The following is a 104,886-nucleotide window of genomic DNA, read 5'->3' as shown; positions in this document are numbered from 1 at the left end:
GGATCCGACTTGCGGGCGGCGCCGGCCCCGGGCAGCCGGCGGCGCGTCGTCCACAGCGACGAGGGCGGTGCCGGCGGCGTCGGGAGCCGGCTCGGCCGCGATCGCCTCCGCGGCGAGCCCGGCCGCGCCGAGGGCCGCGGAGAGTGCGGGGTCGGGGCCGACCACCACCGGGCGGTCCAGCTCGCCGGAGAGCAGTTCGGCGACCAGCGGCAGCCGTCCTCCTCCGCCGGCGAGCACCACGGCGTCCAGCCGGTGGAGGTCCACCCCGGCGGCGGCGACCGTGGCGGCCAGCGCCGCCACCGACGCCCGCGCCGGTCCGGCCAGCAGTTCGTCGAGCTCCTCGCGGGTGACGCGGACCGGTCCGGAGCCGCCGTCGACGTCCACCGCCGTCTCCGCCGCGAGCGCCTCCTTGGCGGCGACGCAGGCGGCCCGCAGCGCGCGGGCCGCGTCGCGGGTCCCCGGCTCACCGGCCGGGAGGTCCGTGTAGGGGCGGACGAGGCCCAGCACGAGGTCGTCGACGTCCCGGCCGCCCCACGGCAGGGGGGCAGGGGGGACGGCGAGGTGCGCCAGGGGCTCGTCGGGGGTGGGGCCGACGACGGCGGTGTCCAGGCTGCTCGCCCCGAGGTCGTAGACGGCGACCGTCGGCTCGGCCGGCAGGTCGCCGGTGCTGACGTGGTGCTGCACCGCGGCCACCGCACCGGACACCAGCGAGAACCGGGGCACGCCGGCGGACTCCAGGGCGCGGGCCAGCACCGCCCGCCGGTGCCCGCCCCAGCTGGGCGGGACGGTCACCACGGTCCAGGAGTCGGGGCGCCCGGCGCGGCCGGCGGCGACCCCGCGGGCCCGCTGGACGGCCGCGGCGGCGAGGTCTTCGGCCGCGACCGGGACGTCGCCGTCGTACACCGGCACCGGGGCGCCGACCCGCGCCATCACCCGGCACCCCGGGTCCCCGAGGGGGAGCGCCTCCGCGCCGCCCCCGTCCCCTGCCTCACACACCGCGACGGCGACCGTGCCGTCACCGATGTCGATCCCCAACCCGTACTCGCCGTTGCGCACAGGGCCCCCCGGTCCGTTTCCACTCCCCCGGGGCCCTTCGTCGGACCGGCCGGGAACCCGGACCGTAGGGCGGTCGCGGCCCTCCTGTCCCCGGTGGCGCACGCATCCGACGCATGCGGACGGTAAGTGGGGGGCGACACCCCGCAGCCCCTAACGGGGAGTCAACGGGCGCCCCGCAATCGGGTGACGACGGTTGGGGGATCGGACCCGATGCCGGGGGCACGCCGGGGCCGCTGCACTCCTGTCGGCAGCCGCCCCACGGCGGACGGCTCGATGACCACGACCCACAGTGACGAACCACGATCAGGGAGTGCCAGCCATGTCGACCCTCGCCAGCACGCTGCTCGACTTCATCCTCGAGCTCTTCAAGGACCCGGAGAAGGCGGCCGCCTACGAGGCGGACCCGCAGGGCACGCTGGACGCCGCCGGCCTGTCCGACGCCACCGCCGACGACGTCGCGGCGCTCATGCCGATCGTCACCGACCACTCGACGGTCGGCGGCTGGGGTGGCCGCGACTCCTGCGACGACGACGACCGCGGCGGCGTGGCCGGCGCCCGGCGCCCCGACCGGGACGACGACGACCGCGACCACGGGTACCGCCCGGCCCGGCGGGACGACGACCGGCACGACCGCGACGACGACCACCACGACGGCGGGCACCACCACGGTGGCGTCGGCGGGGCGCCGGCGCCGGTGGCCGGGTCCGAGACCGTGGTGATCACCCACCTGCAGCACATCCAGTACACGAACACCGAGACCCACGTCTCGCTCGACGCCTCCCACAGCATCTGGGTCAGTGGCGACGCGCAGGCGATCTTCGGTGACGTCGACGGCGACGTGAACCAGATCGACAACAACGGCGGCGTCGTCGTCGGCGACGACCTCGAGGTGGACGGCGACCTCTCCCTCGACAACAGCGACCGCTCCGTCAACGACTCGTTCAACGTCGAGGACTCGTTCAACCCCGTGCAGTCGGGCAACGACATCGACGGGGACGGCGTGATCGGCAACGGCAACGAGGTCGGCAACACCGAGGTGGAGGTCAGCGTCGAGGACAGCCCGATCAACCTCGGCGGCAACCAGGCCGTCGACAGCTTCAACGGCAACGACATCGGCAGCAACAACGAGGACAACGACGTCATCGCCGATCGCGGCGGCCAGGTGGGCGACAACACCACCGTCGACGACGTGACCGTCGTGAACGACTCGTTCAACGGCAACGACCTGTCGGAGGACAACGACGGCGTCGACGACTCCTTCAACGGCAACGAGTTCGAGAACATCGGCAACGACAACTCGGACAACTCGCTGCAGGTCGAGGACTCGTTCACCAACGAGGAGGACAACTCCGTCCGGGTGGAGGACTCGTTCACCAACGAGGAGGACAACTCTGTCCGGGTCGAGGACTCCTTCACCACCGACAACTCGGTGGAGATCGAGGAGTCGTTCAACCCGGAGGACTCCTTCACCACCGAGGTCGAGACCGAGTACGAGGACTCGCTCGTGCTGGACGCGGACCCCGTCGCCTGATCCCCGGTCACCCGGCCCGGACGCCCCACGGGGTCGCCCGGGCCGGGTCGTGTCCTGCCCGCCCCCGCCCGTCCGGGTGGTAGACCGGGGACTCCCCCAGGAGGTGTCGTGGTCGCGTCAGCGCAGGTGCTCGAGCGGGCGATGGCCCTCGCCCAGGCGTGCGAGCGGCCGGACCTGCACCGGCGGCTGGTCCAGGCACGGGCCCGCGGCCAGGAGCCGGGGGTGCGCGTCCTGGTCGTGGGCGAGCCGAAGCAGGGAAAGAGCTCGCTGGTCAACGCGCTGGTGGGGGCCCCGGTCTGCCCGGTGGCCGACGACGTGGCCACCGTCGTTCCCACGGTCGTGCGGGCCGGGGAGGCGCCCCGGGCGACGCTGGTGCTCGCCACCGGGCCGGACGCCGGCGCCGCGGACCCGCCCACCGAGCGGGTACCGGTGCCGATCGAGCAGGTCGCCGCCCGGGTGACCGGCCGCGACGCCGAGCGGCTGCTGCAGGCCGAGGTGGAGCTGCCGCGCCGGCTGCTCGACGGGCTGGAGCTGGTCGACACCGCGGGCGTCGGCGGCGTCGGCACGGCCCGCGCGCTGCGGACGGTCGACCTGCTGCCCAGCGCGCACGCCGTCGTCCTGGTGTCCGACGCCAGCCAGGAGTTCACCGCTCCGGAGATGGCCTTCCTCGACCAGGCCCGCGCGCTCTGCCCGACCGTCGTCTGCGTCCTCACCAAGACCGACGCCTGCCCGTCCTGGCGCGCCGTGGCCGAGCTCGACCGCGGCCACCTGGCCGCCCGCGGCATCGACGCGCCGCTGTTCCCCGTCTCCGCCGCGCTGGCCCAGCTGGCCGTTCAGCACCGCGACCGGGAGCTGCACGAGGAGTCCGGCATCGGCGCGCTGGTCGACCACCTGCGCCGCCAGGTGGTGGACCGCGCCGAGGTGCTGGCCCGGCGCGCGCTGGTGCACGACGTCGCCGCGGTGACCGAGCACCTCGCCCTGGCGGTGCGCTCGGAGCTCTCCGGCCTGGAGGACCCGGCCGGCCGCGAGGAGCTGCTGCGCGGGCTGGAGGAGGCCAAGGCGGCCGCCGACGACCTGCGCCGGCGGTCGTCGCGCTGGCAGCAGGTGCTGGGCGACGGGGTCACCGACCTCATGAGCGACATCGACTTCGACCTCCGCGACCGCTCGCGGGTGGTGACCCGCGAGGCCGAGGAGGCCATCGACGCGCAGGACCCCGGGCCGACGTGGCCGGAGATCGCCGAGTGGCTGGACCGGCGGATCGCCGCCGCCGTCGCCGACAGCTACGTGTGGGCCGAGCAGCGCTCGGAGTGGCTGGCCGAGCGGGTGATCGAGCAGTTCGCGCGCGACGGCGGGGCCGCGGTGCCGGCGCTGTCGGTCGGGGCGGCCGGTGACGCGCTGGAGACGCTCATCGACCTGCCCGACATCGACGACGGGGCCATGACGCTGCGGGAGCGCACGCTCATCGGGCTGCGCGGCTCCTACACCGGCGTCCTCATGACCGGGCTCGTCACCAGCCTGGCCGGGATGGCGATCATCAACCCGGTGTCCCTGGCCGCGGGCGTGCTCCTGGGGCGCAAGGCCTACACCGACGACAAGAAGCAGCGGATCTCCCGCCGCCAGTCCGAGGCGAAGGCCGTCGTCCGCCGGCACCTGGAGGAGGTGGTCTTCCAGGTGGGCAAGCAGCTCAAGGACCGGCTGCGCACCGTCTCCCGCACCCTGCGCGACCTGATCACCGACACCGCCGAGGAGATGTCCCGCTCGCTGGCCGACGCGGTCGCCGCCGCGCAGCGCTCGACCAAGGAGGCGACCGCAGAGCGGGACGCGCGGATCCGCGACCTGAGGCTGCGACTGGCGCAGCTGGACCGGCTGGCCGCCGACGTCCGCCAGCTGGGCCGGGCGGCGGTGCCGGCGGCATGAGGACCGCGCAGCCGACGGTGCTGGAGGGTGTCCGCGCGCTGCTGGACGCGGCGGTCGAGCGCTACGACGCCGTCCCGGAGGTCGCCGACCGGCTGCGGGCCTCGCGCCGGCGGCTGGACGAGCCGCTGCGCCTGGCGCTGGTCGGCCGGGTCAAGTCGGGCAAGTCCACCCTGCTCAACGCCCTGGTGGGGGCGCGGATCGCGCCCACCGACGCCGGCGAGTGCACCCGCGTGGTCACGCTCTACCGGCACGGCGCCACCCCGCGGGTGGTGCTGCACGACGCCGACGGCGGGCAGCGCGGCCTGCCGGTCCGCCGGGCCGACGGCGGCCTGCGGCTGGAGCTCGGCGGCACCCCGCCGGAGGAGGTCTCGCACCTGCTGGTCGAGTGGCCGGCCGCCGACCTGCTGCCCGCCACCGTCGTCGACACCCCCGGCATCTCCTCGCTGTCGGCCGGCACCAGCGCCCGCACCCGCACGTTCCTCGACGCCGGACCCGGCCCGTCGGGCGCCGACGCGGTCGTCTTCCTCACCCGCCAGCCGCAGCCGGAGGACGTCGCCGTCCTGGCCGGGTTCCAGGCCGGCACCGAGGCGGGCCCGGGCCACACCACGACGATCACCGTGCTGTCCCGCGCCGACGAGGTGGGCGCCGGCCGGCTGGACGCGCTGCTGGCCGCCGGCGCGGTGGCCCGGCGGATGTCGGAGGACCCGGAGCTGGCGGCGGTGAGCTCGGCGGTGGTGCCGGTCGCCGGGCTGCTGGCCCTGGCCGGGCGGACCCTGCGGCACGGGGACTTCGTCGCGCTGCACGGCATGGCCACCGCCGACCAGGCGCAGGTGTCGCCGCTGCTGCTCACCGCGGACCGGTTCTGCCGGCCGGAGGCGCCGGTGCCGCTGTCGGCCGACGTCCGGAGGTCTCTGCTCGACCGGCTGGGGCTGTTCGGCATCCGGCTGGCGGTCACGCTCATCCGGGCCGGCGTCGCCGACGCTCCCGGGCTCGCCGACGAGCTGGTGCGCCGCAGCGGGCTAGCGGAGCTGCAGCGGCTGCTGCGGGTGCACTTCACCGACCGCGCTCCGCAGCTCAAGGCCGGGACGGCGCTGCGGCTGCTGGAGGGCGTGCTCGCCGAGCACCCGGTCGAGGGCGACGACGAGCTGCGGGCCGAGGCGGAGCGGTTGCGGCTGGCCGCGGCCGACCTCGGTGAGCTGGACCTCCTCGCCCGCTCCCGCTCGGCCGCGGGCCCGCTGCCGGCGGCCCTGCGCGACGACGCGGAGCGGCTCCTGGGCGCCGACGGCACGACCCCCGCCGCGCGGCTCGGCCTGCCGGAGGACGCCTCCGAGCCGGCCCTGCGGACGGCGGCCCGCCGGGCGCTGGACCGCTGGCGGGGGGCGGCCGCCGACCCGCTCGCCGACCGCGCCGCGGTGGACGCGGCCGACGTCGTCGTCCGCTCGTGCGAGGCGCTGCTCGCCGGGCTGGACGGCTGGTCAGCCGCGGTCGGGCCGGAACCAGGCGCGGGCGGACCGGCTGAGCAGCGGGACCAGCCCGAGCACGAACAGCCCGGCGGCGGCCAGTAGCGCGATCCGGTCGAGGTCGGCTCCGCCGGTGACGACGCTCTGCGTGATGTCGAGGGCGAGCAGCAGCGGCAGCGTGGTGACCAGCAGCGCCCAGCGGGCCCACGACCGGCCGCGCCCGACCAGCGCCACGCAGGCCAGGGCGACCAGCACGAGCACCGCCACGCTGCCGGTGACCAGCGCGGTGGTGGCCGCCACGCTGTCGCGCACCACGTCGACCGGGGCGGCCGGGTCCGCGGCGGTGGCGGTCGCGGTCAGCCGCTCGCGCAGCGCGACGCCGTCGGCCAGGGTGGCGGCCAGGCCGGTGGCCACGGCGGCCGCGCCGGCGCCCCACAGCCCGGTGACCAGCCGCAGCGCGGCGGGCTTGGTGCGCACCGGCCGCCCGATCGGCGCGGCCAGGTCGCTGGTCAGCGCCGGACGCGGCGGCGGCACCTGCGCCACGGTGTTGCCGGTCATCACGACCCGCCGGGGGAGCGGCCGGTGCGCCGTCCCGCCGGTCCTGTCGGCCTGCCGTTCCCCGCGTGGCTGCGCCAGCTCCGTCACGTGTCCCCCTCCGACGATCTCCGCAGGAGCCTGTCAGCCCGGTCGCCGCTCCCCGGCCGGGACCGGCTCACGGACGCCGACCGGCGTACCGGTGTGCTCGTGTCCGTACGGGGCGGAGTTCAGGTACTGCGGTCAGTGAGCAAAGGCCCGGGGCTGCTGTCAGCGCCCGGTGAAGCGCGGTGCCCGCTTCTCGAGGAACGCCTCGACGGCCTCGCGGTGGTCGGCGGTCTTCCCGAGCTCGGTCTGCAGCCGGGCCTCCAGGGCGAGGGTGTCCTCGAGGGCGTCGGTGGCGGCGGTGGCCAGGACGGTCTTGAGCGCCCGGTACGCGGCGGTGGGGCCGGCGGCCAGCCGGGCGGCCAGGGCCTGGGCCTCGGGCAGCACCTGGTCCGGCTCGACGACGCGGTGCACCAGGCCCCACGTCGCGGCGGTCTCGGCGGGGAAGGCGTCGGGCAGGAGCAGGATCTCCGCGGCCCGGGAGCCGCCGACGCAGTGCACCAGCCGGGAGGCCAGCGCGGAGTCGCTGGACAGGCCGATGCCGGTGAAGGCGGTCGTGAACTTGGCACCCGCGGCGGCGATCCGCAGGTCACCGGCGAGCGCGATGCCCATGCCGGCGCCCGCGCAGGCCCCGTTGATCGCGACGACCACCGGCACGCGCAGCGCGGCGAGCGCCAGGACCAGCGGGTTGTACTCGTCCTCGACCACCGACAGCGACGTGGCGGCGTCCCCGCGCAGCGCCTCGACGTGCTGGGCGAGGTCCTGGCCGACGCAGAAGGCGCGCCCGGTGCCGGTGAGCACGATCGCGCGCACCGACTCGTCGGCGCCGACCGCGCGGACGGCGTCGAGCAGCTCGCGCCGCGACTGGTGGGTGAGCCCGGCGCGCAGCAGCGTGAGGGTGGCGACGCCGCCGGCGTCCTCGCGGGAAACGGTCTCGGGCATCGTCGCCCCACCTCGTCCTTCGTCGTCGTCGTCGTCGTCGTGACCCGTGGTGGTCGGGTCCGGTCCCTGATCATCGCGGAGCTGCCGGCGGAGACTCCCGGGTGCTCACCGTCACAGCCACGGAGCGGCGCTGGCAAGCCGCTGGGGAACAGCCGTCCGGCCACTACTGTTTCCCCTGGTCGACGCACGCAGCCGGAGGGGCTCCGCCAGGCGGGCCGGGGCGCGGCGTCGACCCCGTCCGCCGATCGGCTGGAAGAGGTATGAGCGACACCACTCGGCAGCCCCCCACCGCGGGCCTGTCCCGCCGTCGGCTCCTCGGCCTGGCCGGGGCCGGTACCGCCGGCGTGCTCGCCTCGGGCGCCGCCGGCGCGGTCGTCGGCCGGGCGTCGGTGGAGGACACCACCGGTGGTGCTCCGGCGGCGACCGGGCCCTCACCCGCGGACGCCGTCCCGTTCACCGGCGCGCACCAGGCCGGCATCACCACACCGGCGCAGGACCGGCTGCACTTCGTCGCCTTCGACGTCGTCGCCGAGGATCGTGACGCGGTCGCCGCGCTGCTGCGGCTCTGGACGCAGGCCGCGCGCCGGCTGACCGCGGGGCAGGACGCCGGGCCGGTCGGATCCGTGCCCCCCGGGCCGGACGTCGTCCCCGACGACACCGGCGAGGCGCTGGGCCTGCCGCCGGCGGGGCTGACGCTGACCATCGGCTTCGGCCCCAGCCTGTTCACCACCCCGGACGGGCGCGACCGCTTCGGTCTGGCCGCCCGCCGCCCGGCGCCGCTGGTGGACCTGCCGCGCTTCCTCCGCGACGAGATCGACCCGGCGATCAGCGGCGGGGACATCTGCATCCAGGCCTGCGCCAACGACCCGCAGGTCGCCGTGCACGCGGTGCGCAACCTGACCCGGCTGGGCCAGGGCGTCGTGCGCGTGCGGTGGGCGCAGCTGGGGTTCGGCCGGACGTCGTCCACCTCCACCAGCCAGGAGACCCCGCGCAACCTCTTCGGCTTCAAGGACGGTACCGCCAACCTCAAGGCCGAGGCGTCCGCCGGGCTGGACCGCTTCGTGTGGGTGGGGCACGACGACGCCGACTGGCTGGCCGGAGGCACCTACCTGGTCACCCGCCGCATCCGCATGCAGCTGGAGGAGTGGGACGAGGAGTCGCTGCGCGCCCAGGAGCGGACCATCGGGCGCCGCAAGGGCTCCGGCGCGCCGCTCGGCCAGCAGCAGGAGTTCGACCCGACCGACTTCGCGGCGGAGGACGAGGGGGAGCCGGCCATCCCGCGCGACAGCCACGTCTTCCTCGCCCACCCGAACCAGGCCGGGACGGCGCTCCTGCGGCGCGGGTACAGCTTCGTCGACGGCTCCGACGCGCGCGGCGAGCTGGACGCGGGGCTGTTCTTCGTCGCCTTCCAGCGCAACCCGGAGACCGGCTTCGTCCGGGTGCAGCGCAACCTCGCCGAGGACGCGATGAGCGAGTACCTCAAGCACACCTCCTCCGGGGTCTACGCGTGCCCTCCGGGCGTGCAGGGGGACGACGACTGGTGGGGCCGGGCACTGTTCGAACAGTGACCGGTTTGTGACGAACGGCCCCCTCACGGCACGCCCCGAGCCTGGGACGATGGGAGTGGACGGCCCGACCGCGGCGCCGGACACCCCCACCACGACGTCCGTCCCCGGACCGCGACACGCCCGGGACGCGGTCGGCGTTCGCGGAGGTGTGTAGCCGCACGCACATCGGGGACACACCGGACCAGGGGCACCGGCACCCCTGGGCCGAGCAGCAGCGGCCGGGTCGGGCGGACGAGGAGTGAGCCACCGTGGTGGAGCCGGGTGGGCGGACGCTGGGGGAGCGCTACGAGCTCGCCCAGCTGATCGCCGCCGGTGGCATGGGTCAGGTCTGGCGGGGCACCGACGCGCTGCTCGGCCGGCAGGTCGCGGTCAAGGTCCTGCGCAGTGAGTACACCGGCGACCCGACCTTCCGCGCCCGCTTCCGCGCCGAGGCCCAGCACTCGGCGGCGCTGAGCCACCCGCACATCGCCGCGGTCTTCGACTACGGCGAGACCGAGGCGACCGACGGCAGCGGCGAGAAGCTGGCCTACCTGGTCATGGAGCTGGTCGAGGGCGAGCCGCTGTCGGCGGTGCTGCGCCGGGAGGGCCGGCTGGACGCCGAGAGCACCCTCTCGCTGCTGGAGCAGGCCGCCTCCGCGCTCGCCGAGGCGCACCGGGTGGGCCTGGTGCACCGCGACGTCAAGCCCGGCAACATCCTGGTCCGCGACGACGGCAGCGTGAAGATCACCGACTTCGGGATCGCCTGGTCGGCCGGCAGCGTGCCGCTCACCCGCACCGGCCAGGTCATCGGCACCCCGCAGTACCTCTCCCCCGAACAGGCCGAGGGCCGGCACGCCACCCCGGCCAGCGACGTCTACGCGCTCGGCCTGGTCGGCTACGAGTGCCTGACCGGGCACCCCGCGTTCGACGGCGACAACCCCGTCACGATCGCGCTCAAGCAGGTGCGCGAGGAACCCGACCCGCTGCCCGACGACCTGCCCCGCGAGATCCGCACGCTGATCCGCCGGGCGCTCTGCAAGAACCCCGAGGTCCGGATGCCGGACGGCGCGGCGTTCGTCGAGGCGATCGACGACGTGCGGGCCGGGCGTCCGCTGGAGGAGCCCCCGGCCACCTGCGCCGTGGTGCTGCCGGCTCCGCCCCCGCCGGCCCTCGGCGCCGGCACGGACGAGCAGGAGACCGTCCGGACCGCCGTTCCCGCCGCCCGCACCACCAGCCCACCGCCGCGCCGCCACCGGCGTTCGGCGGCGGTGCTCGTGCCGCTGATCGCGCTGCTGGTCGGTGCGGGGGTCGCCGCCGGGGTGTTCGCGGCGATCAACGGGGATCGGCAGCCGCTGCCGCAGGTGGCCGCGCAGACCGAGGACGCCGCCGAGATCGTGCTCGACCCGGCCGACTACGTGGGCCGCCCGGTGAACGACGTGGCGCTGTCCCTCTCCGCGCTGGGCCTGATCGTGCAGCGCAAGGAGGAGGTCACCGCGGACGCCGTCCCCGACATGGTGACCTCCGTCGACCCGGTCGGGCGGCCGCTGCGGGTCGGCGACGACGTCGTCGTCGCCTTCGCCGTCGCCCCACCCCCGACGCGGACGCCGAACCGCGGGTCGACGCCGGTCACCGGCGTGGCGGGGGAGGAGACGCCCGCCCCGGAGCAGGAGGAGGCGCCCGCTCCCGTGGAGGAGTCCGCGGCCCCGGCCAGCCCGACCCCCTCCGCCCCGACCACGACGCCGTCGGAGCTCCCGGCGAGCATGGCGCCGACCTCGACGAGCGGGTCGTCCTCGCCGCCCACGAGCACCGCGCCGACCACGACCCCGACCACGGCTCCGACGTCGTCCTCGCCGTCCGGCCCGCCGTCCTCCGACTCGGGCCCGCCCTCTCCGGACGAGGAGTCGGACCGGGGCTGACCCCCCCGACCGGGTGGTGTCGCCGCTCCGGGATGTCGCTCCCCGCGCACGGTGGCACGCTGGGAGCTCGCTGTGGGGACGGGGGTGCCGTGGGGGAGTCGGAGCGCTGCACGCTCGGCGACCGCTACGAGCTGGACTCCCTGGTCGCCGCGGGTGGCATGGGCCAGGTGTGGCGGGCGCGGGACCGCCTGCTGGACCGCGTGGTCGCGGTGAAGGTGCTGCGCAGCGAGTACACGGGTGACCCGACCTTCCTGGCCCGCTTCCGCGCCGAGGCGCACCACACCGGCCGGCTGGTGCACCCGAACATCGCCGCACTCCACGACTACGGCGAGGTGCGGACGGGCAGCGGCGAGACGCTGGCCTACCTGGTCATGGAGCTGGTCGAGGGGGAGTCCCTGTCGACGGTGCTGCAGGGAGCCCGGCTGGGCGCGGAGCGGACCCTGGACGTCGTCGGCCAGGCCGCCGCGGCGCTGGCTGCCGCGCACGCCGCCGGGGTCGTGCACCGCGACGTCAAGCCGGGCAACGTCCTGGTCGGCGTGGACGGCACCGTCAAGATCACCGACTTCGGGATCGCCTGGTCGGCCTCGAGCGTGCCGCTGACCCGGACCGGGCAGGTCGTCGGCACCGCGCACTACCTGTCCCCCGAGCAGGCCGCCGGTGGCCGGGCCGGGCCGGCGAGCGACGTCTACGCCCTCGGGCTGGTCGCCTACGAGTGCCTGGCCGGGGCGCGGGCCTTCGACGGCGAGAACCCGGTGCAGGTCGCCCTCATGCAACTCCGCGACGAGCCGCCGCCGCTGCCGGACGACGTCCCCGGGCCGCTGCGGACCCTGGTGGCGCGGGCTCTCGCCAAGGACCCCGCCGACCGGTTCCCCGACGGCGCGGCGTTCCGGGATGCGGTCGACGACGTCCGCGCCGGGCGCCCGCTCGCGCCGCCGCCGGTGCGCACGACGCCGCTGCCGCACGTGGGCTCCCCGTCCCGGGCCCGCCGCCGGCTGCTGGTGCCGGCCGCCGCGCTGCTGGCCGGTGTCGGGATCGGCGTGGCCGCCCTGCAGGTCGTGGGCGCACCGGGCGGAACGGCGCCGGTGGCCGTCGCGGACACCCTCACCCCCACGGCCGGGCCGGCGGACGACGCGGTGCTCGTCGCCGCCGCCGACCACGTGGGCCGGCCGGTCGAGGAGGTGGAGGCGGCACTGGCCGCCCTGGGGCTGCGCGTGCAGCGCGAGCCGGTGGAGCGGGCCGACGTGCCGGCCGGGATCGTGGTGGCCATCGGGCCGGTCGGTGCCCTGACCCGCGGCGACCTGGTGACGCTCGCGGTGGCGACGGCTCCCCCACCGGTGTTCCCGGAGACCGTCGTCCCCTCGTCGCCGGCGCAGGTGGCGGGGCCGGTTCCGGCGCCGGCGGGCTCCGGCGACTCCGGCGACTCCGGTGACTCCGGCGGCTCCGCGGTCCCGTCGCCGGCGGCCGGTGAGCCGGCGGTCCCGGCGCCCGCCGGCGGGGACTCGGGAGATGGGTCGACGGCGGAGGAGGCCGACGAGCCTCCCGGAGACGGGAACGGGAACGGGAACGGGCGGGCGAACGGCAACGGGAACGGGAAGGCGGACGGGAACGGGAAGGCGAACGGGAACGGCCGGGGGAACGGCAACGGCGGGGGGAACGGCGGCGGCTGAGCCGCGCTCGCCGGCGGGCCGGGCATGCCGGAGCCGGGCATGCCGGAGCCGGGCGCCGGCGTTCTCGGGGCCCGGCGTTCCGGGGAGATCAGGCTGAGGAGATCAGGCCCGGCGTTCCGGGGAGATCAGGCTGAGGAATCAGGCCCGGCGCGAGGGGGCGACCCAGAGCGCGGCGCCCAGGGCCGCCAGGCCCGCGGTGAGGACGAACCCGCGGTCGCTGGCGACCTGCGGCAGCACGACGAGCACCCAGAAGACGGCGGCGCCGGTCAGGCCACCGGCGGCGACCTTCCAGGCGGCGTCCGGACGCAGCCCGAGCCGCCGGCCGGCGAACGGCAGCAGCACGAGCAGCGCGGCGAGCGTGACGAACGCCGACCACAGCGACACCGTCGACCAATAGCGCGTGGCGCCGAAGCCCAGGAGCAGGCCGACCTCGAGCAGCGCGAGACCGAGCACGGCCAGGCCGGTGCCGAGCCGCGCGGCGCGCTGCTGAGGCGTAAGGGGGGTCCGCGGCTCCCGGGTGGTCCGGGGGCGACGCAGCCTGGGCGCGGCGGGCGGGGGTGGGGCGCCGGCACCGGGCAGGCCGGGGACGAAGTCCACCGGCCCGGTGGCCTGGACCTCCTCGGGCGCCCCGGCGGCGGGCACGTGGGCCGTGCCCACCCCGGGCATCCCGTCGAAGGTGATCTCGTTGGTCTCGGGCACCGCCTCGTGCGGGGCGATCGGCTGGGGGGTGGTGGTCGACTGGGTCACGGTTCCTCCTCGCTCGCGCGCGGCGGCCCGACGGTGGGACCTGCACTCGCCGTGGACGCTAGCCCTCGGCGTGCCGTGTCCCCGGGAGGCGACACGGCGGGTCCGCAGGCTCACTAGGGTCGGCCGGGTGGGCGCGCGCGCAGGAATCGTCGTCACCGGCACCGAGGTCCTCACCGGGCGGGTGACCGACCGGAACGGGCCGTGGCTGGCCGAGGAACTGCGTCGCCTCGGCGTCGACGTCGGCACCGTCCTGGTCGTGGGGGACCGGCCCGACGACCTGCGCGCCGCGCTGGGTTTCCTCGCCGCGCGCGGGGAGGACATCGTGATCACCACCGGTGGGCTCGGTCCCACCGCCGACGACCTCACCGCCGAGATCGTCGGGGAGGTGCAGGGACGGCCGTCGTCCCTCGACCCCGAGCTCGAACGGCACATCGCCGGGGTCGTCGAGCGGCTGATGACCCGCCGCGGCTGGCGCGCCGACCCCGAGGCGACGGCGGCCGGCACCCGCAAGCAGGCGATGGTGCCCGCCGGCGCCACGGTGCTCCCGCCGGTGGGGACGGCGCCCGGCCTCGTCGTCCCGCCGGCCGACGGCCGCACCGGACCGCCGGTCGTGGTGCTGCCGGGGCCGCCCCCGGAGCTGCAGGGGATGTGGCCGGCCGCGCTGGCGGCGGAGCCGGTGCAACGCGCGCTGGCCGGCCGCGGCGAGCTGCGGCAGGGGACGGTGCGGTTGTGGCGGGCGCTGGAGTCGGAGCTGGCCGCGACGCTGCGGCAGCACGACTTCCCCGGCCTGGAGATCACCACCTGCCTGCGGGACGGCGAACTGGAGATCGTCACCCGCTACGAGCCCCCGGCGCAGCCGGTGTACGACCGGCTGGCGACCGTCCTCGCCGAGGTGCACGGCGCGCAGCTGTTCTCGACCGGTCCGACGGTCGACGACCTCGTGGCCGAGGCGCTGGGGTCGCGGGGGCTCACGGTGGCGACCGCGGAGTCGTGCACCAGTGGGCTGCTCGCGGCCCGGCTGACCGAGCGGCCCGGCTCGTCGGCGTGGGTACTGGGCGGGGTGGTCTCCTACGCCAACTCGGCGAAGGAGCAACTGGTCGGCGTCCCCGCGGAGATGCTGGCCGAACACGGGGCGGTGAGCACGCAGGTGGCCCTGGCGCTGGCGGAGGGGGCGCGGGCGCGGTTCGGGGCCGACGTCGGCGTCGGGATCACCGGCATCGCCGGCCCGGGTGGCGGGACGCCGGACAAGCCGGTGGGCACGGTGCACCTGTGCGCCGTCGGCCCGGACGGCACCCAACCGCGGTCGGTGGTGCTGCCGGGGGACCGTGCGGCGGTGCGGCACCGCTCGGTCACGCTGGCGATGCACATGCTCCGGCAGTTGCTGCTCGGCGGGACGCCCGCCTGAGCGAGGCGTTCGCCGCCGCCGCTCACGGGCGGGGGTTGGTCCGCGTCCAGCCGCGGTCGTCGCGCCGGGCGCCCTGGGCCGCCCGGCAGCGGCGGCACACCGCCTGCACACCCTCCGCGTGGCGGCCCGACTCGGGCTGGACGTCGGCCCAGGTGACGTGCGGGAAGCGGGTCAGCCGCGACCTGCTCAGCGCCAGCCCGCACACCGTCTCGTTGCGCCCGCGCTCCCACGCGTGGACCTCCCCGGCGGGGTAGCGGATGCCGTCGTCGGGGTCGACCCACTGGTCCGCGGCCGCGACCGCTGCGCTGCGCACTCCCATGACGGGGCCCATACCCTGCGCCGCGACCCGCTCCGCGCCGCCCGGAGGGCCGAAGTGGCCACTTCGGCCCCTCAGCGGGCTCGGCTGGACGCCGCGGTGGCGTGTGGACGACGGGCCCGCAGCCGCTGCGGCCAGGAAAGCCGACCCACCGCCGCACCCGCGACACGCTCGACCCCACGACTCGGGCCGGCGTCCCGCTCGGGAGGGGCCACAGTGGCCACTGTGGCCCCTCAGCGGGGTCGGCTGCACGCCCCGGTGGCGTGTGGACGACGGGCCCGCGGCCGCTCTGATCGGTGTCTCACGGCTCGCTGCCCGTGGTGACGCGCTACTCGCTTCATGGCCCTCTGTGGGGGCGCGGCTGGATCTGTGGACAGGCCGCTCACCTGCGGATTCACGCGCCACTGGGTCGCGTGCCACGCGTAGACTTCGAACACATGATCGAAGCGTGCTGGGAGGTGGTCGTGGACGAGCTGGCGGTCGCACTGGACGGGCTGGCCGGCACGGACCTGTCACCGTTGTTCGGTCCGGCGCTGCTGGAGCGGTTGCGCCGGTTGCTGCTGGCGCAGAACCGGCTGGCCGCCGAGATCACCCGCACCGTGCGGCAGTGCGAGCGGACCGGGGCCGCCGAACACGACGGGCTCAAGACCATGCAGTCCTGGCTGCGCGGCCACGCCGGGCTCTCGCCGTCCTCGGTGGGGCACCTGGTGCGGAATGCGCGGGCGCTGGAGCATCTGCCGGCGGTGGCCGCCGGGTTCGCCCGCCCGGGTGGTGCCGCCGCACCTGCGCCGGGCGGTCGAGCACCGCGACCGGTCCTGCGTGTTCACCGGCTGCGGCGCCCCCACCCACTGGTGCGACGTCCACCATCTCCTGGAGTGGATCAACGGCGGCCCGACCAGCCTGGACAACTCCGCGCTGCTCTGCGAGCGGCACCACACCAAGGTCCACCACGGCTTCCGGATCGAACGACAACCTGACGGCCGATGGCGCACCTGGCGCCCCGACGGCACCGAGATCCTCCTCCACCCACCGATCGACGCGGCCGCGTGATCCGAGCCGATGACGTGGCGTCGCGCCCCCGCGCGCTTCGGCGCCGCAGGGGGCGGTCGCACCCCTCCGTCGCCCGTTCCACGTGGAACCGCACCGTCGTACGGTGCCGCGCATGGGCGTCACGCACGAGGTCACCAACCAGGCTCCACCGCTGGTCGGGCACGACCCGATCGCCGGCGACGCGGCGCTCAGCGAGGCCTGCGTGCGGCACGCGGACGCCGCCACCCTCGAGTCGCTCAAGGCCCTCGGCGCGCTGGCCGGCAGCGAGCAGGCGCAGGAGTGGGGCCGGCTGGCCAACGAGAACCCGCCGCGGCTGCGCACCCACGACCGCTACGGCCACCGGGTCGACGAGGTCGAGTTCCACCCCGCCTGGCACGAGCTCATGCGCACCGCCGTCGAGCAGGGCCTGGCCGGCGCCCCCTGGTGCCAGGACCCCGCTCACCCGGAACCGCACGCCCACGTCCGCCGGGCGGTCGGCTACCTCGGCTGGACCCAGGTCGAGATGGGCCACGGCTGCCCGGTGACGATGACCTACGCCGCCGTCCCCGCGCTGCGCGCCGCCCCGGAGCTGGCCGCGCGGTTCGAGCCGGGGCTCACCGCGACCAGCTACGAGTTCGGGCTCGCCGAACCGACGGGCAAGCGCGGCCTGATCGCCGGCATGGGCATGACCGAGAAGCAGGGCGGCTCCGACGTCCGTGCCAACACCACCCGCGCCGTCCCCCAGGGCGACGGGACGTACGCCCTGACCGGCCACAAGTGGTTCACCTCCGCCCCCATGAGCGACCTGTTCCTGGTGCTCGCCCAGCTGGACGAGGGCGTCTCCTGCTTCCTCGTGCCCCGCGTGCTACCCGACGGCACCCGCAACGTGTTCCGCCTGCAGCGGCTCAAGGACAAGCTCGGCGACCGCTCCAACGCCTCGAGCGAGGTCGAGTTCGAGGGGACGACGGCCTGGCTGGTCGGGGAGCCCGGCCGCGGCGTCCCGACGATCATCGAGATGGTCAACACCACCCGGCTCGACTGCGTGCTGGGCTCGGCCGCGACCCTGCGCGCCGCGCTCACCCAGGCCGTCCACCACGCCCGGCACCGGCGGGCCTTCGGGGCACTGCTGGCCGAGCAGCCGCTCATGCAGAACGTCCTCGCCGACCTCGCGGTCGAGAGCGAGGCGGCGACCGCGCTGGCCATCCGGCTGGCGGCCGCCGTCGACGCCGGTGAGACCGCGTTCCTCCGCCTCGCCGGCGCGGCCGCCAAGTTCTGGATCTGCAAGCGCACCCCCACCGCGGTCGCGGAGGCGCTGGAGGTGCTCGGCGGCAACGGCTACGTCGAGGAGTCCGGCATGCCCCGGCTCTACCGCCAGGCGCCGCTCAACTCCATCTGGGAGGGGTCGGGCAACGTCATCGCCCTCGACGTGCTGCGCGCGCTGGGCCGCTCCTCGGACTCGCCGGCCGCCGTCCGGGAGGAACTGGAGCAGGCGCGCGGCGCCGACCGCCGCCTGGACGCCGCCGTCGACCGGCTGGCGGCGGAACTCGCCGACCCCGAGGCGCTCCCGCTGCGGGCCCGCCGCATCGCCGGACTGCTCGCCCTGTGCCTGCAGGGGTCGCTGCTGGTCCGCCACGCGCCCGCGGCCGTCGCCGGCGCCTTCTGCGCCTCGCGCCTGGGCGGGGACTGGGGCGCGGTGCTCGGCACACTGCCGTCCGACACGCCGACGGCTCGGATCCTTGATCGAACCGCCGTCTCACCTGTCTGAATCCCAACCGTGTGGTTACCCTCGGTGGTGCGTCGCGCGCCAGGCGCCGTCGAGGGGGACGGTGAGCCGGCGTGGGTCCCGGACGAGGGCCGACGTGTTCGCCGGGGGAAGAGAAAGCGGGCAGGGTGCACCGTCATGTCGAGAGTGGGCGCTTGGCCCCGACCGACCCGCTGTCCTCGGTACCCGACGCGGTCTACCGCATCGACCCCGGGGGCCGCTTCGCCTACGTGAACCGCGCCGCCGAGGAGCTGCTCGGCCGCCGCGCCGTGGACCTGGTCGGCCGGGACGCCCTCGACTGCTTCCCCGCGCTGCGCGGCACCATCATGGAGGAGCACTACCGCGCGGCGGCCGCCGAGGGCCGGCCGCGCACCGTCGAGTTCTTCTACTCGCCGCACGGCCGCTGGTACGAGGCGCGCGTGTTCCCGAGCAGCTCCGGGCTCACCGTCTTCCTGCGCGACGTCGACGAGTGGCACCGCATCGAGGCCGCGCGGGCGCAGGAGCTCACCCAGCTGACCGCCGTGATCGAGGCCCTGCCGCCGCCCACCGTGCTGGTCGACGGCGGTGGCCGGATCGTCACGGTCAACCGTCGCTGGGTCGAGGCCGGTCGCATCGTGGGCGCGGCCGGCTACCGCGTCGGGCAGGTGGGCGACGACTACCTCGAGGTCGTCACCCAGGGCATGAGCGCCGACGACCGCAAGGTGATCACCGCCGGGGTGGCAGAGCTGATGGCCGGCGGGCCCGGGGTGGCCGACCAGGTGTTCGCCCACGACTACCACCACCCCCTGCGCCGCGACAACGCGTGGTTCCGCATCCAGGCCGCCCGGGTGGAGGCCTCCGGTCAGGTGGTCATCACCCACACCGACATCACCGAGCGCGTCCAGGACCAGGAGGCGTTGGCCTGGCAGGCCACCCACGACGACCTGACCGGCCTGCCCAACCGATCCCAGCTGCTGTACCTGATCAGCGAGGCCCTCGCCGACAGGAACGCCCGCGCCTCGCTGCTCTTCCTCGACCTGGACGGCTTCAAGACGGTCAACGACTCGCTCGGCCACGAGCTCGGCGACGAGCTGCTGCGCCAGGTCGGCGCGCGGCTGGAGGAGCAGGTGCGCCCCGGGGACGCCGTCGGCCGCCTGGGCGGCGACCAGTTCCTCGTCCTCGCCCGCGGCTGCGACACCTCCGAGGCCGCCGCCCTGGCCTTCCGGCTGCAGAGCTCGTTCAGCCGGCCGTTCGTCGCCGAGGGCATCTCCGTCCCGCTGTCGGCCAGCATCGGCGTCGCCGCGGCCCAGCCGGGCGTCCGGCAGGCGCACCAGCTGCTCAGCGACGCCGACGCCGCCGCCTACGCCGCCAAGGGCTCCGGCCGCGACCGCATCCACCTGTTCTCCCCCGGGCTTCGCGAGGCCGCGCGGTGGCGGTTGGAGGTGGCCAACCGGCTGCGGGACGGCGCGGTGGACGAGTTCGTCGTGCACTACCAGCCCCTGGTCCGCGTCGACACCGGCGCGGTGGAGGGCGTGGAGGCGCTGCTCCGGTGGCAGCACCCGGAGCGCGGCCTGCTCGCCCCCGACGCCTTCCTCTCCGTCGCCGAGGAGACCGGGCAGCTCATCCCGATCACCCGCTGGCTGCTCGGCGAGACCACGCGGCAGGCGGCCGAGTGGGCCGCCGAGGGGCTGCCGCTGCGCATGTCGGTGAACATCAGCGCCCGCCACTTCTCCGCCGAGACCCTGGTGCACGACGTCCGGCTGGCGCTGCACGACTCCGGCCTCGCCCCGGAGAACCTGGTGCTCGAGCTGACCGAGACCTCCGTCGCGGAGGACCCCACCCGCGCCGAGGACCAGCTGTCGGTGCTGCGCAGCTTCGGCGTCCGGGTGGCGATCGACGACTTCGGCACCGGCTGGTCCTCCCTCGCCCAGCTGCTCGCCCTGCCGATCGGCACCCTCAAGATCGACCGGTCGCTGCTCACCGCGGCCGCGCGGCTCGCCGCCGGCGGCACCGGAGCGGTGCTGGCCGCGATCGTGTCGCTGGCCCGGACCCTCGGCATCCGGTCGGTCGCCGAGGGCGTCGAGACCGCCGAGCACCTGCAGATGGTGCGCGACGCCGGCTGCGACTTCGCCCAGGGCTACCTGCTGGCCCACCCGATGCCGGCCGAGGAGATCACCCGGTGGGCCTCGCGGGTGCGCGCCGCCGGCGGCGACTCGTGCGCGCTCGCCCTCCAGGGCCGCTGAGCGGCCTCCGGACGCCGTCGCGCCGGGCACCCGGGCTCCGGCGGCGGGTGACCCGGCGGGCCACCGCACCGGCCGGTCCGCCGCGCCCGGTGCAGGCACCGGCCACCGCTCCGCAGCCGACCGGGCAGACTGCCCCCGTGACCGACCTGGACCTCGCCGCCGAGCCGGCGCTCGACACCGACGTCACGGACGGCCGCGCCCGCCCGGCGCTCGACCTGCTGATCTGGGACGCGCCCAACATCGACATGACCCTCTCCACGGTCATCGGCGCCCGCCCCACCGCGGCGTCGCGGCCGCGGTTCGACGCGATCGCCGCCTGGTTCGTCGAGGGCGCCGGCGATCCCGGGGTGCCCGACGCCCCGGAGGTGGAGGCCTGCGTCTTCGCCAACATCCCGCCGGTCGTCGGCTCGCTGCAGCGCTGGGTGGAGGCGCTGCGCAGCTTCGGGTTCGCCGTCTTCGCCCGCCCCAAGGCCCAGCCGGACGACGACATCGACCAGGCCATGCTCGACCACATCGCCGTCCGGCAGCACAGCCACCGGCTGCGCCGGCTGGTCGTCTTCTCCGGCGACGGGCGGAACTTCGCCGAGCCGCTGGAGGCGCTGGCCCGCGCCGGCACCCAGGTCGTCGTCGTCGCGTTCAGCGAGGTCGCCGGGTACGCGATCAGCTCCGACGTCCTGGAGTTCATCGACATCGAGGACGTCCCCGGCGCGTTCGTCGAGCCGCTGGACCGCGTCCGCCTCGACGCCCTGCCGCCGGACGGCGCCTGGCTGCGGCCCACCCGGAGCCTGCGGGACTTCGTGTCCGGCTTCCTGCGGCGGAACGGCTGACCGGGGTGTACGACGAGGGCTCCGGGCCGCTCGCCACCGAGGACCTGCTGGTCCCGGGCGAGACCTGCTGGCGGATCGAGCGCGCCGACCGGCACGCCGTCTTCGTGGACGCCGCGGACTACTTCGCCGCGCTCAAGGGCGCGGTGCTCCGCGCCGAGCGGCGGGTGCTGTTCATCGGCTGGGACTTCGACCCGCGGATCCGGCTGGACCCCCGGCGCCAGGGACGCCGCGGCTCGGGTTCCCGCCGCGCCGACAAGCTGGGCCGGGTGCTGGAGGACGCGGTCAAGGCCAACCCGCAGCTGGAGATCGGCGTCCTGCAGTGGGACCTGGGCATGGTCTTCGCCCTGGCGCGGGGGCTGGCGCCCATCGTCCTGCTGAACCGGCGCACGCCGGACCGGCTGACGATGACGGTCGACACGCACCACCCCGTCGGCGGCGCGCACCACCAGAAGATCGTGGTCATCGACGACTGCCTGGCCTTCGCCGGTGGCATCGACGTCACCGCCGACCGCTGGGACACCGCGGAGCACCTGGACCGCCAGCCGCTGCGCCGCCGGCCCGGGACGCACCGGCCCACCGGGCCCTGGCACGACGTCACGAGCCTCGTCTCCGGGCCGGCCGCCCGGGCGCTGGGCGACCTGGCACGCGAGCGGTGGGAGAGCGGCACCGGCCGGAGCCTGGAGCCGGTGACCGGTGTGGAGGCGTGCTGGCCGCCTGAGGTCGAGCCGCTGCTGACCGACGTCGATGTCGCCATCTCCCGCACCCGCCCCGAGCACGGCGGCGCGGAGCTGGTGCACGAGATCGAGCTGCTCTGGCTGGCCGTGATCGCCGGCGCCCGGCGCACCGTCTACATCGAGAGCCAGTACTTCGCCAACCGCCGCATCGCCGAGGCGATCGCCGAGCGGCTCCGCGAGGACGACGGCCCGGAGTTCGTCGTCGTCAACCCGGAGAGCGCCTACGGGTGGCTGGACGAGAAGGCGATGGGTCCGGCCCGCGCCAAGCTCCTGGCCCTGATCGAGGACGCCGACGTGCACGGCCGGTTCCGGCTCTACGTGCCGGTCACCGAGGGCCGCCACCCGATCTACGTGCACGCCAAGGTGCTCGTCGTCGACGACCGGCTGCTGCGGGTCGGGTCGGCCAACCTGAACAACCGGTCGATGGGGCTGGACACCGAGTGCGACGTCTCCATCGAGGTCCGCCCCGACGACCCGCGGCGTGACGAGCTGGCCGCGGCGGTCACCGGGCTGCGTGACCGCCTGCTCGGCGAGCACCTCGGCGTCCCGCCCGAGGCGGTGGCGGAGGTGATCGCCGACTGCGGTGGGTCCCTGCTGACGGCGGTGGAGCGGCTGCGCCGCCCGGTCGGCCGCTCGCTGGTCCCCTTCACCCCGCCCGACCTGGGCCCGGTGGACCGGACGCTCGCCGACACCGAGCTGCTCGACGCCGAGCGGACGCCGAACCGCTGGCGCCGGATCCGCCGCAGCTTCCGCCCCCGCCTGCGGCGCTGAGCCCGGGAGGACGCCAGAGGCTTCCGCCCGGCCTCCCCCTGCGGGGGTGGGTGGCGGCCGCGGAACGGTTGCGGGCCTGAACCCCGGTTACCGTTCCTCCGAGCGCGACGTCTGTGAACCGGGGCCGTCGTGGCGCGGAACGGAGAGCACGCATGAGCGTCGTGGCGGGAGTCGTCCGCCCGGAGGTGGACGCCGACGCCGAGGTGACGGCTGCCGGCAGCCGGTTCTCCGTGAGCACCCGGGTCGAGGCCTCCGGCGACGAGCTGCTCGTGCTCCGCCCCTCGAGCAGCGAGTTCGTCGACCAGGAGGTCGTCCGGGTCGGCGACCACGTGGAGGTCTTCTGGCGCGACGCGGTCAGCGGCTGGGCGTTGCCGGCGCAGGTGACCACGGTCCAGCGCGGCGCCGTCCCCCGCTGGCACCTGACCGTCGCCGGCCCCGCGGAGGCCACCCAGCGCCGTGAGGCGGTCCGCGCCCGCGTCGTCCGGCCGGTGCTCCTCGGTGTCAACGGCGTCGAGGTCGAGGGGCAGACCCTGGACCTCAGCGAGGCCGGCACCCGTGTCCTCGTCGAGGCCTACGGCAACCCGCCGCTGCCGGGCAGCACGGTGCGGATCGTGGTCGGGCTGGAGGACGGCGACCTGCCCGTCGCGGCCGAGGTCGTCCGCCAGCGGACCACGGGACCCCGCTGGCAGCTCTCCCTCCGGTTCCTCGACCTGCCCGAGAAGGAGCAGGACCGGCTGCGCCGCCGTGTCTTCCAGGCGCTGCGCGAGGAGCGCTCCGGCCGCTCCGACGACTGAGGACGGCGGTCGCGGGGCAGTCCCCCTGGTGTGACCCTCCCCGCCCGCCTGCCCGAGGCCCTGGCAGCCCTGCGGGACGAGGTCGCGTCCGCGCCCCTCGGCCTGGCCACCCCGGGCAGCGACCCCGCCCGCCGCGCCGCCCGCGGGGTCGTCGAGCAGGTCGACGACTACCTGCTGCCCCGGCTGCGGGACCTGGACGCGCCACTGCTCACCGTCGTCGGGGGCTCGACCGGCGCGGGCAAGTCCACCCTGGTCAACAGCCTGATCGGCGCCGAGGTCACCTCCGCCGGCGTGCTGCGGCCGACCACCCGGTCGCCGGTGCTCGTCTGCGCGCGGGCCGACCAGGCCGCCTTCGCCGGCGAGCGGGTGCTGCCCGGCTTCGCCCGGGTCACCGGCGCCTCCGGCGGCCCCGGCACGCTGCAGCTGGTCCCGCGGGACGACGTCCCGCCCGGGCTGGCGCTGCTCGACGCCCCCGACGTCGACTCGGTGGTCGAGTCCAACCGCGAGCTCGCCGCCCAGCTGCTGGCCGCGGCCGACCTGTGGGTCTTCGTCACGACGGCATCGCGCTACGCCGACGCTGTCCCCTGGGACCTCCTGCGGACGGCGCAGGAGCGGGGCACCGCGCTCGCGGTCGTCCTCGACCGGGTCCCGCCGGGGGCCGCGGCCGAGATCGCCCCCGACCTCGCCGGGATGCTCGAGCGCGCCGGCCTGTCCGGGGCCCGCCTGTTCGTCATCGAGGAGCGGCCGCTGACCGACGGCCGGCTGCCCGAGGACCAGGTCGCCCCGCTGCGGCAGTGGCTGCACGCGCTGGCCGCCGACCAGGAGCAGCGGGCCGCCGTCGTCCGGCAGACCCTCACCGGCGCCCTGGCCAGCCTGGAGGACCGGGTGGCCGGCATCGCCGCGGCCGTCGAGGAGCAGGCGGAGGCGGCGGCCGCCCTGCACGGCGCCGCGGCCGCCGCCTTCACCGCCGCCTACGAGGGCATCGACGACGGCGTGCGCAGCGGGAGCCTGCTGCGCGGTGAGGTGCTGGCCCGCTGGCAGGAGTTCGTCGGCACGGGGGAGTGGATGCGCTCGCTGCAGGGCTCGATCGGCCGGCTGCGCGACCGGGTGACCGCGGCGCTCACCGGGCGGCCGAACCCCGCCGACGACCTCACCGGCGCGCTGGAGTCCAGCGTCGAGACGCTGCTGCGGGCCGAGGCCGACCGCGCCGCCGAGCGCACCGTCACCGCCTGGCGGGCGCTGCCCGGCGGGCCCGCCCTGCTCGCCGTCGCCGACGAGGACCTCGACCGGGTCTCCGACGACTTCCCCGAGGCGGCCGCCGCGCAGGTGCGCGACTGGCAGGGCTTCGTGCTGGACCTGGTCCGGGAGGAGGGCGCCGGCAAGCGCACCCGCGCCCGGGTGCTGTCCTGGGGCGTCAACGGCGCCGGGGCCGTGGTCATGGTCGCCGTCTTCGCCCAGACCGGCGGGCTGACCGGCGGGGAGGTCGCGGTCGCCGGCGGCACCACGGCGCTGGGGCAGCGGCTGCTGGAGGCGGTGTTCGGCGACGCCGCCGTCCGGTCGCTGGCCGCGCGCGCCCGGGAGGACCTCCAGGCCCGTGCCGACGCCCTGCTCCGCTACGAACAGGGCCGGTTCGACGGGCTGGTGGACGACGTCGGCCCACAGCCGGACGACGCAGCCCGCCTGCGGGCGGCCGCCGCCTCCCTCACCACGGCACGGGCCGACGCATGAGGGGGAGGACGCCGCCGCTGGCCGACCGGCTGGCGGCCCTGCGCGAGGCCGTGGAGGTGGCCCAGGAGCACCTCGACCTGGACGGGGCCGGGGAGGCCGACCCGGTCGGCCGGGCCCGCGCCCTCCTCGCCAAGGCCGGCGCCCGCGAGGCGCTCGGCGACGCCACCGTCGTCGCGCTGGCGGGGGCCACCGGCAGCGGCAAGTCCACGCTGTTCAACGCGCTGTCGGGCAGCGAGGTGAGCACGCCGGGCGTGCGGCGTCCCACCACCGGCGTCGCGCACGCCACGGTCTGGGGAGCCGACGGCGCGGACCGGCTGCTCGACTGGCTGGAGGTGCCGCGCCGGCACCGGCACCCGCCGGAGCCCGCGCTGGACGGGCTGGTGCTGCTCGACCTCCCCGACCACGACAGCGTCAAGCTCGAGCACCGGCTCGAGGTCGACCGGCTGGTCCAGCTCGTCGACGTGCTCGTGTGGGTGCTCGACCCGGAGAAGTACGCCGACGCCGCCGTCCACGACCGGTACCTCGTGCCGCTGGCCGGGCACGCCGGCGTGCTGCTGGTGGTCCTCAACCAGGTCGACCGGCTGGCCCCCGAGGCGGTCCGCGCCTGCCTGGCCGACCTGCGCGGCCTGCTCGACCGGGAGGGGCTGGCGCAGACGCCGCTGCTGGCCGTCTCCGCGCGCACCGGCGCCGGCCTGGGCGAGCTGCGCGCGGACCTCGCCACGCGGGTGTCGGCCCGCCGCGCGGCGACCGACCGGCTGACCGCCGACGTCAAGGGCGCGGCCGCCGCCCTCGCCGTCCACTGTGCCGCCGCGCAGGGCGCCTCGGAGGGGGCCGGTGTCGAGCGGCACGACCGCGAGGAGCTCACCGAGGCCCTGGCCGACGCCGCCGGCGTGCCGACGGTCGCCGCAGCCGTGGATCGCTCGGTGCGCCGCAGCGGGACGGCGGCCACCGGCTGGCCGCTGGTGCGCTGGACCCGCAAGCTGCGCGCCGACCCGCTCGACCGGCTGCACCTCGGGGACGACCGGGCGCGCACCTCGCTGCCCGCCGCCGGCACGGTGCAGCAGGCTGCGGTCGCGCGGGCGCTGCGGTCGGCACGGGACGCCGCCGGCGAGGGGCTGCCGCAGGCGTGGCGGGACGACCTGCGTCGCACCGTCGAGGTGTCCGAGGAGCGGCTGGCCGACGAGCTGGACCGGGCCGTCGCCGGGACCGACCTCGGCCCGCAGCGCACGCCGCTGTGGCAGCGCGGCGTGGGTGGCCTGCAGTGGCTGCTGACGCTGGTCGCGCTGGCCGGGGCGCTGTGGCTGCTCGCGCTCGTCGTCCTCGGCCTGTTCCAGCTCGACGACGTCGTCCCGCTGCCCCGGGTGGAGGGGCTGCCGCTGCCCACGCTGCTGCTGATCGGAGGGTTGCTGGCCGGGGCGCTGCTGGCGCTGGTGGCGCGGCCGTTCGTGCGGCTGCGGGCCCGCCGGCGTGCGCGGCGGGCCGAGCAGCGGCTGCGCGCCGCGGTCGACGTGGTGGCGCAGGACGAGGTGCTGGCCCCGATGGCGGAGGTGCGGGCCGGCCACGCCCGGTTCGCCGCCGCGGTGGCCCGCGCCGCTCGGTGATCACGAGGCCTCGCGGCCTCAGTCGTGTCGAGGGACCTCGGGGCTGCGGGGCTCGGGGACGCGGTCCTGCACGATCTCCAGCGGGGTGCGGCCGTTGGGGATGCGCGCCCAGACGTGCTTGCGGCCGGGCCGGCCCTCCCAGCCGAACTCGTTGGAGAGCTGGGCGACCAGGTGCAGGCCCATGCCGCCCAGGGCGGGGTCGCGGTCGACGGCCGGGATGGGCGGGCGGTCCGGCGCCTCGTCACTGAGGTCGAGCAGCCAGCCGTCGGTGCCCGCCACGACCAGGGCGCGCACCGCGCCGCCGCCGTGCCGCAGCGCGTTGGACGCCAGCTCCTCGAACACCAGCAGCAGGCCGTCGCGGGCGTCCTCGGTGGAGGACGAGGAGACCGAGGGGTGGGCGATGCGGGCCCGCAGGTCCGACCGCACGCGCGACACGACGTGCATCGTGTCGAGCTGCCAGTGCCAGACGTCTCCCGGCAGGGAGGGCACCGGCACCTGCGGCCACGGCTCCTGGCCCATCGCCACCCCCTCCGCAGGCCGGTCGGCCGGTGGGGCCGGCCGGACTCCATCCTGACCGAAAGCGCGGCCACCCGCAGCGGCGGGTCGCCGTTGCGCCCGGCCGAGGGGTGCCGGGCGGCACGGAGAAGCGGGCAGACTGGCCGCGTGCAGGAGCTGTGGCGTGACCTGAGCCGGGTGATGCTGGGCGACCGGGCCCTCGACGAGATCCTCGGCGAGGTCACCGACATCGCCGCCCGGAGCATCCCCGGCGCCGAGTCCACCTCGATCACCCTCGTCCGCGGCGACAGGGCGTTCACCGCCGCGCACACCGGTGAGATGGCGCTGGCCGCCGACGAGCTGCAGTACGAGCGCGGCTACGGCCCCTGCATGGACGCCGGCCGGGGCGGCGTGGTGCTGCGGGTCGACGACATGCGGACCGAGCAGCGCTGGCCGGACTACGCCGCGCGCGTGCAGGCGGTCGGCGTCCGCAGCTCGCTGTCGATGCCGCTGCCCTACCAGGGCGCCTCGATCGGCGCGCTGAACATCTACTCCTCGCGGCCGGCCGCCTTCGCCTCGGCCGAGTCCGAGGAGGTGGCCACCGCGGTGGCGGAGGCCGTCGCGGTCGCCGTGGCCAACGCCGACGCCCACGACCGGCTCGGCGAGCAGACGCGCAACATGCGGCTGGCGATGGAGTCGCGGGCGGTCATCGAGCAGGCCAAGGGGGTGCTCATGGCCCAGCGGCACGTCGACGCGGAGCAGGCGTTCGAGATCCTCCGGGACGCCTCCCAGCGCTACAACCGCAAGCTGCGGGAGATCGCCACGGGCATCGTGGAGTCCACCCGCGACGGCCGGTCCGCCCCGACCGCGCCGGGGCGCGGGTCAGCGCAGTGAGCGGGCCAGCGACTCCAGCCGGCTGACCAGGAACTCCACCGCCGCCGGGCTGTCCACCGTCTCGGCTACCTGCACCGCGGTGGGGGAGTCCGACACGGAGCGCCGGTCCACCAGGGTCTGCCCGCGTCCGGCGCCCAGGGTGGTGTCGACGACGACGTCCCGCCGGACGGTGCCGAGCGTGCCCGGGACGATCGCCTCGGTGAGGGCCAGCGCGTCGTGGACCACCACGCCCGTGGTCCCGTACGCCGACCGGGCGTGGTCGAGGTACTGCCGCAGGATCGCCGCGGCCGTCGCGCCGACCGGGCCGGCCGCGGCGAAGCGGGCGATCCCCTCCTCGTCGAGCACGGTGGGCAGGGTGACGTCGAGGCCGACGAGAACCGTCGGGACGCCCGAGCCGAGCACCCGCTGGGCGGCCTCGGGGTCGGCCCAGACGTTGAACTCCGCGGCCGCGGTCACGTTCCCCCCGCGCGCCGCCGACCCGCCCATGAGCACCAGCCGGCCGATCCGCTCGGCGGCCTCCGGATAGGTCGCCAGCAGCAGGGCGATGTTGGTCCACGGCCCGATCGCGGCCACCGTGACCGGCGTCTCCGACGTCGTGAGCAGGTCGGCCAGCGCCACGACGGCCGGCCGGGGGTCCACGCGGCCGGGGGACGGCGGCAGGTCCACCCCGCCCAGGCCGCTGGAACCGTGCACGTGGCCGGCCCGCTCCGGCTGCCGGTAGACCAGCGAGTCCCGCGCGCCGGCGGCCACCGGGACGTCGGACCGGCCGGCCAGGTGCAGCACCCGCAGCGCGTTCTCCGTCGTCTGCGCCAGGTCCACGTTGCCGTGCACCGTGCTCACCAGGCGCAGGTCCACCTCCGGGCTGGCCAGGGCCAGCAGGATCGCCAGCGCGTCGTCGATGCCGGGGTCGGTGTCGATCACCAGAGGGGTGCGGGTGGCCACCGGGCCATCCCACCAGACCCGGGACGTCGGGGTCGTGCGCGTGCGGCCCGGGTCACCGCGCCGCGGGCCGCGGGGCCTCCGGCTCCGACACGCGGGCGCGGCGGGGCGTGTCCCGGCGTGACCGAGGGCCTGACCTGCGGCTTCCACGCTCAGGGGGGCACGGCTTGTCGACAAGTGCGTGCCCCGGAGGAGGGGTGACCGACCGGTCCGGAGAGCCTCCACAACGGTTGGGTCACGCGCCCTCCGGAGGTGGCGCCGGAAGGCCGTCCGCGGGGGCCGTCGTCCCTACCTTTCTCCTTGTCCGCAGCACCTTCCCCGGCTGCGGCACTACCTGCAGGAGGACGTCATGGCGATCGACCGGGCCCTCTCGCCCCGCTCGTCGCGGATGGCGGACGACCTGACGCTGAGCGGACTGCTCGACGTGCTCGACCGCGCGGAGGAGCTGCCGCTGCGGCACCGGCCGCGGCCCGTGCGGGCCGTCGTCACCCGTCCGGGCACGCTGCGCCGTCCGGGTCGTCCGCTGCCCACCGCCCGGCCGGTGCCGGTGCCCGCGGCCCGCCCGCGCCCGGTCGCCGAGACTCCCGCGCCGTCCCCCGCCGCCGAGCCGGTGCCCGCCGAGGCCCCCCGGCCCGGTCTCCGCGTCCGGCTGCGTGCCCTGGTCCGCCGGCTGGCCCTCTGGGGCGCCGGCCCCGAGGGGGCCAACCTCGCCTGGGGCCGCCCCGCCGCCCCGGCTCCGCACCCCGACGCGCCGGTCGTGCTGACCGAGCTGCCCAGCACCCCCACGATCCAGCCCGCGGCGCCTTCCCCCGCTGCGGCGCTCCGTCCGGCCGGGGCTCCCCGGCCGGTCCTCCCGGCCCGGACCGCCCGTCCGGCCGCCGCGTCCCGCGTCCCGGTGGTCGCCCCGCTCGCCCGGCAGGTGCCGGCACCGCGGCCCGCTCCCGCACCGGGCACCGCACGGGCCGGGCGGACGACGGCCGGCCCCCGGGCCTCCTCGGCGGCGAGGTCACGCGGTGACCCGCGGCCCCCACCCGCCCGGGGATCGCCGTCCGGCTGATCCCGAGCGCGACCCCGGCACCGAGCTGCGCCGCCGTCCGCCGCACCGCCCGCCAGCCCGCCGGCTGCCGGCCACCGCCTCCTCCGGTGGCCGCGACCGTCGGACCCTCCCCGACCTCCGCTCCTCCCACCGATCTCGAACCGCCCCTGGCACGCCCCGACGGGACCCCTCCCGCCGCCCCCAGCCGTTCCGCACCACCGGTACACCGCCTCGACCTCCCGCCGACTGCGCCCCGACGCAGCGCGCGGACCCTCCAGGGAGGCGGCGACCGCTGCGCGGCACGACCGGACGGCGACGCACCCCGTCGGCGGACGACAGGTCCGCGCCGGTACCCGCAGCCCCGGGTGTCTGACCGGCTCCGACCTGGCCAGGCGTGCCGTCGAGATCGGGCCGCCGGTCCGCCACCGGCGCAGGGAGTCGACCGCAGGAGACCGGGCCGGGACCGACGCCGGCCGACGGACTGACCGGACACCGCGACGCTGGACGCCCGCCGCCCGGACGTGGACCTCGTGCCCGCGGACACTTCACCGTCCGCACCCCCGCCGCGTGGCGGGCGCCCTCCTCCGGACCGGAGGGCGCCCGCCCCGGCCGCCCGGCCCGGTGTCCGTTCGGCCACACCGGTTGTCGGGAACATCCCCCGCGTGAGACAAAGGTGCGGGCCGTCCACCCCGGAGCGGGTGACCAGCCCCCTGCCGTGGGCGCACCCGCCGCGGGCCCCGGCCGGAATGCGAGTGAGAACGTGAGCCCCGACCGGGCACGCCCTGCCGACGCGGGGCTCGAGCTCCGCTTCCAGCTGGCGATCGACGCGGCCGGCATCGGCGGCTTCGACTGGGACCTCGTCACCGGCCGGCTGGTCTGGGACGACCGGCTCCGGGAGCTCTTCGGCTACGACACCGGCGGGTTCGACGGGACCATCGATGCCTTCACCGCCCGCCTGCACCCCGACGACCGGGACCGGACCGAGGACGCGCTGCAGGCGGCCATCGACACCTGCGGCGCCTACGACGCCGAGTTCCGCATCGTCCTGCCCTCCGGGGAGACCCGCTGGGTGCGCGGCCGCGGCCGGGCCTTCGCCGGTGAGGGCGGCGCCGCCGTCCGGCTGATCGGCGTCGGCTACGACACCACCCGGCAACGGCACGGCGACGCGCGGGTCGCGCGCGTCCTCGAGACGATGAACGCCGCCTTCTTCGCGCTGGACCGCCAGTGGCGGTTCACCTACGTCAACGGCGAGGCCGAGCGGCTGCTCGGGCGCACCCGCGAGGAGCTGCTGGACGGCTCGATCTGGGAGTTGTTCCCCGCGGCCATCGGCAGTGACTTCGAGGTGCACTACCGGGGCGCGGCGGCCAGCGGCCAGGAGCGGGTCTTCGAGGCGCACTACCCGGCACCCCTGGACGCCTGGTACGAGGTGCGCGTCTGGCCGGGCCCGGACGGGCTGTCGGTCTACTTCCTCGACGTCACCGAGCGCCGGGCCGCCGAGGATCGGGCGCGGCGCAGCGCGGCCCGGCTGGCCCTCATCGCCGAGGTCAGCGCGGCGACCGGTGACGCGCTGGCCGCGGGCGCCGCGGAGCAGGCCGCCCTGCAGCGGCTGGCCGAGGCGGTCGTCCCGGTGCTGGGGGACTGGGCGATCGTCAGCCTGATGGGCGAGGACGGCCGGCTGCGGGACGTCGGCAGCTGGCACCGCGACCCCGCGGCCCGGGCGACGGTGGACCGCTACGCCGGCCTGCGACTGGCCGCCATCCGGCCCGACGCGCCCATCATGCGGGCACTCGCCTCCGGCCGGACCCTCACCGTGGACGACGTCGGCGCCGAGGTCGGCCGCACCCTGCCGCCGGGCGAGGCCAGCGAGACGTTCTGGGCGCTGGCCCCCCGGTCGGCGGTGACGCTGCCGCTCGCCGCGCGCGGCCGCACGCTGGGTGCGCTCAGCGTCTACCGGTCCGCCGACCGGCCGCTGGCGGATGCCGACGACGTCGCCGCCGCGCAGGAGGTCGCCTCCCGGGTGGCCCTGGTGCTCGACAGCGCCCGCCTGTACGAGCAGCAGCGCCGGCTCGCCGAGGACCTGCAGCGCAGCCTGCTCACCGCGCCGCCGGTGCTGGACTCCGCGGAGATCGTCGTGCGGTACCGGCCGGCCGTGCAGGCCGCGGAGGTCGGCGGCGACTGGTACGACGCGTTCGTGCAGCCCCGGGGCGGGACCGTGCTGGTCATCGGCGACGTCGTCGGCCACGACACCAAGGCCGCCGCCGTCATGGGCCAGCTGCGTGGGCTGCTGCGCGGGATCGCCTACCGGGAGGGCGTCGGCCCGGCGCGGGTGCTGGCCGACCTCGACGCCGCGGTGGAGGGCCTGGGCATGGACACCATGGCGACCGCGGCGGTGGCCCGGGTGGAGCAGACCCCCGCGCAGCGCGCCGCCGGGCTCACCAGCCTGCGGTGGTCCAACGCCGGCCACCCGCCCCCGCTGCTGCTGCACGCCGACGGGCGGGTGGAGCAGCTGTCCACCCCGCGCGCCGAACTCATGCTGGGCGTCGACCCGGCGGCGCCCCGCACCGACAACGTGGTGACCTTCCGCCGCGGGGCCACCGTGCTGCTCTACACCGACGGGCTGGTGGAGGGCCGGGGGCTCCCGCTCGACGACGGCATGGCGCGGCTGCGCGACGCGCTGGCGGAGCTGGGGCGTCTGCCCCTCGAGCAGCTCGGCGACGCGGTGATCGAGCGACTGCGCCCCGACGGCCTGGAGGACGACATCGCCCTGGTCGCCATCCGGCTGCACCCGCAGGACTGACGCGCTCGGCGGTCAGCTCCTCAGCACCGCCCAGACGTGCTTGGCGTCGGCGGTGACGTACCAGCCGTGCTCACTGGCGAGCTCGGCGATGAGGTAGAGGCCCAGGCCGCCCTCGCTGGGGTCACGGCCGACGGCCGGCGCCGGAGGGGAGGCCGCCGCCCGGTCGGAGACCTCGATCAGCCAGCCGTCCACGGTGACCCCGACGGCGGCCCGCACGCCGCCACCGCCGCCGTGGCGCAGCGCGTTGGAGGCCAGCTCGTCCAGCGCGAGGACCAGACGGTCGCGCAGGTCGGCGAGGTCCGGCCCCGCGAGGTACCGGCGCAGCGCGGCGCGCACCGCGGGCAGTTCGGCGACGTCGTCGAGCTGCCAGTCCAGGCCGTCCCGCGACGTGGGCGGGGTCGCGGACGGCCACAGTGATCCGGCCGTCTCGCGTGTCACTCCGTTGGCCCCCTCATGTGCTCGACGGCGCCCGGAGGCGCGCGCTTCCCGCGGCCCGCGGGCGAGCCGAACACCTGCGTATGCGTCAGGAGGAGCCCCGGTAAACGTGGGTGAGACCGGTGTCACACACCGGCCAGCGCGGCGACCTTCCGCACGGTGTTCCAGTTGCGCGCTGTGCCGGGGACCCCGAGCAGCGTGTCCCAGTCCCAGGCGGCCAGCGGGGTGTTGGCGACGCCGTCGGGCAGCCAGAGGTAGAGCTCCCGGCCGACGACGCGGTACTCCCCGACGTCGGCCGGGGGCAGCGCGGCGATCTCCTCCTTCCCGGGCGGGCGCGGCAGGAAGGTCACCAGGTAGCGGGCCGGGTCGGTGGCGACGGCGCCGAGCGGGTCGGCGTCCACCACGGCGGCGACCTCCTCGGCGGTCCGGACGACGACCGGCGAGAGGAAGCCGAAGCGCTCCTGCACCGCCGCCTCCACGTCCCGGGCCAGCGCGGCCTCGCCCAGCGGGCTGTCGAGGACGACGTTCCCGCTGCGCAGGTGGGTGCGCACCCCCTCGTGGCCGCGCGCGGTGAGCGTCTCGCGGAGCTCGGCCATCCCCACCTGCCGGGCCTTCCCGACGTTGCTGCCACGCAGCAGGACGACGTAGCGGGTCACGCGCGGGACCGTAGCGCGGGAGTCAGCTGAAGACCGGCGACCACGAGCCGGTGGCCACGCTGACGGCGACCGCGGCGGCGCAGACCAGCACGGCCGCGGCCACGAACACCGCGTCCCGGCGGCGCAGCCGCGAGCCGCGGGCGTTGCTGCGGGGTCCGCCGGAGTCGAAGCCGCGCGCGTCCATCGCCGTCGCCAGCCGGGAGCCCCGGCGCACCGCGCCGACCAGCAGGGCGAACGCCGTCCCGGCGAACAGCCGCAGGTGCGCCAGCGGGTTGCCGCGGGGTTCGATGCCGCGGGCCCGGCGGGCCAGCCGGATCGTCTCCCACTCGGCGGCCAGCAGCGGCACCAGCCGCAGCGCGGCCAGCGCGCCGTAGGCGAACCGGGTGGAGACCCGCCAGTGGATGGTCAGCGCGTCGGCCAGCCGCACCGGGTCGGTCGAGGCGACCAGCAGGATGCCGGGCAGCGCCAGGGCCAGCACGCGCACCGCGAGCCCGGCGGCCGACAGCCAGCCCGCGCCGTCGTCGCCGAAGGCCACGTTGACCCAGGCGACGCCGGCCGCGCCGACCAGCAGCGGCCAGGTGCGGGCCAGCAGCGCCCGCGGGGCGGCCAGCCCCGCCGCCGGCAGCAGGCAGCACTCGGCGGCCAGCACGAGCAGCGGGGTGAGCAGGTCGCCGCTGACCAGCAGCACCGGCAACAGGACGGCGATGGCGGAGAGCTGCGCGACCGGGTTGATCCGCGACAGCGGCACCTCGCGGACCGGGCCCAGGGCCAGCGGCGCGATCACGCCGCCACCGGGTCGCCCGAGGGGCGCAGGTCCAGGACGTCGTCGGCCAGGGCGGTCACCACCGCGACGTCGTGGGTGACCAGGACGAGGGCGCGGTCGTCGTCCTGCTGCTTGGCCAGGAGCGCGACCAGCTCGGCCCACGTGTCGCGGTCCTGGCCGAAGGTCGGCTCGTCGAGCACCACGAGGGAGGGGCGGGTGGCCAGCGCCGTCGCCACCGACAGCCGGCGCTGCTGGCCACCGGAGAGGGTGAACGGGTTGGCCTCGGCGAGCGCGGCCAGGCCCAGCCGCTCGAGCAGCTCGTCGGCCCGCCGGTGCGCCGCGTCGTCCCCCGACCCGGCCCGCAGGGGGCCCAGGGCCAGCTCGTCGCGGACCCGGCCGGTGAGGAACTGGTGCTCGGGGTGCTGGAAGACCGTGCCGGTGCGGCGGACCAGCTCGTCGGCCGGCCAGCGGTGCGGCGGCCGGTCCGGGCGGCGCAGGCCGGCGGTCAGCCGTGGGCCGGCGACCACCCGCCCGGTGGTGGGCCCGCGCAGGCCGGCCAGCAGCAGCGCAAGGGTGGACTTGCCGGTGCCGTTGGGCCCGGTGACGGCGAGCGTGCGTCCGGCCGGCAGGACGACGTCGGTCGGCGGGAGGGCCGGGACGACGCTGCCGCGGTGGGTGTAGCCGGCCCGCTCGGCGCGCAGCAGCACCTCGCCGGGCGCGTGCCGGGAGCGGACCGGCATCCGCAGCGGCGCCGGGCGCCACCCGGCCGGCTGGTCCACCGTCCCGCCGCCGGGCCGCAGCTCGACCACCCGGTCGACCAGCGGCAGCCAGCTGTCGGCGTCGTGGTCGACGACGACCAGCGTGGTGCCGCGGTCGGCCATCGCACGGGTGACCGCGTCACGCACCATCGCGGCGCCGTCCGGGTCGAGCTGGGCGGTCGGCTCGTCGAGCAGCAGCAGGCCCGGCCGCCCGGCGAGCGCCCCGGCCAGCACCAGCCGCTGCTTCTGCCCGCCGGAGAGGGCGGCGGTGGCGCGGTCCCGCCCGAAGGGGAAGCCCACCTCCGCGAGCGCCCGGTCCACCGCCGGCCAGATCAGCGCGGGCGGCGTGCCGGTGTTCTCCAGGCCGAACGCGACGTCGTCCCCGGCGCGGGTCATGACCAGCTGCGAGTCGGGGTCCTGGAAGACGATCGCCGTCCGGGCGCGGGCCTCGCGCGCCGGCCGGCCGTCGACGGTGAGCTCGCCCTCGGCGTCGCCGGCGTCCGGGCCGAGCACCCCGGCGAGGGCGTGCAGCAGCGTGGACTTGCCCGCCCCGGACGGCCCGGTGAGCAGCACCCGCTCGCCGGGCTCGACCCGCAGGTCGACGTCCTGCACCGCCCACGCCCGGCGGCTCGCGTGCCGGAACCGCCAGCCGGAGAGCCGCACCGCGGCCGGGACGCGGGCGGCCGGCGCCCCGCCCGTGGTCAGACCCGGGACCGGCCGGCGGCGAACGACGACAGCGCGCCGCTGGCCGCCAGGGCGCGGGTGAGCGCCATGCCGCCGATGCCCGCGACGAGCGTCGTGCTCACCACGACCAGCAGCAGGTAGGTGCTCTTCCAGCCGCCGGTCCAGTCGGGGTAGTAGTTCACGATGTCGAGCACCGCGGCCATGGCGCCGGCGCACAGGGCGGCCAGCAGCGCCTGCGGCCAGCCGAACCGGCGGTAGCGGAAGGCGGCGAAGCCCAGCTCGCCGGCCAGCCCCTGGAGCAGGCCGTAGACCAGCACGAGCGTGCCCCACGCCGAGCCGAGCAGCGCCGAGACGACGGCCGCGATCAGCTCGGCGAACAGCGCGGCGCCCGGTTTGCGGACGACGAGCGGCGCCAGGACGGCGGGCACCAGCCAGACGCCGTACATGACCGCCTGACCAGGCGGGAACGCGGTGAAGGCGGCGTCGAGGGCCGCCCACAGCAACCCCCAGGCCCAGAAGACGATGCCGAAGGCGACGCCCAGGACGGCGGTGACGACGATGTCGACGGTCCGCCAGCGGCCGGTGTGGTGCTCGGCGGACGACGGACGGACGGCCTGCTCGGCCATGTGTTCCTCCAGGCTCCCTGCGCCGGCATGACCCGGATCAGGTTCGAGGGTCTGCGGTGCCCCGCACTCTCAGCGCCGAAGCGCTCCCCTGCTGTGTGTGTTCGGTTGTACGGCCCAGCGTAGCCCCTCGCCGTCCGTCCGTTCCCCGCGCCGCCCTCCCGTCGGTTTCCGCGGAAACCGCCGCCCCTCCCGCGGCGGCCTCGGTCTTCGACGGGTACACGGCGGCCTCGCAGGGGGGAGGCTCACCTGTGCGTCGCGGCGTCCACCATGGCGTCGATCCGGCGGGCGTGCGCGCCGCGCCAGTAGATCCCGCCGCAGGCCGGGCAGCGGGCGAACTCCTCGATGGTGCGGCGCGTGCCCGCCGGCAGGCGGTCGGCGACCTCCGCCTTGGGCACCGGCACGAGTCCGGCGCCGCACGCCGTGCAGCGGCTCAGCGGCGCCAGCGGCGGGGAGAACCGGTCGAGGACGTCGGCGAGCTGCTCGTCGGGGCGGCTCCCGCGCACCAGCGCGCCCCGCACCCCGCGGCGCATGAGCAGGCCGCGGTCCTGGGTGAGCAGCACGCGGTCCTCGGCCGCGGCCCGCGCGGCGAGCTCGGCGTCCTCGGCAGAGTTGGACCACGCGGCGTCCAGGCCGAGCAGCCGCAGCCGGCGGGCCAGCGCACCCAGCCCGACGTCGAGCAGGAAGCCGCCGGAGGGCACCGGCTGCGGCCGATCCGCCGGGGTCACCTCGACGACGCTCCGGGGGCGGGTGCGCGCGTCCGGCGCCACGGGGAGGCCGTCCAGCCGCAGCCCGCCGACCTCGGTCGGCGGCACCCCGGCGGCCCGGACGACGTGTGCGACCGTGGCGTCCGGGTCGAACGCCAGCCGGCGCTCCCGGGCGCGGCGGTCCCGGGGGCGGAACAGGAACGACAGCTCCGCCGGCACCCGGACGACGACGTCCGCAGCCGAGGCGTCCACGATGGGCCGGTACCCCGGGAACACGGTCCAATACTTGAACGATCAAGCAACGGCGGTGCACACTGGGGCGGTCACCCGTCGAGCAGGAGCACGCCATGCCGGTCCAGCGCCTCAACCACGCCGTCCTCTACGTCCGGGACGTCGACCGCAGCCACGCGTTCTACCGGGACGTGCTGGGCTTCCGCGTGAAGATGGAGATCCCCGGCGCCGCGGTGTTCCTGCAGGCGGAGGGGTCCACCAACGACCACGACCTGGGGCTGTTCCAGATCGGCGCCGGTGCTGGGGCCTCCGAGGCCGGCCGCCGCACCGTGGGTCTCTACCACCTGGCCTGGGAGGTGGACACGCTCGCCGAGCTGGCCCGCATCCGCGACGCGCTGGCCCGCGCCGGCGCGCTGGTCGGGATGTCGGACCACGTGACCACCAAGGCCCTGTACGCGCACGACCCGGACGGCCTGGAGTTCGAGGTGTCCTGGCTGCTCCCGGCCGAGTTCATCACCCCCGGGATCATGGAGGGTGCGGAGATGACCGCCCCGCTGGACCTCGACCGCGAGATCGCCCGCTACGGCGCGCACACCCGCGGCGGCGTCGGGGTCTCCGTCCCGGTCTGACGCAGGCGGTCGGTCACGAGGGGCCGTCATCCCCGACGAGCTGACCACGGGCGGGCAGCGCCTCCGGCCCTGGCGGGAGGGCGACACCGTCTACGGCTGACCGGACGAGATCAGCAGTCGCAGCGGGCGCCGGCCGGTGCGGTGAGCGGGTCCACGGCCGGGCGGGAGACGCCGTCCGCCGTCGCGACGGGCAGCCCCTCCCGCGCCCAGTACTCGAAGCCGCCGATCATCTCCCGCACCCGGTGGCCCAGCAGGGCCAGCGCGAGCGCGGCCCGGGTCGCGCCGTTGCAGCCGGGGCCCCAGCAGTAGGTGACGACCGGGACGGACCGGTCCAGCTCGGCCGGCGCGCGGGCAGCGATCTCCCGCCCCGGGAGGTGGACGGCGCCCGGCACGTGCCCCTGCTCCCACGCCTCCCGGCTGCGGCTGTCGAGCAGCACGAAGCCGGGATCGCCCGACTCCAGGGCCGCGTGCACGTCGCTGACGTCGGTCTCCACGGCCAGCCGGTGCGCGAAGTGGCGGACGGCGTCGGCCGGGTCGGTGCTCCAGTCCAGGCTCACGACGCGGACGGTAGGCACGCCGGGGCCCCGGGACGACGTCCTGCCCTGCCACCAACCGCAACACCCCGGACTTTCGGCGCCGGAAGTCCGGGACTTCCGGCGCGGAAAGTCGCGTGGGGGGTTGACGGACGAGACGCTGACATCTGAGATGTCAGTCGTGGGACTTGTTCCGGTCGACCGGGTGCTGCTGCGCGACGTCGCCCTGGCCCGCATCCGGGACGCGATCGTGGCCGGAGAGCTCGCTCCCGGTGCCGTGGTGAAGGACGCCGAGCTGGCCGGCCGGCTCGGGCTGTCGGTGGCGCCGGTGCGGGCCGCGCTCGCCCGGCTGGCCGACGAGGGCCTGGTCGAGGCCAAGCCGCAGAGCCACACCCGGGTCACCCCGCTGCGCGTGCGGGACGTGCGCGACGCCGCCGCCGTCGTCCGCGCGATGCACGAGCTGGCCACCCGGGAGGCGGTCCCGGCCGTCACCCCCGACGACGTCGCCGCCATGACCGGGGCCAACGAGCGCTTCGCCGCGGCGGTCGCTGCCGGAGACGTCGACGCCGCCCTGGCCGCCGACGACGACCTGCACGGCGTGCTGCTGCGCCGGTGCGGCAACACCGCGCTCACCGCGACCGTCGACCGCCTCACCCCGGCGATCCGGCGGCTGGAGCGGCAGCGCTTCGCCACCGCGCACGGCCGGGAGTCCGTCGTCCTCCACGACCGGCTGATCACCGCCTGCGCGCGCTCCGACGTCGACGCCGCCGTCGCCACCACCACCGAGATCTGGACGGCGCTGCTGTCCGAGCTGACCGACGAGGAGACCCCCGATGGCACTCACTGACCTGCCCCGCTACCCGCTGCTGTTCGGGCCCTCCCCGGTGCACCGGCTCGACCGGCTCACCGAGCACCTCGGGGGCGCCGCGGTCTGGGCGAAGCGGGAGGACGTGAACTCCGGCATCGCGTTCGGCGGCAACAAGACCCGCAAGCTCGAGTACCTGGTCGCCGACGCCCTCGCCCAGGGCTGCGACACGCTGGTGAGCATCGGCGGCGTGCAGAGCAACCACACCCGCCAGGTCGCCGCCGTCGCCGCTCGGGTGGGCCTGAAGTGCGTGCTCGTGCAGGAGAGCTGGGTGGACTGGCCCGACTCGGTCTACGACAAGGTCGGCAACATCCTCATCAGCCGGCTGGCCGGCGCCGACGTCCGGCTGGTCAAGGCGGGGTTCGGCATCGGGTTCAAGGAGAGCTGGGAGGCGGCGCTCGCCGACATCGGGGAGCGCGGGGGCAAGCCGTACGCCATCCCGGCGGGGGCGTCGGACCACCCGCTCGGCGGGCTGGGCTTCGCCGACTGGGCGGAGGAGGTCGCGGCGCAGGAGGCCGAGCTCGGCGTCTTCTTCGACACCGTCGTCGTCTGCTCGGTGACCGGGTCCACCCAGGCGGGCATGGTCGCCGGCTTCGCCAAGCTCGAGGAGGACGGGGCGCGGCCGCGGCGGGTCCTCGGCATCGACGCCTCCGCCAAGCCGGCCGAGACCCGCGACCAGGTGCTGCGCATCGCCCAGCGCACCGGGCACCTCGTGAGCCTGCGGCGGGGGCTGACCGCCGACGACGTCGAGCTGGACGAGCGCTACCACGGCGGCACCTACGGCATCCCCGACCAGGCGACCATCCGCGCGATGGAGCTGGCGGCGCGGACCGAGGGCATGGTCACCGACCCGGTGTACGAGGGGAAGTCGATGGCCGCGGTCGTCGACCTGGTGGGGCGCGGCGAGATCGACCCGTCGTCCACCGTGCTCTACGCCCACCTCGGCGGGCAGCCCGCGCTCAACGGCTACAGCGCGCTGTTCTCGTGAGCCCCGACACGACGGAAACCGGCACCGGTCGACTCCGCATCACGCGCCGAGGAGGTCGGCGGCCGAGCCGTCGAGGCGGTCCAGCGCGTCACGGATCCGGCGCTCCTCGAAGGAGAAGTGCGACTCCATGATCGCCGCGAGCCCGTCGAGCTCCCCGGCCAGGGCGGCGTCGCCGGACGCCGCGATCTCCTCCACCCGCGCCACGATGCCGGAGATCAGGTCGTGGTCCTGTGCCATCTTCTCCAGCAGCGGCCGCAGGTCGGGGAACCGTTCGGCCAGCGCGGGGAAGGCGCCGGCGTCCTCACCGGTGTGGTGGCGGGTCAGCGCGCCGCAGAAGGCCAGGCAGTGGACGGCGAGCGGGCGGCCGGACGGCGTTCCGTCGGCGACGGCGTCCTGGAGTCGACGCAGGTCGCTGCGCAGGGAGTCGTGGATGCGGACGAGCTCGTCGCCGAGCGCGGCGACGCGGGAGGGGACGGGGGGCACGACCGGGCATCCTGCACCCGGTCACAGGGGCACGGCGAGCTCCCGGTGGTCCAGGGCCGCCCGCAGGTCCGCCCGCCACGGTGCGAGGCCGGACCCGGCGAGGACGACGTCCCGCACGAAGGCGTGCCAGGTCGGCGCCCGCCGGACCATGCTGTGCCCGCCGGCGATGGTGAACCGGGCGACGCGGACGTCCGCCCGCGCCGCCCGGACGGCGAAGTCGGCCGACAGCGTGGCCGGCACCCACCGGTCACCGCGGCCGTGCAGGAGCGCCACGGTGCGGCCGCGCAGGTGCTCGACCGGCTCGCCGGGCGGCGTCCACGGGGCCAGGGCGCAGACCGCGCGCACCGAGGCGTCCCCGCCGGCGCGCAGGACGGCGCGGCCGCCCATGGAGTGCCCGACCAGCACGACCGGGACGTCGTCGCCGTGCCGGTCCCGGAGCTGCGCGAGCGTCCAGCGGACGTCGGCGAAGGCGTCGGCCGCCACGCCGTTCCACCCCGCCACCCGGTAGCGCAGGAGGTAGGTGTCCAGCCCGTGGCCGGCCCCCGCGGCGCGGACGAACTGCTCGATCGCCCGCATCCGCAGCAGCGACAGCGCGCGCTCCCGCGGCGGATCGACGCTGGCGACGGTGCCGCCGTGGCAGAAGACGGCCACCGCCCGGGTCGGGACGGGGGCCGGCTCGTGCTCCAGCGCGGGGGCGCTGCCCGACGACGTCACCGCCGCCGGCGCCCGCCGCGGAGCGTCGCGCGGGCGCGGTCGCCCAGGTCGCCGACCCGGTAGAGGGCCCGGGTCAGCTGCGTCGAGCCGGTCCGGCGCTCGAGCGTGCGCCCGACGCGGCGGACCAGCCCGGTCGCGAGCGGGACGAGGACGGTGAGGATCAGCCAGGTGCGCAGCCGGCGGGTGAGGAAGAGCCACATGCCGCTCCTCCTGCCCGCTGCCGGCCGGGGCGAACCGGCGTCGGGACGTGACGCACGACCGACGCGCCGGTCCGGCCTACGCTCGGGACATGCTGTTCTCCCGGTTCAAGACCCAGCCGGTCACTCCGGAGGAGGCCCTGCCGGGCCGCCCCGACCCGCTCCCCAACATCCCCGAGGTGCACGCGGTCAACGGCAACCGCATCCAGCCGCCCTTCCCCGAGGGGCTGCAGACCGCCGTCCTCGGCGCGGGCTGCTTCTGGGGCGTGGAGAAGGTCTTCTGGCAGACCCCCGGCGTCTACTCGACCGCGGCCGGCTATGCCGGCGGCTTCACGCCCAACCCGACGTACGAGGAGGTCTGCTCGGCGCGGACCGGTCACACCGAGGCCGTGCTCGTCGTCTTCGACCCCGCGGTCATCTCCTACGAGCAGCTGCTCAAGGTGTTCTGGGAGGACCACGACCCCACCCAGGGCATGCGGCAGGGCAACGACATCGGCACCCAGTACCGCTCGGCGATCTACTACGCCGACCCGCAACAGGAGGCCGTCGCGCGGGCCAGCCGCGAGGCGTTCCAGGAGCGGCTGACCGCGGCCGGCTTCAGCGAGATCACCACCGAGATCGCCCCGCTGGGCGAGTTCTACTACGCCGAGGACTACCACCAGCAGTACCTCTACAAGGTCCCCAACGGTTACTGCCCGGTGCACTCGACGGGCGTCTCCTGCCCCGTCGGCCTCCCCGGCGTCTGAACCCTCCAGGCATAGGAAGCTCTACCCACGTGTCGCGACCCAGGACGGGTGTATTGCTTCCTATGCCTCGCGAGGAGCTGTTCGGGCAGCTGCGGCGGGAGCCGGACGTCGAGGCGCCGGAGCTCGTCGCGGTCGACGCGACCGACCGGCTGCTGCTCGACGAGGCCGCCGGTGCGCTTGCAACGGCCGGCCCCGGCGAGGTGGTCGTGGTCGACGACGCGTACGGGGCGCTCACCCTCGGCGCGGTCGCGGCCGGCGCGCAGGACGTGCGGGTCGGCCAGGATCTGCTGGTCGGCGAGCTGGCGCTGGCCCGCAACGCCGCGCGCACCTGCCTGACCGGCGGCCACCGGTCGCTGCCACTGACCGCGGAGCTGTTCGACGGCGCGCGGCTCGTGCTGGCCAAGGCGCCGAAGGGTCTGGACGCCCTGCGGGAGCTCACCGAGCTCGCGGCGGCGTCCGCGGCTCCCGACGTCACCGTCCTCGTCGGCGGCCGGGTCAAGCACATGACCCTGGCGATGAACGACGTGCTGGGCGCCGGGTTCGCCGAGGTGCACGCGACGCTGGCCCGGCAGAAGTCCCGCGTGCTGGTCGCGCGGGCGCCCCTGCCCGGCGTCCGGCCGTCCTTCCCGCGCCGGCAGACGCACGCCGACCTCGGGCTCACCGTCTGCGCGCACGGCGCCGCGTTCGCCGGCACGCGGGTCGACGTCGGCACCCGCGCGCTGCTGGCTGCCCTCCCGCAGGCGGCTCCGGACGCCGGCACCGCGCTGGACCTCGGCTGCGGCACCGGCGTCCTCGCCACCGCGCTGGCCCGGGCCCGTCCGGGCCTGACCGTGCTGGCCAGTGACCAGTCCGCCGCCGCCGTCGCCTCCGCGGCGGCGACGGCGGCGGCCAACGGCGTGGCCGACCGGGTGCGGGTGGCCCGGGACGACGCGGCGTCCACCGTCGCCGACGGCAGCGTCGACCTCGTCGTCTGCAACCCGCCGTTCCACCTCGGCGCGGCCGTCGTCACCGGCGCCGCGGACCCGCTGTTCGCCGCCGCCGCCAGGGTGCTGCGCCCGGGCGGGGAGCTGTGGACGGTCTACAACAACCAGCTGCCGCACAAGGCCGCGCTGCGCCGGCTGGTCGGCCCCACGCGGGTGGCCGCGTCCGACCGGCGCTTCACCGTCACCGTCTCCACCCGGCGCTGAGGGCCGGAGGTCCCTGTCCGGGTGCGCCGGCCCCCGCCACGCTGACCTGGCATGACGACCACCGGGACGACCCCTGCCGCCGCTCCGCTGGCCGACCGCATCCTCGGTTCGGTGATCGGCGCGCTCGAGCTCGCCGCGGTGCACCTCGGCAGCGAGCTGGGCTGGTACCGCGCGCTCGCCGACGCCCCGGCCACCCCGCCGGAGCTGGCCGGGCGCACCGGCACCGACCCGCGCTACGCCCGGGAGTGGCTGGAGCAGCAGGCCGTGGCCGGCTACCTGACCGTGGACGACGTCGCCGCCGCGCCCGACGCCCGGCGCTACACCCTGCCCCCCGAGCACCGCGGCGTCCTGGTCGACGAGCTCGACCTCTCCTACATGCCGCCGTTCGCCCGCGTCGCGCTGGCCTTCGCCCGCAACGTGCCCCGGGTGGTGGAGGCCTACCGCACCGGGGGCGGCCTCGGCTGGGCCGAGATGGGCGACGCGCGCGACGCGCAGGCCGCGGCCAACCGCCCCTACTTCCTCGGCCCCATGGCCACCGACGACCTCCCCCGCGTCCCCGGACTGGCCGACGCCCTGGCCGCCGGTGGCCGGGTCCCCGACGTCGGGTGCGGGATGGGGTGGTCCTCGATCGGCATCGCCCGCGCGTACCCCCAGGTCGAGGTCGACGGGTACGACCTCGACGTCCCCTCGGTCGAGGAGCCCGCCGCAACGCCGAGCAGGCGGGGGTCGCCGACCCGGTCCGCTTCGAGGTGGCCGACGTCGGCGCGCTGACGGACGCGGCGGGCCGGTACGCGCTGGTGGCCGCCTTCGAGTGCGTCCACGACCTGCCCGACCCGGCCGCCGTGCTGACCGCCATGCGGCGGATGGTGCGCCCGGACGGCACGGTGCTGGTCGTCGACGAGCGCGTGGCCGAGCGGTTCACCGCCCCCGGGGACGACGTCGAGCGGCTCATGTACGGCTACAGCCTCACCTGCTGCCTCCCCGACGGGCGCTCCACCCGGCCGTCGGTCGGCACGGGCACGGTCATGCGGCCGGCCACCCTGGAGGGGTACGCGCGCGCCGCGGGGTTCTCCGGCGTCGAGGTGCTGCCGATCGACAACGACTTCTTCCGCTTCTACCGGCTCGTCGCCTGAGCCGGGCGCCGGTAACGAGACGAGGAAGCCCATGAACGTCGAAGGAGTTCCGCTGTAGTCACTCCAACATCGTGCCGATGAGGGGTCAACGGCGCGCACCCCCGCGCCGACCACCTCGTGACGCGGGAGTGCCTCGATGGCGCGCAACCTCTGGTCCGACCGTCCCCTCGGCGTGAAGCTGGCGGCCCTCGTCGCGGCCGCCGCCGTCGTCCTCGCCGTCTTCGCCGTCATCACGGTGCAGGCCCTCAACGGAACGGGTGAGCGCACCGACGAGCTGCTGGTCACCACGTCGGCCACCGGCCTGGCCCTGGAGGCCGACATGATGCACGACGCCGTCCGCGGTGACGTGCTGCAGGCGCTGCTGGCCACGGGTCCGGAGTCCCGCGCCGCCGCCGCCGACCTCGCAGACCACTCGGCCACCTTCCGCGAGGTGCTCGCCGGCGTCGCCGAGGCCGGCCTGGGCGACGAGGTCGCCGCCGGCGTCGCCGAGGTGACACCCGCGGTGGAGGACTACCTGGCCTCGGCCGACCAGATCGTCACCCTCGCCGGGGCCGACCCGGTCGCGGCCCGGCTCGCCTACCCCCGCTTCGCCGAGGCGTTCGCCGTCCTCGAGGAGGAGCTGCCCGCCGTCGGTGCGGCCGTGGGCGACCGGGCGACCGCCGCTGCCGAGCACAGCGCCGACCAGCGGTCCACCGCGATCACGCTCGCGCTGGTCGTCGCGGTGGCGGGCGTGCTGGCCCTGGCCGCGCTGGGGCTGGTGGTCACCCGCTCGGTGGTGCGGCCGCTGCGCCGGGTGGGCGCGGTCCTGGCCGGCCTGGCCGAGGGCGACCTGCGGGGCTCGACCGGTGTCGACAGCCGCGACGAGGTCGGGCAGATGGCCGCCGCGCTGGAGGCGTCGATGGGTCACCTGCGCGCCGTCCTCACCATCATCGGCGACACGTCGACGACGCTCGCCTCGGCCACCGAGGAGCTCTCCGCGACCGCCCAGGACATGACCCGGCTGGCCGACGAGTCCTCCGCGCAGAGCGGGGTGGTCGCGGACGCCGCGGGCCAGGTCTCGGTCAACGTGCAGACCGTGGCGGCCGGCTCCGAGCAGATGGGCGCCTCGATCCGCGAGATCGCCCAGAACGCCAGCGAGGTGGCCCGGGTGGCCTCCCAGGCGGTCTCGGTCGCCGACGCGACGACCGCCACCGTCGCCAAGCTGGGCGACTCCTCACTCGAGATCGCCGGGGTGGTCAAGGTGATCACCGCGATCGCCGAGCAGACCAACCTGCTGGCGCTCAACGCCACGATCGAGGCGGCCCGCGCGGGGGAGGCCGGCAAGGGCTTCGCCGTCGTGGCCAACGAGGTCAAGGAGCTGGCCCAGGAGACCGCCAAGGCCACCCAGGACATCACCGCCCGGGTCGAGGCGATCCAGGCCGACACCGGCGGTGCGGTCCGCGCCATCGGGGAGATCTCGCAGATCATCGCGCTCATCAACGACTCGCAGGGGACCATCGCCGCCGCCGTCGAGGAGCAGACGGCGACCACCACGGAGATGAACCGCAACGTGGCCGAGGCGGCGATGTCGGCCGGTCAGATCGCCGAGAACATCACCGCCGTCGCCGGGGCCGCGGGCGCCACCACCCGGGCGATGACCGACGCCCGGACGGCGATGGACGAGGTGGCCCGCATGGCCGCCGCGCTGAGCTCCTCGGTCGGCCGCTTCCGGTACTGAGAGGCATCGCCGGACGAGGCAAAGGAAGCAATACCCATGTCAGGCGCGCCCGGACGTGGGAAGAGCTTCCTACGCCTTCGGGGGGCTGCGGCGGTGCACCGGCGGCTGGGCCGACCACGGGAAGTCGATCCAGCGGTCGGTCCGCCGCCACACGTAGTCGCAGCGCACCGCCGACTGCGGCTTCTCGTAGACCACCGCCGTCCGCACCTCGGCGACGTAGCCGGCGCAGAAGTCGCGGACCAGCTCCAGCGTCTTGCCCGTGTCGGCGACGTCGTCCGCGACCAGCACGTTCGCCCCGGTCAGGTCGACGACGTCCAGGGTGGGCGGCAGCACGACCGGCAGCTCCAGGCGCTGGTCGACGCCGGTGTAGAACTCGACGTTCATCACGAACAGGTTCTTGACGTCGAGGGCGTAGCCCAGCGCGCCGCCGAGGAAGAGCCCGCCGCGCGCGATGGAGAGGATCAGGTCGGGTTCGTAGCCGTCCGCCGCGACCTGCTCGGCCAGCTCGCGGGCCGCGGTGCCGAACAGCTCGTAGGTCAGCGTCTCGCGCTCGCTCACCCCGCGATGGTCGCAGGCACGGCGGTCCCCCTGGGCAGCGCCCCGGGCGGCCGGGCAGGCTGGGGGGCATGAGGTCCTCGCGCCCCCTGCCGCCCGCCGTCCGCAGGGCGCTGCCCTGGCTGCTCGCCTGGTGGGCGTTCCAGGCGGTGCTGGCCGTCACCGGCCGGCTGGTGGCCCGCCGCAAGGACGAGGGCGACGAGAGCACCGCCGGCATCCGGCGGGTCGTTGCGCTCGGCGGGGTGGACCTGCGGCCGGTCAACCCGGAGCTGTCCCGGCTGCGCTTCGACCTCGTGATGGGCGGCGGCGAGGTGGACCTCACCGCCCTCCCCCGGGTGCCCGGCGGCATCGACCTCACCGTGCGCGCGTTCATGGGCGGCCTGACCGTGCTCGTGCCGGCCGGCTGGCGGGTCTGGTGGGCCTTCCGCGGGGTCGGCGGCATCGGCCTCGGCCAGGGTGAAGGGGCCGTCCGGACCGAGGACGAGCGCGGCGCCGACCTGCGGATCCACGCCGACGTGCTCTTCGGCGGCATCAGCGTGGAGGGCGCCGGGCCGTCCTGACCGCCGTCACCCACCCAGCGTCGCGCACAGCAGCCGGCGCTCCAGCACGTCCCGGGTGACGGTGAGGCCGAACGCCCGCTCCAGGATGTCCGCGCAGGCGGCGACCGGCCGCGGGCCGTCCTCGTCGAGCAGGCCGGCGGCCGCCATCTCCCGGTCGAGGGAGTGCGGCTCGCGGCCCCACCGGAACGACGGAAGGACGAGGTCGAAGCCGACCACGTACTCGCCGTCCCGCGCGTGGTGCAGGCCCTGCACCGTCGCGGTGAGACAGGCCGTCACGGCCTCGCCGCCCCCGGCGGTCAGTCGCTGGAGGACGGCGGGGTCGCCGCCCCGGACCGACGAGAGCTCGACGGCGTACGTCCAGCCCTGCGCGGTGCCGACCCGGACGGCGGGCAGGTCCAGGTCCATGGCCTCCCGGTGGGTGCACGCGCCCCGGTCCACCTCGCTGGCGTCCAGCGCGGTCAGCAGCTCCTCGATCCCGGGTCCGCGCACCGCCGTCAGCGTCAGCAGCACGTGGCTGGCCGCCCAGTCGGCGAACCAGTCGAACCGGGACGGCGTCGCCATCAGCAGGAGCCGGGGGTGCCCAGCCAGGCCGCCTCGGCCGGGGGGACGTCGTCGCGCAGGACGGTGCCCTCGATGAGCCCGTAGGGGCGGTCGTCGGCGTGGTAGACGACGTCGGGGTTGTCCAGCCCGAACGCCGAGAGGTCCTGCAGGAAGTGGTGCCGGTTCGGCATCGACATCCGCACCTCGGCGACCTCGCGGTGCCGCTCCAGCACTGCCGCGCCCATCGCGTACAGGGTCTGCTGCAGGGCGAGGGAGTGGGTGGCCGCGAAGGCCTCCAGCAGCGTCGTCCGGACGCCGGCGAACACCTCGTCGAAGTCCAGGTCGGCGGACGTGTAGCGCCAGCGGGCGGTCACCGCCGTCGCCAGGATCCGGTCGCTCGTCTCGGCCAGCGTCGTGTACCGGTCGCGGGGGAAGCCCCGGAACTCCGAGCCGGTGGTCTTGAGGACGACGAGGTCGCGCAGCCCGGCGAGGACGTGCACGTCGGCGCCGTCCACGGTGACCACCGCCGTCCGCACCTCACCGCCGTCGCGCCGGAAGGCGTGCCCGTGCGGCTGCCCGTCCACGGCGATCCGGGCCCAGCCGTGCGCGTCGACCGCCACCCGGGCGCCGCTGATCCAGGGCTGTGCGGCGGCGAAGTGGCGGGCCAGCCGGAGGCCGAACGACTCGACCGCGCCCACGCCGTCGCGGGCGAACGCGAAGACGGTGTTCTTCTGGGTGTCGGTCGGCAGCACGTGCGCGTTGTCGCCCTCGGTGTGCGCGGCGGCGAAGTCGCCGCGCAGGGTGGTGGTGACGTTCAGGTCGACGAGGGTGTGCTGCGGCCGGCTGCGATCCACCGCGACCACGCGGACCTCCGCCTTGCCGTACTGGTTGGGCCCGAGCCGGATCGCCATGCGCGACTGTTGCACGTGGAACGTCGGGTCACCGCACGACGGCGGCGAGCTGCTCCGCGAGCCGCACGACCTGCTGCGTGCCCGTGCCGTCGGGATCCTGTCCGGGTCGTAGATGGCCACGCTGAACCCGCTGCAGCCGGGGACCTCCAGCGCGCCGCGGACACGGCGTCGTGCACCGAGTGGCCGGCGAAGGCGGCGGCCGGCCCCGCTCCGCGCAGCGCCTCCGCGGCCAGCGCCTCGTTGCCCGGCCGCCCGTACCCGGTCGAACGGGACCCCGATCAGCTCGATCTCGGCCACGGCTCGTCCGGTCAGCTGCCGCGGTACGTCGAGTAGGCGAACGGCGCCAGGAGCAGCGGCACGTGGTGGTGCTCCCCGGGCTCGCGGACGGCGAAGGTGAGCACCACCTCGGGGTAGAAGGTGTCCCGGCCCTGCTCGGCGAACCACGGGCCGGTGGCGAAGACCAGCCGGTGCGTGCCCGGGCCGGTCGCGGCCTCGACCAGCCGGCAGCGGCCGTCGGCGTCGGTCACCCCCTCGGCGACCAGCTCCTCCCCGACGACCAGCCGGACGGCGACCCCCATGGCCGGCCGGCCGAGCACCGAGTCCAGCACGTGCGTCGACACGCTCATGCCATCGGCTCCGCTCCGGACTCGTTCCGCTCCTCGCTCGCCGGCGCTCGCTGCGATGCTCGCTCGCCCGTCGCCCTCGCGTCTCCGACGAGCCCCCGCACCCGCAGCGCGGTGATCTGCGCCAGCTGCTCGGTCACCTCGGCCCGCTCGGTCTCCTCGTCGTTGCCCAGCCGCCGGTGCAGCTCGGCGAGCATCTCCTCCGGCGAGCGGCCGGCCGCGCGGACGAGGAAGACGCGGCCGAAGCGCTCCTCGTACGCCCGGTTGCCGTCGGCGAGGGCGGCCCGCGTCGCGTCGTCCGCCCCGCCCACCGAGGCCTGCTCCCGCCGGGAGGCCGCGGCCTCGGGGGAGGAGCCCTCCGGCCGGTCGCCGATCCTCGGGTGCGCGGCCAGGGCGACCTCGACCTCCGCCCACGGCAGCCCGCGCGCCACCTGCTCAGCGCGGGCGACGAGCGTGTCGCCGTCGGGATAGGGGCGGCCGGCGACCAGCTCGGCGGCGAACCGCGGCGCGGCGTTGCAGGCCCGCAGCGCCGCGACGGCGCGGTCGGGCGGCCCGGCGTTGAGGTCGTCGAGGGCGGCCATGCCGGGGAGGATGCCAGCACCCCGCGACGGTTTCCGCGGAGAGCGACGTCCTGCGCACCGGCGCGGACGTGGCAGGGTGCGGCCATGGTGGACGTGCGCGTGGACGGGCCGGACGTCGAGCGGGGGGAGGAGGTCCTCACCCCCGAGGCGCTGGCCTTCGTCGCCGCCCTGCAGGCCCGCTTCGGCGCCGAGCGCGACGCGGCGCTGGCCGCCCGCGCCACCCGGCGGGCGGAGATCGCCGCCACCCGGCGGCTCGACTTCCGCCCCGAGACCGCCGAGGTCCGGGACGGCGACTGGCGGGTGCCCCCGCCGCCGCCCGGGCTGGTCGACCGGCGGGTGGAGATCACCGGCCCGACCGAGCCGAAGATGGCGGTCAACGCGCTCAACTGCGGCGCCCAGGTCTGGCTGGCCGACCTCGAGGACGCCAACACCCCGCACTGGGGCAACGTCGTCGGCGGCCAGGTGGTGCTGCGCGACGCCGTCCGCCGGACGCTGTCGCACACCGCCGACGACGGCCGGGAGTACCGGCTGCGGGAGGACGGCGAGCTGCCGACGATCGTGCCGCGCCCGCGCGGCTGGCACCTCCCCGAGCGGCACCTGCTGGTGGACGGCGCGCCGGCGGTCGGTGCGCTGGTCGACGCCGGGCTGTACCTGTTCCACAACGCCCGCGAGCAGCTCGACCGCGGCAGCGGTCCCTACCTCTACCTGCCGAAGATGGAGGGCCACCTCGAGGCGCGGCTCTGGGCGCGGGTGTTCGACGCCGCCGAGCAGGCGCTCGACCTCCCGGCCGGCTCGATCCGCGCCACGATGCTCATCGAGACCATCCCGGCCGCGTTCGAGATGGAGGAGATGCTGCACGCGCTGGGCAGCCACGCCGCGGGCCTCAACGCCGGCCGCTGGGACTACCTCTTCAGCGTGATCAAGGTCTTCCGCGACGCCGGCCCGCAGTTCGTGCTGCCCGACCGGTCGGCGGTGACGATGACCGCGCCGATGATGCGCGCCTACACCGAGCAGCTGGTCGCGGTCTGCCACCGGCGCGGGGCGATGGCGATCGGGGGCATGGCGGCGGCCATCCCCAGCCGGCGCGACGCCGAGGCCAACGAGCGCGCCCTGGCGAAGGTGCGGGAGGACAAGACCCGCGAGGCCGGCGACGGTTTCGACGGCTCCTGGGTGGCCCACCCCGACCTGGTGCCGGTCTGCCGCGAGGCGTTCGACGCCGTCCTGGGCGACCGGCCCAACCAGCTCGACCGGCAGCGGCCGGAGGTCGCGGTCACCGCGGAGCAGCTGCTCGACGTCCCCGGCGTGCCGGGGGAGCGGACGATGGCCGGACTGCGGGCCAACGTGGAGATCGCGATCCGCTACCTCGCCGCCTGGCTGGGTGGCAACGGCGCGGTCGCCATCCACGGGCTGATGGAGGACGCCGCGACCGCCGAGATCAGCCGCTCGCAGGTGTGGCAGTGGGTGCGCAACGGCGTCGTCCTGGACACCGGCGACACGGTCACCGCGGAGCTGGTGCGCCGGGTGGTGGAGGAGGAGGTGGCCGGCATCGGCGAGCTCGACCGGTTGGAGGACGCCCGGCGGCTGTTCGAGCGGGTCGCGCTGGCCGACGAGTTCCCCGACTTCCTGACGCTGCCGGCCTACGCACTCGTGCAGTGATGCTGGAGGAAGGCGTCTACGCCGAGCTGGACCGCCGGCTCGCGCCGGTCGACGCGGCCCGCGCGGCCGCCTACCCGGGCGAGCGGCCCGGCCGGCAGCCGGTGCACACCTGCTACGTGCCCGCCGACGCCGTCGTCCCGGGGCTGGCGGCGGCCTGGGGGACGGCGGCCCTCGCCGCCCTCGACGAGCACGGCCTGCCCGACCTCGGCCTGGACCCGGCGCTGGTCGACCAGGTGCTGCCGCGCGTGCGCGCCAAGCTGGCCAGCGAACCGGTCGAGGACCTGCGGGTCGACGCCGAGGACGGCTACCGTGGCACCCCGGAGGCGGAGGACGGCGACGTGCGGGCAGCGGCCGCTGCTCTCGGCGCCGACCTGCGCGCGGGGACGGCGGCGCCGGCGGTCGGGATCCGGGCCAAGTCGCTGGAGGGGGCCACCCGGCGGCGCGGCGTCCGCAGCCTCGACCTGTTCCTCGCCACCCTCGCCGACGCCACCCCCGGGACTCCCAGCCCCGAAGGTCCGGGACGGGCGACCGTCACGCTGCCCAAGGTCACCGACGTCGAGCAGGTGCGCGCTTTCCTCCCGGTCCTGGACGCGCTCGAGGCCGCGCACGGCCTCGCGCTCGACCTCGAACTGCAGATCGAGACCCCGCAGGCGGTCCTCGGCCGCGACGGCGCGGTGACCGCGGTGCGGATGGTGCACGCGGCCGGCCGACGGCTGACCGGCCTGCACCACGGCACCTACGACTACAGCACCGCCCTCGGCATCGCCGCGGCACACCAGGCCCCCGACGCCCCGGCCGCCGACCTCGCCAAGCAGCTGGTGCAGGTCGCCGTCGCCGGCACCGGGGCACGCCCGGTCGACGGCTCCTCCAACGTGCTCCCGGTGGGCCCGCGCGAGCAGGTGCACGCGGCCTGGCGGCGGCACGCGGGGCTGGTCCACCGTGCGCTGGAGCGCGGCCTCTACCAGGGCTGGGACCTGCACCCGGCGCAACTGGTCACCCGGTACGCGGCGACGTACGCCTTCTTCCGGGCCGCGCTGCCGGCGGCCGCGGCCCGCCTGGCCGCCTACCTGGACGGAGTGGACGGCGGGGTCCTCGACGAGCCGGCCACCGCCCGCGCGCTGGCCGCGGTGCTGCTGCGCGGGCTGGACTGCGGCGCCCTCGACGACGCCGAGGTCGCGGCGGCCACGGGCGTCGACCGGGCCACGCTCGATCGCCTCGCCGGGCGGGCCGCGGTCGGCCCCCGAGACGGCGGGACGTCGGCGCCGCCACCTACCATCCCCTCGTGATGCCGCGGTGACCGAGAACGCCGCCGGGCGGACGCTGTTCGCCGACGGTGGTGAGGTCGGGCGCGCCATGGCCGAGCGCGACTGGACGCAGACGCCGCTCGGCCCGCCCGAGCAGTGGCCGTCCGAGTTGCGCAACGTCGTCCGCATCGTGCTGACGTCGCGGTTCTCCATGTGGGCCGCCTACGGCCCGGAGCTGACGACCTTCTACAACGACGCCTACAAGCACGACACCCTCCAGGCGAAGCACCCGTGGGCGCTGGGCCGGCCGGCCCGGGAGATGTGGTCGGAGATCTGGGAGGACATCGGGCCGCGCATCCAGTCCGTGCTCGACACGGGGATCGCCACCTGGGACGAGGACCTGCTGCTCTTCCTCGAGCGGAGCGGCTATCCGGAGGAGACCTACCACACCTTCTCCTACAGCCCGATCGACGATCCCGACGGCCGGCCGCAGGGCATGCTCTGCGTGGTCACGGAGAACACCGAGCGGGTGGTCGGCGAGCGCCGGATGGCCGCCCTCCGGGACCTCGCCTCCGCCATCGCGACCACCCGCACCCGGGCCGACGTGCTGGGCGCCGTGTGCGAGCAGCTCGGGCGGGACCTCGCCGACCTGCCGTTCAGCCTCACGTACCTGTTCGACGGGTCCGGCACGGCGCGGCTCGGCTGCGCGACCGGTGTCGAGCCCGGCTCGGCCGCGGCTCCGGAGGTGATCGAGCCGGGCGACGAGGGCTGGCCGCTGGACCGGGTACTCGCCGGCGAGCAGGTCCTCGTCGAGGACCTCGCCGACCGCTTCTCCGGCCTCCCCACCGGGGCGTGGCAACGGCCGCCGACGCAGGCCGTCGTCGTCCCGATCGCCTCCTCGGCCCAGGACGAGGGGCCGGTGACCGCGTTCCTGGTCGCCGGGCTCAGCCCGCACCGGCGCTACGACGACTCCTACCGCGGCTTCATCGAGCTGGTCGGCAACCAGATCGGCTCCGGCCTGCTCAACGCCGGCAGCTACGAGGCCGAACGCAGCCGCGCCGAGGCGCTGGCCGAGCTCGACCGGGCCAAGACCGACTTCTTCAGCAACGTCAGCCACGAGTTCCGCACCCCGCTGACGCTGATTGCCGGTCCGGTCGCCGAGCTGCAGGCCAGCCCCGTCGCCCGGGCCGACCCCCGGGTGCGCGAGGAGCTCGAGGTCATCGAGCGCAACGCGCTGCGGCTGGGGAAGCTGGTCAACACCCTCCTGGACTTCTCCCGCATCCAGGCCGGGCGGATCGACGCCCGCTTCGAGCCGGTCGACCTCGCCGCCACCACGGCCGAGCTGGCCAGCGTCTTCCGGTCGGCGGTCACCCGCGCCGGCCTGGACTTCACCGTCGACTGCGCGCCGCTGGGCGAGCCGGTGCACATCGACCGGGAGATGTGGGAGAAGGTCGTCCTCAACCTGCTCTCCAACGCGCTGAAGTTCACCTTCACCGGCGGCATCGCCGTGCGCCTCGAGCGCGACGGCGGCGTGGCGCTGCTCCAGGTGAGTGACACCGGCACGGGCATCCCGCCCGAGGAGCTGCCGCGCCTGTTCGAGCGCTTCCACCGGGTCGCGCACGCCCGTGGGCGGTCCGGCGAGGGCAGCGGCATCGGGCTGGCGATGGTCCGCGAGCTCGTCGGCCTGCACGGCGGCAGCATCGATGTGGAGAGCACCCCCGGGAACGGGACGACGTTCACCGTCTCGCTGCCGTTCGGCACCGCGCACCTGCCCGCCGACCGGCTGGCCGAGGCGGTCCCGTCCGCCGCCGGTACCGGGATCTCGCCGGCCGCCGTGCCGTTCGTCGCCGAGGCGCTGCGATGGCTGCCCGACGGCGACCCCGACGGGCCGGCCGAGACCGACCCCCTCCCGCCCGGGAGCGGCGCGGGCCGGGTGCTGGTGGCCGACGACAACGCCGACATGCGCCGCTACGTCGTCCGGCTGCTCGCCTCGCGGTACGACGTCCGGGCGGTCGCCGACGGCCGGCAGGCCCTGGACGCCGCGCTCGCCGACCCGCCGGACCTCGTGGTCAGCGACGTGATGATGCCGGGGCTGGACGGCGTCGAGCTGCTGGCCGCCCTGCGCGCCGACGTCCGGACCGCCCGCGTCCCGGTCCTCCTCCTCTCGGCCCGCGCCGGCGAGGAGGCAGCCGTCGAGGGACTGGCGGCCGGCGCCGACGACTACCTGGTCAAGCCGTTCTCCGCGCAGGAGCTGCTGGCCCGGGTGGGCGCCCACCTGCAGCTGGGCCGGGTGCGGCGGGCAGCCGAGGAGCGGTTCACCGCCACCGCCGACCTGGCCCCTGCGCTCATCTGGGTGGCCGACACCGAGCTGCGCCGCCTGTTCGTCAACCGCGGCTGGTCGGAGTTCACCGGACGGCCGATCGGCGAGGAGCTCGGTCACGGGTGGGAGCACGGGATCCACCCGGAGGACCGCGAGCGCTACGCCGAGGTGGTGGCCGCCGCCACCGCCCGCCGCGACGGCTGGGAGGTCGACTTCCGGCTGCGCCGCACCGACGGCGCGTACCACTGGCTGCTGGAGCGGGCCACGCCCATCGGCGCCGGCGAGACCTTCGCGGGCTACGTGGGCAGCTGCACCGACGTCAACGCCCGCACCCGGGAGACCGCCCGGCAGACCCTGCTGGCCGAGGTCGGCGCCGCACTGGACCGCGAGACGACGGTCGAGGGCCAGACCGGCGCGCTGGCCCGGCTGCTGGTCGAGCGCCGGCTGGCCGACCTGTGCACGGTGCGCCTGGTCGAGGACGACGGCCGGCTCCGCTGGGCCGGGATCGCCGGCCTGGACGGGGGGACGGAGGCGGCGCTGGCCGGGCTGGACCCCGACGTCGGCGTGGGGCCGGAGGTGCTGAGGACCGGCCGGTCGGTGGTGCACCCGACGCTGGCGGGCGCGACCGACCTCGGCCCGGGCCACCCGGCCCTCGCGCCGCCGCTGGCGGTCGCCTCGGTGCTCGCGCTCCCGCTGACCGTGCGCGGGCGGGTGCTCGCCGTCCTCGCACTGGGGCGTCGGGCGGACGCGCCGCCGTACACCGACGACGACCGTGCGCTGCTCGAGGAGGTCGCCGCCCGCGCGGCGCTGGCCGTCGACAACGCGCTGCTGCTGGCCGAGGAGCGCGGCGCGGCCCGGCGGCTGGCCCTCCTGCAGAGGGCCACCGCCGAGCTGTCGGCCGCGACGACGCCCGTCGAGGTGGCGGTCGCCGCGGCCGGGCACGTCCGGCAGCTGACCGGCCCGGAGAGCCGGGTGGCGGTCTACGAGTTCGACCGCTCGCACCGCGCGCTGGCCGCGCTCACGATCGACGGCGGCAGCCCGGAGGGGCAGCGGCTGTGGACCACCCTCCCGCTGTCGCTGTCCCTCCCCGCGACGCGGGCGGTGACCGAGCGCCGGCCGGTGTGGGTCGAGGACGCCTCGGACCGGCCGGCGCTGCCCCCGGACCTGGAGCAGGCGGTCCGGGCCTACGGGCTCGGCGCCATCGTCGCCCTCCCGCTCACCGTCGCCGGGCGCGTGGTCGGCGTCCTCTCGGTCGCCTGGCCGAGGGTGCGGCGGTTCTCCGCCGTCGACCGCGCGATGCTGCTGGCCGTCGCCGAGCAGTGCGCGCAGGCCCTCGACCGCGCCCGCCTCTACCGGGCCGAGCAGGGCATCGCCGAGACCCTGCAGCTGAGCCTGCTGCCGGCCCAGCTGCCCCGGCTCGGGAGGCTCGCGCTGGCGGCGCACTACATCCCGGGCGCCGAGGGCAGCCAGGCCGGCGGGGACTGGTACGACGTCGTCCAGCTGGAGGACGACCGGGTGGCCATCGCCGTCGGCGACGTCGTCGGCCAGGGCCCGGCCGCCGCGGCGGTCATGGGGCAGCTGCGCAGCGCGCTGTCCGCAGCCCTGCTGCAGGGCGCCGGGCCCGCCGACGCACTGGAGCTGCTCGACCGCTTCGCCGCCCGGCTGCCCGGCTCGCTCGCCTCGACCGCGGCCTGCCTCGTGCTCGACGCCCAGACCGGCACGGTCCGGTGGGCGCGGGCCGGTCACCCGCCACCACTGCTGGTGACCCCGGACGGCGCCCGGCTGCTCGACCAGGCCGGCTCCGGGGCCGTGCTCGGCGCTCCGGGGCGGCCACCGTACAGCGAGGGCTGCGTCGACATCCCGGTCGGCGCGACCCTGCTGCTCTACACCGACGGCCTGGTGGAGCGGCGGGGCGAGCTGCTGGACGAGGGGCTGGACCGCGTCGCGTCCACCGCGGCCCGGCACGCGGGTGCGGACCCGGTCCGGCTCACCGACCGGCTGCTGGCCGAGGTGCTGGCCGACGCCGACCAGCCCGACGACGTGGCGGTCATCGCCGCCCGGCTGCTGCCCGCCCCGCTCGACGAGCGGCTGCCGGCCGACCCGGCCCGCCTGGCCGGCGTGCGGCGCGAGCTCGCCGCGTGGGCGGCGGCGGCCGGACTGCCGTACGAGACCGTCGACGACCTGCAGCTCGCGCTGGGCGAGGCGCTGGCCAACGCCGTCGAGCACGCCTACACGGGGGCCGGCGTCGGTGCGGGGGACGGCGCCTGCGCGTACCGGGTGGCCCGCGACCTCGACGGCGGCGTGCTGGTGGAGGTGCGGGACAACGGGGTCTGGCGCCCGCCGCCGGAGGACCGCGGGCACCGCGGCCGTGGCCTGGAGCTGATCACCGCGCTGGCCTCGGACGTCGAGGTGGCCCGCGGGCCGGACGGCGGCGGCACCACGGTCCGCTTCCGCGTGCCGCCGGGTACCGCGGCGCCCGGCGTCCGCCCCCAGCGCGCCGCCCTGCCGGCGGGGGACGGCGGCGCGCACCTGGTGGTCCACCAGGATCGCGGCGGGCCGCGCCTTGAGGTCGTCGGCGAGGTGGACCTGGTCGCGGCCGGCCCGCTCGGCGCGGAACTGGCCCACTGCCTGTCCGGCCTGCCCCGCGGATCGTCGGCGACCCTGGACCTGCGGTCCACCACGTACCTGGCCAGCGCCGGGATCGGGATGGTCCTGCAGCTCCTCGCCCGCGCGGGTGATGCGGACGTGCGACTGGGCGTGCAGACGCAGCACGGAACGCCACCGGCGCGCATACTCGCTCTGGCCGGGCTGGGGGAACAGGTGGCCGAGTGGGCGACGCCCCCGTCTGCCTGACGGTGTGCGCGACCCGCTCCGGCGGGACCCCGGTCCCGCGGAGTGCAGAGTGACGTGGCAGTCGGCCGGTCCCCCCGGCCAGCGAGAGGACGGGCCGGTGGAGAGCACGGTGGGCGAGCACGTGGCGCCGTCCGTCCTCCCGGGTCCGCGCACGGGGTCACCGGACCCGGCGCGGTTCCGCCACGGCGCCGCGGTCGTCGACACCCGGGACGAGCTGCTCGCCGCCGCGCTGCCGTTCCTGGACGCCGGGCTGCGGGCCGGAGACCTGGTCGCGCTGACCTGTCCGCCCGAGACGGCGGAACTGCTCTGCGCGGAGCTGGGCGAGCGCCACCGCCTGGTGCACGAGGACCCCGCCCTCGGCCTGCTCGGTGCGCGGGCACCCGACGTCCTCGGGCGGGCCCGCCGGCTGCTCACGCGGGCGGCGGAGCGCGGGTCGGGTCGGCTGCGGGTCTTCTCCGAGGTCGACTTCGGCGACCACCCGGCGGGCTGGCGGGAAGGGCAGCGGTTCGAGTCGGTGTGCAACCGGATCCTGCGCGACGCCCCGATCACGTCGTTGTGCGTCTACGACCGCGGCCGGCTCCTCTCCTCGGTCGTCGACAGCGCCCGCAGCACCCACCCGGAGCTGGTCCGGGGCGACTCGTGGGCGGTCAACGCCGGCTACCAGGACCCGCTCACCTTCGTCGCGTCGCTGCCGGTGACGCGGGAGCCGGTCGAGGACACCCCGCCGGTGTTCGCCGTCGACGACGCGCCGGTGCTGGCGCAGCTGCGGCACGCCATGGGCGCCGTCCTGGCCGCCCGGGTGCCCGACCGCGAGCAGCGGGAGGACCTCCACCTGGCCACCAGCGAGGTGGCCGCCAACGCCTTCCGGCACGGCGTCCGACCCGTCTCGGCGCGGATCTGGGCGGACCGCACGTCGATGGTGGTCACCATCACCGACGCCGGGCACTCCTTCTCCGACCCGCTGGCCGGTTTCCAGCCGGCGCACGGCGACGACCTCAGCCGCGGCGGGATGGGCCTGTGGCTCGCCCGCAAGCTGTGGGACTCCGTCGACCTGCTGCCCGGGCCCGGCGGCTTCACCGTCCGGTTGAGCGCGCGACTGCGCTGAGTTCCGTTCCGACACCTCCCCGTGCTTGACGGCGGCGATTCCTCACTGTTGAGGTACCTGGTGTGATCGTGGTGACGGCGGCGGGCGGGCAGACGGGGAGCGCCGTCGTCCGGGCCCTGCGGAAACGCGGCGAGCAGGTGCGCGCGGTCGTCTCCCGGCGCGGTCCCCGCCCGGAGCTGACCGAGCTCGGTGCCGAGGTGGTCGTCGCCGAGCTGACCCAGCCGATGCCGTGGGCCGACGTGCTCGACGGCGCCGGCGCGCTGTACCTGATCTGGCCGAACTTCGACCCCGACGAGGCCGAGGGGGCCGCCGCGATCTTCGGCGAGGCGCGGCGGGCCGGCGTCCCGCGCGTCGTCTACCACTCGGTGCTGCGGCCGCAGGTTCGCTCCATGCCCCACCACGCCGCCAAGGACCGCGCCGAGGAGGCGCTCGACGCGGCCGGGCTGGCCTGGCGGGTGCTGCAGCCGTGCGCCTACGCGCAGAACCTCGACGACCAGCTGCCGGAGGTGGCCCGCAGCGGCCGGCTGCGCAGCCCGTGGGGACTGCGCACCGGGCAGTCGCTGGTCGACCTCGCCGACGTCGCCGAGGCCGCGGCCGTGCTGCTCACCGAGGACGGCCTGGACGGCGGCACGTTCGAGGCGGCCGGCCCGGAGCCGCTGCCCGCACCGCGGCTGGCCGAGCTCATGGGCCAGCGCCTCGGGCGTGAGGTGACCGTGGAGGACGTCGTCCCGCGCGGCGAGGTGCCTGCCGCGTACGCCGGCCGCTGCCGGCGGCTGATGTTCGACCACTACCGGTCGCACGGCTTCGCCGGCAGCCCCCGCGTGCTCACCGCGCTGCTCGGCCGCCCGCCGCGGAGCTACGCCGAGCACCTGGCCGACGTGGCGCTCCCGGCGTGAGGGACCCCGCCGGCGAGGACGCCGTCGACCTGATCCTCGAGCAGTGGGCGCGGGAGCGGCCCGACCTCGACTGCAGCCCCATGGGCGTCATCGGCCGGATCAGCCAGCTGCAGCGGGAGGTCTACCTGGCGCAGCGGGCCACGTTCGCCCGGCACGGGCTGGACGCGCCGTCGTTCGACGTGCTGGCGGCGCTGCGGCGGGCCGGCGCGCCCTACCAGCTGACCCCGACGGCGCTCATGCGCACCGCGCTGGTGACCTCGGGCGCGATCACCCAGCGGCTGGACCGGCTGGAGGAGCGGGGGCTGATCACCCGCGAGCGCAGCGAGGCCGACGGGCGGGCCGTCGTCGTCACGCTCAGCGAGGCCGGCCGCGCGGCCCTGGACGCCGCGCTGCCCGACCACCTGGAGACCGAGCGCCGGCTGCTCTCCGGCCTGTCCAACGGCGACCGGGAGCAGCTGGCCGGGCTGCTGCGCCGGCTGCTGGTCGCCCTCGGCCGGGTACCGCAGCGCCCCTGACCCCCGGGTCCTGACCGGCGCTTTCCGCGGAAATCGACGGCGGCGGTTTCCGCGGAGAGCGTCAGATGCCGGGGACGTCCCCGGGCTCGAGGTCGGGGCGGACCCGCACGAAGCGCAGCGGGTGCCGGAAGACGCCGGCCTCCAGCGCGGCGTCCGCGGCGACCTCGACGACGGCGTCCGGCGCCACCCGGGTCAGCGGCACCGACAGCCGGCCGCCGCCGAAGCGGCCCGTGCCGATCCGGTCGGGCCACGGGTGGTCCGGTCCGGCCGGCCGGAGGACGGCGGCCAGCTCGGCGGCCTGCGCGGGGGACAGCGGGCTGCTGCGGCCGACGACGACGAGCTCGCCGTCGCGGTACCGCCCGGCCACCAGCTGGCTGGGCCGCTCGATGGGGCCGATCACGCCGCCGGCGACCACCTCGGTCGTCTCCCAGGACTTGACCTTGACCCACTCCCGCCGACCGGGCGCGTAGCGGGTGCCCGCACCCTTGGCGACCAGGCCCTCGACACCCGCGGCCCGCCAGTCGGTGGACCACTGCCGCGCCTCGTCGGGGTCGGTGGTGGCGGGGCAGAGCTGCATCGGCGGCGCCCACCGCCCGGCCAGCTCCTCCAGCGCGGCCCGCCGCTCGCGCAGCCGGCGGCGGCGCAGGTCGGCACCGCCGAGGGCGAGCAGGTCGAAGGCGACGTAGGAGGCGGGGGCGGCGGCGACGAGGGCGCCGATCCGGCCGGGCGGGGTGACCATGCGCCGCTGCAGCAGCCCGAAGTCCAGCCGGGAGCCGTTCCACACGACGACCTCGCCGTCGACCACCGTGCCCGGAGGCACCTGGGCGACCGCGGCGGCGGCGACGTCCGGGAAGCGGTCGGTGAGGTCGCGGCCCTGCTTGGACCACAGCCGGGTACTGCCGCCGGTGCGGACGACGACCAGCCGGTAGCCGTCCCACTTCGGCTCGTAGAGCACTCCGCCGGGCAGCGCGTCGGCCCGCGGGATGTCGCGGACGGCCTTGGCCAGCTCCACCGCGACCGGCCCGGCCAGCTCGGGCGGGACGTCGGGCAACCCGGGGACGGACAGCGGCACGCCGGTCAGCCTGGGGGGTGCCGGGCCGCTGCGCAGGGCGCTGAGCTGCTTCTTCACCCCTTCGTGGCAGGTCGCCACGCTGCGCGAGGATCCCGGCGGGCGGCACGTCGTCCCCCGGCGGGTCAAGTCACGATCGGGTGACGGGGCAGCGAGTGACGTCTCCGCCACACCGGGGATTCAGGGGGCTCCGGCGCGGTTGAGAGCTCCACGAAGCCGTCGTGAGGAGCTCTCCGTGTCCCGTCCCGTCCTGCAGGTCGTCGCCGCCAGCACACGCCCCGGCCGGCGGGGTCTCGCCGTCGCCCGCTGGGTGACCCGCCTGGCCGAGGTGCACGGGGGCTTCGACGTCGAGCTGGTCGATCTCGCCGAGGTGGGGCTGCCGGTGTTCGACGAGCCGCACCACCCGCGGCTGCAGCAGTACGTGCACCAGCACACGAAGGACTGGAGCGCGACGGTCGCCCGCGCCGACGCCTTCGTCTTCGTGACCCCGGAGTACAACCACTCCTTCCCGGGCGCGCTGAAGAACGCGCTGGACTTCCTCTCGGTCGAGTGGGCCGACAAGGCGGCCGGCCTGGTGACCTACGGCGGCGTCTCGGCGGGGCTGCGCGCGTCCAGTGCGCTCAAGCCGGTGCTCGGCGCCCTGCGGGTGCTGCCGGTGGTCGAGGCGGTGTCGGTGCCGTTCTTCGCGCAGTTCCTCGACCAGGACGACGAGTTCTCCCCCAACGCCGAGCTGGAGGCCGGCGGCAAGGCGATGCTCGACGAGCTGCAGCGGGTCACCGCCGCGCTGCGCCCCCTCCGGGCCGCCTGAGCCCGAGCTCACCCGCCGCCCGGCTCGCGGTGTCACCCTGGAGGGGATGACGGAGCGCAAGCCGCCCGGGATGTCGTTCGAGACCTGGGTCGATCAGCAGCTCGCGCAGGCGCGGGCCCGCGGGGCCTTCGACGACCTCGACGGTGCCGGCCGGCCGCTGCCCCGCCGCGAGCGGGAGCAGGGCAGTTACGACTGGGCCCTGGACTGGGCCCGGCGGCAGGCGGCCGACCCCCGCGACCTGCTGCCGCCCGGCATGGCGCTGCGCAGGGAGCGCGACGAGCTGCCCGGGCGGGTGGCCGGGCTGCCCTCCGAGGCCGCCGTCCGCGCGCTCGCCGAGGACTACAACGCCCGCGTCGAGGCCTTCTGGCGCCGTCCGCAGGAGAGCCGGTGGGCGCCCGTGCCCGGCCTGGCCGACGTCGAGGCGCTCGTCGCGCACTGGCGGGCCACCCGTCCGCCGCCTCCGCCCCCCGAGGTCCCGGCTCCGCCGCCGCGTCGCCGGTGGTGGCACCGGCGACGATGATCGGCGGATGCGCTTCGTGCTCGAGGTGGACCTGGACGCCGGGGCTCTGGCCGGGGACGACCGGGCCGCGGAACTGGGCCGGATCCTGCGGTACTGGGGCGGCAGCATGAAGCAGGTGCCGCTGGACGCCGGCACCCGCCAGGACCTCTACGACAGCGGCTACACCGCGGTCGGGTCCTGGCGGGTGGAGGAGAGCTGACACCTGCCGGAGCGGCGGTCAGGCGGCGGCGGGCACCCGGTCGAGGAAGCCCAGCACGGCCCGGATCCGGCCGTCCCCGTCGGTGACGGCGACGTCGAAACCGGCGATGGGCGCCTCCGCCCCCTCCGGCCCGAGGTGCCACGTGAAACGCACCTGGTCGTGGTGGGCGTCGACCGGCCCGGCCAGCCGGAACACGAAGCCAGGGAACTGCGCCTGGACCGCCGCGATGGTGGCCGCGATGGCCTCGCGACCGGCCACGTCGGCCAGCGGGTCGGTGTACCGGGCGTCCTCGGCGAACACCTCCTCGACCAGGACCCGTCGGGCGGCGGGGTCGGTCTCGTTCCAGGCGGCCAGGTAGCGGGCGGCGGTGTCGGGCGAGGCGGTCATGGTGGTTCTCCTCTCGGTGGGGCGGATCAGGAACGCCGCAGGCCGGCGGCCTGCAGGACGGCGAAGGCGGCGACGACGGCGGCCTGCAGGACCAGCCAGACGGCGCCGACGGTGGACGGCGTGCCGAGGTCGGCGATCACGACCACGACGGAGCCGGCGGCCCACAGCAGGTTGGCGCCGACGACGGTCCGGACGGCGGGCGCGACCGGCCGGTCGCCGACCAGCCAGACGGCCGCGGCGTAGACCAGCAGGAAGACGCCGACCCCGCGCAGGACGCCGTCCGGCAGGCCGAGCAGGTCGGCGAGCGGGCCGGCGGCCAGCAGGTAGGCCGCGCCGTTGAGGCCGGTGACGACGGCGTCGAGCCGCAGCGCGAGGCGGAGCAGGGACGCCGGAGCGGGAGCGGTGGTGGTTGTCATGGCGACCACGCTGGCGCGGCTCGCGCGGCCGGTCGATTACCTGCGAGGTAAGCGACGGGCCCGCCCGCCGTCGCTAGCGTCGCAGCCGTGACCGCCGTCGAGACCCGGCCCCCCGTGGGCGAGCTGCTGCGCGACTGGCGGCAGCGGCGCCGGCTCAGCCAGCTCGACCTCTCCAGCGAGGCGGGGGTGTCGGCCCGTCACCTGAGCTTCGTCGAGACCGGGCGGGCGCGGCCGAGCCGGGAGATGGTGCTGCACCTGGCGGAGCAGCTGGAGGTGCCGCTGCGGGAGCGGAACGAACTGCTGCTGGCGGCCGGGTATGCGCCGGTCTACGGACGGCGGCGGCTCGACGACCCCGACATGGCCGCCGTCCGGACCGCGCTGGACCTCGTCCTGACCGCCTACGAGCCCTACCCAGCGCTCGTCGTCGACCGCGGCTGGCACCTGGTGGCCGGCAACCGCAGCCTGGCGCTGCTGACCGCCGGCACGGACCCGGCCCTGCTCGTGCCGCCGGTGAACGTGCTGCGGCTCGGCCTGCACCCGCGCGGGCTGGCGCCGCGGATCCTCAACCTGCCGCAGTGGCGCACCCACCTGCTCACCTGGCTGGCCCGGGAGGCGCACCTGACCGCCGACCCCGCCCTGGCCGCCCTGCACCGGGAGCTGGCGGCGCTTCCGGGTGGCTCGGACCGCCGGCCGCCCGACGGCATCGCCGTGCCGCTGCGGCTGCGGCACGGGGACGACGTGCTGTCCTTCCTCAGCACGGTGACGACGTTCGGCACCGCCGTGGACCTGACGGCGGCCGAGCTCTCGGTGGAGGCGTTCCTGCCGGCGGACGCGCACACGGCCGAGGTGCTCCGTCACATGCCTTGACGGAAATATGCCGAGCGAGGCATGCTCGGGTCGTGCGCGAGGCGACGTGGGCGGCGCTGCTCGACCCCCACCGGCGGCGGGCGCTCGCCCTGCTGCGGGAGCGACCGAGGGCCGTCGGTGAGCTGGTCGGCGCCCTGGGTCTGAGCCAGCCGGCCACCTCCAAGCACCTGCGGGTGCTCCGGGAGGCCGGCCTGGTCCGGGTGGTCCCCGACGCCCAGCGCCGCATCTACGCGCTGGACCCGGCCCCGCTCGCGGAACTGGACGCCTGGCTGGCGCCCTACCGGGCGCTGTGGAACGACCGCCTCGACGCACTCGGCCGCCACCTCGACGAGAACCCGGAGACGTGATGGACCTCGGCACCTACATCGAGTACGACGGGCGGCCCGCCGTCCGCTTCCAGCGCACCTACGCCCACCCGGTGGAGCGGGTCTGGCGGGCGGTCAGCGACCCGGCCGAGCTCGCCGCGTGGTTTCCCTCGCAGGTGCGGCTGGAGCAGCGGACCGGTGGCACGATCACCTTCACCGGTGATCCGTACGCCGAGGACGAGACCGGCACGGTGCTGGTCTACGACCCGCCGCACCGGTTGTCCTTCACCTGGTACGACGACGTGATCCACCTGATCGTCGAGCCCATGGACGGCGGGCACAGCTCGCTGACCCTGGTCGACGTGCTCGACGAGGCGCAGGCCGCGGCGCGCAACGCCAGCGGCTGGTTCGTGTGCCTCGACGAGCTGGCCACGCTGCTCGAGGGCCGGACGGGGGCGGGCCCGCACGGCGAGGGGGCCGTGCCGTGGGAGCCGGTGTACGAGGCCCACGTGCAGGCCGGGCTGCCGTCGGGGGTCGAGATCCCGGACGCCGCGCCCCGCACCTGACCCGCCCACAGTGCTCGTGCTCTGCCCACCGTGGTGGGCAGAGCACGAGCACCCGTGGGAACGCTGCGCGCGGTCGTCGTCGCGTGGGGTAGTAGGTCCCTTCCCCCGGGTGCTCCGGGCCGCAACGGTGGTCTCCGTACGTATCGGCCTCGGTCACAGGAGGTCACCTTGACCTGGACCGCGTCCTCTCGGGGACTGCTCGGCGTCGGTGTGGCGGTGGTGGTCGCCGCCTGCGGGGGGTCCGCTCCGCAGGCGGAGGGGACGCAGGCGCAGTCCTCGTCCGGGGCGGCAGAGACCGAGGAGCCGGTCGCGTCCGGCGGGGACGACGTCCCGCCCGAGGGCGGTGCTGCCGCGGGCGGTGGAGACTCGGCGACCCCTGCGGACGGGGGCGGAACGGGGGCAACCGGCGGTGAGAGCCCGTCGACCGGGGCGTCCGGTGGCGACGACAGCCCGCCGCCGGCCTCCGGTGGCGGCCGGGAGCCGCCGCCGGCGTCGGGTGGCGACGAGCAGCCGCCGGCCTCGGGCGGAGCGCAGCCGCCGCCGGCTCCCAAGAGCGAGGTGGAGCCGCCGGCTCCGAAGAGCGAGGTGGAGCCGCCGCCCGCCTCCGGTGGAGGAGGCGACACCGGGTCCCGTCCGGGATCGCCGGACCAGGTCCCCGGTGGCACGTCCGGAGGGGAGACCGAGCCGGGCCGGCAGGGAACGCCCATCGAGATCCCCGTCTTCGAGGACAGGGGGCGACCCCATGACGGCGACCTCGAGACCAACCTCGAGCAGAGGTGCGCGACGGTCTGCACGATCGTGTTCTCCCCGGACGTCGAGCCCGACGAGAACTCCCCGTTGTGCGTGGCGGACTTCTCGTACAGCAAGGAGCCCGAGGGCGGGCTGATCCAGCAGGACACCGTGGTGACCGTGCTCCTCACTGCCGCTGCCTGCGGGTCGTCCGGTGAACAGCAGTCGGCTGGATGACCGCGACCCGGGTACGTCCCCAGACCTCCGGCGCCCGTCGGTCGCGGCCGGGCTGGCGACGGGCGGAGCACTGGCGCCGCGCGGCCCGGACCGCGTGGCGACGGTCCGAGCAGAGCGGGCGCCGACCGGCCGCTGTCGACGAGGACGTCGCCGCCGGCGATGCGCTACCGCAGGTCCTCACGACCGTCGGCGCGGTCATCGCCCCCACGACGGCCATCACGGCCCTGCTGCTGTACTTCGGCCGGCAGCACGCCAACGCCTTCTTCGGGTACTTCGGCGTCAACTTCACCGTCCTCGACCTGACGCCGAACGACTTCCTGGTGCGCAGCGCGGACGGGCTGTTCATGCCCATCGCCGTGGCGGCCTCGTGTGCCCTCGGTGGGCTGTGGGCGCACCGGTTCGCCGTGCGCCGGCTGCCCCGCGACCGGCGGCGTGCGGCCCTCGGGCGCGCCGCCCCGGTGGTGGGCGGTTTCGGCGGGCTGCTGGTGGTTGTCGCGGCTGTCGCCGTGGTCAGGGGTCCCGGCTGGCCACGCCGGTTCCCCGAGGCCGGCGGACTGGCCCTCTCGATCGGGGTGGTGCTGCTGGTCTACGCCGTCCACCTGGCGCGTCAGGCGCGTGACGGCCGGCGTGGTCCGGGCCTCTCCGGGAGCGGGCTGGCCGAGTGGGCCGCCGCGTTCGTGCTGATCACCGTGGGGCTCTTCTGGGCGGTGAGCACCTACGCGCGCGGCGTCGGCCTCGGTCGGGCCGCCCAGCTGGAGGAGGGCCTGGCCGGGTGGCCCGACGCCGTGGTCTTCAGCGAGCGGGACCTGCGCATCGACGTCCCGGGGGTCGACCCGGTGACCTGCGCGGACCCCGAGGGTGCCTACCGCTTCCGCTACGACGGCCTGAAGCTGGTCCAGCAGGCCGGCGACCACTACCTCCTGCTGCCGGAGGCGTGGGCGCCGGAGTCCGGGGCCGCCGTCCTCCTCCCGCGCACCGACGCGGTCCGGCTGGAGTTCGCCCTCCCCGGGCGGGAACCTCCGGCCGCCTGCTGACCCGGACCCCGAGGGGCAGAAATGGCCATCTCTGCCCCTCGGCGGCCTAGAGGACGTCGAACTCGTTGAACGCCGCGCCGCCGGAGAGCGCCGCGTAGCCGGGGCCGCGGTCGAAGAACGGCTCGTCGCCGGTGCGGGCGGCCCGCCGCTCGGCGCGCAGGTCCTCGGTGGCGGCCACGTCGGCCGAACCGTCGTCCCGGACCACCACGCCGTAGTCCTCGCGGGCGCCGGTCACCGACACCTTCCGCCAGGCGATGTCCCGCAGGACCTCGTCCACCGGCCGGTCCAGCGGGTCGCCCCAGCCGCCGCCGCCCGTCGTCCGGATGCGCACCACCGTGCCCGCCGTCAGCGGCTCGGCGTCGGCGAGTGCGTCGACGTCGTGCTCGCCGGGGCCGCCGGGGTCGACGGTGATCTGGAACGGCCGCCCGGCCTTGCCGCCCTTCACGCCCCAGCAGGCCAGGATCGAGCGGTCGGCGATCGACATGAAGTGCGCGTCGCGCAGCACCCGGATGTGCTTCTCGTACCCGCAGCCGCCGCGGTAGCGCCCCGGCCCGCCCGAGTCCAGGGCCAGGCCCAGCCGCTCCACCCGCAGCGGGAAGCGCCCCTCGGTGAACTCGGTGGGCAGGTTCCGCGAGTCCGGGACCACGTGGATGGTGTCCTCGCCGTCGGCGTAGTACCGGCCGCCGGAGCCCCCGCCGAGCACCTCGCGCATGAGGTACGGCTGCCCGTCGGCGTCGGTGCCGTAGACGCCGGTGTAGCGGATCGTCTCCTGGTCGGCGGGCATCCGGCCGCCGGTCGCCTTGGCGAGCACCCCGGCCAGCACGCCGAGCAGCCGCAGGATGACGAAGGTCCGCGCGTTCGTCGGCGCCGGGAAGATCGGTGTGAGCAGCGTGCCCTTCTCCGGGAACCGCATCTCGATCAGCGGGACGACGCCCTCGTTGACGTCGAGTTCGGCCATCCGCTCGGGCGTCTGGGCCAGGTTGCGCAGGATCGGCGCCAGCCACTTCTTGAGGAAGTTGCCGTCGGCGTAGTCGCCGCAGTGGTTGATCGGGCCCTTGGCCTGCGGGCCGGTGCCGGTGAAGTCGATGACCAGCGGGGTCTCCCGGGTGGAGTCCATGGTCAGCGTGATCCGCTGGCGGTGCAGCTGGGGTTCCTCGACGCCGTCGTGCTCGGCGTAGTCCTCCCAGACATAGGTGCCGTCGGGGATCTGGGAGAGGATCTCCCGCCGGTAGACCTCGGTGGAGTTGGCCAGGATCGCGTCGAAGCACGCCTCGACCGCGTCCACGCCGTACCGGTCGAACAGCTCGCCCAGGCGGCGGGCGCCGGCCAGGCAGGCCGAGCACTCGGCGTCGAGGTCGGCGGCCAGCGAGTCCGGCATCCGCGAGTTGCGGGTCATGATCTTCAGCGCGCTCTCGTTGGGCACGCCGCGGTCCCACAGCTTGATCGGGGGGACCATGAGGCCCTCCTCGTACACGCTGGTGGCCGCCGACGGCATGGAGCCGGGCACCGCGCCGCCGATGTCGTCGTGGTGGCCGAACGCCTGGATGAACGCGACCACCTGCGCGCCGCCATCCGCCCCGTCTCCCGGTCGCGCGGCGAACACCGGAACGGTGACGCACAGGTCGGGCAGGTGGCCGATCCCGCCCTCGGACAGGTAGACGTCGTTGTGGAAGAAGACGTCGCCGACGTTCATCGTCTCGATCGGGTAGTCCCGCACCACCGGGTGCACGAGCGCCGAGTACGAGCGGCCGGTCAGCTTGCGCAGCTGCCGGTCGTGGATGCCGGCGCGGAAGTCGTGCGCGTCGCGGATCATCGGCGACCGCGAGGTGCGCCCGATGGAGGTCTCGACCTCCTTCTCGATCGCGGCCAGCGTGCCGGCGACGATCTCGACGAGCACCGGGTCGGCCGCGACCTTGCCGTTCGTCAGGGTCCCGGAAGGGCCATCGTGGCCACTGTTGCCCTGGACCGCGGTCATCGGTCGGTCTCCTTCGTGAGCAGCAGGTTGCCGTGGGCGTCCACGGTGACCCGGAAGCCGGGGTGCACGGGCACGGTCGAGCCGAACTCCTCGATGACCGCCGGGCCGCTGACGACGTCGCCGGGCCCGAGGTCGGGCCGGTCGTACGTCGGGGTGTCGACCCAGTCGTCGAAGAACACCCGCCGCGAACCGGTGACGGCGCGCTCGACGCCGCCGTCCTCGGCCGGCAGCTCCACCATGTCCGGACGGCGGATCGGCCCGATCCCGCTCACGCGGAGGTTGACCCACTCGACGGCCTGGCGGGGGTCGTCGGCGAAGTCGTAGCCGTAGAGCTGGCGGTGCGCGGCGTGGAACGCCTGCGCGACGTCCTCGGCGGCCACGGCGTCCAGGTCGCCCTCGGCCACCGGCACCCGCACCTCGAAGGCCTGCCCGACGTAGCGCAGGTCGGCGGTGCGCTGCATGCGCTGGGCTCCGCGGTCGAAGCCCTCGCCGTCCAGCGCGATCTGGGCCTGGCCCTCGAGGGCGGCGTACACCGCGCGCACCCGGTCGAGGTCGAGGTCGGCGTGCCTGGAGACCACGGTCTGCACGTAGTCGTTGCGGACGTCGACGGTGAGCAGCCCGAAGGCACTGACGTTGCCCGGGTTCGGCGGGACCAGCGTGCGCGGCAGGTTGAGGATGTCCATCAGCCGGCAGGCCAGCAGCGAGCCGGAGCCGCCGAACGTGGTCAGCGTGAAGTCGCGGACGTCGAGGCCGCGGGCGACGGTCACCTGGCGCAGCGCGTTGGCCTGGTTCCAGGCGGAGATCTCGAGGATGCCGGTCGCGGTCCGCTCGAGGTCCATGTCGAGCTCGGCCCCGAGCGCGGCGAGGCCCTTCGTCGCGGCGTCGACCGACAGCGGGATCTCCCCGCCCAGCAGGTGCGGGGGGATCCGGCCCAGGACGACGTGCGCGTCGGTGACGGTCGGCTGGTCGCCGCCGTCCGGGTAGCACATGGGGCCGGGGTCGGCGCCGGCCGACTTGGGGCCGACCTTGAGCGTGCCCTCCGGGGACAGCCAGGCGATCGAGCCGCCGCCGGCGCCGACGGTGACGACGTCGATCATCGGGATCTTGGACGGGTAGTCGCCGACCGAGCCCTCGGTGGTCAGCGTCGGTTCGCCGTCGATGACGACGGTGACGTCGGTCGAGGTGCCGCCGCCGTCGCAGGTGAGCACCCGGTCGAAGCCGGCGGTGCCTGCGATCAGGGCGGCGCCCAGCGCGCCGGCCGCGGGGCCCGACAGCATCGTGGTGATCGGCTGGTGCACGACCTCGCCGGCGCTGAGCACGCCGCCGTTGCTCTTCATCACGTAGAACGGCACGCCCGGGGCGATCTCGTCCAGCCGGGTGCGGATGTTGGTGACGTAGGCGCCGACCTTCGGCTTCACCGCGGCGTCGACCAGCGTGGTCACCGACCGCTCGTACTCGCGGTACTCGCGCAGCACCTCGCTGGACAGCGAGACCACCGCGTCCGGGTGCTCCTCGCGGATGACCTCGAGCATCGCCCGCTCGTGCGCGTCGTCGGCGTAGGCGTGCAGGAAGCAGACGCCGATGGTGGAGATGCCGGCGTCCCTGAAGAAGCGGGCGGCCGTGCGGGCGTCGTCGGCGTCGAAGGGGCGGATCTCCTCGCCCCTGTGGTCGAGGCGGCCGCGCACGGTGCGCACCAGGTCGGCCGGGACGATCCGCGGCGGCTTGACCCAGAAGTAGCTGTTGCCGTACCCGTCGGGCACCGACTGGCGGGCGATCTCCAGCACCGACTCGTAGCCCTCGGTGGTGATGAACCCGATCCGGTCGAGCTTGCCCTCGAGCAGCTGGTTGGTGGCGACGGTCGTCCCGTGGCTGACGGCGGTGACCGCGCCGCCCGGCAGGTCCATCAGGCCCAGCACCTTGCGGACTCCGGTGAGGAAGCCCTCGGCCGGGTCGGCCGGGGTGGACGGCGTCTTGGTGGTGGTGGTCTGCCCGGTCTCCTCGTCCACCGCGACGACGTCGGTGAACGTCCCTCCGGTGTCGATGCCGATGCGGACCCGGCGGGGCGGCGCGCTCATGCAGGTACCTTAGCGTTGAGATACCCGCCCGGGAAGGTGTGGCGCTCAGTCGGTGATGTCGACGGCCGTGAGCGACACCTGACGGAACGCGGCGAGCCGCTCGGCCTCGGCGCCGACCGCCGCGCGCAGGTCCGCTCCGAGCGGCTGCCACGGCTCGACCGTGACGGTCAGCGCCCTGCCGGCCTTCCGCGGCCGCCAGGTTCCGGCGATCTCACCGTCGACGAGGACGGCGCCGGGGCGGCCCAGCGTCGGCCAGAGCGCCTTGGCCCGGTGCCGCTCGGGCACCAGCAGGTCGCGGTCGCGCGCCTGCAGGAAGAGGTCGAACGGCCCGAGCAGCCGGGTGCCGGACGCGGCGGGCACCGCATCGAGCCGGCCGGCGTCCGCGGCCAACAGCCAGCGCCGCTCGCCGTCCACCGGCACCTCCACGGCGTCCTCGGGCCACCGGGCCTGCACCTCCCTGACCGGCGCGTCGAGGTACCCGGCCACGAGCTTCGGGGTGGCCGGGCCGAGCAGCCGCAGGTACCCGCGGACGACGTCCAGGCGCTCGGGCACGGTGTCGGCGGGCGCGAGGCCGGCCGCCGGGCGCAGCACCGGCGGCGAGGTGCCCGGCTCCAGTTCCAGGCCGGCGCGCAGGGCGGCCAGGCGGAACGGCATCTCCCAGGGGTGGACGGCGTCGCACGGGCGGCAGTACCGCAGGTGCGGATCGTCGAGCATCCGGGTCAGCCGGCCGGAGACCTCGCCCTTGACCGTCGGCGCCGTGACCACCTCGCGCATGGCACCGGCGATGGTGTCGAGCGCGGCCAGGACCGGGATGCCCGCGGCCCGCAGCGGCCGGGCAGCGTCGTAGATCCGCTTGCCCGCGTCGGCCTCGGAGAACGGTGCGGTGGCCGCGGCGACGGCGGGGAGGTCGGCCCGGCGGTACACGTGCGGGGCGCCGCGGATCGTCCACACGGTGACCAGCGCGTCGGCGTCCAGGCCGGCGACGTCGACCCCGCGCAGCGCCAGCGCCCAGAGCGCGCCGTCCGGGCCGGTGTCCTGTGCACCGAGGTCCAGCACAGCGGTGTCGGCCGGCGTGCCGGCCGCCCGGTCGAGTTGCTGCGCGTGCACGCGGAGGTCGAGGACCCGCCGACGGGTGAGGGGATCCGCCACGCCCGGGACGGTAGTGCCCGGCACCGACACCGGCGTCGCGCGTTGTTGCCGAGATGTGATCGTGGTCTCATGCCGGGGCGGCGCGCCGGGGGGCGCGTCACGAGGAGGCGGTCGGGGTGGAGCCCTCCCTGTCCGAGGAGTTCGTCGCTGCGACCGGGGCGCTGCTCGCCGTGATCGGTGCCGACGAGCGGATCCTGCTCGCCAACCCGGCGCTCCAGCGGTTCACCGGCCGCACCGCCGACGAGTTGCTCGGCCGGTTCTTCTGGGAGGTCTGGGTCCTCCCCGAGCACGTCGAGCTGGCCCAGGACGCGATCACGCGGGCCATCGCCACAGGCACGGCGCAGCCGCAGGAGGCCGACTGGCTGACCGGGGACGGCGGCCGGCGGCGGGTGGCGATGCACAACGACGTCCTCCGCGACTGTTCCGGCCGGCCGTACGCGGTCGCCACCCTCGGCATCGACGTCACCGACCAGCGGCAGCGGGAGGCCCGGCTGCACCAGCGGGCCGAGACCGACCGGCTGACCGGCATCCCGCACCGCGGGGCGCTGTTCGACGCCCTCCGCCGGCACCTGGACCCGGTCGACGGCGCCGGCTGCGCCGTGCTGTTCTGCGACCTGGACCGGTTCAAGGTGGTCAACGACGACCACGGGCACGGCGTCGGCGACCGGCTGCTCAGCTCGGTCGCCGGCCGGCTCAGCGAGCTCGTGCGCGCGGGCGAGGTCGCGGCCCGGTTCGGCGGCGACGAGTTCGTCCTCCTGGTCCCCGGCGACGACCCGGAGCGGGTGTCGGCGCTCACCGGGCGGGTGGCCGCCGCGCTGGCCGCCCCGTTCGACGCCGCGTGCGGGCCGCTGTCGGTCGGGGTGAGCGTCGGTGTGGCGGTGGGCCGCCCGGGGGAGTCACCCGACGAGCTCATCGCCCGGGCCGACCGGGCCATGTACGGCAGCAAGACCCACCGCCGCCGGCGCATCGCCGCCGACGGCGCGGCTCAGCGCTCCGGCCGGCCGATGCCCACGGCGTAGAGCACCGCGAGGACGGCGCCCGGCGGCCCGGCCACCCAGACCCACCACGGGTGGACGAAGGTCCCGGTGGTCACCGACACCAGCGTCCAGACGACGAGGTTGATCGCCACGACGCTCGCCCAGACGATCGTCAGGACGCGCATCGCCGTGCCGCTCGCGTCGTTCGAGAAGCGCCGGCCCAGGGGTGGCGGCGGCGGCGGGGGCGCGGGCGGCTCCGGCAGGTCCCGCGTGACCCGGTCCAGCTCGCCGCGCGTGCGCGAGGACCACACCGACTGCACGCGGGCGTCGAACTCGTGCAGGTCGAGCTGGCCCGCGGCCACGGCCCGTCGCAGCTTCTCCTGCACCTCGGCCCGCTCGGGGTCCGAGACGCGCATCTCGTCGGGGCGCACCGGGTCGTTCACCCCCCGATCGTGACACCCGATCGCGCGCCGTCGGCCGATGACTTCCGCGGACGGCGCGGGTCTGACCCGACGTGATCATCGTGTCGGGCACACTGACCGTGCGGCCGGAGGACCGGGACGGCTACCTCGCCGCGTGCCGCACCGTGGTCGCGCAGGCCCGCGCCGCCCCCGGTTGCCTGGACTTCGCGATCTCCGCCGACCTGCTCGACCCGGGGCGCATCACCGTGCTCGAGCGCTGGGCCACCCGTGCCGAGCTGGACGCCTTCCGGGGCTCCGGCCCGGCAGATGAGCAGGCGGCCGTCCTGCTCGCGGCCGACGTCGCCGACTACGAGGTGTCCCGCACGTACGACGGGGCGCCGCTGCCGGTGCCGACGTCCATCGGCGTTCCGGCGAGCAGCGCGCTCCTCAGCCGGGGCGTCCGGGACCTGCGGGACCTCACCGGGATCACCGAGCGGGAGCTGCTCTCCTGGCACGGCGTCGGCCCCAAGGCGGCGCGGCTGCTCCGCGAGGCCCTCGCGGAGCACGGCCTGACCTTCGCCGGCTGACCTGACGGCGGCTCAGCGCCGGCCGGGGACGGCGCCCGGATGTGGTGGGCCCGGGCAGGCAGCCGGGGACGGCAGGCAGGCCGCGGGTGGACCGGGCGCGGGGCCCGGAGGGTCCCCGGCCGGGACACGGGCAGCGGCTCAGCGCCGGCCGGGGACGGCGCCCGGATGTGGTGGGCCCGGGCAGGCAGCCGGGGACGGCAGGCAGGCCGCGGGTGGACCGGGCGCGGGGCCCGGAGGGTCCCCGGCCGGGACACGGGCAGCGGCTCAGCGCCGGCCGGGGACGGCACCTGGCCGCGGTGTCGTCCGGTAGGACGACAGATCAATCAGCGTCGGCCTGCCACAGGTCCGGGCCGAACACCTCGTACTGGATGTCGCGGGTGCTGACGCCGCGGTCCAGCAGCGACTGGCGGACCGCCTTCATGAACGGCAGCGGCCCGCACAGGTAGTAGACGGCGTCGTCGGGCACGTCGATCTCGGACAGGTCCATGACGCCCTCGTGCACGCCGTCCACCGGCAGGCTGCACTCGGCGCCGCCCTCGAACCAGACGTGCAGCTCGCCGTTGGGCAGTGCGCGGACGTCGTCGAGCACCTGCTGCCGGAGCGCCCAGGAGGCCTCGTCGACGTCGGCGTGCAGCAGCGTGATCTCCAGGTGCGACCCCGCGGCGACCAGGTGGGAGAGCATCCCGGCCATCGGGGTGATGCCGATGCCGGCGCTGGCGAACACCGCCGGCCGGGAGTCGTCGAGGACGACGTCCCCGAACGGGAGCGACATCGTGATCGTGTCGCCGACGTCCACGCTGTCGTGCAGCAGGTTGGACACCTCGCCGTCCGGCTTGTCGCTGCCGTGGACGCGCTTGACCGCGAAGGAGCGGTGCTCGCCGTCGTCGGCCCGGATGAGGCTGTACTGCCGCGGCTGCCGGACGCCGTCGGGCATGGGCACCCGCACGGTGACGTACTGGCCGGGGAGCGAGGTCTTCACCAGCCGGTCGTCGATGCGCTTCACGGTGAAGACGACGACGTCGTCGGTCTCCCGGCGCTTCTCGGTGACCTCCCAGTCGCGCCAGACGATCTGCGGCCGGACGCCGCGGGCGCTGTAGAGGCCGCGCTCCTGGTTGATCAGGGCGCGGGCCATCAGCCAGTAGACCTCGTCCCAGGCGGCGGCGACCTCGGGGGTGACCGCGTCACCGAGGACGTCGACGATCGCCCAGAACAGGTGGTCGTGCACCACCTGGTACTGCGCGGGCTCGATGCCGAGCGAGGCGTGCTTGTGGGCCACCCGGTTGAGCAGGTGCTCGGGCAGCTGGTCGGGGTGGTTGACCAGCGCGCTGGCGAACATGGCAACCGAGCCGGCCAGGGCCTGCTGCTGGGTGCCCTCGGCCTGGTTGCCGCGGTTGAAGATGCCGTCGAGCAGTTCCGGGTGCTCGCCGAACAGGTGCTGGTAGAACCGCTCGGCGATCTTGCCGATGTTCTCGCCGACCACGGGCAGCGTGGCCTCGATGATCGGCCGGGACGTCTCGGACAGCACGACGGCTACCTCCCCCTCGGCTGGGACGTGACGGGTCCGTCACTCCCAGCCCCGGTAACCGCCCCGCACGGCATGTACGCATGGAACGGCCGACGATCCGGACTTTCGGCGCAGAAGGTCCGGAGGGGAGCCCGGTTCTCGGCGCGGAGGGCCCGGAGAACCGCGCTCAGCCCGTGCCCAGCTCGCGCAGGATCCGCGCCAGGGTCGCCCGGTCGGCGGGATCGAGCCGGGCGAAGAGGTCCCGGGTGTCGGCCGCCCGTGCCGCGGCCACCTCGCCCTGCACCTGCCGGCCGGTGGCGGTGGGCGTCAGGACGACGGCCCGCCGGTCGGTCGGGTCGGGGCCACGCTCGACCAGCCCGCGGGCCTGCAGCGCGTCGGCGACCTCGGTGGCCGAGCGCGGCGCGATGTGCAGCGCCTCGGCGAGGTCGGAGAGCCGGACGCCGTCCCGGTCGCAGACGACCCGCAGGGCGCGGGCGTGGTGCGGGGAGAGGTCCCACGGCGCGAGGGCCTCCCGCCAGCGCCGCCGCTGGGTACGGGCGGCCCGCATGAGGAGCTCGCCCAGCGTCGCGGCGTCGTCGTCCGGCACGGCGGGAAGCGTACCGGGTGTCGTACGGTTACCTCATCGTGAGGCAACCTCAGTAAGACGACGGAGGAGGTGGTCGTCGTCGACGACCTGAAGAGAGGGTCAGGGGGCGGGCGCTCGGGGCGCACCGTCGACCCGGCCGACCGGGCGCAGCTGGAGCGCTCGCCGGTGCCGTTGCGCCGGGTGACCGCGCTGTTCGCGCCGTACCGCTGGCAGGTGGGCACCGTGGTGGTGCTCATCGTCGCCTCCTCGGTGGTGGCGCTGGCGACGCCGTTCCTCGTCCGGCTGGTGATCGACGAGGCGCTGCCCGGGCAGGACCTGCGGCTGCTGGCCTGGGCGGTCGCCGGGATGGTGGCGGTCGCCGGGATCACCGCCGTCCTGGGCGTGGTGCAGACCTGGCTGTCGACGACCGTCGGGCAGCGGGTCATGCACGGCCTGCGGACGGCGGTCTTCACGCACCTCCAGCGGCAGTCGCTGGGCTTCTTCACCCGCACCCGCGGCGGGGAGGTGCAGTCCCGGCTGACCCACGACATCGCCGGCATGCAGTCGGTGGTCACCTCGACGGCCACCTCCCTGGCGTCCAACGCGACCACCGTCGTCGGCACCGTGGTCGCGATGGTGGCGCTGTCCTGGCGGCTGGCGCTGCTCTCGCTCGTCGTCCTCCCGCCGGCGGTGCTGCTCACCCGCAAGGTGGCGCGGATGCGCCGGGCGGTCACCGCCCAGCGGCAGCGGCACCTGGCCGACATGCACGCGCAGGTCGAGGAGGGGCTGTCGGTCAGCGGCGTGCTGCTCGGGAAGACCCTCGGTGCCGGTCCCGCCCAGTCGCACCGGTTCGCCGCGACGTCCGAGGACCTCGTCGGTCTCGAGGTGCGCTCGCAGCTGGCCGGGCGCTGGCGGATGGCCACCATGAGCATCGTGTTCGCCGGCATCCCGGCGGTGATCTACCTGGCCGCGGGGCTGCCGGCGACCTCCGGCGGCATGACGATCGGCACGCTGGTCGCCTTCACCGCGCTGCAGGGCACGCTGTTCCGGCCGCTCATGGGCCTGCTCGACGTCGGCGTCGCGGTGACCAGTTCGATGGCGCTGTTCAGCCGGGTCTTCGAGTACCTGGACCTGCCGGTGGAGATCGACGACCCGGTCTCCCCCGTGCCGCTGGACCCGTCCGCCGTCCGCGGCGAGGTGCGCTTCGAGCGCGTCTCGTTCACCTACCCCGACGGGCACCGCCCGGCGCTGGACGGCGTCGGCCTCGTGGTCCCGGCCGGGACGACGCTGGCGCTGGTGGGGGAGACCGGCTCGGGCAAGAGCACGCTGGCCTCCCTGGTCGCGCGGCTGGCCGACCCCGGGGCCGGGCGGGTGACCGTCGACGGCGTCGACGTCCGCGACCTCTCGCTGGCCACGCTCGCCTCCGTCGTCGGCGTCGTCGCGCAGGAGACCTACCTGCTGCACACGACGGTCCGGGAGAACCTGCGGCACGCCCGCCCCGGCGCCACCGACGCCGAGATCGAGGACGCCGCCCGCCGCGCGCAGGTGCACGAGGTGATCGCCGCCCTGCCCGACGGCTACGACACCGTCGTCGGCGCGCGCGGGTACCGGTTCTCCGGTGGGGAGAAGCAGCGGCTGGCGATCGCCCGCACGCTGCTGCGCGACCCGCGGGTGCTCGTGCTCGACGAGGCCACGAGCGCGCTGGACACCGCGACGGAGCGGGCGGTGCAGGCCGCACTCGACGAGGCCAGCCGCGGCCGGACGACGATCACCATCGCCCACCGGCTGTCCACCGTCCGCCACGCCGACCGGATCGCCGTCCTCTCCGCCGGCCGGGTCGTGGAGTCCGGCACGCACGAGGAGCTGGTCGCGGCCGGCGGGCGCTACGCGGTGCTCGTCGCCGCCGGCGAGCGGGAGGTCGCGCTGGCCGCGTGACGCCGGTCCGATGAGTCCCGGCCGCGGCCGCCGTCTCCAGTGCAGGAGCCCGGCCGGAGGGGTCGGCTCGACCGGGAGGAGCCCGCCATGCGACCGCTCGTCGTCACCACGTTCCTGACCATGGACGGCGTCATGCAGGCCCCCGGCGGCCCGGGGGAGGACCCCGCCGGCGGCTTCTCCTACGAGGGCTGGCTGGTGCCGCACTTCGACGACGTGCTCGGCGCCCAGATCGAGGAGTGGTTCGCCCCCGTCGAGGACTTCCTGCTGGGCCGCACGACCTACGACATCTTCTACGCCTCGTGGCCGAAGATGCGCGACGAGAGCAGCGCGGTCGCGACGGGCCTCAACGACAAGATCAAGCACGTCGCCTCGCGGACGCTCACCTCGGTGGAGTGGGAGACCGCGCGGCTGCTGGAGAACCCCGTGGCCGACGCCGTCCGGACGCTCAAGGACCGCGACGGCGGCGAGCTGCAGGTGCACGGGTCGGCGGGCCTGGTCCAGACGCTGCTGCACGAGGACCTCGTCGACGAGCTCCGGCTGGTCGTCGCCCCGGTGGTCGTGGGTGCGGGCAAGCGGCTGTTCGGCGAGGGCACCGTCCCGCGGACCTGGCGGCTCACCCTGTCGAAGACGACCCCCACGGGCGTGCTGATCGCCGCCTACCAGCGGGCCGGTGAGGTGGAGATCGGCACGATGGGGCCCGAGTACGAGGAGTGACACACCCGGGAAGGGGATCGGCACCGGGGTGGTTGCGCTGAGCAACACCACGGAAGAGGTCTGCATGAGCATCCCGTTGTCCGTCCTCGACCTGGCGCCGATCGCCAAGGGGTCGAGCGCCGCCGACAGCATCGCCGCCAGCGTCGCGCTCGCCCAGCGCGCGGAGCGGTCCGGCTACCGGCGGGTCTGGTACGCCGAGCACCACAACATGCCGACGATCGCCTCCTCGGCGACCAGCGTGCTCATCGCGCACGTCGGCGCGCACACGTCGTCCATCCGGCTCGGCGCCGGCGGCGTCATGCTGCCCAACCACTCGCCGCTGACCATCGCCGAGCAGTTCGGCACGCTCGACGCGATGTACCCGGGCCGGATCGACCTCGGCCTCGGCCGGGCGCCCGGCTCGGACCAGAACACGATGTACGCGCTGCGCCGCGACCCGCGCTCGGCCGACCGGTTCCCGCAGGACGTGCTGGAGCTGCAGGCCTACCTGGCCGGCGACACCCGCGTGCCCGGCGTCGACGCGATCCCCGGCAAGGGCTCGGCGGTGCCGCTGTACGTGCTGGGCTCCTCGATGTTCGGCGCCACGCTGGCCGCCGCGCTGGGCCTGCCGTACGCGTTCGCCTCGCACTTCGCCCCCGCCATGCTGAAGCCGGCCGTGGAGGCCTACCGGCGCGAGTTCAAGCCCTCCACCCAGCTCGACGCCCCGTACGTGATCGCCGGCGTCAACGTGGTCGCGGCCGACACCCGGTCGGCGGCCGAGTCCGCGTACGCCGCCGTCCGCCGCACCCTCGCCGTCGGCCTGTTCGGCCGCGGCCGGTCACTGTCGGACGACGAGGCCCAGTTGCTGCTGGACGGCGGGGCGGGCCTGCACGTCGACACGATGCTCACGCACACCGCCGTCGGCACGCCCGCCGAGGTGCGCGAGTACCTGACCGGGTTCGCGGCCGAGGTCGACGCCGACGAGCTGATCGTCGCCCACCAGTTCCCCGGCACCGAGGGCCGGCTGCGCTCACTCGAGCTGACCGCCGAGGCCATGGACCTCGTCCCCGCCTGAAGAAGGACCCTCCTGTCGGTTTCCGCGGAAAGCGACGGCCCCGACCCCGGCGGTTTCCGCGGAAATCGACGGCCCCGACCTCGGAGGTTTCCGCGGAAACCGCCGGTCAGCCGTCGAGGAGGCCGGCCTCGTGGGCGAGGATCGCCGCCTGGGTCCGGTTGGCCAGGTCCAGCTTGGTCAGCAGCCGCGACACGTAGGTCTTCACCGTCGCCTCGCTGACGAACAGCCGCCCGGCGATCTCCGCGTTGGGCTCCCCGCTGCCCAGCAGGGTCAGCACCTCCAGCTCGCGCTCGGAGAGGCCGGCCAGCCGCTGCCGCGCCTCGGCCCGGCGCGGGCCGGCCCGCCGGTCGACGTAGGCGTCGATCAGCGCCGCGGTCACCGCCGGCGACAGGGTCGCGGTGCCGTCGGCCACCGCGCGCACGGCCGCCGCGATCTGCCGCGGCGGGGTGTCCTTGAGCAGGAAGCCGGCGGCGCCCGCGGCCAGGGCGGCGTACACGTACTCGTCGAGGTGGAACGTGGTGAGGACGGCGACCTGCGGCGGGTCCGGCAGCGCGAGGATCTGCCGGGTCGCCTCCAGCCCGTCCACCCCCGGCATCCGGATGTCGGTGAGCACGACGTCCGGCCGCAGCTCCCGGGCCGCCCGCACGCCCGCGGCGCCGTCCCCCGCCTCGCCGACCACCTCGAACCCGCCCGAGGCCTCGAGCACCGTGCGCAGCCCGAACCGCACCAGCTGCTCGTCGTCGATCAGCAGCACCCGGATCGCCTCGCTCATGCCGGCAGCACCGCCTCCACCAGGAACCCGCCGTCCAGCCGCGGCTCGGCGCGCAGCCGGCCGCCCAGCGTGCGCACCCGCTCGGCCAGACCGACCAGCCCGAAACCCCCGCCCGGCGCGGGACCGGGGGTGGACGACGACGGTCCGTTGACCACCCGCACGACCAGCCCCTCGTCCGTCCGGCCGATCGTCACGGTCACCGGTGCACCCGGCGCGTGCTTGCTCACGTTGGTCAACGCCTCCTGCACGATCCGGTAGGCCGCCCGCTCGACGGCCGGGTCGCCGACCGCCTCCGGAGGCGCGCAAAGCTCCACGGTCATCCCGGCCTCCCGCGCGTTCGCGACCAGGCGGGGCAGGTCGGCCAGTCCGGGCTGCGGGCCCAGCGGCGCGGCGTCGTCCACCTCGCCGTCCCGCAGCACGCCGACCATGTGGCGCAGCTCGTCGAGGGCCTGCCGCCCGGCGGTCTGCACCTGCCCTGCCAGCTGCTCGACGCGGGCCGCGTCCCCGGCGGCCACCTCGATCGCGCCCGCCTGCAGCACCATGAGGCTCACCCGGTGCCCGACGACGTCGTGCATCTCGCGGGCGATGCGGGTCCGCTCGGTGAGGACGGCGTCGCGGGCCAGCAGCTCGCGCTCGGCCTCGGCCCGCTCGGCGCGCTCGCGCAGCGCGGCCAGCAGCTGCGCGCGCGTGCGGGCCCAGGCGCCCAGCGCCCCTGGGAGGACGACGACCAGCACCGCGCCCCCGACCGCACCGGCCGCCTCGTTGAGGGTGCCGAGGCTCCACGGCCGGGTGACCGCCACCGCGCCGGCCACCGCGGCGACCGCCCGCTGCGGCCAGCCCCCGACGTACCGGCCCACCGCGTAGGACGTCACCAGGACGCCGATCGACGCCACCGGGGAGAGCGCCGCCTCCAGCGCCGCCACGGCGAACGGCAGCAGCGGCCGGGTGCGGCGGAAGAGGAACAGCAGGACGGCCAGGGCGGCGCCCAGCGGGAGGACGACGCCCAGCGGCCCCGCATCCGGTGCCGCCGCGCCGACCGCGACGACCACCGTGGCGGCCAGGGCGATGGCGGCCTCGAGCCAGATGCTGCGCGTGCGCAGCCCTGGCCAGAACCGCGCACGGAGCCCCATGCGTCGGAGCGTAGGTGGCTGCCCTCGGCCGCCGGGTCGCCCGACGGGGGACAGCCGATGTCCTCTTTCGGATGACGCGGATCAGCCGTCCGGCCAGCACGTTCGCGGCCTCCGGCCGACGCGGGCAGCGGTGCCCGGGGACGAGTCTTCTCGCCGTCGACCCCACGAGCGGAGGCTCCCATGATCACGGTCAGCGGACTGACCAAGCAGTACGGCGGCCGCACGGTCGTCGACGACGTGTCCTTCACCCTGGCGCCGGGGACGGTCACCGGCTTCCTCGGTCCGAACGGCGCCGGCAAGACGACGACGATGCGGATGATGACCGGGCTGGTCCCGGCGACCGCGGGCAGCGCCCTCGTCGACGGCCGGCCGTACGCCGAGCTGGCCAACCCCGGCGCGGTGGTGGGCACCCTGCTCGACGCCTCGGCGGTGCACCCCGGCCGGATAGGCCGCACCCACCTGCGGCTGATGGCCGACACCGTGGGTGTGCCGGCGGCGCGGGTCGACGAGCTGCTGGAGCTGGTCGGGCTGGCCGACGCCGCTCGGCGCCGGGTCGGCGGCTACTCCCTGGGGATGCGGCAGCGGCTGGGCATCGCCGGCGCCCTGCTGGCCGATCCGCCGGTGCTGGTCTTCGACGAGCCGGCCAACGGCCTGGACCCCGAGGGCATCCGCTGGATGCGCGACATGCTGCGCGGCCACGCCGCCCGCGGGGGCACCGTGCTGCTCTCCAGCCACCTGCTGAGCGAGGTCGAGTCCACCGTCGACCGGCTGCTCGTCATCGGGGCCGGCCGGATCGTCGCCGACGGTCCGGTCGCCGACCTGCTCGGTGGCGACGGCACCGCCGTCCGTGCCGTCGACGCCGCCGCCCTGACCCGCGACCTCGAGGCGGCCGGCCTCCCCGTCCAGCACGGCACGGACGGCGCGCTGCTCGTGCCGGGTGCCGAGCCCGGGCGCGTGGGCGCCGTCGCCGCCGCCGGGGGCCACGTGCTCACCGACCTGCGTCCGGTGCAGCGCGGCCTCGAGGACCTCTTCTTCCAGCTCACCGCCACCAGCGAGGAGATCGACCGATGAACGCCGTCGTCCCCCCGGCCGTGCCCGCCCGGCCCGCCGTCCGCAGCACCGCTGCCTCGCCGGCCACGCTGGTCGGCGTCGAGGTCCGGAAGTCCCTGTCCAGCCGCTCCGGCAAGGCCCTGGTGGGGGCGGCGGTGCTGCTGCCGTCGATCGCCATGGGCCTGGCCACCACGGGCGAGGGGGTCATCGGCGGGGCCGACGGCCCCGTCGGCGCGATGGGCCTGCTCACCGGGATGCTGCTGCTGGCCGTCGGTATCGTGTCCACCGCCGGCGAGTGGTCGCACCGGACCGTCCAGACCACCTTCCTGCTCGTGCCCCGACGCGGCCGGGTGCTGGCCGCCAAGGCCGTGGCCATGGGCCTGCTGGGTGCGGCGGTAGCCGCGCTGGCCACGGCGGCGTCGACCGGCGTCCTGTGGGTCACGCTCGGCAGCGACCTCTCGTGGGACGGCGTCCCGCGGGCGATGGCGGTGGTCGTGGCAGCCGGTGCGGTCTTCGCGGGAACCGGCGCGGGCATCGGCGCCGCGCTGGCCAACGCCCCGGCGGCGCTGACCGTCACCTACCTGACGGTGCTCGGCGCCGTTCCGGTGCTCGGCGCCATGCAGCCGGAGATCGCCCCGTACGTCGACCCGAACGGCGCGGTGCTGGCCCTGGCCCAGGGGCAGGAGACGACGCAGTCGGTGCTGGTGCTGGCCGGTTGGGTCGTGGTGGCCGGCGTGGCCGGTGCGGTGGCAACCCGCCGCCGCGCAGTGGCCTGACACGCACCGCCCGAGGGCCCTCCCGACCGAGGTCGGGAGGGCCCTGGCTCCTGCAGGAACGCCCGAGCGTGATGACGGTCGCGTTCCGGAATGGGGCCGCCGCGGGCCGCCTTGGTCCTGGCGTGGACCTGTTCTCCCCCGTGACCCTCGGCGACCTCGAGCTCGCCAACCGCGTCGTGATGGCCCCCCTCACCCGCATGCGCTCCGGCGCGTCCGGCGTCCCCGGCGACCTCGTCGCCGAGCACTACCGGCAGCGCGCCGGCGTCGGGCTGATCATCACCGAGGGCACCTACCCCAACCACGAGTCCCAGGCCTTCGTCGGCCAGCCGGGCATCGTCACCGACGAGCAGGTCGAGGGCTGGCGCCGCGTCGCCGAGGCCGTGCACGCCCGGGGCGGCCGCGTCGTCATGCAGGTGATGCACGGCGGCCGGGTCACCCACCCCGACGTCAACGGCGGACGCCGCGTCGTCGCCCCCAGCGCCCTCGCCATCGACGGCGAGGGCCACACGTCGCGCGGCAAGCAGGCCTATCCGGTGCCGCACGCGCTGACCGTCGAGGAGGCCCGCGGGGTGGTGGCCGACTTCGTCGCGGCCTCCCGTCGCGCGGTCGAGGCCGGCCTGGACGGCGTGGAGATCCACGGCGCCAACGGCTACCTGCTGCACGAGTTCCTCGCCCCGTCGTCCAACCAGCGCACCGACGAGTACGGCGGCAACCCCGCGAACCGGGCGCGCTTCGTCGTCCAGGTGGTGACGGCGGTGGCCGCGGCGATCGGCGCCGGTCGCGTGGGCCTGCGCATCTCGCCGGAGCACGACATCCAGGGCGCCCTCGAGACCGACCGCGCCGACGTCCTCGCCACCTACGGCGCGCTGCTCGACCAGTTGCGCCCGCTGGGCCTGGCCTACCTGAGCGTGCTGCACCGCGAGCCGGCGGGGGACCTGGTGCAGGAGCTGCGGCGGCGCTTCGGTGGCCCGCTCATCGCCAACAGCGGCTTCGGCACGGTCACCACCCGCGAGGAGGCGGTACGGCTCATCGAGGCCGCGCACGCCGAGGCCGTCGCCGTCGGCCGGGCCGTTCTCGCCAACCCGGACCTCGTCGAGCGCTGGGCCGGCGAGCACCCGGAGAACGAGCTGAAGCCGCACCTGTTCTACGCGCCGGGCGCCGAGGGCTACACCGACTACCCGACGCTCAAGGCCGGCTGACCGCGTAGGGCAGAAGTGGCCATTTCTGCCCTCCGGGCGGCGTGCGGGACGGCCGCGCCGGATAGACAGCGGGGGTGCACCTCGACGACCTGCTGCCGAACAGCCACCACGTCACCCGGCAGTCGCAGTGGATCTCGGCCCCGCCGGGCGTCGTGTGGGACGCCCTCCACGAGGTGCGGCTCAGCGGCCTGCCGGTGACCGTCGCGCTCAGTGCCGTCCGCCTCCTCCCGGTGCTGCTGTCGGGTGGCGGGTTCGGGCGGCTGCACGACCGGCCCTTCCTCGACGCCCTCCCGGTGCCGCTGCTGGCGTCGTCGGCGCCGGAGTCGGTGGTGTTCGGCGGGGTGCTGCAGGCCTGGCGGCTGAGCGGCGGGGAGCAGCCGCCGTCGCTGGACGCCGAGGGGTTGTACCGCTGGATGCGGCCGGGCTGGGTGAAGGCCGTCATGGACTTCCGGCTGACGCCGGTCCGGAACGGCACCGAGCTGAGCTCGGAGACGCGGGTGCTGGCGACCGATCCGGGAACGCGGCGCCGGTTCGACCGGTACTGGCGCGTCGTCCGGCCGGGCAGCTCGGCGATCCGCTGGGAGGTCCTGACGGCGGTGCAGCTGCGCGCCGAGGGGCGGATGCGGTCCGCCGTCGCGTGACCGGGCTCCGCGTGCGGAGATGGGTGGGTGGCCTGGACCGAGAAGGACATCCCGGACCTGCGCGGGCGGACGGCGGTGGTGACCGGCGCGAACGGCGGTCTGGGCTTCCAGACGGCGCTCGCGCTGGCCGGAGCGGGGGCGCACGTGGTGCTCGCGGCGCGGGACCCCGCGAAGACGGCGGCCGCGGTCGCGCGGATCACCGAGCGCCACCCGGCGGCGTCGCTCGAGGTGGTGCCGCTCGACCTCGGCGACCTGTCCGCGGTGAAGACGGCAGCGGACACGGTGCTGGCCGGACACGAGCGCGTCGACCTGCTGGTCAACAACGCCGGGGTGATGGCGATGCCGCAGCGGACGACGGCCGACGGGTTCGAGGTGCAGCTGGGCGTCAACCACCTGGGGCACTGGGCGCTGACCGCGCACCTGCTGCCGGCGCTGCTGCGGGCGCCGGCCGCGCGGGTCGTGACGGTCACGAGCACGGCCCGGCACCGGGCCCGGCGGCTGGACCCGGCCGATCCGCACCTGCGGCGCGACTACGGGCCGTGGAGCTCGTACGCGCGGTCGAAGATGGCCAACCTGCACTTCGGCCTGGGACTGCAGCAGCGGTTCGCCTCGGCCGGCGTGGCCGCGGCGAGCCTGCTCGCGCACCCGGGCCTGTCGAACACCGACCTGCAGGCGCGATCGGTGCGCGAGGGCGGCGCCGGTCCGCTGGGGGCGTTCTTCGAGGTGATGACCGCCCGGTCGGGGATGACCCCGGTCGAGGGCGCCCGGCCTCAACTCCGGGCGGCTACGGACCCTCGGGCGAAGGGCGGGGAGCTGTACGCGCCGCGGTTCGGCTCGCACGGCCCGGCGGTGCGGCGGCCGATCGTGCGCCGACGTCACCAGCAGGAGCAGATCGACGTCCTGTGGCAGGTCTCCGAGCGCGAGACCGGCATCCCGCTGCACGTCGAGAGCCCCTGACGACGTGTGCACGTACCGCGGACTCCCACCTCCCGAGAGGACGTCACGTGCACACGACGGCGACCGGTGTCAGCCCCGGCGGCGGCCCAGGAGCCAGCCGACGAGGACGCCGAGCAGGGTCAGCCCGGCGCCGCCCAGGGCCCCGACGGCCAGCGTCCGGACGTCGGACGGCGCGGTCGACGGAGCAGCCGCCCGGCCGGCGAACACCTGCGGGGCCGGCGCCGCGGTGTCGCTCACCGCGGCCGCCGACGGGCGCGCCTCAGCCCCAGCCGCAGCCCCAGCCCCAGCCCCAGCCCCAGCCCCAGCCGAGACCGCGGCCGGCACCGGAGCCACGACACCGGTCAGCTCGTCGTCGATGGCCGTGAAGAACTGCCCGGCCATCCGCTTGGCGACGCCGGTGATCATCCGCTGGCCCACGCCCGCGACCGGGCCGCCGATGACCGCGTCGGCCGAGTAGCTGAGCGTCGTCGTCCCGGCGTCGGCCGGCTCCAGCTCGATCGTCACCGTCGCCCGCGCGTTCCCCGGGGCACCGGCGCCCGACGCGTGCATGACGTAGGACTTCGGCCGGTTCTGGTCGGTCAGCCGCACCTCGCCGGCGTAGGTCCCGCGGATCGCGCCCACGCCCACCGAGACGTTCATCTTGTACTCGTCCGGGCCGACCATCTCCAGCGACTCGCAACCCGGGATCGTGCGCGCCAGCACGGCCGGGTCGGTGATGACCCGCCACACCTCCTCCGGCGCAGCGTGCAGCAGCGCAGAGCCGTCGAGGTTCACGCGTCAACTCCTGTCCCCGCCCGGCGCGCGGCCGCAGCGGTCTTCTCCGAATCGGGGGATCGCATCAGGTCGTAGAGCTGGGTGGGGGAGATCGGCATCGCCGCGATCCGCCGTCCGGTGGCGTCCTCGATGGCCGAGGCGATCGCCGCCGTCCCGGGGATGACGCCGGCCTCGCCGGCGCCCTTGAGCCCCAGCGGGTTCAGCGGCGACGGGGTCTCCTGGTGGTCGATGACCACGTCGGGGACCTCGCTGGCGTAGGGCATGAGGAAGTCCATGAACGAGGCGTTCTGCAGCTGGCCGTCGGCGTCGTAGGCCATCCGCTCGTACAGCGCGCCGCCCACGCCCTGCGCGACGCCGCCCTGCACCTGCCCCTCGACGATCATCGGGTTGACGATGTTCCCGCAGTCGTGGACGACGGCGTACTTGACGACGTCGATCTCCCACGTCGCCGGGTCGATCTCCACGATCGCCGCGTGCGCGCCGGAGGCGAAGGTCGAACGGATCGGCGAGTAGTAGTCGCGGTGCTCCAGGCCGGGCGCGTCGCCGACCGCCACCGGGGGCTTGGAGTCGTCCGCGGGACCGGCGAACTGGGTGGCCTGCTTGGCGGCCTCGTCGAAGGCGTACCGCAGGGGGTTGGACAGGACGGCGACGGTGCGCAGCGGGATCGCGGTGCCCGGCGTCCCCTTCACCTGGACGACGCCCTCCTCGATCTCCAGGTCGCCCGGGTCGGCCTCCAGGACGTCGGCGGCGATCCGCAGCGCCTTCTCCCGCACGCCACGCGCGGCCAGGGCGATCGCGTTGCCGCTCATCACCGCCGCGCGCGAGGCGAAGGTGCCGACGGCGTAGCCGAACCGCCGGGTGTCGCCGGTGGTGACCTCGACGTCCTCGATCGGCACCCCGAGCTCGGAGGCGACGATCTGCGCGAACACCGTCTCGTGCCCCTGGCCCTGCGAGGTCAGCCCGGTCGACACCAGCACCTTGCCGCTGCCGAGCACCTGCACGTGCCCGCCCTCGTAGGGGCCGGGGCCGGTGCCCTCGACGTAGAGCGCCATCCCGACGCCGAGCAGCTTCCCGCGGGCCTCGGCGTCCGCCCGGAGCGACTCCGCCTCCTCCCAGCCGACCAGCTTCCGCAGCTTGGCCAGCAGGCCGGGGTAGTCGCCGGAGTCGTAGATGACCGGCCGGCCGTCCTGGAAGGTCAGCCGGTGGTCGTAGGGGAACTGGTCGGGCTGGATGAGGTTCCGCTCCCGGACCACGGCCCGGTCCAGGCCGAGCGCGTCGGCGATGCGGTCCATCGTCCGCTCCATCGCGAAGCAGCCCTGCGGCCGCCCGGCGCCGCGGTACGGCGTCACGATGACGGTGTTGGTGAAGACGCTCTCCACGATCACCCGGTACACCGGGAGGGCGTACGGGCCCACCAGCTGGGTCGCCGTCACGATCGGCACGATGATGCCGTAGGGCGTGTACGCGCCGTTGTCGTGCCAGATGTGGACGTCGAGCGCGGTGATCCGCCCGTCGTCGTCGTACCCGACGGTGATCTCCTGCCGCTGCTGCCGCTCGTGGGCGCTGGAGATGAAGTGCTCGCGGCGGTCCTCGGCCCACTTCACCTCGGCCCGCAGCGCGATCGCGGCCATCGGCACCAGCAGCTCCTCGGGCCACGGGTGCACGATCTTCACGCCGAAGCCGCCGCCGACGTCCGGCGCGATGACCTCGACCTTGTCCAGCGAGAGCTCGAGCTTCGCCGCGATCGCCGCGCGGACAGACGTCGAGGCCTGGGTGCTGGTGTAGACGCGCAGCGACCGGTCGTCGGCGTCCCACCGCGCGTGCACGCCCTTGCCCTCCATCGGCATGCAGGCGCTGCGCTCGATGTACTGGGTGAAGGACAGCGTGTGCGGGCTGGCCGCCAGCGCCGGGTCGACGTCCCCGGTCTCCTGGTGGTGCCGGGCCGCGATGTTGTCCGGGATCTCCTCGTGCACGGCGTGCTCGGCCGCGCGGGCGGCGTCCACGCCGACCACGACCGGCAGCTCCTCGTACGTGACGGCGATCCGCTCGGCGGCGTCCTCGGCGAGGTACCGGTCGGTGGCCACGACCATGACGATCGGCTCGCCGACGTGGTTCACCTCGCCGGTGGCCAGCGGGTAGCCGGTGCGCGGCGAGTGCAGCTGCGGGTGCGGGATGAGGACCGGCAGCGGCTCGGCGAGCGGGCCGGTGAGGTCCTCGTAGGTGTAGATGGCGACCAGGCCCTCCACGTCCAGCGCCGGCTCGACGTCGATGTCGACGATGCGGGCGTGCGCGTGCGGGCTGCGCACGAAGGCGGCGGCCAGCGCGGTGTGCCCGATGTCGTCGAGGTAGCGGCCGCGGCCGGTGATCAGCCGGGCGTCCTCCCGCCGGCGGACCGGCTCGCCGAACAGCTTCGTCGTCACCGCCGTCCCCCTCGAGGCATAGGAAGCGATTCCCACGTCGCGGCGCTCGATACGCGGGCAAAGCTTCCTATGCCTCGCGCGGGCGACGTCACCGGGCGTCCTTCATCGCGGTGGCGGCGTGGCGGACGGCCTTCTTGATGTTCGCGTAGCCGGTGCACCGGCAGAGGTTGCCGCCGACGATCTCGTCGACCTCCTCCTCGGTGAGCTCGGCGGCCGCGTCGCGCTGCTCCAGCCCGGCCTTGATCGTCATGAGGAACCCCGGCGTGCAGAACCCGCACTGCAGGGCGTGGCACTCGCGGAACGCCTCCTGCACCGGGTGCAGCGCGCCGTCGGCGCCCGCGAGGCCCTCGACGGTCTGCACCGTCGCGCCGTCGACCTGGACGGCGAGCAGCAGGCAGGAGCGCACCGCGGCGCCGTCCACCAGCACCGTGCAGGCGCCGCAGACGCCGTGCTCGCAGCCCACGTGGGTGCCGGTCAGCCCCAGGTCGTGGCGCAGCGCGTCCGAGAGCAGCCGGCGCACCGGGACGGTGGCTTCACGTGGAACACCGTTCACGGTGACGGTGATGGTCCGCTCGGTGTCGACGGGAACGGTCACGCGGCGGTCCTCTCGGCGGCCTCGGCGGCTGCCGACGCCAGCGTTCGTTCGGTCAGCACGCCGACGAGCAGGCGGCGGTAGTCCGCGCTGGCGTGCAGGTCGCCGTCCGGGTCGACCAGGCTGCGGGCGAGCGCGCCGGCGCCGGCCCAGTCGGCGCCGGCGACCGGCTGCCCGGCGACGGCCTCGGTGAGGTCGTGCACCTCGGGCACCAGCCCGACGGAGATGTAGGCGGCGCGGGCGGCGGACACGCGGCGGTCCTCGTCCAGCGTGACGACGACGCCGGCGCCGCAGACCGCGTAGTCGCCCCTGCGGCGGGCGACCTCGGCGAAGGCGGTGCCCGCGCGCGGCGGGAGCGCGGGGAAGAAGGCGGAGGTGACGACCGCGGGGCCGGAGATCGAGGTCTCCAGCGGCCCGACGAACAGGTCGCGCCAGGGGATCGTCTCGACGCCGCCGGGCGTGGCCACGGTGACGGAGCCGTCGGTGAGGGCGAGGACGGAGGTCATCTCGCCGGAGGGGTCGGCGTGCGCGATCGAGCCGACCGTCGTCCCGCGGTTGCGGATCGCGGGGTGGGCGACGTTCGCCGTCGCCCGGGCCAGCAGCGGCTGGACCCGGGCGGCGGCGCCGTCGTCGAGGAGTGTCGCGTGCCGCACCAGGGCTCCCACCCGCACGCCGTCCCCGGTGGCCTCGACGGTGTCGAGGCCGGGCACCCGGTTGATGTCCACGAGCGTGGCCGGCGCCGCGAGCCGCATGGAGAGCAGCGGGAGCAGCGACTGGCCACCGGCGAGGACCTTGGCGCCCTCCTCCGTGGCGAGGACCTCGAGGGCCTCGGCCACGGAGCCGGGGTCGGCGTAGCGGAAGGGGGCGGGCTTCACTTGTCCAGCTTGCCCTTCCCCGGGGTGCGGGAGTGGGGGACGCCGGGCCGGCCGACCTCGTCGACCGACGACGGGTCGGGGCTGATCTCGTCACCGTGCACGTGCCCGAAGGTCGAGGCGGCGGCAGGGTGCAGCCCCTCGCGGGTCAGTGCCTCCCGCATCTCCGCGGGGGCCAGGGCCCGGGCGACGTGCCACCCGAGGACGGCGACGATCGAGCCGAGTGCGATCCCGCCGAGCGAGAAGTTCTCGCTGAACACCAGCGTGACGTTCCCGATGGCGATGATGATCCCGGCCGACAGGGGAACCAGGTTGATCGGGTTGGCGAAGTCGACCCGGTTCTCCTTCCAGATCTTGACGCCGAGCAGGCCGATCATCCCGTACAGGACCACCGTGATGCCGCCGAGCACGCCACCCGGGGTGGCGTTGATGAGCGCGCCGAACTTGGGGCAGAGACCGAGCAGGATCGCGACGATCGCGGCCACGTAGTAGGCCGCCGTCGAGTAGACGCGGGTGGCGGCCATGACGCCGATGTTCTCGGCGTAGGTCGTCGTGGGGGACCCGCCGACCGCGGTGGCCACCACGGTGCCGACGCCGTCGGCGGCGATCGCCCGGCCCATGACCGGGTCGAGGTCGCGCTTGGTCATCGCCGCGACCGCCTTGACGTGCCCGGTGTTCTCGGCGACCAGCGCGATGACGGCGGGCAGGACGAGGAGGGAGAAGTTGAGCGAGAAGCTCGGCGCCGTGAAGTCGGGCAGCCCGATCCACGGGGCGTCGGCCACCCCGCCGAGGCTCACCCGGTCGTGGGTGGTCGCCTCGGTCGCGCCACCGAGCACGGAGGTGATCGGGCCCGCCGTCACGTCGAGCAGCCAGGAGAGCAGGTAGCCGAAGATCAGGCCCAGGAGGATGGAGATGCGGGCCCAGAAGCCGCGCAGCAGCAGCGAGGCGACCACGACGAACGCCATCGTGGCCAGCGCCACCCACTGGTCCTGCGGCCAGTAGATGCCGGAGACGACCGGGGCGAGGTTGAACCCGATCAGCAGCACCACGGCGCCGGTGACGGCCGGCGGCAGGATCGTGTGCAGGAAGCGCACCCCGGCGAAGTGGATGAGCACACCCACGAGCGCCAGGACCACGCCCGACACGAGGATCGCGCCCACGACGTCGCTGGAGTCACCACCCGCGCCCCGGACGGCGACCACCCCGCCCACGAACGAGGCGCTGGTGCCGAGGTAGCTCGGGACCTTCCCGCTCACGATCAGCAGGAAGATGATCGTCGCGATGCCGCTCATCATGATCGCGAGGTTCGCGTCCAGTCCCATGACGAGCGGGAAGACGAAGGTCGCGCCGAACATGGCCACGACGTGTTGCGCGCCGATTCCGATGGTGAGCGGCCACGACAAGCGCTCGTCCGGGGCGACGGCCTCGCCCAACGGCGGGGTCTTGCCGTCCCCGTAGAGCTTCCAGCTGAACGCCATGAGTGCCTCCTCGACGTGCACCACAGACCTGGCCGGGCCGGGTCGACGGACGTCGTCCGGCACCAGAGAGGCGCCAATGTGTCACGCACCCGGGGGCTGCGGAAGTACCTCAACGCTAAATCGTTACGGGCAAGATCTCTCAACGCTGAGGGAGTTTGTCGCTAGGGTCGAGGCGTGACCGCCCCTCCCTCGGACGCCGCTGCCCGGCACGTCTCCCTCCGCAGCGGTGTCTACGCCGACTCGGTGAAGTTGATGCAGGTCAGCCGCGACATCGGCGCCCGCGACGGGGTCTCCGCCGTCCTCGTCGCGATGGCCACACCGCTGAACCTGGAGCTGGCCCGGAACATGGGCCTGGCGCCCGACGGCGCCGCCTCCCCGGACCAGTTGCTCATCGCCATCCGGGCCGCGGACGACGACGTCCTGGTTGCGGCCGTCGCCGCCGTCGACACCGCGCTCGCCGCCCGCGAGCGCTCGGGCACCGCCGGTGAGGCGATCCCGGCGCGGACCATCGGGGCCGGCCTGGACGCGCTGCCGACCGGGGGCCCGGCCCTGGCCATCGTCAGCGTTCCCGGGCAGTACGCCGTCGCCGAGGCCGCCGACGCGATCGCCGCCGGCCGCAGCGTGCTGGTCTTCTCCGACGGCGTGCCGGTCGAGGACGAGGTCGCGCTCAAGCGGGCCGCGCACGACGCCGGCGTCCTCGTCATGGGCCCCGACTGCGGCACGGCGATCGTCTCCGGGGTCGCCCTCGGGTTCGCCAACGTGGTGGCGCGCGGACCGGTCGGCCTGGTCGCCGCCTCCGGCACCGGCGCCCAGCAGGTCTCCTGCCTCCTCGACATGGCCGGTGTCGGCGTCAGCCACGTGCTCGGCGTCGGCGGCCGGGACCTGTCGGAGGCCGTTGGCGGGCTGGCCACGCTGGACGCGCTGGCCGCCCTCGACGCCGACCCGGCCACCGAGCGCGTGCTGCTGGTCTCCAAGCCGCCGGCGCCGTCGGTCGCGGCCGCGGTCGAGGCCGCCGCCGCACAGCTGTCGGTTCCGGTGCGCTCGGCGGCCCTCTCGCCGCAGACCCCGGACCTCACCGCCGCGGTCGAGGCGCTGCTCGCCGACATGGGCGCCGCGGTGCCGGAGTGGCCGTCGCGGCCGGGCGACGGCACCGCAGCCGCGCCGGGCGCCGTCCTCAAGGGGCTGTTCTCCGGGGGCACGCTCGCCGACGAGGCGATGCTCCTCGCGGCCCCCGTGCTCGGCGACATCCGCTCGAACACCCCGCTGCGGCCCGAGCTGGACCTCGGGACGGACCTGTCCGCCTCCGGTTCCGTGGTCGTCGACTTCGGCGACGACGCGCTGACCGTCGGTCGCGCCCACCCGATGATCGACCCCACGCTGCGGCTCGAGGCCCTCGCCGCCGTCGCGGCCGCCGACGAGCCGGCCGTCGTCCTCCTCGACGTGGTCCTCGGTCACGGGGCGGACGCCGATCCCGCCGCCGCCCTCGTCCCGGCCCTGACCGCGGCCCGCGCGGCGTCGGCCACCCCGCTGCCGGTCGTGGTCGCGCTGGTCGGCACCGAGGCCGACCCGCAGGGCTGGAGCCGGCAGGCCGACGCCCTGGCCGGCGCCGGCGCCGCTGTCTTCGCCTCCAACGCCGCGGCCACGCGGCACGCCCTCGACCTGCTGGGAGCAGCACGATGACGCTGGCCGAGCTCCTCTCCGCCCCGCCGGCGATCGTCGCCGCCGGTGTCGACGTCTTCTCCGACGCGCTGCGCGCCCAGGGCGCGGAGGTGCACGACGTCGACTGGCGCCCGCCGGGCTTCGGCGACCCGGGCGACCTCGCCGCGCTGGCCCTCGACCGGCGCCGGGCCGCCGCCAACCGCACCGCGGTCGAGCGGCTCATGGCCGCGGGCGCGCAGCTGGTCGACGTCCGGCCGGCCCGCGACGTGATCGGCCTCCCCGACCGCACGCTGCTGCACGCCGGGCCGCCCATCGCCTGGGCCGACGCCAGCGGCCCGCTGCGCGGCGCGCTGATCGGCGCCTGCCTGTTCGAGGGCTGGGCCGACACCGCCGAGGAGGCGGAGCGCGTCCTCGCCGCCGGCGAGATCACCCTCGACCCCTGCCACCACCACCGCGCGGTGGGCCCGATGGCCGGGGTGACCAGCCCGTCGATGTGGATGTGGTGCCTGCACGACCCCGTCCACGGCGGTCAGGCGTTCTGCAACCTCAACGAGGGCCTCGGCAAGGTGCTGCGGATGGGCGCCTACAACGACGAGGTGATCACCCGGCTGCGCTGGATGCGCGACGTGCTGGGGCCGGTGCTGCAGTCCGCCGTCCGCTCGATGACCGAGCCGCTGGACGTCAAGGCCGTGCTCGCGCAGATGCTGCAGATGGGCGACGAGGGCCACAACCGCAACCGCGCCGGCTCGCTGATGACCCTGCGCGAGCTGTCACCGGCGATCGTGGCGGTCGACGCGCCGTCGTCCGACATCGCCGAGGTGCTCCGGTTCATCGGCGGCAACGAGCACTTCTTCCTCAACCTCGGCATGCCGAGCGCGAAGCTCGCCCTCGACTCCGCCCGCGGGATCCCCGGCTCCACCATGCTGACCGTGATGTCCCGCAACGGGACGGAGTTCGGCATCCAGACCGCCGGCACCGGCGACCGCTGGTTCACCGGCCCCGCCAACACCCCGGTGGGCCTCTTCCTCGGCGACTACGGCCCCGAGGACGCCAACCCCGACATCGGCGACTCCGCGATCATGGAGACCTACGGCGTCGGTGGGTTCACCATGGCGGCCGCGCCGGCGATCGTCCGCTTCGTCGGCGGCACCGTGCCCGACGCCCTGGCCACCACCGAGCGCATGTACCAGCTGACCCTGGCGGAGAACCCGGCGATGCAGGTGCCGATCCTCGGCTTCCGCGGCTCCCCGACCGGGATCGACGTCCTCGCGGTGGCCCGCACCGGCTGGCTGCCGCAGATCAACACCGGCATGGCCGGCCGGGTGGCCGGCACCGGCCAGGTCGGTGCCGGGCTGGTCCAGCCGCCGCAGCAGTGCTTCGAGCAGGCGCTGGTCGCGCTGGCCGAGGAGGTGCGCGCCGCCGGCTGAGCTCAGTGGGTGCAGGAGAGCAGCCCCTCGACGGCGGCCGGGAACCCGCCGGCGTCGGACAGCGGGGCGGGGAACGGCGTCCGCAGGTCGTAGCAGCCCCGCCGGTGCTCCACCCGGAAGAGGACGCCGAACCGGTCCAGGCCGAGCAGGTGCACGTCGTCGTCGCCGGTCCACGCCCGCACCCGTGAGCACAGCTCGCCCAGCGGGCCGGCGTGCGCGGCGATCAGGTCGCCCTCGGCGGCGCCGAGCGGGTCGGGCCGGGCGGCGGCGTACTCCTCCGGCGTGACCTCGGTGCAGGCCCCGCCCTCGTGCAGCAGCACCTCGGCGACGTCGAGGCGCAGCAGCGTCGCCGTCAGCCCGACGTCGAGCAGGACGTCGGCGGGGCTGGCGTCGGCGAACGCCAACACCCGCTCGGGCTCGTCGCGGGCGGCCAGCGGGGTGAGCCAGCCGGCCAGCTCCAGGCGTGCCCGCAGCGGGTTGCGCAGCGGCAGGGGCGAGCGGCAGGTCACCGTCAGCCGTGCGGGCAGGTCGCCCTCGGGGGCGGCGTGCACCGTCCCGGCCAGGCCGCCGGACCGGGGGACGACGAGCAGCACCTCCCCGTCCGCGGTCGTGGTCGCGGCCAGCGGGTGGCTGGTGCCCAGGCCGAGGGCGTGGACGGAGGCGGCGGGCCGGGTCGCGACGGTGCGCGCCCGCTCGGCGGCGCCCGCGGCGAGTGCCCGGGACGGGAACGGTGATCCAGCGGTCATGGCTTCCCTCGGGGTGGACGTCGGGGGATCGAGTCTGAGTAAGGTGAGCCTAACCAAACCAGGAGGTCTCGTGAACACCCCGCGCCCCAAGGTCCGGCTCAGCCGCGCGCTCGGCATCCCCCTGACGCCGAAGTCCGTCCGCTACGTCGAGCGCCGGCCGTACCCGCCGGGGGAGCACGGCCGGAAGCGCAGGAGCACCAGCGACTACAAGACCCGGCTGCTCGAGAAGCAGCGGCTGCGGGCGCAGTACGACATCAGCGAGACCCAGCTGCGGGCCGCCTTCGACCGCGCCAAGCGGGCCGGGGCAAGACCGGCGAGGCGCTGATCCAGGACCTCGAGTCGCGGCTGGACGCGACCGTGCTCCGCGCCGGGTTCGCGCGGACGATCTACCAGGCCCGCCAGTTCGTCGTCCACCAGCACGTCCTGGTCAACGGCAGGCGCGTGGACCGGCCCTCCTACCGGCTGCGCCCGGGCGACTTCGTGCAGATCGCCCAGCGGTCACGGACGTTGGAGCCCTTCGTCGTCGCCGCCGCCGGTGCGCACGCGACCCCGCCGGCCTACCTCGAGGTCCGGCTGGCCGACCTGGTGGCCAGGGTGGAGCGGACGCCGTCCCGCGACGAGGTCCCGGTCGTGTGCGAGGAGCAGCTCGTCGTCGAGCACTACTCCCGCTGACCCCCCTCGACGCCCGCTGCCCAGTCCGCCCAGCTCGCAGCCCAGTCCGCGGCTCAATCCGCGTTGATCATGGGGTTGCTGCCGACCGACACGCCCGTACCGGCGCGTTCGGCGGCAACAACCCCATGATCAACGGGCAGTTCGTGCCGGGGTCAGGCCTTGACGATCGCGGCCACCGGGCCGCCGCCCGACGGGCCCTGGTGCACCGCGGCGACCGACACGAACACGGCCGGGTCGCCGGTCACCGACGCGGTCACGCCGCCGACGGTCGCCTTGATCTGGCGGTGCCAGGAGACGTCGGAGTCGTCGAGCATCGCGTTGCGCCGCCCGCGCACCTTGCCGTCGGGCGAGGCCTCGCACTTGAGGAAGACGTTGACCAGGCGGTCGCCGAGGTCGGTGTGGTGGGGACGCTCGGGCAGCTCGAGGCCGGCGTCGCGGATGGCCGCCCAGATGCCGTCCTGGTCGAGGGCGTCCTTCATGACCGAGTGGCCCACGCGGTAGGTGCCGCCGTGCCCACGGGCGTTGCCGACGACGACGATCTGCGCGCGATCCAGCTCGACGCCCGAGGAGCAGGAGGCGACGGCGCTGTAGAGGGAGAGGTCGCGCATGACCTGCTCCTGCGTCGGCATCTCGATCTCGCCGAGGGCCACCGCGATGCCCAGGGCCGTCGTGCCGTTGGAGATGTCCATGGAGCCGTGCGGCTCTTCCAGGATGGTCGTCTGGCCGCGCTCGTGGGCGTCGCGGATCGTGTCGATGGTCAGCAGCGGCGTCTTGGTCTGCACGTAGTGGACGTCGGCCGGGTCGGTGATGCCGGCGGCCTCCATCGCCTTCTTCACGCCCTCGGCGACCTTCTCGACCATCGCGACCCGGCCGATGTCCTCGGGCAGCAGGACGTCGCTCATCGCGTAGCCGACGGTCAGCCGCGGCTCGTCGGTCTTCTCGACGGCGTCCTCGGGGAGGGTGGCGAAGACGGTGGCGTGCGGGCTGATGACGCCGTCCGTCCCCCCGGACCACACGATCGGGATCTGCTTGACCTCGTCGAGCGACCGGGAGCCCTTCTCGAGGAGCACCTCGCGGAAGGCGCGGTCGGCGATGATCCGCGTGTAGTCGTTGATCCCGCCGTTGCCCTCGGTCTTGCCGATGACCGCGACGACCCGGTCGGCCTCCATGACGCCGTCGTCGATGAGCTTGGCCAGCTCGGACGCGTCACTGACGTTGTGCAGGGGGACCTTGCGGACCTCGATCGGTGCGGGCATCGCGGCGTTCCCTTTCGTCGGGTGGGTGGGTCACTGGGCGGTGAGGACGGTGCCGACGGCGTCCCCGCGGACGGCGTCGGAGATGTGCTCCAGGCTGGTGATGACGGCGCGCCGGGGCTGGTCGTGGCCGGGGGCCGTGCCGGTCACGAAGCGCAGCGCGGCGTCCACCTTGGGCCCCATGCTGCCGCGGGCGAACTGACCGGCCGCGGCGTGCTCGCGCAGCTCGGCGGCGGTGACCGCGCCGAGCGGCCGGGCGGACGGCGTGCCGAAGTCGATCATCACGTTCGGGACGTCGGTGGCGATGACCAGCGTGTCCGCGCCCAGCTGGGCGGCCAGCAGCGCCGCGGTGAGGTCCTTGTCGATGACCGCCTCGACGCCGCGGAGCGCCCCGCCGCCGTCGTCCACCACCGGGATGCCACCGCCGCCGGCGCAGGCGACGACGAAGCCCGCGCCGGCCAGCGCCGAGATCGCCGGGACGTCGACGACCGACCGCGGCTCGGGCGAGGCGACCACGCGCCGCCAGCCGCGGGGGCCGCGGTCCTCCCAGATCTGGCCGTGCGCGATGAAGGTCTCGGCCTTCTCCCGGGGGAGGAAGCGGCCGACCGGCTTCGACGGCTCGCGGAAGTGCGGGTCGCCGGCGTCGACCAGCGTCCGGGTGACCAGGCCGGCCGTGCGCTGCGCCAGGCCGCGGGCGGCGAGGGCGGCGTCGAGCTCGTCGGCGAGGGTGAATCCGATGGTCGCCTGGGTCTGCGCCACGCACCAGTCCAGCGGCACCGGCGGGACCTCGTGGGCCGCCAGCTCGTTCTTGACCAGCAGGTTCCCCACTTGCGGACCGTTGCCGTGGGTGAGCACCACCTCGACGCCGGCGGCCACGACCTCGGCGATGGGCCCGCACGCCGCGGCGATCGCCGCCTGTTGCGCGTCCGGCGTCGCCGATCCGTCGGGACCGGTCATCGCGTTGCCGCCGAGGGCGATCACGACGCGGCGGGAGGAGGTCACGCCGGAACCCTAGCCGGGAAGTGCCTCAGCGCTGAAGTAAATCCGGTCAGCGGCGCCAGAAGTCGAAGGAGTCGCGTCCGGGCCGGAACCCGGCCGCCTCGACGACGTCCACCGCGAGGTCGAAGTGCTGGCCGACGACGGCCGGCTGGTGCGCGTCGCTGCCGAAGCTGACCGCGGCGCCGCCCTCCTCGTAGAACCAGCGCACCTGGTCGACCGAGGCCAGCGGGCTGGTCGTGTTGACCTCGAGCGCGCGGCCGGTGCCGGCCAGCGCGCGGAACACCGCCCGGTACTCCTCCTCGTAGTCCTTCTCCGCGTACCGGTCGCTGCCCCCGGGCCAGTACCGGCGCGGGAAGTCCACGTGCGCCAGCACCTCGAAGACGTCGCTGCTCTCCACCATGTCGACGACCTCGGCCAGGTAGCGCCGCATCGTGGTGTCCGGGTCCGGGTAGAGGAGGCGGCCGACGCCGTAGAGCCGCCCGTCCTGGCTCAGCGAGTGCAGCGACCCCAGCACCCGGTCGACCGGGGCGTCGCGCAGGTGGCCGGCGACGCTCGCGGCGAACAGGTGCGGCTCGCCGGTCTCGACGCCGGACCAGATCCGCAGCTCCGGGAAGCGCTCCCGGCACTCGGTCAGCTCGGCGAAGTAGCCCTCGACGTCGATCGGCAGGTGCCGTGAGGCGTGCCGGTCGACCAGGCCGTCGGCGGTGGCCCGGTCCTCCGGTGACCACGTGGTGAAGTCGAGGTGCTCGGTGAAGGCGATGGCGGGCAGGCCCCGGGCGACGGCCCGCTCGCAGGCGCGCACCATCGTGGCCGAGTCGGGGGTGTCCCAGGACCACCTGGTGTGTACGTGGTTGTCCGGCGGTCGCATCGTCTGTGGATTGTCCTCCTCCGTCCCCAGGTTCCGCGCGGCGGCCGGTCCTGTCACCGCGGGTGCCTACTGTCGGGAGCCGTGAGCACCGCCGCGCCGCCGTCCGCCCTGACCACCGAGGCCCTCGAGGTCCTCCGCGAGCTGACCGGCCGGCCCGACGCCGAGTTCCGCGAGGGGCAGGACGCCGCCGTCGCCGCGTTGGTCGAGCGCTCGGAGCGGGCGCTCGTGGTGCAGCGCACCGGCTGGGGCAAGTCGGCGGTCTACTTCGTCTCCACGGCGCTGCTGCGCCGCCGCGGCGCGGGCCCGACCCTGCTGGTCAGCCCGCTGCTCGCGCTGATGCGCGACCAGGTGGCGGCGGCCGCGCGGGCCGGCATCCGCGCGGTGGAGATCTCCAGCGCCAACGCGACGGAGTGGGACGACGTCGCCTCCCGCCTCGCCGCCGACGACGTCGACGTGCTGCTCGTCTCCCCGGAGCGGCTGACCAACCCGCGGTTCCGGGAGGAGCAGCTGCCCGGGCTGGTCGCCCGCTGTGGCCTGCTCGTGGTCGACGAGGCGCACTGCGTGTCCGACTGGGGTCACGACTTCCGCCCCGACTACCGGCGGATCCGCGACCTGCTGGGCACGCTGCCCGCGGGCACCCCCGTGCTGGCCACGACGGCGACGGCGAACGAGCGCGTGGTGGCCGACGTCGCCGAGCAGTTGGGTGCCGGCGGGGTGTCGGTGACGACGGTGCGCGGTCCGCTGGCGCGCGACTCGCTGCGCCTGGGCGTGCTGCGGCTGCCGACCGACCGCGCCCGGCTCGCCTGGCTGGCCTCCCACCTGGAGGACCTGCCGGGCAGCGGGATCGTCTACACGCTCACCGTCGCCGCGGCCGAGGAGACCGCCGCGCTGCTGCGCGACGCCGGCCACGAGGTCCGGGCCTACACCGGCCGGCTGGACGACGCCGACCGTCGCGAGGCGGAGGAGGCGTTGCGGGCGAACGACGTCAAGGCCCTCGTCGCGACGTCCGCGCTGGGCATGGGCTTCGACAAGCCCGACCTGGGCTTCGTCGTCCACCTCGGGGCGCCGTCCTCGCCGGTCAGCTACTACCAGCAGGTGGGTCGCGCCGGCCGCGCCGTCGAGCACGCCGACGTCCTGCTGCTGCCCGGCCCCGAGGACCTGGCGATCTGGCAGTGGTTCGCCACGTCGTCCATGCCGCGGGAGGACCACGCCGCCGCGGTGCTGGGCGCGATGGCCGACGGCAAGGCCTGGTCGGTCGCGCGGCTGGAGACGGTCGCCGACGTCCGCCGGTCCCGGCTGGAGCTGCTGCTCAAGGTGCTCGCCGTCGACGGCGCGGTGGAGCGGGTCCAGGGAGGCTGGCGGTCGACCGGCCGGCCCTGGGTCTACGACGCCGACCGCTACGCCCGGGTCACCCGCACCCGCGAGGCCGAGCAGCGCGCGATGATCACCTACGCGCGGCCGGTCGACGAGGCGCAGTGCCGGATGGCCTTCCTCCAGGAGGCCCTCGACGACCCGACCGCCGCGCCGTGCGGCCGCTGCGACGTCTGCGCCGGTCCCTGGTACGCCACCCAGGTATCCGCCGCCGCGACCGAGGCGGCCTCGGCGGTGCTCGACCGCCCGGGGGTGGAGCTGGCGCCCCGGGCGCAGTGGCCCACCGGCGCCGACCGGCTCGGCGTCGACGTCAAGGGCAAGATCGCCGCCGGCGAGCAGCTCGACCCGGGCCGCGCCGTCGCCCGGCTCACCGACCTGGGCTGGGGTCAGCGGCTGCGCACCCTCCTCGGGGACGACGGCGTGGGCGGCGTCGTGACCCTCGACCACGAGGCGCCCGGCATCGAGGAGGACCCGGACGCCGCGTTCGACGTCCCCGTGCAGCGGTCGATCTCCGACGTCCCGCCCGACGACGAACTGATCCGCGCGTGCGCGCGCGTGCTGGGCGCCTGGGACTGGACCGAGCGGCCGGCCGCGGTCGTCGCCGTCCCCTCGCGGCGCCGGCCCCGGCTGGTCACCGGCCTCGCCCAGGGGCTGGCCGGGCTGGGCCGGCTGCCCTACCTCGGCGAGCTGTCCCTGGTCTCCGGGGGCCCGACCGGCGGGCCCGGTGGCAACAGCGCCTTCCGGCTGGCGGGTGTGTGGCAGCGGATCGTGGTGGGCCCCGAGCTCCGCGAGCAGCTGCGTGCGCTCGGGCCGGTGCCGGTCCTGCTCGTCGACGACCTCGCCGACTCGCGCTGGACCATGACCGTCGCGGGGCGGGAGCTACGGCTGGCCGGCGCCTCGCGGGTGCTGCCCTTCGCGCTCGCCCTGACCGCCTAGGGGTCGTACACCTGTTCGATCCGGCGTAGCCTCCGCGGCATGTCGCTCGCGCACCAGCCGTCGATGTGGGACCTCGCCGAGGAGCCCACCGTGGGGCCGCTCGCCGTGACCCGGCACCACCTCGCGCGTGGTGCCTGGGTCGATCACCTGCCGGGCTGGGTCAGCGGCTCGGACGCGGTGCTCGAGGTGCTGCTCGGGGACATCGGCTGGCGCGCCGACCGCCGGCAGATGTATGAGCGGGAGGTCGCCGTCCCCCGGCTGCTCCGGTGGTACGGCGCGGAGGAGACGCTGCCGCACCCTCTCCTCGCGGAGGCGCGCACGGCGCTGAACAGTCACTACGGCCCCGAGCTCGGAGAGCCGTTCGTCAGCGCCGGGATGTGCCTCTACCGGGACGGGCGGGACAGCGTCGCCTGGCACGGCGACCGGATCGGCCGCGGGCGGAGCGCCGACACGATGGTCGCCATCGTCTCCTTCGGCTCGCCGCGGCCGCTCGTGCTCCGTCCCGTCGGGGGCGGCGAGAGCCTGCGCTTCCCCCTGGGGCACGGCGACCTCGTGGTGATGGGCGGCTCGTGCCAGCGCACGTGGGAGCACTGCATCCCGATGACGGCCAAGGCCGTCGGGCCGCGGGTCAGCGTCCAGTTCCGGCCGCGGGGCGTGGCCTGACGACGCGACGGACTCCTCCCCGGGCCCCGCGTCGGGTGGGCCCGCGCTTGCCCCGCCGCGCGCAAGCCGCGGACCTGCGGAAACGGCCGGCGGTCGACGGGAGGGGGAGCCCCTCCGGACCCCCCGTGCACGACCCCCTCCGGCGCGTGTATCGTTCTCCCTGCACCGCGCGAGAACGGACCGGGCCGCCAGCCTGGTCAACCGCCGGTCGAACCCCCGCGGTTTGACTGCTGCGGAGCGCGGAGTACAGTCGAGACACCGCCTCGAGCAAAGGCCCAAAAGGCTGGCGTTGGAGCGCGTCCGCTCCTTGAGAACTCAACAGCGTGCCGAAAGTCAGTGCCAAGTAACAACCCCTTT

The 104,886-nt window shown here is 75.6% G+C and carries 99 protein-coding genes and 1 riboswitch; of the genes, 57 read left to right on the top strand and 42 right to left on the bottom strand.

Annotated features, from left to right (window positions below):
* Positions 1-1,056 (bottom strand): Hsp70 family protein (locus tag MY520_RS11510; protein ID WP_436692233.1); only part of this gene is annotated, 1,056 nt, incomplete at its 3' end.
* 319 nt (positions 1,057-1,375) lie between these two features.
* Here MY520_RS11510 and MY520_RS11505 point away from each other — a divergent pair.
* The 3 genes from MY520_RS11505 to MY520_RS11495 all read left to right on the top strand — a co-directional run bounded on the left by MY520_RS11505 (position 1,376) and on the right by MY520_RS11495 (position 6,069).
* The gene (locus MY520_RS11505; protein ID WP_436692232.1) at positions 1,376-2,587 is read left to right on the top strand and encodes an IniB N-terminal domain-containing protein; all 1,212 of its coding nucleotides are present in this window, start codon (positions 1,376-1,378) and stop codon (positions 2,585-2,587) included.
* A gap of 108 nt (positions 2,588-2,695) precedes the next feature.
* Positions 2,696-4,504: a dynamin family protein gene (locus MY520_RS11500; protein WP_436692231.1), complete on the top strand. Its 1,809-nt coding sequence runs from the start codon at positions 2,696-2,698 to the stop codon at positions 4,502-4,504.
* Positions 4,501-6,069, top strand: a complete 1,569-nt coding sequence (locus tag MY520_RS11495) for a dynamin family protein (protein WP_436692230.1) — start codon at positions 4,501-4,503, stop codon at positions 6,067-6,069. The genes MY520_RS11500 and MY520_RS11495 overlap by 4 nt, the downstream gene beginning before the upstream one ends.
* On the opposite strand, the gene MY520_RS11490 is transcribed toward MY520_RS11495, so the two are convergent.
* Together MY520_RS11490 and MY520_RS11485 are read right to left on the bottom strand one after the other, a co-directional pair.
* Positions 5,980-6,609 carry a hypothetical protein gene (locus tag MY520_RS11490; protein ID WP_436692229.1) on the bottom strand — a complete coding sequence of 210 codons (630 nt, stop codon included), beginning with the start codon at positions 6,607-6,609 and terminating at the stop codon, positions 5,980-5,982. The genes MY520_RS11495 and MY520_RS11490 overlap by 90 nt on opposite strands.
* A 159-nt stretch (positions 6,610-6,768) precedes the next feature.
* Positions 6,769-7,545 (bottom strand): enoyl-CoA hydratase-related protein, encoded by a 777-nt coding sequence (locus MY520_RS11485; protein WP_436692228.1) that lies wholly within the window; start codon positions 7,543-7,545, stop codon positions 6,769-6,771.
* Between the two features lie 260 nt (positions 7,546-7,805).
* Between MY520_RS11485 and efeB the strand changes: the two genes are divergently transcribed.
* The 3 genes from efeB (at position 7,806) to MY520_RS11470 (ending at position 12,675) form a co-directional block, all read left to right on the top strand.
* The gene (efeB, locus tag MY520_RS11480; protein WP_436692227.1) at positions 7,806-9,113 is read left to right on the top strand and encodes an iron uptake transporter deferrochelatase/peroxidase subunit; all 1,308 of its coding nucleotides are present in this window, start codon (positions 7,806-7,808) and stop codon (positions 9,111-9,113) included.
* Between the two features lie 248 nt (positions 9,114-9,361).
* A complete protein-coding gene (locus MY520_RS11475) occupies positions 9,362-11,008 on the top strand; it encodes a protein kinase domain-containing protein (protein WP_436692226.1) in 1,647 nt (548 codons plus the stop codon).
* An 89-nt stretch (positions 11,009-11,097) separates the two neighbouring features.
* A complete protein-coding gene (locus MY520_RS11470) occupies positions 11,098-12,675 on the top strand; it encodes a protein kinase domain-containing protein (RefSeq protein ID WP_436692225.1) in 1,578 nt (525 codons plus the stop codon).
* 138 nt (positions 12,676-12,813) lie between these two features.
* On the opposite strand, the gene MY520_RS11465 is transcribed toward MY520_RS11470, so the two are convergent.
* Positions 12,814-13,422: a hypothetical protein gene (locus tag MY520_RS11465; RefSeq protein ID WP_436692224.1), complete on the bottom strand. Its 609-nt coding sequence runs from the start codon at positions 13,420-13,422 to the stop codon at positions 12,814-12,816.
* A 127-nt stretch (positions 13,423-13,549) separates the two neighbouring features.
* On the opposite strand from MY520_RS11465, the gene MY520_RS11460 reads away from it, so the two are divergent.
* On the top strand, positions 13,550-14,827 hold the full coding sequence (locus MY520_RS11460) for a competence/damage-inducible protein A (protein ID WP_436692223.1): 1,278 nt from the start codon (positions 13,550-13,552) through the stop codon (positions 14,825-14,827).
* Positions 14,828-14,849: 22 nt separating this feature from the next.
* Here MY520_RS11460 and MY520_RS11455 read toward each other — a convergent pair whose 3' ends face one another.
* Complete coding sequence (locus MY520_RS11455; RefSeq protein ID WP_436692222.1) at positions 14,850-15,146, bottom strand: hypothetical protein; 297 nt, start codon at positions 15,144-15,146, stop codon at positions 14,850-14,852.
* A 765-nt stretch (positions 15,147-15,911) separates the two neighbouring features.
* On the opposite strand from MY520_RS11455, the gene MY520_RS11450 reads away from it, so the two are divergent.
* The 8 genes from MY520_RS11450 (at position 15,912) to MY520_RS11415 (ending at position 26,611) form a co-directional block, all read left to right on the top strand.
* A complete protein-coding gene (locus MY520_RS11450) occupies positions 15,912-16,193 on the top strand; it encodes an HNH endonuclease signature motif containing protein (RefSeq protein WP_436692221.1) in 282 nt (93 codons plus the stop codon).
* A 112-nt stretch (positions 16,194-16,305) separates the two neighbouring features.
* Positions 16,306-17,937 carry an acyl-CoA dehydrogenase family protein gene (locus MY520_RS11445; RefSeq protein WP_436692220.1) on the top strand — a complete coding sequence of 544 codons (1,632 nt, stop codon included), beginning with the start codon at positions 16,306-16,308 and terminating at the stop codon, positions 17,935-17,937.
* 152 nt (positions 17,938-18,089) lie between these two features.
* Positions 18,090-20,156 (top strand): putative bifunctional diguanylate cyclase/phosphodiesterase, encoded by a 2,067-nt coding sequence (locus MY520_RS11440; RefSeq protein ID WP_436692219.1) that lies wholly within the window; start codon positions 18,090-18,092, stop codon positions 20,154-20,156.
* A gap of 137 nt (positions 20,157-20,293) precedes the next feature.
* Complete coding sequence (locus MY520_RS11435; RefSeq protein ID WP_436692218.1) at positions 20,294-20,983, top strand: NYN domain-containing protein; 690 nt, start codon at positions 20,294-20,296, stop codon at positions 20,981-20,983.
* 5 nt (positions 20,984-20,988) lie between these two features.
* Positions 20,989-22,488, top strand: a complete 1,500-nt coding sequence (locus MY520_RS11430) for a phospholipase D-like domain-containing protein (RefSeq protein WP_436692217.1) — start codon at positions 20,989-20,991, stop codon at positions 22,486-22,488.
* A gap of 152 nt (positions 22,489-22,640) precedes the next feature.
* Positions 22,641-23,282, top strand: coding sequence for a flagellar brake protein (locus MY520_RS11425; RefSeq protein WP_436692216.1), 642 nt, complete (start codon positions 22,641-22,643; stop codon positions 23,280-23,282).
* Positions 23,283-23,312: 30 nt separating this feature from the next.
* A complete protein-coding gene (locus MY520_RS11420) occupies positions 23,313-25,010 on the top strand; it encodes an ABC transporter (RefSeq protein WP_436692215.1) in 1,698 nt (565 codons plus the stop codon).
* The gene (locus MY520_RS11415) at positions 25,007-26,611 is read left to right on the top strand and encodes a GTPase (protein WP_436692214.1); all 1,605 of its coding nucleotides are present in this window, start codon (positions 25,007-25,009) and stop codon (positions 26,609-26,611) included. The genes MY520_RS11420 and MY520_RS11415 overlap by 4 nt, the downstream gene beginning before the upstream one ends.
* An 18-nt stretch (positions 26,612-26,629) precedes the next feature.
* On the opposite strand, the gene MY520_RS11410 is transcribed toward MY520_RS11415, so the two are convergent.
* Positions 26,630-27,130: an ATP-binding protein gene (locus tag MY520_RS11410; RefSeq protein WP_436692213.1), complete on the bottom strand. Its 501-nt coding sequence runs from the start codon at positions 27,128-27,130 to the stop codon at positions 26,630-26,632.
* Between the two features lie 144 nt (positions 27,131-27,274).
* Between MY520_RS11410 and MY520_RS11405 the strand changes: the two genes are divergently transcribed.
* Positions 27,275-28,000 carry a GAF and ANTAR domain-containing protein gene (locus MY520_RS11405; RefSeq protein WP_436692212.1) on the top strand — a complete coding sequence of 242 codons (726 nt, stop codon included), beginning with the start codon at positions 27,275-27,277 and terminating at the stop codon, positions 27,998-28,000.
* On the opposite strand, the gene MY520_RS11400 is transcribed toward MY520_RS11405, so the two are convergent.
* Complete coding sequence (locus MY520_RS11400; protein ID WP_436692211.1) at positions 27,989-28,942, bottom strand: nucleoside hydrolase; 954 nt, start codon at positions 28,940-28,942, stop codon at positions 27,989-27,991. The genes MY520_RS11405 and MY520_RS11400 overlap by 12 nt on opposite strands.
* Before the next feature lie 346 nt (positions 28,943-29,288).
* On the opposite strand from MY520_RS11400, the gene MY520_RS11395 reads away from it, so the two are divergent.
* Positions 29,289-29,996, top strand: coding sequence for a hypothetical protein (locus MY520_RS11395; RefSeq protein WP_436692210.1), 708 nt, complete (start codon positions 29,289-29,291; stop codon positions 29,994-29,996).
* A gap of 739 nt (positions 29,997-30,735) precedes the next feature.
* Positions 30,736-32,772: a SpoIIE family protein phosphatase gene (locus MY520_RS11390; RefSeq protein WP_436692209.1), complete on the top strand. Its 2,037-nt coding sequence runs from the start codon at positions 30,736-30,738 to the stop codon at positions 32,770-32,772.
* Between the two features lie 12 nt (positions 32,773-32,784).
* On the opposite strand, the gene MY520_RS11385 is transcribed toward MY520_RS11390, so the two are convergent.
* The 6 genes from MY520_RS11385 to MY520_RS11360 form a co-directional block, all read right to left on the bottom strand.
* Entirely contained in the window at positions 32,785-33,210 is a 426-nt protein-coding gene (locus tag MY520_RS11385) for an ATP-binding protein (RefSeq protein WP_436692208.1), read from the bottom strand.
* A gap of 122 nt (positions 33,211-33,332) precedes the next feature.
* Positions 33,333-33,863 (bottom strand): DUF1697 domain-containing protein, encoded by a 531-nt coding sequence (locus tag MY520_RS11380; protein ID WP_436692207.1) that lies wholly within the window; start codon positions 33,861-33,863, stop codon positions 33,333-33,335.
* A gap of 22 nt (positions 33,864-33,885) precedes the next feature.
* Entirely contained in the window at positions 33,886-34,647 is a 762-nt protein-coding gene (locus tag MY520_RS11375) for an energy-coupling factor transporter transmembrane component T family protein (protein WP_436692206.1), read from the bottom strand.
* Entirely contained in the window at positions 34,644-36,047 is a 1,404-nt protein-coding gene (locus tag MY520_RS11370) for an ABC transporter ATP-binding protein (RefSeq protein ID WP_436692205.1), read from the bottom strand. Before MY520_RS11370 ends, MY520_RS11375 begins: the two co-directional genes overlap by 4 nt.
* Positions 36,048-36,085: 38 nt before the next feature.
* Positions 36,086-36,694, bottom strand: a complete 609-nt coding sequence (locus MY520_RS11365) for an ECF transporter S component (RefSeq protein WP_436692204.1) — start codon at positions 36,692-36,694, stop codon at positions 36,086-36,088.
* Positions 36,691-36,794, bottom strand: a riboswitch (TPP riboswitch). Its footprint overlaps the gene before it by 4 nt.
* Positions 36,795-36,936: 142 nt before the next feature.
* Positions 36,937-37,650, bottom strand: coding sequence for a Mut7-C RNAse domain-containing protein (locus MY520_RS11360; RefSeq protein WP_436692203.1), 714 nt, complete (start codon positions 37,648-37,650; stop codon positions 36,937-36,939).
* 95 nt (positions 37,651-37,745) lie between these two features.
* Here MY520_RS11360 and MY520_RS11355 point away from each other — a divergent pair, with 95 nt between their 5' ends.
* Positions 37,746-38,258, top strand: a complete 513-nt coding sequence (locus tag MY520_RS11355) for a VOC family protein (protein ID WP_436692202.1) — start codon at positions 37,746-37,748, stop codon at positions 38,256-38,258.
* Between the two features lie 110 nt (positions 38,259-38,368).
* On the opposite strand, the gene MY520_RS11350 is transcribed toward MY520_RS11355, so the two are convergent.
* Positions 38,369-38,815: a rhodanese-like domain-containing protein gene (locus tag MY520_RS11350; RefSeq protein WP_436692201.1), complete on the bottom strand. Its 447-nt coding sequence runs from the start codon at positions 38,813-38,815 to the stop codon at positions 38,369-38,371.
* 157 nt (positions 38,816-38,972) lie between these two features.
* Between MY520_RS11350 and MY520_RS11345 the strand changes: the two genes are divergently transcribed.
* Together MY520_RS11345 and MY520_RS11340 are read left to right on the top strand one after the other, a co-directional pair.
* On the top strand, positions 38,973-39,638 hold the full coding sequence (locus MY520_RS11345; RefSeq protein WP_436692200.1) for a GntR family transcriptional regulator: 666 nt from the start codon (positions 38,973-38,975) through the stop codon (positions 39,636-39,638).
* On the top strand, positions 39,625-40,644 hold the full coding sequence (locus tag MY520_RS11340) for a 1-aminocyclopropane-1-carboxylate deaminase (RefSeq protein ID WP_436692199.1): 1,020 nt from the start codon (positions 39,625-39,627) through the stop codon (positions 40,642-40,644). The genes MY520_RS11345 and MY520_RS11340 overlap by 14 nt, the downstream gene beginning before the upstream one ends.
* A 39-nt stretch (positions 40,645-40,683) precedes the next feature.
* Here the strand turns inward: MY520_RS11340 and MY520_RS11335 are convergent, their stop codons facing one another.
* The 3 genes from MY520_RS11335 to MY520_RS11325 are packed head-to-tail and all read right to left on the bottom strand — an operon-like array spanning position 40,684 to position 42,041.
* Positions 40,684-41,127, bottom strand: coding sequence for a hemerythrin domain-containing protein (locus MY520_RS11335; RefSeq protein ID WP_436692198.1), 444 nt, complete (start codon positions 41,125-41,127; stop codon positions 40,684-40,686).
* Between the two features lie 21 nt (positions 41,128-41,148).
* Positions 41,149-41,841, bottom strand: a complete 693-nt coding sequence (locus MY520_RS11330) for an alpha/beta fold hydrolase (protein WP_436692197.1) — start codon at positions 41,839-41,841, stop codon at positions 41,149-41,151.
* Positions 41,838-42,041, bottom strand: a complete 204-nt coding sequence (locus MY520_RS11325; RefSeq protein ID WP_436692196.1) for a hypothetical protein — start codon at positions 42,039-42,041, stop codon at positions 41,838-41,840. Before MY520_RS11325 ends, MY520_RS11330 begins: the two co-directional genes overlap by 4 nt.
* 89 nt (positions 42,042-42,130) lie before the next feature.
* Between MY520_RS11325 and msrA the strand changes: the two genes are divergently transcribed.
* The 5 genes from msrA (at position 42,131) to MY520_RS11300 (ending at position 46,821) form a co-directional block, all read left to right on the top strand.
* The gene (gene msrA / locus MY520_RS11320) at positions 42,131-42,784 is read left to right on the top strand and encodes a peptide-methionine (S)-S-oxide reductase MsrA (RefSeq protein ID WP_436692195.1); all 654 of its coding nucleotides are present in this window, start codon (positions 42,131-42,133) and stop codon (positions 42,782-42,784) included.
* A 62-nt stretch (positions 42,785-42,846) separates the two neighbouring features.
* Positions 42,847-43,971 (top strand): class I SAM-dependent methyltransferase, encoded by a 1,125-nt coding sequence (locus MY520_RS11315; RefSeq protein WP_436692194.1) that lies wholly within the window; start codon positions 42,847-42,849, stop codon positions 43,969-43,971.
* A gap of 51 nt (positions 43,972-44,022) precedes the next feature.
* Complete coding sequence (locus MY520_RS11310) at positions 44,023-44,742, top strand: hypothetical protein (protein ID WP_436692193.1); 720 nt, start codon at positions 44,023-44,025, stop codon at positions 44,740-44,742.
* On the top strand, positions 44,721-45,104 hold the full coding sequence (locus tag MY520_RS11305) for a methyltransferase domain-containing protein (protein ID WP_436692192.1): 384 nt from the start codon (positions 44,721-44,723) through the stop codon (positions 45,102-45,104). The genes MY520_RS11310 and MY520_RS11305 overlap by 22 nt, the downstream gene beginning before the upstream one ends.
* Before the next feature lie 136 nt (positions 45,105-45,240).
* Positions 45,241-46,821 (top strand): methyl-accepting chemotaxis protein, encoded by a 1,581-nt coding sequence (locus MY520_RS11300; RefSeq protein ID WP_436692191.1) that lies wholly within the window; start codon positions 45,241-45,243, stop codon positions 46,819-46,821.
* 69 nt (positions 46,822-46,890) lie between these two features.
* Here the strand turns inward: MY520_RS11300 and MY520_RS11295 are convergent, their stop codons facing one another.
* Positions 46,891-47,379: a phosphoribosyltransferase gene (locus MY520_RS11295; protein ID WP_436692190.1), complete on the bottom strand. Its 489-nt coding sequence runs from the start codon at positions 47,377-47,379 to the stop codon at positions 46,891-46,893.
* A gap of 68 nt (positions 47,380-47,447) precedes the next feature.
* Here MY520_RS11295 and MY520_RS11290 point away from each other — a divergent pair, with 68 nt between their 5' ends.
* Entirely contained in the window at positions 47,448-47,936 is a 489-nt protein-coding gene (locus MY520_RS11290) for a hypothetical protein (protein ID WP_436692189.1), read from the top strand.
* Positions 47,937-47,942: 6 nt separating this feature from the next.
* On the opposite strand, the gene MY520_RS11285 is transcribed toward MY520_RS11290, so the two are convergent.
* The 4 genes from MY520_RS11285 to uraD all read right to left on the bottom strand — a co-directional run bounded on the left by MY520_RS11285 (position 47,943) and on the right by uraD (position 50,591).
* Entirely contained in the window at positions 47,943-48,497 is a 555-nt protein-coding gene (locus MY520_RS11285) for a DUF6461 domain-containing protein (protein WP_436692188.1), read from the bottom strand.
* A complete protein-coding gene (pucL, locus tag MY520_RS11280; protein ID WP_436692187.1) occupies positions 48,497-49,387 on the bottom strand; it encodes a factor-independent urate hydroxylase in 891 nt (296 codons plus the stop codon). Before pucL ends, MY520_RS11285 begins: the two co-directional genes overlap by 1 nt.
* 308 nt (positions 49,388-49,695) lie before the next feature.
* Positions 49,696-50,013, bottom strand: a complete 318-nt coding sequence (gene uraH, locus MY520_RS11275) for a hydroxyisourate hydrolase (protein WP_436692186.1) — start codon at positions 50,011-50,013, stop codon at positions 49,696-49,698.
* Complete coding sequence (gene uraD / locus MY520_RS11270) at positions 50,010-50,591, bottom strand: 2-oxo-4-hydroxy-4-carboxy-5-ureidoimidazoline decarboxylase (protein ID WP_436692185.1); 582 nt, start codon at positions 50,589-50,591, stop codon at positions 50,010-50,012. Before uraD ends, uraH begins: the two co-directional genes overlap by 4 nt.
* An 84-nt stretch (positions 50,592-50,675) precedes the next feature.
* Between uraD and aceB the strand changes: the two genes are divergently transcribed.
* From aceB to MY520_RS11240, 6 genes are all read left to right on the top strand, one after another.
* Positions 50,676-52,247, top strand: coding sequence for a malate synthase A (gene aceB, locus MY520_RS11265; protein ID WP_436692184.1), 1,572 nt, complete (start codon positions 50,676-50,678; stop codon positions 52,245-52,247).
* Positions 52,247-53,533, top strand: coding sequence for a DUF6986 family protein (locus tag MY520_RS11260; protein WP_436692234.1), 1,287 nt, complete (start codon positions 52,247-52,249; stop codon positions 53,531-53,533). The genes aceB and MY520_RS11260 overlap by 1 nt, the downstream gene beginning before the upstream one ends.
* Positions 53,534-53,540: 7 nt before the next feature.
* Positions 53,541-58,664 (top strand): SpoIIE family protein phosphatase, encoded by a 5,124-nt coding sequence (locus MY520_RS11255; RefSeq protein ID WP_436692183.1) that lies wholly within the window; start codon positions 53,541-53,543, stop codon positions 58,662-58,664.
* Between the two features lie 97 nt (positions 58,665-58,761).
* On the top strand, positions 58,762-59,769 hold the full coding sequence (locus MY520_RS11250; protein ID WP_436692182.1) for an anti-sigma factor RsbA family regulatory protein: 1,008 nt from the start codon (positions 58,762-58,764) through the stop codon (positions 59,767-59,769).
* A gap of 62 nt (positions 59,770-59,831) precedes the next feature.
* Positions 59,832-60,665, top strand: a complete 834-nt coding sequence (locus tag MY520_RS11245) for an SDR family oxidoreductase (protein WP_436692181.1) — start codon at positions 59,832-59,834, stop codon at positions 60,663-60,665.
* The gene (locus MY520_RS11240; protein WP_436692180.1) at positions 60,662-61,180 is read left to right on the top strand and encodes a MarR family winged helix-turn-helix transcriptional regulator; all 519 of its coding nucleotides are present in this window, start codon (positions 60,662-60,664) and stop codon (positions 61,178-61,180) included. Before MY520_RS11245 ends, MY520_RS11240 begins: the two co-directional genes overlap by 4 nt.
* Positions 61,181-61,241: 61 nt before the next feature.
* On the opposite strand, the gene MY520_RS11235 is transcribed toward MY520_RS11240, so the two are convergent.
* Positions 61,242-62,330 carry an ATP-dependent DNA ligase gene (locus MY520_RS11235; RefSeq protein WP_436692179.1) on the bottom strand — a complete coding sequence of 363 codons (1,089 nt, stop codon included), beginning with the start codon at positions 62,328-62,330 and terminating at the stop codon, positions 61,242-61,244.
* A 154-nt stretch (positions 62,331-62,484) separates the two neighbouring features.
* Between MY520_RS11235 and MY520_RS11230 the strand changes: the two genes are divergently transcribed.
* The 3 genes from MY520_RS11230 to MY520_RS11220 are packed head-to-tail and all read left to right on the top strand — an operon-like array spanning position 62,485 to position 63,776.
* Positions 62,485-63,057, top strand: a complete 573-nt coding sequence (locus MY520_RS11230; RefSeq protein WP_436692178.1) for an NADPH-dependent FMN reductase — start codon at positions 62,485-62,487, stop codon at positions 63,055-63,057.
* Between the two features lie 46 nt (positions 63,058-63,103).
* Complete coding sequence (locus tag MY520_RS11225; RefSeq protein WP_436692177.1) at positions 63,104-63,577, top strand: DUF1992 domain-containing protein; 474 nt, start codon at positions 63,104-63,106, stop codon at positions 63,575-63,577.
* A gap of 7 nt (positions 63,578-63,584) precedes the next feature.
* Entirely contained in the window at positions 63,585-63,776 is a 192-nt protein-coding gene (locus tag MY520_RS11220) for a hypothetical protein (protein WP_436692176.1), read from the top strand.
* An 18-nt stretch (positions 63,777-63,794) separates the two neighbouring features.
* On the opposite strand, the gene MY520_RS11215 is transcribed toward MY520_RS11220, so the two are convergent.
* Together MY520_RS11215 and MY520_RS11210 are read right to left on the bottom strand one after the other, a co-directional pair.
* Positions 63,795-64,163, bottom strand: a complete 369-nt coding sequence (locus MY520_RS11215) for a nuclear transport factor 2 family protein (protein WP_436692175.1) — start codon at positions 64,161-64,163, stop codon at positions 63,795-63,797.
* A gap of 26 nt (positions 64,164-64,189) precedes the next feature.
* Entirely contained in the window at positions 64,190-64,579 is a 390-nt protein-coding gene (locus MY520_RS11210; protein ID WP_436692174.1) for a hypothetical protein, read from the bottom strand.
* Positions 64,580-64,666: 87 nt separating this feature from the next.
* Here MY520_RS11210 and MY520_RS11205 point away from each other — a divergent pair, with 87 nt between their 5' ends.
* From MY520_RS11205 to MY520_RS11185, 5 genes are all read left to right on the top strand, one after another.
* Positions 64,667-65,446 carry a helix-turn-helix domain-containing protein gene (locus MY520_RS11205; protein ID WP_436692173.1) on the top strand — a complete coding sequence of 260 codons (780 nt, stop codon included), beginning with the start codon at positions 64,667-64,669 and terminating at the stop codon, positions 65,444-65,446.
* Between the two features lie 32 nt (positions 65,447-65,478).
* On the top strand, positions 65,479-65,793 hold the full coding sequence (locus tag MY520_RS11200) for an ArsR/SmtB family transcription factor (protein ID WP_436692172.1): 315 nt from the start codon (positions 65,479-65,481) through the stop codon (positions 65,791-65,793).
* A complete protein-coding gene (locus tag MY520_RS11195) occupies positions 65,793-66,317 on the top strand; it encodes an SRPBCC family protein (RefSeq protein ID WP_436692171.1) in 525 nt (174 codons plus the stop codon). The genes MY520_RS11200 and MY520_RS11195 overlap by 1 nt, the downstream gene beginning before the upstream one ends.
* Before the next feature lie 168 nt (positions 66,318-66,485).
* On the top strand, positions 66,486-67,283 hold the full coding sequence (locus tag MY520_RS11190) for a hypothetical protein (RefSeq protein ID WP_436692170.1): 798 nt from the start codon (positions 66,486-66,488) through the stop codon (positions 67,281-67,283).
* Positions 67,280-68,317, top strand: a complete 1,038-nt coding sequence (locus MY520_RS11185; RefSeq protein WP_436692169.1) for a hypothetical protein — start codon at positions 67,280-67,282, stop codon at positions 68,315-68,317. Before MY520_RS11190 ends, MY520_RS11185 begins: the two co-directional genes overlap by 4 nt.
* Positions 68,318-68,363: 46 nt before the next feature.
* On the opposite strand, the gene MY520_RS11180 is transcribed toward MY520_RS11185, so the two are convergent.
* From MY520_RS11180 to MY520_RS11170, 3 genes are read right to left on the bottom strand one after another with little or no spacing between them, the layout of a single operon-like run.
* Positions 68,364-70,292 (bottom strand): hydantoinase B/oxoprolinase family protein, encoded by a 1,929-nt coding sequence (locus tag MY520_RS11180; protein WP_436692168.1) that lies wholly within the window; start codon positions 70,290-70,292, stop codon positions 68,364-68,366.
* Positions 70,289-72,367 (bottom strand): hydantoinase/oxoprolinase family protein, encoded by a 2,079-nt coding sequence (locus MY520_RS11175; protein ID WP_436692167.1) that lies wholly within the window; start codon positions 72,365-72,367, stop codon positions 70,289-70,291. Before MY520_RS11175 ends, MY520_RS11180 begins: the two co-directional genes overlap by 4 nt.
* A gap of 45 nt (positions 72,368-72,412) precedes the next feature.
* A complete protein-coding gene (locus MY520_RS11170) occupies positions 72,413-73,516 on the bottom strand; it encodes a winged helix DNA-binding domain-containing protein (protein ID WP_436692166.1) in 1,104 nt (367 codons plus the stop codon).
* Between the two features lie 116 nt (positions 73,517-73,632).
* Between MY520_RS11170 and MY520_RS11165 the strand changes: the two genes are divergently transcribed.
* A complete protein-coding gene (locus MY520_RS11165) occupies positions 73,633-74,535 on the top strand; it encodes a GGDEF domain-containing protein (RefSeq protein ID WP_436692165.1) in 903 nt (300 codons plus the stop codon).
* On the opposite strand, the gene MY520_RS11160 is transcribed toward MY520_RS11165, so the two are convergent.
* On the bottom strand, positions 74,502-74,936 hold the full coding sequence (locus tag MY520_RS11160; RefSeq protein ID WP_436692164.1) for a DUF1707 SHOCT-like domain-containing protein: 435 nt from the start codon (positions 74,934-74,936) through the stop codon (positions 74,502-74,504). The genes MY520_RS11165 and MY520_RS11160 overlap by 34 nt on opposite strands.
* Positions 74,937-75,016: 80 nt before the next feature.
* Here MY520_RS11160 and MY520_RS11155 point away from each other — a divergent pair, with 80 nt between their 5' ends.
* Positions 75,017-75,481, top strand: a complete 465-nt coding sequence (locus tag MY520_RS11155) for an antibiotic biosynthesis monooxygenase (RefSeq protein ID WP_436692163.1) — start codon at positions 75,017-75,019, stop codon at positions 75,479-75,481.
* 319 nt (positions 75,482-75,800) lie between these two features.
* Here MY520_RS11155 and MY520_RS11150 read toward each other — a convergent pair whose 3' ends face one another.
* Together MY520_RS11150 and MY520_RS11145 are read right to left on the bottom strand one after the other, a co-directional pair.
* A complete protein-coding gene (locus tag MY520_RS11150) occupies positions 75,801-77,006 on the bottom strand; it encodes a globin domain-containing protein (protein WP_436692162.1) in 1,206 nt (401 codons plus the stop codon).
* Positions 77,007-77,172: 166 nt separating this feature from the next.
* Entirely contained in the window at positions 77,173-77,592 is a 420-nt protein-coding gene (locus MY520_RS11145; protein WP_436692161.1) for a MarR family winged helix-turn-helix transcriptional regulator, read from the bottom strand.
* Positions 77,593-77,661: 69 nt separating this feature from the next.
* Between MY520_RS11145 and MY520_RS11140 the strand changes: the two genes are divergently transcribed.
* The 3 genes from MY520_RS11140 (at position 77,662) to MY520_RS11130 (ending at position 81,274) form a co-directional block, all read left to right on the top strand.
* Positions 77,662-79,506 (top strand): ABC transporter ATP-binding protein, encoded by a 1,845-nt coding sequence (locus tag MY520_RS11140; protein ID WP_436692160.1) that lies wholly within the window; start codon positions 77,662-77,664, stop codon positions 79,504-79,506.
* An 87-nt stretch (positions 79,507-79,593) separates the two neighbouring features.
* Positions 79,594-80,220, top strand: coding sequence for a dihydrofolate reductase family protein (locus tag MY520_RS11135; RefSeq protein WP_436692159.1), 627 nt, complete (start codon positions 79,594-79,596; stop codon positions 80,218-80,220).
* A 64-nt stretch (positions 80,221-80,284) separates the two neighbouring features.
* Positions 80,285-81,274 (top strand): LLM class flavin-dependent oxidoreductase, encoded by a 990-nt coding sequence (locus tag MY520_RS11130; protein WP_436692158.1) that lies wholly within the window; start codon positions 80,285-80,287, stop codon positions 81,272-81,274.
* 106 nt (positions 81,275-81,380) lie between these two features.
* On the opposite strand, the gene MY520_RS11125 is transcribed toward MY520_RS11130, so the two are convergent.
* Both MY520_RS11125 and MY520_RS11120 read right to left on the bottom strand, forming a co-directional pair.
* Positions 81,381-82,046, bottom strand: a complete 666-nt coding sequence (locus tag MY520_RS11125) for a response regulator (protein ID WP_436692157.1) — start codon at positions 82,044-82,046, stop codon at positions 81,381-81,383.
* Entirely contained in the window at positions 82,043-83,176 is a 1,134-nt protein-coding gene (locus MY520_RS11120) for a sensor histidine kinase (protein ID WP_436692156.1), read from the bottom strand. The genes MY520_RS11125 and MY520_RS11120 overlap by 4 nt, the downstream gene beginning before the upstream one ends.
* A 180-nt stretch (positions 83,177-83,356) precedes the next feature.
* Here MY520_RS11120 and MY520_RS11115 point away from each other — a divergent pair, with 180 nt between their 5' ends.
* The 5 genes from MY520_RS11115 to MY520_RS11095 all read left to right on the top strand — a co-directional run bounded on the left by MY520_RS11115 (position 83,357) and on the right by MY520_RS11095 (position 87,799).
* Positions 83,357-84,247 carry an ABC transporter ATP-binding protein gene (locus tag MY520_RS11115; RefSeq protein WP_436692155.1) on the top strand — a complete coding sequence of 297 codons (891 nt, stop codon included), beginning with the start codon at positions 83,357-83,359 and terminating at the stop codon, positions 84,245-84,247.
* Entirely contained in the window at positions 84,244-85,002 is a 759-nt protein-coding gene (locus MY520_RS11110; RefSeq protein ID WP_436692154.1) for an ABC transporter permease subunit, read from the top strand. Before MY520_RS11115 ends, MY520_RS11110 begins: the two co-directional genes overlap by 4 nt.
* Positions 85,003-85,124: 122 nt before the next feature.
* Positions 85,125-86,201 carry an alkene reductase gene (locus MY520_RS11105; RefSeq protein ID WP_436692153.1) on the top strand — a complete coding sequence of 359 codons (1,077 nt, stop codon included), beginning with the start codon at positions 85,125-85,127 and terminating at the stop codon, positions 86,199-86,201.
* 74 nt (positions 86,202-86,275) lie between these two features.
* Positions 86,276-86,842, top strand: a complete 567-nt coding sequence (locus MY520_RS11100) for a hypothetical protein (RefSeq protein ID WP_436692152.1) — start codon at positions 86,276-86,278, stop codon at positions 86,840-86,842.
* A gap of 27 nt (positions 86,843-86,869) precedes the next feature.
* Entirely contained in the window at positions 86,870-87,799 is a 930-nt protein-coding gene (locus tag MY520_RS11095; protein WP_436692151.1) for an oxidoreductase, read from the top strand.
* 69 nt (positions 87,800-87,868) lie between these two features.
* Here the strand turns inward: MY520_RS11095 and MY520_RS11090 are convergent, their stop codons facing one another.
* The 5 genes from MY520_RS11090 to MY520_RS11070 all read right to left on the bottom strand — a co-directional run bounded on the left by MY520_RS11090 (position 87,869) and on the right by MY520_RS11070 (position 93,935).
* Complete coding sequence (locus MY520_RS11090) at positions 87,869-88,573, bottom strand: SRPBCC family protein (protein ID WP_436692150.1); 705 nt, start codon at positions 88,571-88,573, stop codon at positions 87,869-87,871.
* Entirely contained in the window at positions 88,570-90,993 is a 2,424-nt protein-coding gene (gene cutA / locus MY520_RS11085) for an aerobic carbon-monoxide dehydrogenase large subunit (protein WP_436692149.1), read from the bottom strand. Before cutA ends, MY520_RS11090 begins: the two co-directional genes overlap by 4 nt.
* Before the next feature lie 88 nt (positions 90,994-91,081).
* The gene (locus MY520_RS11080) at positions 91,082-91,588 is read right to left on the bottom strand and encodes a (2Fe-2S)-binding protein (protein WP_436692148.1); all 507 of its coding nucleotides are present in this window, start codon (positions 91,586-91,588) and stop codon (positions 91,082-91,084) included.
* Complete coding sequence (locus MY520_RS11075) at positions 91,585-92,460, bottom strand: FAD binding domain-containing protein (RefSeq protein ID WP_436692147.1); 876 nt, start codon at positions 92,458-92,460, stop codon at positions 91,585-91,587. Before MY520_RS11075 ends, MY520_RS11080 begins: the two co-directional genes overlap by 4 nt.
* Positions 92,457-93,935 (bottom strand): uracil-xanthine permease family protein, encoded by a 1,479-nt coding sequence (locus MY520_RS11070; RefSeq protein ID WP_436692146.1) that lies wholly within the window; start codon positions 93,933-93,935, stop codon positions 92,457-92,459. Before MY520_RS11070 ends, MY520_RS11075 begins: the two co-directional genes overlap by 4 nt.
* A 174-nt stretch (positions 93,936-94,109) precedes the next feature.
* On the opposite strand from MY520_RS11070, the gene MY520_RS11065 reads away from it, so the two are divergent.
* Positions 94,110-95,615 (top strand): FdrA family protein, encoded by a 1,506-nt coding sequence (locus MY520_RS11065; RefSeq protein ID WP_436692145.1) that lies wholly within the window; start codon positions 94,110-94,112, stop codon positions 95,613-95,615.
* Positions 95,612-97,021, top strand: a complete 1,410-nt coding sequence (locus MY520_RS11060; protein WP_436692144.1) for a DUF1116 domain-containing protein — start codon at positions 95,612-95,614, stop codon at positions 97,019-97,021. The genes MY520_RS11065 and MY520_RS11060 overlap by 4 nt, the downstream gene beginning before the upstream one ends.
* A 2-nt stretch (positions 97,022-97,023) precedes the next feature.
* Here MY520_RS11060 and MY520_RS11055 read toward each other — a convergent pair whose 3' ends face one another.
* The gene (locus MY520_RS11055; protein ID WP_436692143.1) at positions 97,024-97,767 is read right to left on the bottom strand and encodes a DUF2470 domain-containing protein; all 744 of its coding nucleotides are present in this window, start codon (positions 97,765-97,767) and stop codon (positions 97,024-97,026) included.
* Between the two features lie 70 nt (positions 97,768-97,837).
* Between MY520_RS11055 and MY520_RS11050 the strand changes: the two genes are divergently transcribed.
* Together MY520_RS11050 and MY520_RS11045 are read left to right on the top strand one after the other, a co-directional pair.
* A complete protein-coding gene (locus tag MY520_RS11050) occupies positions 97,838-98,092 on the top strand; it encodes a hypothetical protein (protein WP_436692142.1) in 255 nt (84 codons plus the stop codon).
* Positions 98,093-98,124: 32 nt separating this feature from the next.
* Complete coding sequence (locus MY520_RS11045) at positions 98,125-98,439, top strand: S4 domain-containing protein (RefSeq protein ID WP_436692141.1); 315 nt, start codon at positions 98,125-98,127, stop codon at positions 98,437-98,439.
* A 152-nt stretch (positions 98,440-98,591) separates the two neighbouring features.
* On the opposite strand, the gene MY520_RS11040 is transcribed toward MY520_RS11045, so the two are convergent.
* From MY520_RS11040 to MY520_RS11030, 3 genes are read right to left on the bottom strand one after another with little or no spacing between them, the layout of a single operon-like run.
* A complete protein-coding gene (locus MY520_RS11040; RefSeq protein ID WP_436692140.1) occupies positions 98,592-99,695 on the bottom strand; it encodes a ring-opening amidohydrolase in 1,104 nt (367 codons plus the stop codon).
* Between the two features lie 30 nt (positions 99,696-99,725).
* Positions 99,726-100,694: a carbamate kinase gene (locus MY520_RS11035; RefSeq protein ID WP_436692139.1), complete on the bottom strand. Its 969-nt coding sequence runs from the start codon at positions 100,692-100,694 to the stop codon at positions 99,726-99,728.
* 46 nt (positions 100,695-100,740) lie between these two features.
* Entirely contained in the window at positions 100,741-101,616 is an 876-nt protein-coding gene (locus MY520_RS11030) for a PHP domain-containing protein (protein ID WP_436692138.1), read from the bottom strand.
* Positions 101,617-101,640: 24 nt separating this feature from the next.
* Here MY520_RS11030 and MY520_RS11025 point away from each other — a divergent pair, with 24 nt between their 5' ends.
* Together MY520_RS11025 and MY520_RS11020 are read left to right on the top strand one after the other, a co-directional pair.
* Entirely contained in the window at positions 101,641-103,866 is a 2,226-nt protein-coding gene (locus MY520_RS11025) for a RecQ family ATP-dependent DNA helicase (RefSeq protein ID WP_436692137.1), read from the top strand.
* A gap of 39 nt (positions 103,867-103,905) precedes the next feature.
* The gene (locus MY520_RS11020; protein WP_436692136.1) at positions 103,906-104,529 is read left to right on the top strand and encodes an alpha-ketoglutarate-dependent dioxygenase AlkB; all 624 of its coding nucleotides are present in this window, start codon (positions 103,906-103,908) and stop codon (positions 104,527-104,529) included.
* Positions 104,530-104,886 lie beyond the last annotated feature (357 nt).

The sequence above is a fragment of the Geodermatophilus sp. CPCC 205506 genome (assembly GCF_051383635.1).
In the GTDB taxonomy this organism is placed as follows: Bacteria; Actinomycetota; Actinomycetes; order Mycobacteriales; family Geodermatophilaceae; genus Geodermatophilus.
The sequence above is the reverse complement of the archived record's forward strand: the minus strand, read 5'-3'. Positions and strand labels throughout refer to the sequence as shown.

Coding starts and splice junctions, on each gene's coding strand:
- MY520_RS11505 (WP_436692232.1), top strand. CDS start 1,376: ATGTCGACCCTCGCCAGCACGCTGCTCGACTTCATCCTCGAGCTCTTC.
- MY520_RS11495 (WP_436692230.1), top strand. CDS start 4,501: ATGAGGACCGCGCAGCCGACGGTGCTGGAGGGTGTCCGCGCGCTGCTG.
- MY520_RS11485 (WP_436692228.1), bottom strand. CDS start 7,545: ATGCCCGAGACCGTTTCCCGCGAGGACGCCGGCGGCGTCGCCACCCTC.
- efeB (WP_436692227.1), top strand. CDS start 7,806: ATGAGCGACACCACTCGGCAGCCCCCCACCGCGGGCCTGTCCCGCCGT.
- MY520_RS11455 (WP_436692222.1), bottom strand. CDS start 15,146: ATGGGAGTGCGCAGCGCAGCGGTCGCGGCCGCGGACCAGTGGGTCGAC.
- MY520_RS11445 (WP_436692220.1), top strand. CDS start 16,306: ATGGGCGTCACGCACGAGGTCACCAACCAGGCTCCACCGCTGGTCGGG.
- MY520_RS11425 (WP_436692216.1), top strand. CDS start 22,641: ATGAGCGTCGTGGCGGGAGTCGTCCGCCCGGAGGTGGACGCCGACGCC.
- MY520_RS11415 (WP_436692214.1), top strand. CDS start 25,007: ATGAGGGGGAGGACGCCGCCGCTGGCCGACCGGCTGGCGGCCCTGCGC.
- MY520_RS11410 (WP_436692213.1), bottom strand. CDS start 27,130: ATGGGCCAGGAGCCGTGGCCGCAGGTGCCGGTGCCCTCCCTGCCGGGA.
- MY520_RS11395 (WP_436692210.1), top strand. CDS start 29,289: ATGGCGATCGACCGGGCCCTCTCGCCCCGCTCGTCGCGGATGGCGGAC.
- MY520_RS11365 (WP_436692204.1), bottom strand. CDS start 36,694: ATGGCCGAGCAGGCCGTCCGTCCGTCGTCCGCCGAGCACCACACCGGC.
- MY520_RS11355 (WP_436692202.1), top strand. CDS start 37,746: ATGCCGGTCCAGCGCCTCAACCACGCCGTCCTCTACGTCCGGGACGTC.
- MY520_RS11340 (WP_436692199.1), top strand. CDS start 39,625: ATGGCACTCACTGACCTGCCCCGCTACCCGCTGCTGTTCGGGCCCTCC.
- MY520_RS11325 (WP_436692196.1), bottom strand. CDS start 42,041: ATGTGGCTCTTCCTCACCCGCCGGCTGCGCACCTGGCTGATCCTCACC.
- msrA (WP_436692195.1), top strand. CDS start 42,131: ATGCTGTTCTCCCGGTTCAAGACCCAGCCGGTCACTCCGGAGGAGGCC.
- MY520_RS11315 (WP_436692194.1), top strand. CDS start 42,847: ATGCCTCGCGAGGAGCTGTTCGGGCAGCTGCGGCGGGAGCCGGACGTC.
- MY520_RS11310 (WP_436692193.1), top strand. CDS start 44,023: ATGACGACCACCGGGACGACCCCTGCCGCCGCTCCGCTGGCCGACCGC.
- MY520_RS11300 (WP_436692191.1), top strand. CDS start 45,241: ATGGCGCGCAACCTCTGGTCCGACCGTCCCCTCGGCGTGAAGCTGGCG.
- MY520_RS11290 (WP_436692189.1), top strand. CDS start 47,448: ATGAGGTCCTCGCGCCCCCTGCCGCCCGCCGTCCGCAGGGCGCTGCCC.
- MY520_RS11285 (WP_436692188.1), bottom strand. CDS start 48,497: ATGGCGACGCCGTCCCGGTTCGACTGGTTCGCCGACTGGGCGGCCAGC.
- pucL (WP_436692187.1), bottom strand. CDS start 49,387: ATGGCGATCCGGCTCGGGCCCAACCAGTACGGCAAGGCGGAGGTCCGC.
- uraH (WP_436692186.1), bottom strand. CDS start 50,013: ATGAGCGTGTCGACGCACGTGCTGGACTCGGTGCTCGGCCGGCCGGCC.
- uraD (WP_436692185.1), bottom strand. CDS start 50,591: ATGGCCGCCCTCGACGACCTCAACGCCGGGCCGCCCGACCGCGCCGTC.
- aceB (WP_436692184.1), top strand. CDS start 50,676: ATGGTGGACGTGCGCGTGGACGGGCCGGACGTCGAGCGGGGGGAGGAG.
- MY520_RS11260 (WP_436692234.1), top strand. CDS start 52,247: ATGCTGGAGGAAGGCGTCTACGCCGAGCTGGACCGCCGGCTCGCGCCG.
- MY520_RS11225 (WP_436692177.1), top strand. CDS start 63,104: ATGACGGAGCGCAAGCCGCCCGGGATGTCGTTCGAGACCTGGGTCGAT.
- MY520_RS11220 (WP_436692176.1), top strand. CDS start 63,585: ATGCGCTTCGTGCTCGAGGTGGACCTGGACGCCGGGGCTCTGGCCGGG.
- MY520_RS11215 (WP_436692175.1), bottom strand. CDS start 64,163: ATGACCGCCTCGCCCGACACCGCCGCCCGCTACCTGGCCGCCTGGAAC.
- MY520_RS11210 (WP_436692174.1), bottom strand. CDS start 64,579: ATGACAACCACCACCGCTCCCGCTCCGGCGTCCCTGCTCCGCCTCGCG.
- MY520_RS11195 (WP_436692171.1), top strand. CDS start 65,793: ATGGACCTCGGCACCTACATCGAGTACGACGGGCGGCCCGCCGTCCGC.
- MY520_RS11185 (WP_436692169.1), top strand. CDS start 67,280: ATGACCGCGACCCGGGTACGTCCCCAGACCTCCGGCGCCCGTCGGTCG.
- MY520_RS11180 (WP_436692168.1), bottom strand. CDS start 70,292: ATGACCGCGGTCCAGGGCAACAGTGGCCACGATGGCCCTTCCGGGACC.
- MY520_RS11175 (WP_436692167.1), bottom strand. CDS start 72,367: ATGAGCGCGCCGCCCCGCCGGGTCCGCATCGGCATCGACACCGGAGGG.
- MY520_RS11135 (WP_436692159.1), top strand. CDS start 79,594: ATGCGACCGCTCGTCGTCACCACGTTCCTGACCATGGACGGCGTCATG.
- MY520_RS11130 (WP_436692158.1), top strand. CDS start 80,285: ATGAGCATCCCGTTGTCCGTCCTCGACCTGGCGCCGATCGCCAAGGGG.
- MY520_RS11125 (WP_436692157.1), bottom strand. CDS start 82,046: ATGAGCGAGGCGATCCGGGTGCTGCTGATCGACGACGAGCAGCTGGTG.
- MY520_RS11120 (WP_436692156.1), bottom strand. CDS start 83,176: ATGGGGCTCCGTGCGCGGTTCTGGCCAGGGCTGCGCACGCGCAGCATC.
- MY520_RS11115 (WP_436692155.1), top strand. CDS start 83,357: ATGATCACGGTCAGCGGACTGACCAAGCAGTACGGCGGCCGCACGGTC.
- MY520_RS11110 (WP_436692154.1), top strand. CDS start 84,244: ATGAACGCCGTCGTCCCCCCGGCCGTGCCCGCCCGGCCCGCCGTCCGC.
- MY520_RS11070 (WP_436692146.1), bottom strand. CDS start 93,935: ATGGCGTTCAGCTGGAAGCTCTACGGGGACGGCAAGACCCCGCCGTTG.
- MY520_RS11060 (WP_436692144.1), top strand. CDS start 95,612: ATGACGCTGGCCGAGCTCCTCTCCGCCCCGCCGGCGATCGTCGCCGCC.
- MY520_RS11055 (WP_436692143.1), bottom strand. CDS start 97,767: ATGACCGCTGGATCACCGTTCCCGTCCCGGGCACTCGCCGCGGGCGCC.
- MY520_RS11040 (WP_436692140.1), bottom strand. CDS start 99,695: ATGCCCGCACCGATCGAGGTCCGCAAGGTCCCCCTGCACAACGTCAGT.
- MY520_RS11020 (WP_436692136.1), top strand. CDS start 103,906: ATGTCGCTCGCGCACCAGCCGTCGATGTGGGACCTCGCCGAGGAGCCC.